At 48.6% G+C, this 115,343-nt stretch carries 84 protein-coding genes and 1 tRNA gene (2 of these 85 cut by a window edge); 35 read left to right on the top strand and 50 right to left on the bottom strand.

Going from position 1 to position 115,343, the window contains the following annotated elements; translation table 11 throughout:
- The 4 genes in view from queA to gltX are tightly spaced (at most 18 nt apart) and all read right to left on the bottom strand, a layout consistent with a single transcriptional unit that may run on beyond the window.
- Positions 1–67 carry the 5' end (the start) of a tRNA preQ1(34) S-adenosylmethionine ribosyltransferase-isomerase QueA gene (gene queA, locus B7982_RS13980; protein ID WP_088661282.1) on the bottom strand. It extends 980 nt beyond the left edge of the window, so 67 of the gene's 1,047 nt are visible here — the first part of the coding sequence; it begins with the start codon at positions 65–67; its stop codon lies off the left edge, out of view.
- A gap of 2 nt (positions 68–69) precedes the next feature.
- Positions 70–1,053: a YafY family protein gene (locus tag B7982_RS13975; RefSeq protein WP_088661281.1), complete on the bottom strand. Its 984-nt coding sequence runs from the start codon at positions 1,051–1,053 to the stop codon at positions 70–72.
- Between the two features lie 18 nt (positions 1,054–1,071).
- Complete coding sequence (locus tag B7982_RS13970; RefSeq protein ID WP_088661280.1) at positions 1,072–2,319, bottom strand: BON domain-containing protein; 1,248 nt, start codon at positions 2,317–2,319, stop codon at positions 1,072–1,074.
- Positions 2,319–3,779, bottom strand: a complete 1,461-nt coding sequence (gene gltX, locus B7982_RS13965; RefSeq protein ID WP_088661279.1) for a glutamate--tRNA ligase — start codon at positions 3,777–3,779, stop codon at positions 2,319–2,321. Before gltX ends, B7982_RS13970 begins: the two co-directional genes overlap by 1 nt.
- A gap of 247 nt (positions 3,780–4,026) precedes the next feature.
- On the opposite strand from gltX, the gene fabV reads away from it, so the two are divergent.
- Positions 4,027–5,244, top strand: coding sequence for an enoyl-ACP reductase FabV (gene fabV, locus B7982_RS13960; RefSeq protein ID WP_088661278.1), 1,218 nt, complete (start codon positions 4,027–4,029; stop codon positions 5,242–5,244).
- 43 nt (positions 5,245–5,287) lie between these two features.
- Positions 5,288–6,724 (top strand): sodium:alanine symporter family protein, encoded by a 1,437-nt coding sequence (locus B7982_RS13955; protein ID WP_088661277.1) that lies wholly within the window; start codon positions 5,288–5,290, stop codon positions 6,722–6,724.
- A 248-nt stretch (positions 6,725–6,972) separates the two neighbouring features.
- On the opposite strand, the gene B7982_RS13950 is transcribed toward B7982_RS13955, so the two are convergent.
- The 12 genes from B7982_RS13950 to B7982_RS13895 all read right to left on the bottom strand — a co-directional run bounded on the left by B7982_RS13950 (position 6,973) and on the right by B7982_RS13895 (position 20,069).
- Positions 6,973–8,280 (bottom strand): hypothetical protein, encoded by a 1,308-nt coding sequence (locus B7982_RS13950; RefSeq protein WP_088661276.1) that lies wholly within the window; start codon positions 8,278–8,280, stop codon positions 6,973–6,975.
- 156 nt (positions 8,281–8,436) lie between these two features.
- Entirely contained in the window at positions 8,437–9,693 is a 1,257-nt protein-coding gene (locus B7982_RS13945; protein ID WP_088661275.1) for a hypothetical protein, read from the bottom strand.
- Between the two features lie 22 nt (positions 9,694–9,715).
- Positions 9,716–10,510, bottom strand: coding sequence for an ABC transporter ATP-binding protein (locus B7982_RS13940; protein WP_088661274.1), 795 nt, complete (start codon positions 10,508–10,510; stop codon positions 9,716–9,718).
- Positions 10,511–10,520: 10 nt separating this feature from the next.
- Positions 10,521–11,303 carry an ABC transporter permease gene (locus tag B7982_RS13935; RefSeq protein ID WP_088661273.1) on the bottom strand — a complete coding sequence of 261 codons (783 nt, stop codon included), beginning with the start codon at positions 11,301–11,303 and terminating at the stop codon, positions 10,521–10,523.
- Positions 11,304–11,312: 9 nt separating this feature from the next.
- Positions 11,313–12,737, bottom strand: coding sequence for a replicative DNA helicase (gene dnaB / locus B7982_RS13930; protein ID WP_088661272.1), 1,425 nt, complete (start codon positions 12,735–12,737; stop codon positions 11,313–11,315).
- A gap of 118 nt (positions 12,738–12,855) precedes the next feature.
- A complete protein-coding gene (locus B7982_RS13925; protein ID WP_088661271.1) occupies positions 12,856–13,803 on the bottom strand; it encodes a hypothetical protein in 948 nt (315 codons plus the stop codon).
- 9 nt (positions 13,804–13,812) lie between these two features.
- Positions 13,813–15,114, bottom strand: coding sequence for a bifunctional phosphopantothenoylcysteine decarboxylase/phosphopantothenate--cysteine ligase CoaBC (gene coaBC / locus B7982_RS13920; protein ID WP_158213018.1), 1,302 nt, complete (start codon positions 15,112–15,114; stop codon positions 13,813–13,815).
- Positions 15,115–15,184: 70 nt separating this feature from the next.
- Positions 15,185–16,228, bottom strand: coding sequence for an acyltransferase family protein (locus B7982_RS13915; RefSeq protein WP_088661269.1), 1,044 nt, complete (start codon positions 16,226–16,228; stop codon positions 15,185–15,187).
- Between the two features lie 205 nt (positions 16,229–16,433).
- Positions 16,434–18,206 carry a 30S ribosomal protein S1 gene (locus B7982_RS13910; RefSeq protein ID WP_015731809.1) on the bottom strand — a complete coding sequence of 591 codons (1,773 nt, stop codon included), beginning with the start codon at positions 18,204–18,206 and terminating at the stop codon, positions 16,434–16,436.
- 35 nt (positions 18,207–18,241) lie between these two features.
- A complete protein-coding gene (gene cmk / locus B7982_RS13905) occupies positions 18,242–18,910 on the bottom strand; it encodes a (d)CMP kinase (RefSeq protein WP_088661268.1) in 669 nt (222 codons plus the stop codon).
- Between the two features lie 36 nt (positions 18,911–18,946).
- Positions 18,947–19,396: a hypothetical protein gene (locus tag B7982_RS13900; RefSeq protein WP_088661267.1), complete on the bottom strand. Its 450-nt coding sequence runs from the start codon at positions 19,394–19,396 to the stop codon at positions 18,947–18,949.
- A gap of 76 nt (positions 19,397–19,472) precedes the next feature.
- Positions 19,473–20,069, bottom strand: coding sequence for a hypothetical protein (locus B7982_RS13895; protein ID WP_088661266.1), 597 nt, complete (start codon positions 20,067–20,069; stop codon positions 19,473–19,475).
- Positions 20,070–20,219: 150 nt separating this feature from the next.
- On the opposite strand from B7982_RS13895, the gene B7982_RS13890 reads away from it, so the two are divergent.
- Entirely contained in the window at positions 20,220–21,437 is a 1,218-nt protein-coding gene (locus B7982_RS13890) for a TraB/GumN family protein (protein ID WP_088661265.1), read from the top strand.
- 89 nt (positions 21,438–21,526) lie between these two features.
- On the opposite strand, the gene B7982_RS13885 is transcribed toward B7982_RS13890, so the two are convergent.
- Positions 21,527–22,357 (bottom strand): tyrosine-type recombinase/integrase, encoded by an 831-nt coding sequence (locus B7982_RS13885; RefSeq protein ID WP_088661264.1) that lies wholly within the window; start codon positions 22,355–22,357, stop codon positions 21,527–21,529.
- Entirely contained in the window at positions 22,354–23,403 is a 1,050-nt protein-coding gene (locus B7982_RS13880; protein ID WP_088661263.1) for an ORF6N domain-containing protein, read from the bottom strand. The genes B7982_RS13885 and B7982_RS13880 overlap by 4 nt, the downstream gene beginning before the upstream one ends.
- 171 nt (positions 23,404–23,574) lie before the next feature.
- Between B7982_RS13880 and B7982_RS13875 the strand changes: the two genes are divergently transcribed.
- Positions 23,575–24,084, top strand: a complete 510-nt coding sequence (locus B7982_RS13875) for a restriction endonuclease subunit S (RefSeq protein ID WP_233138578.1) — start codon at positions 23,575–23,577, stop codon at positions 24,082–24,084.
- On the opposite strand, the gene B7982_RS13870 is transcribed toward B7982_RS13875, so the two are convergent.
- The 6 genes from B7982_RS13870 to B7982_RS13845 all read right to left on the bottom strand — a co-directional run bounded on the left by B7982_RS13870 (position 24,055) and on the right by B7982_RS13845 (position 32,414).
- Positions 24,055–25,476, bottom strand: a complete 1,422-nt coding sequence (locus B7982_RS13870) for a restriction endonuclease subunit S (RefSeq protein ID WP_088661261.1) — start codon at positions 25,474–25,476, stop codon at positions 24,055–24,057. The genes B7982_RS13875 and B7982_RS13870 overlap by 30 nt on opposite strands.
- 25 nt (positions 25,477–25,501) lie before the next feature.
- Entirely contained in the window at positions 25,502–26,392 is an 891-nt protein-coding gene (locus tag B7982_RS13865; protein ID WP_074209004.1) for an Abi family protein, read from the bottom strand.
- A 115-nt stretch (positions 26,393–26,507) separates the two neighbouring features.
- Positions 26,508–27,944: a class I SAM-dependent DNA methyltransferase gene (locus B7982_RS13860; protein ID WP_088661260.1), complete on the bottom strand. Its 1,437-nt coding sequence runs from the start codon at positions 27,942–27,944 to the stop codon at positions 26,508–26,510.
- Positions 27,945–27,950: 6 nt separating this feature from the next.
- On the bottom strand, positions 27,951–30,773 hold the full coding sequence (locus B7982_RS13855) for a DEAD/DEAH box helicase family protein (RefSeq protein ID WP_088661259.1): 2,823 nt from the start codon (positions 30,771–30,773) through the stop codon (positions 27,951–27,953).
- Between the two features lie 147 nt (positions 30,774–30,920).
- Positions 30,921–31,508, bottom strand: coding sequence for a fibrobacter succinogenes major paralogous domain-containing protein (locus B7982_RS13850; protein WP_088661258.1), 588 nt, complete (start codon positions 31,506–31,508; stop codon positions 30,921–30,923).
- A gap of 9 nt (positions 31,509–31,517) precedes the next feature.
- Positions 31,518–32,414 carry a flavodoxin gene (locus B7982_RS13845; protein WP_088661257.1) on the bottom strand — a complete coding sequence of 299 codons (897 nt, stop codon included), beginning with the start codon at positions 32,412–32,414 and terminating at the stop codon, positions 31,518–31,520.
- A 191-nt stretch (positions 32,415–32,605) separates the two neighbouring features.
- On the opposite strand from B7982_RS13845, the gene B7982_RS13840 reads away from it, so the two are divergent.
- The 4 genes from B7982_RS13840 to B7982_RS13825 all read left to right on the top strand — a co-directional run bounded on the left by B7982_RS13840 (position 32,606) and on the right by B7982_RS13825 (position 36,761).
- Entirely contained in the window at positions 32,606–34,009 is a 1,404-nt protein-coding gene (locus tag B7982_RS13840; RefSeq protein ID WP_088661256.1) for an endo-1,4-beta-xylanase, read from the top strand.
- 117 nt (positions 34,010–34,126) lie between these two features.
- Positions 34,127–35,533: an endo-1,4-beta-xylanase gene (locus B7982_RS13835; RefSeq protein ID WP_088661255.1), complete on the top strand. Its 1,407-nt coding sequence runs from the start codon at positions 34,127–34,129 to the stop codon at positions 35,531–35,533.
- A gap of 193 nt (positions 35,534–35,726) precedes the next feature.
- Positions 35,727–36,035 (top strand): thioredoxin, encoded by a 309-nt coding sequence (gene trxA, locus B7982_RS13830; protein WP_014545522.1) that lies wholly within the window; start codon positions 35,727–35,729, stop codon positions 36,033–36,035.
- A gap of 57 nt (positions 36,036–36,092) precedes the next feature.
- Positions 36,093–36,761, top strand: coding sequence for a Crp/Fnr family transcriptional regulator (locus B7982_RS13825; protein ID WP_088661254.1), 669 nt, complete (start codon positions 36,093–36,095; stop codon positions 36,759–36,761).
- Positions 36,762–36,836: 75 nt separating this feature from the next.
- Here the strand turns inward: B7982_RS13825 and B7982_RS15155 are convergent, their stop codons facing one another.
- On the bottom strand, positions 36,837–38,837 hold the full coding sequence (locus B7982_RS15155; protein ID WP_088661253.1) for a carbohydrate-binding domain-containing protein: 2,001 nt from the start codon (positions 38,835–38,837) through the stop codon (positions 36,837–36,839).
- 244 nt (positions 38,838–39,081) lie between these two features.
- On the opposite strand from B7982_RS15155, the gene cysS reads away from it, so the two are divergent.
- The 4 genes from cysS to B7982_RS13800 are packed head-to-tail and all read left to right on the top strand — an operon-like array spanning position 39,082 to position 43,750.
- Positions 39,082–40,536, top strand: coding sequence for a cysteine--tRNA ligase (cysS, locus tag B7982_RS13815; protein WP_014545525.1), 1,455 nt, complete (start codon positions 39,082–39,084; stop codon positions 40,534–40,536).
- 3 nt (positions 40,537–40,539) lie between these two features.
- The gene (locus tag B7982_RS13810) at positions 40,540–41,901 is read left to right on the top strand and encodes a sugar MFS transporter (protein WP_088661252.1); all 1,362 of its coding nucleotides are present in this window, start codon (positions 40,540–40,542) and stop codon (positions 41,899–41,901) included.
- Positions 41,902–41,910: 9 nt separating this feature from the next.
- On the top strand, positions 41,911–42,567 hold the full coding sequence (locus B7982_RS13805; protein WP_088661251.1) for an MBL fold metallo-hydrolase: 657 nt from the start codon (positions 41,911–41,913) through the stop codon (positions 42,565–42,567).
- 28 nt (positions 42,568–42,595) lie between these two features.
- Complete coding sequence (locus tag B7982_RS13800; protein ID WP_088661250.1) at positions 42,596–43,750, top strand: acyltransferase; 1,155 nt, start codon at positions 42,596–42,598, stop codon at positions 43,748–43,750.
- Positions 43,751–43,918: 168 nt separating this feature from the next.
- Here B7982_RS13800 and B7982_RS13795 read toward each other — a convergent pair whose 3' ends face one another.
- Positions 43,919–44,185, bottom strand: coding sequence for a hypothetical protein (locus tag B7982_RS13795; protein WP_144065975.1), 267 nt, complete (start codon positions 44,183–44,185; stop codon positions 43,919–43,921).
- Positions 44,186–44,242: 57 nt separating this feature from the next.
- Here B7982_RS13795 and uvrB point away from each other — a divergent pair, with 57 nt between their 5' ends.
- From uvrB to pheS, 8 genes are all read left to right on the top strand, one after another.
- Positions 44,243–46,483, top strand: coding sequence for an excinuclease ABC subunit UvrB (gene uvrB, locus B7982_RS13790; RefSeq protein ID WP_233138576.1), 2,241 nt, complete (start codon positions 44,243–44,245; stop codon positions 46,481–46,483).
- 167 nt (positions 46,484–46,650) lie between these two features.
- Entirely contained in the window at positions 46,651–47,685 is a 1,035-nt protein-coding gene (locus B7982_RS13785) for a hypothetical protein (protein ID WP_088661248.1), read from the top strand.
- 89 nt (positions 47,686–47,774) lie between these two features.
- The gene (gene gpmI, locus B7982_RS13780; RefSeq protein ID WP_088661247.1) at positions 47,775–49,409 is read left to right on the top strand and encodes a 2,3-bisphosphoglycerate-independent phosphoglycerate mutase; all 1,635 of its coding nucleotides are present in this window, start codon (positions 47,775–47,777) and stop codon (positions 49,407–49,409) included.
- 154 nt (positions 49,410–49,563) lie between these two features.
- Positions 49,564–52,377, top strand: a complete 2,814-nt coding sequence (locus B7982_RS15170; RefSeq protein ID WP_088661246.1) for an ABC transporter permease subunit — start codon at positions 49,564–49,566, stop codon at positions 52,375–52,377.
- A gap of 130 nt (positions 52,378–52,507) precedes the next feature.
- Positions 52,508–53,839: a hypothetical protein gene (locus B7982_RS13770; protein WP_088661245.1), complete on the top strand. Its 1,332-nt coding sequence runs from the start codon at positions 52,508–52,510 to the stop codon at positions 53,837–53,839.
- 10 nt (positions 53,840–53,849) lie between these two features.
- Positions 53,850–60,641, top strand: a complete 6,792-nt coding sequence (locus B7982_RS13765) for a pilus assembly PilX N-terminal domain-containing protein (RefSeq protein WP_144065974.1) — start codon at positions 53,850–53,852, stop codon at positions 60,639–60,641.
- Between the two features lie 128 nt (positions 60,642–60,769).
- Entirely contained in the window at positions 60,770–61,057 is a 288-nt protein-coding gene (locus B7982_RS13760; RefSeq protein WP_088661243.1) for a helix-turn-helix transcriptional regulator, read from the top strand.
- Between the two features lie 136 nt (positions 61,058–61,193).
- Complete coding sequence (gene pheS / locus B7982_RS13755; protein ID WP_073443178.1) at positions 61,194–62,216, top strand: phenylalanine--tRNA ligase subunit alpha; 1,023 nt, start codon at positions 61,194–61,196, stop codon at positions 62,214–62,216.
- A gap of 104 nt (positions 62,217–62,320) precedes the next feature.
- Here the strand turns inward: pheS and B7982_RS13750 are convergent, their stop codons facing one another.
- Positions 62,321–64,483: a glycoside hydrolase family 9 protein gene (locus B7982_RS13750; protein WP_088661242.1), complete on the bottom strand. Its 2,163-nt coding sequence runs from the start codon at positions 64,481–64,483 to the stop codon at positions 62,321–62,323.
- Positions 64,484–64,963: 480 nt separating this feature from the next.
- Between B7982_RS13750 and B7982_RS13745 the strand changes: the two genes are divergently transcribed.
- Both B7982_RS13745 and B7982_RS13740 read left to right on the top strand, forming a co-directional pair.
- Positions 64,964–65,905: an aldolase catalytic domain-containing protein gene (locus B7982_RS13745; RefSeq protein ID WP_014546686.1), complete on the top strand. Its 942-nt coding sequence runs from the start codon at positions 64,964–64,966 to the stop codon at positions 65,903–65,905.
- A gap of 219 nt (positions 65,906–66,124) precedes the next feature.
- A complete protein-coding gene (locus B7982_RS13740) occupies positions 66,125–68,329 on the top strand; it encodes a fibro-slime domain-containing protein (protein WP_088661241.1) in 2,205 nt (734 codons plus the stop codon).
- 125 nt (positions 68,330–68,454) lie between these two features.
- On the opposite strand, the gene B7982_RS13735 is transcribed toward B7982_RS13740, so the two are convergent.
- The gene (locus B7982_RS13735; protein ID WP_088661240.1) at positions 68,455–69,288 is read right to left on the bottom strand and encodes an aldo/keto reductase; all 834 of its coding nucleotides are present in this window, start codon (positions 69,286–69,288) and stop codon (positions 68,455–68,457) included.
- 372 nt (positions 69,289–69,660) lie between these two features.
- The gene (locus B7982_RS13730; protein WP_088661239.1) at positions 69,661–70,590 is read right to left on the bottom strand and encodes a cation diffusion facilitator family transporter; all 930 of its coding nucleotides are present in this window, start codon (positions 70,588–70,590) and stop codon (positions 69,661–69,663) included.
- An 87-nt stretch (positions 70,591–70,677) separates the two neighbouring features.
- Here B7982_RS13730 and B7982_RS13725 point away from each other — a divergent pair, with 87 nt between their 5' ends.
- A complete protein-coding gene (locus B7982_RS13725) occupies positions 70,678–71,982 on the top strand; it encodes an efflux RND transporter periplasmic adaptor subunit (protein WP_088661238.1) in 1,305 nt (434 codons plus the stop codon).
- Positions 71,983–71,985: 3 nt separating this feature from the next.
- On the opposite strand, the gene B7982_RS13720 is transcribed toward B7982_RS13725, so the two are convergent.
- Entirely contained in the window at positions 71,986–72,837 is an 852-nt protein-coding gene (locus tag B7982_RS13720; RefSeq protein ID WP_088661237.1) for an A24 family peptidase, read from the bottom strand.
- 71 nt (positions 72,838–72,908) lie between these two features.
- Here B7982_RS13720 and B7982_RS13715 point away from each other — a divergent pair, with 71 nt between their 5' ends.
- The 3 genes from B7982_RS13715 (at position 72,909) to B7982_RS13705 (ending at position 74,125) form a co-directional block, all read left to right on the top strand.
- A complete protein-coding gene (locus B7982_RS13715) occupies positions 72,909–73,370 on the top strand; it encodes a hypothetical protein (RefSeq protein ID WP_088661236.1) in 462 nt (153 codons plus the stop codon).
- A 63-nt stretch (positions 73,371–73,433) separates the two neighbouring features.
- Positions 73,434–73,952 carry a hypothetical protein gene (locus tag B7982_RS13710; RefSeq protein ID WP_088661235.1) on the top strand — a complete coding sequence of 173 codons (519 nt, stop codon included), beginning with the start codon at positions 73,434–73,436 and terminating at the stop codon, positions 73,950–73,952.
- Between the two features lie 99 nt (positions 73,953–74,051).
- Positions 74,052–74,125 (top strand) — tRNA-Val (locus tag B7982_RS13705).
- A gap of 89 nt (positions 74,126–74,214) precedes the next feature.
- On the opposite strand, the gene B7982_RS13700 is transcribed toward B7982_RS13705, so the two are convergent.
- The 3 genes from B7982_RS13700 to B7982_RS13690 all read right to left on the bottom strand — a co-directional run bounded on the left by B7982_RS13700 (position 74,215) and on the right by B7982_RS13690 (position 82,108).
- Complete coding sequence (locus B7982_RS13700; RefSeq protein ID WP_088661234.1) at positions 74,215–75,252, bottom strand: hypothetical protein; 1,038 nt, start codon at positions 75,250–75,252, stop codon at positions 74,215–74,217.
- A 231-nt stretch (positions 75,253–75,483) separates the two neighbouring features.
- The gene (locus tag B7982_RS13695; protein WP_088661233.1) at positions 75,484–77,106 is read right to left on the bottom strand and encodes a DASS family sodium-coupled anion symporter; all 1,623 of its coding nucleotides are present in this window, start codon (positions 77,104–77,106) and stop codon (positions 75,484–75,486) included.
- 46 nt (positions 77,107–77,152) lie between these two features.
- Complete coding sequence (locus B7982_RS13690) at positions 77,153–82,108, bottom strand: T9SS type A sorting domain-containing protein (RefSeq protein ID WP_088661232.1); 4,956 nt, start codon at positions 82,106–82,108, stop codon at positions 77,153–77,155.
- 215 nt (positions 82,109–82,323) lie between these two features.
- Between B7982_RS13690 and B7982_RS13685 the strand changes: the two genes are divergently transcribed.
- A complete protein-coding gene (locus B7982_RS13685; RefSeq protein ID WP_088661231.1) occupies positions 82,324–83,157 on the top strand; it encodes a hypothetical protein in 834 nt (277 codons plus the stop codon).
- Positions 83,158–83,313: 156 nt separating this feature from the next.
- A complete protein-coding gene (locus B7982_RS13680) occupies positions 83,314–84,081 on the top strand; it encodes a transporter (RefSeq protein ID WP_088661230.1) in 768 nt (255 codons plus the stop codon).
- A 133-nt stretch (positions 84,082–84,214) separates the two neighbouring features.
- On the opposite strand, the gene B7982_RS13675 is transcribed toward B7982_RS13680, so the two are convergent.
- The 9 genes from B7982_RS13675 to B7982_RS13635 all read right to left on the bottom strand — a co-directional run bounded on the left by B7982_RS13675 (position 84,215) and on the right by B7982_RS13635 (position 90,920).
- Positions 84,215–86,041 (bottom strand): extracellular solute-binding protein, encoded by a 1,827-nt coding sequence (locus B7982_RS13675; protein WP_088661229.1) that lies wholly within the window; start codon positions 86,039–86,041, stop codon positions 84,215–84,217.
- A 79-nt stretch (positions 86,042–86,120) separates the two neighbouring features.
- Positions 86,121–86,933: a ribonuclease III gene (gene rnc / locus B7982_RS13670; RefSeq protein WP_014546673.1), complete on the bottom strand. Its 813-nt coding sequence runs from the start codon at positions 86,931–86,933 to the stop codon at positions 86,121–86,123.
- A 354-nt stretch (positions 86,934–87,287) separates the two neighbouring features.
- A complete protein-coding gene (gene acpP, locus B7982_RS13665; RefSeq protein ID WP_014546672.1) occupies positions 87,288–87,527 on the bottom strand; it encodes an acyl carrier protein in 240 nt (79 codons plus the stop codon).
- Between the two features lie 47 nt (positions 87,528–87,574).
- On the bottom strand, positions 87,575–88,303 hold the full coding sequence (fabG, locus tag B7982_RS13660; protein ID WP_014546671.1) for a 3-oxoacyl-[acyl-carrier-protein] reductase: 729 nt from the start codon (positions 88,301–88,303) through the stop codon (positions 87,575–87,577).
- 194 nt (positions 88,304–88,497) lie between these two features.
- Positions 88,498–89,481, bottom strand: a complete 984-nt coding sequence (gene plsX / locus B7982_RS13655; RefSeq protein WP_088661228.1) for a phosphate acyltransferase PlsX — start codon at positions 89,479–89,481, stop codon at positions 88,498–88,500.
- A gap of 14 nt (positions 89,482–89,495) precedes the next feature.
- Positions 89,496–89,684, bottom strand: a complete 189-nt coding sequence (gene rpmF / locus B7982_RS13650; RefSeq protein ID WP_014546669.1) for a 50S ribosomal protein L32 — start codon at positions 89,682–89,684, stop codon at positions 89,496–89,498.
- A 2-nt stretch (positions 89,685–89,686) separates the two neighbouring features.
- Positions 89,687–90,214 (bottom strand): DUF177 domain-containing protein, encoded by a 528-nt coding sequence (locus B7982_RS13645; protein WP_014546668.1) that lies wholly within the window; start codon positions 90,212–90,214, stop codon positions 89,687–89,689.
- 39 nt (positions 90,215–90,253) lie between these two features.
- Positions 90,254–90,475 (bottom strand): hypothetical protein, encoded by a 222-nt coding sequence (locus B7982_RS13640; protein ID WP_088661227.1) that lies wholly within the window; start codon positions 90,473–90,475, stop codon positions 90,254–90,256.
- Entirely contained in the window at positions 90,465–90,920 is a 456-nt protein-coding gene (locus B7982_RS13635; protein ID WP_088661226.1) for a PIN domain-containing protein, read from the bottom strand. The genes B7982_RS13640 and B7982_RS13635 overlap by 11 nt, the downstream gene beginning before the upstream one ends.
- Before the next feature lie 230 nt (positions 90,921–91,150).
- On the opposite strand from B7982_RS13635, the gene B7982_RS13630 reads away from it, so the two are divergent.
- Positions 91,151–92,866 (top strand): hypothetical protein, encoded by a 1,716-nt coding sequence (locus B7982_RS13630; RefSeq protein WP_088661225.1) that lies wholly within the window; start codon positions 91,151–91,153, stop codon positions 92,864–92,866.
- A gap of 177 nt (positions 92,867–93,043) precedes the next feature.
- On the opposite strand, the gene B7982_RS13625 is transcribed toward B7982_RS13630, so the two are convergent.
- From B7982_RS13625 to B7982_RS13605, 5 genes are all read right to left on the bottom strand, one after another.
- Positions 93,044–94,939: a glycoside hydrolase family 5 protein gene (locus B7982_RS13625; RefSeq protein ID WP_088661224.1), complete on the bottom strand. Its 1,896-nt coding sequence runs from the start codon at positions 94,937–94,939 to the stop codon at positions 93,044–93,046.
- A gap of 27 nt (positions 94,940–94,966) precedes the next feature.
- Positions 94,967–96,193, bottom strand: a complete 1,227-nt coding sequence (locus B7982_RS13620; RefSeq protein ID WP_088661223.1) for a carboxypeptidase-like regulatory domain-containing protein — start codon at positions 96,191–96,193, stop codon at positions 94,967–94,969.
- Entirely contained in the window at positions 96,193–97,002 is an 810-nt protein-coding gene (locus B7982_RS13615) for a TIGR02147 family protein (protein ID WP_255396756.1), read from the bottom strand. The genes B7982_RS13620 and B7982_RS13615 overlap by 1 nt, the downstream gene beginning before the upstream one ends.
- 117 nt (positions 97,003–97,119) lie before the next feature.
- Positions 97,120–98,511: a LamG domain-containing protein gene (locus tag B7982_RS13610; protein ID WP_088661221.1), complete on the bottom strand. Its 1,392-nt coding sequence runs from the start codon at positions 98,509–98,511 to the stop codon at positions 97,120–97,122.
- Positions 98,501–99,352 (bottom strand): TIGR02147 family protein, encoded by an 852-nt coding sequence (locus B7982_RS13605; protein ID WP_088661220.1) that lies wholly within the window; start codon positions 99,350–99,352, stop codon positions 98,501–98,503. Before B7982_RS13605 ends, B7982_RS13610 begins: the two co-directional genes overlap by 11 nt.
- A gap of 193 nt (positions 99,353–99,545) precedes the next feature.
- Here B7982_RS13605 and B7982_RS13600 point away from each other — a divergent pair, with 193 nt between their 5' ends.
- Positions 99,546–101,936, top strand: a complete 2,391-nt coding sequence (locus tag B7982_RS13600) for a DUF4859 domain-containing protein (RefSeq protein WP_088661219.1) — start codon at positions 99,546–99,548, stop codon at positions 101,934–101,936.
- A gap of 174 nt (positions 101,937–102,110) precedes the next feature.
- A complete protein-coding gene (locus tag B7982_RS13595; protein WP_088661218.1) occupies positions 102,111–104,345 on the top strand; it encodes a rhamnogalacturonan lyase in 2,235 nt (744 codons plus the stop codon).
- Between the two features lie 66 nt (positions 104,346–104,411).
- Here the strand turns inward: B7982_RS13595 and B7982_RS13590 are convergent, their stop codons facing one another.
- Positions 104,412–105,824, bottom strand: a complete 1,413-nt coding sequence (locus B7982_RS13590; protein WP_088661217.1) for a CotH kinase family protein — start codon at positions 105,822–105,824, stop codon at positions 104,412–104,414.
- A gap of 112 nt (positions 105,825–105,936) precedes the next feature.
- Positions 105,937–106,167: a hypothetical protein gene (locus B7982_RS13585; RefSeq protein WP_088661216.1), complete on the bottom strand. Its 231-nt coding sequence runs from the start codon at positions 106,165–106,167 to the stop codon at positions 105,937–105,939.
- Between the two features lie 57 nt (positions 106,168–106,224).
- Here B7982_RS13585 and B7982_RS13580 point away from each other — a divergent pair, with 57 nt between their 5' ends.
- Positions 106,225–108,864: a hypothetical protein gene (locus B7982_RS13580; protein WP_088661215.1), complete on the top strand. Its 2,640-nt coding sequence runs from the start codon at positions 106,225–106,227 to the stop codon at positions 108,862–108,864.
- A 76-nt stretch (positions 108,865–108,940) separates the two neighbouring features.
- Here the strand turns inward: B7982_RS13580 and B7982_RS13575 are convergent, their stop codons facing one another.
- The gene (locus B7982_RS13575) at positions 108,941–109,789 is read right to left on the bottom strand and encodes a TIGR02147 family protein (RefSeq protein WP_074209778.1); all 849 of its coding nucleotides are present in this window, start codon (positions 109,787–109,789) and stop codon (positions 108,941–108,943) included.
- Between the two features lie 290 nt (positions 109,790–110,079).
- On the opposite strand from B7982_RS13575, the gene B7982_RS13570 reads away from it, so the two are divergent.
- From B7982_RS13570 to B7982_RS13560, 3 genes are all read left to right on the top strand, one after another.
- The gene (locus B7982_RS13570; protein ID WP_233138573.1) at positions 110,080–112,449 is read left to right on the top strand and encodes an Ig-like domain-containing protein; all 2,370 of its coding nucleotides are present in this window, start codon (positions 110,080–110,082) and stop codon (positions 112,447–112,449) included.
- A 61-nt stretch (positions 112,450–112,510) separates the two neighbouring features.
- A complete protein-coding gene (locus B7982_RS13565; protein WP_088661213.1) occupies positions 112,511–114,181 on the top strand; it encodes a LamG-like jellyroll fold domain-containing protein in 1,671 nt (556 codons plus the stop codon).
- A 128-nt stretch (positions 114,182–114,309) separates the two neighbouring features.
- Positions 114,310–115,343: the 5' portion of a glycosyltransferase gene (locus tag B7982_RS13560; RefSeq protein ID WP_088661212.1), read on the top strand. It continues 97 nt past the right edge of the window; the window shows 1,034 of its 1,131 coding nt (coding positions 1–1,034); the start codon lies at positions 114,310–114,312; its stop codon lies beyond the right edge, outside the window.

Genomic DNA, 115,343 nt, shown 5'->3' with positions numbered 1-115,343 from the left:
CCGCCGTACGGGAGGCAATCAATTCTTTCGGGAATTCAAAGTTGTAATCAGAAAGACGGTAATCCATTACTACGCCTTCATGTCCTTCAATGTATTTTTCAATTTTTCAATCATTTCTGTGCGCAAAGATTCCGGCTTCAGAATCTTCACATCCGGCAACACGCCAAACAGCCATGTCTTAAAGTCCGGAGTCAAGCGGAGCTTCAGCGTCACAATCATATTGCCGTCTTTATCTTCGGTGATTTCGGCAGCCGGAGAGAAGCGGGACTTATTAAACTGAGTCTTAAGCCAGCCCGTCTTGATAAGGAGTGTCACCGTTTGCGGGTCTTCTGCAGAGACGTACTTGCCAAATGCATACTTGTAATGTTCATACACGCAGAACGGTTCACGAAGCGTCATGGCGCAGTTATTCGTCTGGACCACACTCATGATATTTTCGACAAGATAATTTTTGAAGACTTGTGTTTCTGCATACGTTTCATCAGCAGCAATCAGATAAAGCGTATCAATGCGCATCACGAGCTTGATTGGGCAAACTTCAATCGTCTTCTTTTCCGTTTCTTCGTTCGTGCTCCTGTACACAATGCGAATCTTAAAGCCTTCACGAATTGCTGACAAAAGCTTCGAGACCATCGTGTCTTGAGCCTTGTGGTCACAGAACGGGCCGTAATCCATGATGTAATTCGGGTCAAGCGTAATCGCTTCAGCCTTGAATCCATCCGGGTCCGTTGTCTGCATGGACGAAATAACGCTATCGATGAGCTTACGGTTTTTCAAGTCCAAGGGCGTTGTATCGTTCATCGTCTTTTTCAACTTTTCAAGTTGCTTGACGATTTTCTGGTTAAAGTCCACCTTCTGTTCGGTTTGAATAACGTAAAAAGTTTCGCCATCCTTTTTGAACTTATGGAGGCCGCAATTTTCCTGTTCTAGTGCATTTAAATGGCGGAAAATAGTTCTCGGTCCGCAATCCATCGCCTGTGCAAGCATCGACACCGTCATCGGCACACGAAGTTTGCATTTAATCTTATTTATCTTTTCATATCCTGTAGCCATTTTTCACTCCTCTTTTTCCTAAGTTTTTAAAATTCTTAGACGGTTACCCACCGCTACCGACCGAGCAAAACCAGCAACAGCCAATAGCGCAAACTCTCTCTGAACAATATTTGCCACACGCCCCTCGACCAAGAAACGCTTGCCCACATACGTGACATGAACAAACGAATTTTTCAAGAAACTGTATGACGCAAGCTTATCCATAATTTTCTGGCAAAGGTCTTTTTTGCCGAGATTCTTTTTTAGAATCGCAGTCCCATGCATATTCAACGAAACTATGCCGGGAATACATTCAATACGCGACTTCAGTTCATCAGGATAAACTTCATCTTCGTAATAGAACGTCACCTTTGCAGCGCCAGATTTCACCTTGACACTGTACTTGAAAATCGGATGAGCAATATCATCCAAAACATCCCAAATTTGTCGTTCCAAGTCCTCGTCGGAAACCTTGGAATTTTTGCGAACGCGAACCATGTTCACGCAGCCGCGCAGTCCTGCAATTTCGCCAATTTTGGTCTGTATTTTTCGCTTTGTTGCAAGACTATTCACAAAGCCACGCAAATAGACAATGCCTTGCCCTGCTTCGACGGAGACATCTTCGCTTAAACCATCAGACAAAAGTTCCAGATGCTTACGCACAACAGCGACAACTTCGTCATTTGGCGGATTTTCCGCATAGCGAGGATAGCTCATAAAGACGATTAATCCGTCATCCATCTTCACCACAAGCTTGTCCTTGGTTTCGTCTTTGACGACTCCAATGGCAATACCAAACTGCTTGCGGATGACATGGTAGACATGGTCTCCCAACAAGGTATTCACGCACTGCGCAGGCAATAACCGATAGCCTTCGGGCGACACCTCATGGTCTATCGTAATTTTCGGACCTTCGAACTTTGCATCCGCAGGTCCATTTTTATAGACGACAACTTCCCTATCGTTCGCCTGGAAAAAACTCTTGACGACACACGGACGGGTTGCCCCGTCAAAGTAAAGCCAGTCACCCGGAAAAATTCGGTTGTGCCCATAGACCTTTGCATACTCGGATTGCGGATCATCCTTATGGCAAAACGCAAATTCCTGCGAGAAAGCCACATGATACGTTCCGCAATGAGTACAGACACAAAGTAGCGGAATACCGCGTTCCATACCCCCATACGTCGTGTACTCTTCCATGGCGCAGACGTCATGGCGAACTGCCTGCTGGCATTGCCGGCAGTACAGCAGCTGCGAGTACAAACGATAGGGGAAATATTGGCGCATTACTTCATCAGCGGGAGCGCCACGTCGATGCGGCGGAGCACTTCTTCCTTACCGATAATTTCGAACATTTCCCAGAGGCCAGGACCAGCAGTCACGCCGGACACGGCAAGGCGCGGAGCGCCCACCAGTTCACCGACCTTGTGACCGCAACGTTCAGCAAGTTCGTAAAAGCCCTTCTCGATCACCGGAGTCTTGAAGTCTTCGATGGAAGCGAGCATATCGCGCACGAGCGTTGCGACTTCCTTGGAGCCTTCACCGAAATGTTTCTTGGCGCCCTTTTCGTCGTATTCCGTCGGAGCGACAAAGAAGTACTTTGCCATCGTTGCGAGATCCTGTACGAAGTGTGCACGCGGCTTGAGCTGCTTCACGATTTCGAGCAAGCGTTCATTCGGTTCGGCGCTCGTATCAACGCCCATAGCCTTGAGGCCATCGACCATGATGTCCTTGAGGAATGCATCATCGCACATGTGGATGTGCTGGCCGTTCATCCACTGGAGCTTCTTTTCGTCGAAGCTTGCGGACTTCGGGTTGATGCGTTCGAGCGTGAAGCAGTCAATCATTTCCTTGACGCTCATCACTTCGCGGTCGTCGCCCGGGTTCCAGCCGAGGAGTGCGAGGTAGTTCACAAGCGTTTCCGGCAAGTAGCCGAGGTCGCGGAAGTCACCGACAGAAGCAGCACCCTTGCGCTTGGAAAGCTTACCGCCGTTCTTGTCGAGAATCACCGGCAGGTGGCACCACACAGGCGGTTGCCAGCCAAAGGCCTTGTACAAGAGTTCGTGCTTCGGCGTGGAGCTGATCCATTCGTCACCGCGGAGCACATGCGTCGTACCCATGTAGTGGTCATCGACAACGCTTGCGAAGTGATAAGTCGGATAGCCGTCGCGCTTGATGAGCACGAGGTCATCCAAAAGTTCGTTCTGGTAACTGATATGGCCACGGATCATGTCATCGAATTCCGTAACGCCCGTTTCCGGGACCTTGAAGCGGATGACAGCCTTTTCGCCAGCGGCAATGCGGGCTTCGGCTTCTTCGCGGCTGATGTTGCGGCAGTGGCGGTCGTAACCAGTGACCGGCACGTGAGACTTTTCTTGTTCAGCGCGGACTTCCTGCAGACGTTCTTCGGTGCAGAAGCAATAGTAAGCGCAACCGGCATCCAAGAGCTTCTTGATTTCGCGATGGTAGATGTCCAGGCGTTCGCTCTGGAAGTACGGACCGCAGTCGCCTTCGCAACCCGGACCTTCATCCCACTGGAGGCCAAGCCACTTGAGGTCGCGCATCAAGTCGTGGAGAGCGGTTTCGTTATAGCGCTTACGGTCAGTATCTTCGATGCGCAGGTAGAACGTGCCACCCATGTGTTTTGCAAAGAAGTAGTTGTAGATTGCCGTACGTGCGCCACCGACATGCAAATAACCCGTGGGGCTCGGAGCAAAGCGTACACGGACAGGACTTTTTTCAGTCATAGATTCCTCTTTAAATCCATATTTTATTTTATGACAAAAATTAGCAAATTCCATTGTACAAAACTTAATAGGGAACCGACTTCAAGGTACATATTGGAACACCTTCTACAAGCAATTCCGTACAAAACTTTCAAATACATTTCAGAAATACTACAGAAATACGTTTTGGAGATACGATTCCTATATACAGGCCAAAGCTAGAGCCTTTTAATTGCTAAGTTGCGGGCGTCAAAAAATAGGAGTCATTATGATTATCAAACCGCTCATCCGTAGCAACATGTGCATTAACGCCCACCCAAAGGGTTGCGCTCAAGATGTCAAGCACCAGATTGAATTTATCGAAAAGAAGTTCACCACACGCAGCATTCCAGCCGATGCACCAAAGACGGTTCTCGTCCTCGGTTGCTCGACCGGATACGGGCTTGCAAGCCGCATCACAGCCGCATTTGGCTACAAGGCGGCAACGATTGGAGTTTCTTTTGAAAAGGAAGGCTCTGACGGCGGAATCGGCGAATCCCGCGAAAAGACGGGTACGCCGGGCTGGTACAACAACATGGCTTTCGACAAATTCGCAAAAGAAGCGGGCCTAGATGCCGTGACGTTCAATGGAGACGCCTTCTCGCACGAAATGCGCCAAAACGTTATCGACACCCTCAAGAAGATGGGCCGTAAAGTAGACCTTCTCGTATACAGTGTCGCAAGCTCCGTGCGCGTCGATCCAGACAACGGAACCATCTACCGCAGCGTATTGAAGCCTATTGATAAAGTATTTACAGGCGCCACGATTGACTGCCTCAGCGGTAAAATCAGCACCATCAGCGCAGAACCTGCCACTGCAGAAGAAGCAGCCAACACAGTTAAAGTCATGGGCGGTGAAGACTGGGCTCTTTGGGTGCGCAAGCTCAAGGAGGCAGGCGTTCTCGCCGAAGGCGTGAAGACCGTCGCTTATTCATATATCGGCCCGAAACTTTCGCATGCCATCTACCGCGACGGTACAATCGGTGGCGCCAAGAAGCACCTCGAAGCAACCGCACTAGAACTCCACAAGGAATTGCAAAACGACCTCCACGGCGAAGCCTATGTCTCTGTGAACAAAGGACTTGTCACGCGCTCTAGCGCCGTCATTCCCATCATCCCGATGTACATTTCCGTGCTCTTCAAGGTCATGAAGGAAATGGGAAATCACGAAGGTTGCATCGAGCAGATGGAACGCTTGATGACCGAAAGACTTTATACGGGTTCCAAAGTCCCGACGGACGAAAATCACCTCATCCGCATCGACGACTATGAATTGGATCCGAAAGTCCAAGCCGAAGTGGACAAACGCATGGCAACCGTCACGCAAGAGAACCTCGCCGAAATCGGCGACCTCGAAGGATACCGCCACGATTTCCTCGCCACAAACGGTTTCGATATTGATGGCGTGGACTATGAAGCCGATGTCCAAACGCTAACGAGCATATAGTTTCTATTTTTGGGGCAAAACCCCTTAACATCAAGGACAACTTATGGAAACACTCAATTCCATTCTCGATGCTATCGATGGGTACGTCTGGGGCGTTCCCCTCATTGTCATCATCCTCTTTGTAGGTATCCTCCTCACCATCCGTCTCGGCTGTCTGCAGGTCATGAACTTGCACAACGCGCTCCGCTTCATGGCGCATAGCGAAAAGGACGGCGCAGGCGAAGTCTCCAGCTTCGGAGCGCTCTGCACGGCTCTCGCCGCCACAATCGGTACGGGTAACATCGTCGGTGTGGCAACCGCTATCGGCACCGGCGGCCCAGGCGCCCTCTTCTGGATGGAAGTCGCCGCATTCCTCGGCATGGCTACAAAGTACGCCGAAGGTTTGCTCGCCGTCAAATACCGCACAGTCGATAAGGACGGCAAGGTTCTCGGAGGTCCGTTCTATTATATTGAAACAGGCATCAAGGAACGCTTTGGCTGGAACATGAAATGGCTCGCCGTGATTTTTGCCATCTTTGGCATGGCTGCAGGCCTCCTCGGCATTGGCACCATCACGCAGGTCAACGGCATCACGAGCGCTATGGCTCGCCTCACCCCGAACGCTGCTGAATTTGTCAACATCGGCGGAAACTCCGTGAGCATCACGACCGCTATCGCAGGCCTCATCGTCACAATCTTTGCAGCAACCGTCATCATCGGCGGTCTCAAGCGCATTGCAAAAGTCTCGATGTACATTGTTCCCATCATGGCAATCATCTACATCATTGCCTGCATTCTCCTTTTGCTCCTCAACTTCTCGCACATTTCTTCTGCCATCGAAACGATTGTGAAGGCAGCGTTTAATCCGTCTGCAGTCACTGGTGGCGTTGTCGGTTCCATCTTTATCGCCATGCAGAAAGGTATCGCACGCGGCATTTTCAGTAACGAAGCAGGTCTCGGTTCTGCACCGATTGCAGCTGCCGCCGCAAAGACAAAGGAACCTGTACGTCAGGGCCTCGTCTGCATGACAGGCACGTTCTTCGATACGATTATCATTTGTACGATGACCGGCCTTGCCATTGTGGTCTCGGGTGCTTGGGATCCAAAGCTCGGACTCGAAGGCGTGAACATCACGATGGAAGCATTCTCCCGCGGCCTTTCCATTATCCCGGGCGGCGCAGTAATTGCTCCGTACTTCCTTGCCACGGCTCTCGTGTTCTTCGCTTTCACGACGATTCTCGGATGGGCCTACTACTCTGAAAAGTGCTTGCAGTACTTAATTGGCCGCAGGGACAAGAAGGCAATACTCACCTACCGTTGGCTCTACATCTTCGCGATTTTCGTTGGACCGTACCTCACGGTAAGCGCAGTCTGGACTAGCGCAGACATCTTCAACGGCCTGATGGCGTTCCCGAACCTCATTGCACTAATCCTTCTCTCTGGAATCGTGGCAAACGAAACAAAGACGTTCCTCGCCAAGTTCAAGAACGAGAAAGAATAGAACTTAGAACTTAGAACTTAGAACTTAGAACTTAGATCTTAGTAATTAGTAGTTAGTTTTAAGTTATTGATTATTCGTTATTAGAGCCCGCGAAAGCGGGCTTTCTTTTTATAAACAAGACGAGAATTATGGTTCCCGTCGCTACGCTCCAGGATGACAACTTCGAGGATGACGTAGAAGCATACAAAAAGACCTCCCAGATGGGAGGTCTTTTTAAGTTCTTGTACTAGATGATTCTAAGGTCTAGACTAGTTACCGAAGAAGCACTTGGCCTTGCCACCTTCTTTACCCGTTGCTGTCACGCAAACGTTACCCATCGTATTCTGGCCAGCCTTCACAGCACCCAAAGCAATACCGCTATTGCTGATGTTGTAATCGCCCGGATAAGACTTAGAAGTTTCACCATAAGTGATATCCAACGTCAACCCAGGCTGGTTCTGAGCTGCGGTAACATCGCAAAGCAAGGAGATGTTATTCGGAGTCCAGCCACCTTCCCACTTGAAGGAAACCTGAATGCATGCTTCCTTGTTCAGCGGAATATCAATAGAGACATCCGTAGCAGACGGAATGCTGGAGCCTTCAAACGTCAAGGGGTAATCTGGATCGTTTGCATCCACAGAAACAACCGTGTCGCACGGGACCTGTATAACGGTGTTGTCGTCATTGGAAACGCTAACGATCGGAGCCGCAGCCTGGTTCTTTGCGGTAAATGCCTGAGAAGCCTTCGCAGGATTCGTCGGATCGGCAAGAGCGCCAGCCCATTCATAACCGACAATATTAGCACCCGTAGAAGAGCAGCCCTCAATAGTCCAAGCACCACCAACGCTAATATCCGGATTCTTATCCACTGCAGCGCACTTACAGCCTGTAATCGGAGCGCCGTTCACCTGAACCGGTGTGCAAGTCACATTATGGACAGCACCAGTAGCCGTGGTAATCTGGACAGAAGCATTGTGCTTACCAGAGGTGGCGTACGTCACCGTATGGGTACGGCCTTTAACACCTTCCAAAACAGCTGAAGCAGCCGGAGTACCATCGGCGGTCGTCCATACGGACTTGGACTTCAAGTAATCCTGGCCCGTAATAGCACTGCCACGTTCAAACTTCCAAATTACGGATTCGCCACTTTCATAGGTATCCTTTTCCGGAGCGCAGGTACCGACATCACCACCCGGCTGTACAACCGGAGCGCTGCTAGACGAAGAATAAAGGAAAACCGGACCGGACTGAGACGACGAGGATGCAATGCCCGGTTCTGCAGAAGACGACGTATTGATAACGATCTTGCTCGAAGACGAAAGGCCCGGGAGAGTCTGACGAGAGCTAGAGGACTTCTGCGTTTTAGGAGCTGTAGAGGACGAGCTTGCCTGAGCAACACATTCCGGACAATAAGCCTTAAATGCACCAGCGTCAATACCCATAGTCGGGTCTTTCTCATCGGTATACCCCATCGTAGCATCAAATTCATTCGGCTTTATAATTTCGCCACTTCCGCAAGCCCAAAAACTTGCGGCAATACCAACAGCAAGTGTTCCGATATAAAACTTTTTATTCATAAAAAACCTCTTAGGCGAAAAATAAATTAAATCGCGCCAATAAGCAAACTCTGTAAGCGTTTTTTATTGAGGAAATTCACAAAAAAGCGCCCCGAACACGAGGCTCGGAGCGTTTGTAAAATTAATTATACAAGAATCTGTATTTTATAGAACTTTTTAGAAGTCATACGACGTGCACGCAGGGTCATCAGGCTCTAACACGCAGTCAACAGGCTTCTTATAACTAGAAGAGCTAGAATCCGTTTCACCCGATGAAGAGGAACTTTCCTCAGGCGGTTCTTCGGACGAAGAGCTTTCCGGCAAGGCCTCTACATGGAGGAGCGGGTCAAAATCGTCTTCGTTTAATTCATCACGTTCGCAAGTAACGGTCTTGCCATCCCAAGTGACTTGCGGGGCCTTATCACCAGGTTGCAGATACTGAACAACAACCCTAGTCGAACCAGTTCCCTTTTCTTCGCCCGAGACATATTGAGCCGTTCCATCACCGTATCCAATCCATTGATGTCTTCCTTCAAGTTCTTGGCGTTCGGCATCCACGATGAACCATTCCACGGTTTCACCAACGGTAATCACACGCTTGCTGACAGCGCAATAGCCCTTCACCGCAGCCTTGGAAGAAGACGAGGATTCCGGTTCAGAAGAAGACGAGGATTCTTCTTCTGAAGAAGAGCTTTCTTCGACTACAACCTGATAGACGCGGAAATCGTCATCACAATCAATTTTCTTCTCAGCAAAGTGGAGAATCGGTCCAAACTTTTGTCCAACGGTAGAATACTTCACCTTGATGCTAGGCGTACCATTGCCAGAAAGTTTCCCTTCGACAAGGCCCTCTTCGACTTCGTCGGATACTTCCCACACGAAATTGCCCTTTTCCAAGGAACCTTCATCCGGGAGGTAACTCCAAGTCACCACATCACCGATATAGACCTTTTCGGGCCTATCCAAAATGCACTTGCCAGAAACCGGCAACGGCTTGCTGGAGCTAGACGACACACTGCTGGACGATGCAGACGTTGCTGAAGAGCTGCTAGACGAACCCTTAACGGAGCTAGAAGATGTTGTCCCGCCCTTGGAGCTGCTAGAATTTGCAGAAGTCGAACTAGAAGAATTCGAGGTTTTGCTACTTGAAGAGCTCTTGTTTTCTTCTTTTTTGGAGCTACTGCTTTTCTTAATCTTCTCGAGTTCGCAGCCCGCCTTGTGGCCTTCTTTACTATTGCAGTAATCCACAAAAGTCTGGAGGAAGGAATTTACGTTTTCATCGTAATCCTTTTTCGATGTATCTAGTTTATCCTTAAGATCCTTCAGTACAATTTCGTCCTGGTCTTCCACGTAGTTGATACTCCCTTCGCCACAGGCCCAAAGGATTATCGCTGCAGAAGTAAACAATAACGGTAATATCTTTTTCCTATCCATAATTTTCCCCACTCTTTAAAATCTATTCCTGATTTTCCCCATCCACCGAAATTTTGCGCTGGCCCGTTATGAACTGGTGCACATACGGGTTGCTCGTATTCTTGATTTCATCGACGGTCCCCACCTCGATGATGCGCCCATTGTAAAGCATGGCGATTCGGTCCGCCACCTTGAAGGCACTGACCATGTCGTGCGTCACCACGACAGAGGTCACTCCGAGCTTACTCTGCATATCGAGAATAAGGTCGTTAATCACGTCACTCGTAATCGGGTCAAGGCCCGTCGTCGGTTCATCGTACAAGAGGATTTCCGGGTTCAGGGCAATCGCTCTTGCAAGCGCCACACGCTTGCGCATACCGCCCGAAAGTTCGGAAGGCATCTTTGTACGGAAAGACGGCACGAGGTTGATCATCTGGAGCTTTTCGGTCACCACGTTCTGGATCTCGGCTTCAGAGAGTTCGGGATGGTGTTCACGGAGGGCAAAGGCAATATTTTCGCCCGTGTCCATGGAATCGAACAAGGCGCCCATTTGGAACAACATACCCATCTTGCGACGGATGGTACGCGTATCGAAGAACTTGGGCGTACTGATAGTCACGCCATCGACAGTCACTTCGCCGCCATCCGGCTGCAAAAGTCCAATCATGTGCTTTAGAATCACGGACTTGCCACCGCCGGACTTACCGATGATGACCATCGTCTCGCCACGGCGGATGTCGAGGTTCACGTCTTCAAGAACGGTCTGAGGGCCAAAGGACTTCTTAAGTCCCTTGAGTCGAATCGCAATATCATTCGGATCGATTTTTACATTCGGCATAGCTAAACCTCTAGAAGAACATGAACGCGTCAAGAATAAAGTCAGAAACCAAAATCATAAGACAGCTAGAAACAACGACGCTCATCGTTGCAAGGCCCACGCCATGCGCACCCGGCTTGGAATGCGTCCCATGGTAGTAAGCAAGCACAAAGATGATTGTCCCAAACACAATCGACTTGATAATCCCCGCCCACAAATCCAAACTATCAAACAGGTACTGCATACCGGTCGAATAGGTGTAGGTCGTGATATCCAAAGCAAGCACACAGACGATCCAGCCACCAATCAGCGCAAGCGCGTTTGAAATGGCTGTCAGGCACGGGATCATCGTCAAGAACGCAAACAGTCTCGGCATCGCGAGGTAGCGGTACGGGTCGAGCCCAAGCACCACGTACGCGGAGAGTTCCTCTTTCTCTTTCATGGAACCGATTTCGGCAGCGACAGCACTACCCACACGCCCCGAAAGCACGATGGCCGTAAGGAGCGGTCCAAGCTCGATGAGCACCATCTTGCAAGCGGCGGTCCCCACAAACTTGTCGGACACGAGATTGTGGAATTCGAACTCGGCCATGATGGTCGCGACCATGCCCGTGAAGATGGACGTCACGAACAAGAGCGGGAGCGAGGAGACGCCTACGGAGATCATCTCCTTGACAATCAGCGCCGGATTCTTGTGCACATAGCGGAACTGCTTGAGCGTGATAAACAGGATGCAAATGCACTCACCCACAGAGGCGACTGCATCGACAATCTTTTGTCCAATCCAATTTATCGGTCTCAAAATCAGCGTCATTACACTTCCTTAAAAACTTCCAAAGTCGGCAACCTGCGGTCCACCGCCTTCGTCATCAGAACCATACTGGTAATCTTCGTCACCTTCCACGCCTTGCTGGTCGGTCGCATCGTAGAACGTCGTGTATTCCGGCACGAAGCTCATGTCGATATCTTTGACGGAACCGTTACGGTGCTTAGCCACAATGAGCGTTGCCTTGTAGCGGTCTTCATCCTTGTGCGTCTGCACGAACGGGCGTTCCACAAACCACACCATGTCAGCGTCCTGTTCGATAGAACCGGATTCACGCAAGTCCGAAAGCTGCGGACGTTCACGGCCTTTTTCTTCGACTTTACGGCTGAGCTGAGCGAGCGCAATGACCGGGATGCTCAATTCCTTTGCCAAGATCTTGAGGCCACGGGAAATTGCACCGATAGCGACGGCGCGGTTTTCTTCCTTGCCGGTCTTCATCAACTGCAAGTAGTCGATGATGAGGAGGTCAAGGTGGCCCTTGTGCTTGAGCTGGCGCGCCTTGCTCATGAGTTCCATGATGCCGAGGTCGGCGTTGTCATCGACAAACAGCGGAGCCTGGTTAATCGGAGTCACGGCGGCGATAATCTTCTTGATTTCGTCAGAGTTGAGCTTACCGTTGCGGAGCCTACTCTGGTCGACCTGCGCCTGCGAGCAGAGCAGACGTTGGGCAAGCTGAATGCCGTCCATTTCCAAGCTGAAGAAGGCGACGTTCTTGCCGTAACGAATAGCGGCGTTTGCGGCAACCGTCATAGCGAAAGACGTCTTACCGACACCCGGACGGGCTGCGAGAATAATCAAGTCGGAATTCTGGAGACCGTTTGTGAGTTCGTCCAGTTCCGTAATGCCCGTAGGCACGCCCGTAATGCCGCCTTCCCTGCGGTTGTTGATGCGTTCCAGAAGAGGAGCCACAAAGTTGTCGATAGACTTTAAGGTGTTGCGCACCTGGTTATCGGCAATCGCAAAGATATCGCGTTCGGCATCTTGCAGCACATTGTCCGGAGTAGATGCCGGGTCCATCGCCTGGCGGATAATATCGGATGACGTGCGGATGAGCTTGCGAAGCACCGCCTTGCTGCGGAGGTGTTCCAACTGCCACGGAACATTCGCCGACGACGCAACAGATTCCATCAATTCAAAGATGTATTCACGGCCACCGACAATGTCGAGCTTGCCCATCTTCGTAAGTTCCGCCGAAAGCGTCACGGGATCGATGGGGGTCACCGCCTTGTTCAAACTGCAAAGTGCGTTCCAAATCAACTGATGACGTTCCATGTAGAAAAAGTCATCGTCACTGATGGCCATAACTGCGGTACCCATCACTTCGGGATCACGCAAAATACCGCCCAACAGGCAGCGCTCCGCCTCAACATCGGCGGGCATTTGACGACCTTCAAACGACTTGGAATTATTTTCTTCAGACATAACTATACCGATTTAAATATACAATAATAGTTTACAATGGTTTTTGGAGAGACGCCAAGAATAAGGCGAAAAGGGCATAAAATGGAGATGCCCGCGCGGCGGCGGGCATGACAATGTTTTACTTAGCGGCGGTGAAAAGGCCGCTACGCGGAATATGTACCTTCCACGTAAGCCATTTAAGTTGCTTGTCCGTCGTCATCGCGTAAGCATCGACTAGCGAAACCGTCTTTGTGCCGTTGAAATCAAGCGCCGTACCGGCGAGTTCGTTGAAGTTCTTACCCTTGCTGAACACGTCATAGAAAAGCGGCTCGCTAAAGGTAATCATGATTTCAGGTGCAATAAAGGAAAGTTCCTTTGTTAGCATTCGACGGAGCGAGGCGAGCAGGATCGGAGATAGTGCTCGCGGAGCATCCTTGTAGAAATACGTAACGCCAAGTGAATCCGGGGCGTAACCGAGGCTTCCGAACAAACGCACAAGCATCTCGCCAGTCGGAGACTGGAAAAAGGCGCCGGCCGGTTCACCGGGCTTCGGGGCGGCAAGGAGAATCAGAAGGCGCGGGTGTTCCGGGCCTTCGTAGCGAACAACGTTCGCGGCACGCGCGTAAAGCGCGTCGGTCTTGAGAGCATCGTAGAAGGCGCCGATGGAATCGGCGAGTTCGTACGCGGCAGTCGTTTTCTTGACGGCGCGCGGGGCAATGGTGAGGCCTGCATCGAGCTTTGGCGCCGGGGCCGGACGCGGAGCCGGCGCGGATGGCGCGGGAGCGCCAAATGCAGACTGCTGAAAAGCGGGCTGCGCCTGATTTGCAAACGGTGCGGGGTTTGAAGGGAACGGCGACTGCTGCGGAATCGGAGCAGGATTCGCGGGAGCCGAATGCTGCGGGAATGGCGCCGGATTCGCCGGGCGCATTTGCGGCATCGGATTTGCCGGGCGCGGAGCCCCTGCAGGAACGGCGGACTTTTTGCGAGTCAACGTCCACGGTTCATCGAGGAGCAAGTCCTCCTCGCCCATGTCCATTTGGCCTTGCAGATATTTGCGAAGTTCGCTAAAATCAAATTCTTCGGGCATACCGTTCCTCTAAGCGTTCTTTAACTGATCAAGGCTAAAATCTACAATTTCTTGTGCGAGATCGATTTTAGAACCCATCTTCATCTCGGGAATTTCAACCTCAGCCGCATTTTGTGCATTGCGAGAGTTCGCGCGGATTAACGTGTAACGGACTTCGTCAAAACCAAAACCGCTGTTCGCAGCCACAGGGGCATTGAGGAGTAGCGCATCGGCGCCGCTCTTCTTGAGCTTCTCGGCCGCATGTTCCTTGAAGTGGTCCGTTTCAAGCGCAAAACCGACAATGACCTGGTCCGCACGCTTTTGCGCGACGCTGTCACGCAAGATGTTCGGATTCGGTTCAAGTTCCAAAACGAGCTGACTACGGCTATCCTTGATTTTTTCTGTAGCGGCCACCTTCGGGCGATAATCGGCCACGGCGGCGCAATGCACGAGCACATCGGCATTCTTCATCTGTTCAAGAACAGCCTTATGCATGTCGCAAGCGCTCTTGATTTTTGTCACGTGGACGGCACCCGGAAATTCAGCTTCCATCGGGCCAGCGACAACGCTCACATCAAAGCCGTTCGCCAGGAACGTCGCGGCAATGGCAACAGCAGTCTTTCCGCTGCTGCGGTTGCTAATGTAACGCACCGGGTCAATCGCTTCTTCGGTGCGACCAGCCGTGATGAGGACCTTCTTGCCGTAACCGGGAAGCGTCGGATCCACTTCATTTTCAGCAGGAAGAGCTTGAAGATCCTTCGACTTCGCGCGCGGCACTTCGCTCAGGATGACACTACTAGCTTCCAAATATTCCACGATTTCCGCAGGGTCGAGGAGGCGACCTTTGCCAACTTCGCCACAGGCGAGTTCGCCCGCCGGGCTGTCCATCACGAACGTATTTTCAAAACTGCGGAGCGTTTCGAGGTTGCGCTTGACCGCCGGGGAATTGAACATCGCGACATTCATTGCGGGGGCAATAAAACGCGGACCCGTGCAGCTCATAAAGCAAAGGCTCACTGGGTCATCAGCAATGCCATAGACAAATTTTCCGATGACATTCGCGGTCGCCGGAACGACGAGATAAAGGTCGGCCCAACGCGGGAAATCGATATGCTGGAACGGGCGCGCTTCAACGGCGCCATTTTTCAGGTAAACCGGGCACTTGGAGAGGCTTGCAAACGTAAGCGGGGCCACGAACTGTGTAGCGGCTTCGGTCATGCAGACGCGCACTTCGGCGCCTTTCTTTTGCAACAGGCGCAAGAGTTCACAAGACTTGTAGGCGGCAATTCCGCCCGAGACTCCAAGAAGGATTTTCTTTCCAGCGAGATTCATAGCCATTAAAATAGCAATTTAAAATTTAGTTACTAGTTAATAGTTATTAGTTTCTAGTATCGCAACGATGTCATTTGAGAGCACTAAGCCTTTTCCCGGCGAGCCAGGGGGTAAATCTATTAATCAGCAGAATGACGGGAACGAGAGCCGCAATCGTCACGAGAGTCAACACAACGCTCACGATTAGCGAGGTTTCAATCCATTCAGGCGCCACATGGAAAACCTTGAATAGCACGCCACGCAAGATGCTCTGTACCATGATATGCAACGCCAAAATCGTAATCGTATTCTGCCCGATAAAATTCAGGACAGCTCTTTCGCGAATGGATTTGCAAATCGCAACAAAAGCGAGCAAGCTAGAAAAAGTCATCATTGCCTGCATCGACACAAAAAGCAAAGGAGACGTTGTTTTTTCACGGACGGCAAATACTAGCGCAAATACAATTACCGAAACTAAAACCACAAATAAATTACGTTTTAAAGAACAAAGTAATTTTTCAACTAAATTCCTCTTCGATGCGACAAAACCAATGGCTAGACACGAAAGAAAGAAACTCGCCTGATCAAAATTCCAGAAAACATGCGGCAACTGCAACATATCCATATAAGTCCAGTAAATAAGTCCCGGAATAAAAAGCAAAGCAATTATGGTCACCCTCAGGAACTTTTTCCGAATGCGGAGCAAGCACCAAAAGAGGATTTCTACCACAAAAAGGCAAGTCAAAAACCAAAGAGGAGTCACAAAGAACGTGCTGTTCGTCCCGCACAGGATCTGCATCAAGACGTCAGTGACAGTCGCATGGGTCTCGTACGACAGGCCAAAATTGCGGCGCACCAAGAACCAGAACGCAAAAAGAATCGCAGAAAATCCAAAATACGGAATGACTAGGCTGTGGAACTTTTTTCGGAGGAGTTCTAGGAATGGAGCGTTCGCCGAGCGTTCAAAAGTGTAGCCGGAGAGGAAAAAGAACGCGGGCATGGCAAAAGCGAAAATAGTTTCATTGACAAGGTAAATAGATTGCATGTGGCCGAGTGCGACTAAGCTAATGGCGAGAGCCTTGCAAATGTCAATCCAGGCGATGCGTTTTGTGATGCGGGATTCGCGAAGTTCCATATTGCAATAATATAAAATTTATCGGGAATTCCATGGAGACAAGTAAAGCGAGCATCCGTGAGCCATAAGCGACTCGTAAAAAACGAGTCGTGATGGCGAGAGCGAGGCGAAGACGGATGTTCTATACTGCTATAGAGCCGAGCGGTCATAAAAGAAATCCCACAGTTGCCTGCGGGATTCCTTTAAGCTTTAGTTTGAAACCAAATTAAGCTTCAGCTTCTTCGGACTTTTCAGCCTTCTTCTTGGAAGCCTTCTTCTTCGGAGCAACAGCTTCGCCAATCGTGGTGCCGTTTTCGCCCGGCTTGTGGGAGTCCATCCAAGCCTTGAGTTCAGCGGATTCACGGTTCTTGAAGTAGTCAACAACGGAGAGATAGATCTTGCGGTTGTTCTGATCGATTTCGGTCACGACAGCCGGAACTTCGTCGCCAACCTTGAATGCATCGGCCGGAACCTTGATGTATTCAGCGGTGAGCTTGGAGACCGGGATGAAGCCTTCGATACCGTCAGCGAGTTCAACCACGACGCCGCGGTCGAGCATGCGAACGATCTTGCCCTTGACTTCGGAGTCAACCGGGTAGGTGGAATCGATAGAATCCCACGGGTCTTCGGTGAGGTGCTTCATGGAGAGAGAAATGCGGCGTTTTTCCTTATCGACGGCGAGAACGACGCATTCAACCTTGTCACCCTTCTTGACCATTTCGTTCGGGTGGGTGATCTTCTTGGTCCAGGACATGTCAGAGACGTGGATGAGGCCATCAACACCTTCCTTGATTTCGACGAATGCGCCGAAGGAAGCGATGTTGCGGATTTCACCGACGACGCGTGCGCCCGGCGGAAGTTCAGTTTCGATAGAATCCCACGGATCAGATTCGAGCTGCTTCATGCCGAGAGAGATACGTTCTGCATCTTCTTCAACCTTGAGAACAACAGCTTCGACTTCCTGACCAACGGTGAGGATTTTGGACGGGTGCTTGACGTGCTGGGTCCAGGACATTTCAGAAACGTGGATGAGACCTTCAACACCGCTGTCGAGTTCGACGAATGCACCGTAATCAGTGATGGAAACAACCTTACCCTTGACGATAGCGCCTTCCGGATAACGTTCAGCGATATCCTTCCACGGATGCGGCTTAAGCTGCTTCATGCCGAGAGAGATGCGTTCCTTCTTGTCGTTGAAGTCGAGAACCATGACTTCGACTTCCTGACCGAGCTGGAGCATTTCGGACGGGTGGTTGATGCGCTTGTAGCTCATGTCGGTGATGTGGAGGAGGCCATCTACGCCGCCAAGGTCGATGAATGCACCAAAGTCGGTGATGTTCTTGACGATACCCTTGCGGACCTGGTTCTTCTCGAGAGTTTCGAGAACGTCGCCACGCTGCTTGTTGCGTTCTTCTTCGAGAACAACACGGCGAGAAACGACGATGTTGCGACGAGCCTTGTTGACCTTGATAACCTTGAGGTCGAATTCCTGGCCGATAAGAGCGTTGATGTCCGGAATCTGACGGAGGTCGATCTGAGAGCCCGGGAGGAAGGCATCGATACCAAAGAGGTCGACGACAACGCCGCCCTTGATGCGCTTCGTGAGAGTGCCGCGTACGACTTCGTTGTTTTCGAATGCAGCGTGGATGCGATCCCACACGCGAACGAAGTCAGCCTTCTGCTTGGAGAGGATGAGGCGACCGTCTTCGTCTTCGAGCTTTTCGACGAACACTTCGATTTCGGAACCGAGTTCGAGAGAATCAGTATCCTTGAATTCGGCGCGATCAATAACGCCTTCGGACTTGTAGTTCACGTCGACGAGAACTTCCTGGTCGTTCACCTGGCTGATCTTACCCGTGACGAGCTTGCCCTGTTCGAGGCAGCCCATGCCGGCATAGACGTCAGCGTTGGCCTTGCGGAAGTCCGGGGAGCATTCACCCTGGGCGGCGAGAATTTCTTCGAGATCTTCTTGAGTTCCGAATTTGAGATTTTGAGACATATTAGTTAATTGGGTTGTGGTTTAAAGGATTCAGGCTACGCCACTACACCTACGTAGTCAAGAATCTTTTGAACCTGTTGTTCGATTGAGATGTGTGTAGTGTCAATTTCAATAGCATCGTCCGCCTTCTTCAACGGGGCGGTCGCACGAGAGGAGTCCAGACGGTCGCGTTCGACCAGATTGTTGAGGACTTCTTCGAGGGTAACTTTTTCGCCTTTTTCAAGGAGTTCCTTGTAGCGGCGTTCGGCGCGGACCTTCACGTCCGTCACCATGAAAAACTTGTACTTCGCATCGGGGAATACGACGGTTCCGATGTCGCGGCCATCCAGAATGCAACTCTGCTTCTTGCCGATTTCACGCTGCTGCTTGGTCATTGCGGCGCGGACCGACGGGAGGGCGCAGTAGATGCTCACGTTGCTCGATACGCGCATGCCACGGATTTCAGATTCGCGGCAGACACCGTTAATGAGGATGTGGTTTTCGGAATCGAACCCGAGCGTGAGGTTAGAGAGCAATTCGTCCATAGCCGGACCTTCTTCAGCAGCAAGACCCGCATCGAGGGCGGCAAGCGTCACGGCGCGGTACATCGCACCTGTGTCGAGGTAGGTAATGCCCAATTTCTTTGCAATAATCTTTGCAGTGGTACTCTTGCCTGTGCCAGAGCCCCCATCAAGGGCGATAACAAAATTTTCCGAATTACTCATGAGTGGGGCTAAAGATAGAAAATCTCCCCAGTGAAATCAATAGTAATCGTCGTAATAGTCCGGGTTATCGTAGTAATAATAGTATGCATCGCCTTTGTAGGTGTCGATGTAAACGAGTTCGGAGCCGTCGGCATAGATAACCATGCGGGTATCATACCCCTCAAAATCATAATAGCGCGTCCCATGATTATAACCGACATCGTAGTCGCGCGGGTCATAGTAAGAGCAATTATCATCGACGCAAAGGGTGGCATAGCCATCGCGGGTCACCCGCAAGTCAACGACCATGGAAGGCGACATAGAATAGGTGTCCGAGCAGTCATAGGGCTGGCCAAAGGCATCGTAACGGCAGTCCACCTCATAATAATAGTGGAAGCGCCTGTTGAAAGAGGCCCCACCGTCATCAGGACCTACACTCCAGTCCGAACCGCAAGCCACAAGGGCTAGGGTCATGAGCAAGGCCAATAGAGCAAAAAATCCTTTCATGGGACACTCCTAAAAAAAATCCCCCGACTAACCGTCGAGGGAAAATCTACAAAAAGATTGAGCTAAAAACGACTGATTATCTGTATTCGCCGTTGTAGGATTCTTCAGCAGTGCCATCTTCGCGAGTGGATTCCGGAGCGAGGAGTTCACCGGTGCTGCCATACTTGCGCTTTTCGTCGTCGGTAAGGCGGTTGGTGAGAACTTCGACCTGCTGTTCCTGATGGGCAGTAGCTTCTTCTTCCTGGAGAATCTTCTGACCTTCTTCGAGGCGGCGCTTGATGCGGTCGTCTTCCATCTGCTTCAAGTTCGTGCCGACCTTAGCCTGGTCTTCGGAAACCTTGTAGCGTTCGTTGGTTTCGTCCATGACAGCCTTGATACCCACGAGACGGCCATCGCCATCGAGCGAGAGGTTAGCCTTGCGGAGCGTAGAAAGCGGGAGACGGCTTGCGGCAGTCTGGTATTCCGGCAAAAATTCATAGCCATCAGACGTACCAATCTGGCGAGCTTCGTCCGGAGTCACATAGCTCAAGGCTTCTTGCCAACGGGAGCTCTGGATGCTAGAGGTGAAAGACACGAGTGCGTTATCCAAGCCCTCGCCATCGTCCTTCGGCGTGCCTGCGCAACCCATAAGGACCAAACCAATTGTAGACAAAATAAGCAATAATTTTTTCATGGGGTACTCCTCCGAAAAAAATCCTACCAAAATATACACTTATTTATTAAATATGTCATTCTAACTTTTTTCCGTTTTTGCCACAAAAAGTGCCCAAATCAACCACTTTTCGAAAAAAAGCCCCATCTTTTTCTACATTACGTCTACCATATGAACGAAACCAATTCTCAGTCTGTAGAAACCAAGGAACCTGTAACGGGCGAAAAGTCCGACATTTACCGTATCCACACCAAGGATAACAGGGAGATCGTCCTTGTCGGTACAGCACACATTTCACAGATTTCCAAAGATTTAGTCCACGAAACGATTGAAACGGAAAACCCGGATACAGTTTGCGTGGAACTCGACGAAGGCAGGCTCAAGTCCATCCAGGACCCGAACCGCTGGAAGAATACAGACCTGAGAGACGTGATTCGTAAAAAACAGCTCGCCACCCTCATTGCAAACCTCGTGCTCGGTTCATACCAGAAACGCATGGGCGCACAAACAGGAGTCAAGCCGGGCTCCGAACTGAAGGAGGCGGTTGACGTTGCAAACGAGAAGAACATCCCCATTGTGCTCGCGGACCGCGACATCAAGATTACGCTCAAGCGCACCTGGGCCTGCACTCCGTGGTACCGCAAGTTCAGCTTGCTCGGCGGGCTTTTCGCAAGCATTTTCGACAAAACCGAGATTAGCGAAGAAGAGCTCCAGAAAATCAAGGAGAAGGACGCCCTCAACTCCATGATGCAGGAGTTCGGAAAGACATTCCCCGAAGTGAAACAGGTGCTCATCGATGAACGCGACCAGTTCCTCGCGAGCAAGATCAAGAACGCTCCGGGCGACAAGGTCGTCGCAGTCGTGGGCGCAGGTCACATGCGCGGCATCGCAGGCATCATCGAAGAAAACAAGGAACTCCCAAGCGAAGAATCGATTTCCGTCATCCCGAAGGGAACGGCCATCTGGAAGATTATCGGTTGGACCATCACTCTTGCGATTATTGCAAGCATCGTGCTTGTCGGCTATTTTGCTGGAATCGAGAAGGCCGGACAGCTGAGCCTGCAGTGGGCCATGCTGACTGGCGGTGGCGCCATGCTCGGTGCAATCATCGCAGGCGGCCATCCGTTGACCGTACTTGTGGCGCTGGTCATGGCTCCGTTTACGGGGCTTACACCGCTTATCGGGGTTGGATTCTTTACAGCCCTGACGCAGGTTTACGTACGACCACCGCGCGTATCTGAAATGGAAACGCTTACAGACGACATCTGGCAGGTCAGGCGCTGGTGGAAGAACCGAGTGACGAGAGTCATCCTCTGCTTCTTGTGTCCGGGAATTCCAGCCATTATCGGTAAAATTCTCGCGATTTTCAAGATTTATCAGGCATTTTAGTTTATAGGTATTAAGGGTTTAGTTTTAGGGGTTAGGAAATTTGTACAAAAAGTCCGCTAGGAAACGCGGACTTTTTAGTTTGTATAAATTTACCACGTCACCACCTTATTCACAACTTCACGTTGTTCACTTGCAGTCTGGCGCAAATATATACGTGTAGTTTCGATATGTTCGTGCCCCATGAGATCAGCAAGCAGAGCGATGTCATTCCGTTTCTCCAAGAAATTCTTGGCAAACCGGTGACGGAACGAATGGGGATAAACAACGGCTTCGTCTAGGCCATATTTCTTTGCGAACGTTTTCAGTTGCGAGGCAATTCCCCGCGGGGTAATTTGCTTGCCAAAACGATTCAAGAAAAGGTATCCACTCGACCGTCCATCCTTCGCAAGCCATTTCAAAGCTTCTTTTTGCAAAGTCTCAGGAATGTAGAGCCGACGCAACTTTCCACCTTTTCCGTAGATGTCAAAAAATCCGCACTCGACATGTTCCACTTTGAGTTTCACAAGCTCCCCTACGCGGGCGCCCGTCGCCGAAAGAAACCACACTACAAAATACCACTTGATTTGACCATCTTGCAATAGACTAGTTTTCAAAAATTTGTAATCGGCATCGCTAATGACATTTTCCAGAAAACTTTTTTGCTGAACCTTGACATTCTTGATCCGTAACTTCGATTTGCCTGCAAAATCCAAATACTTGTTGATGCCCTGAATTCGCAAATTAACAGTTTTGGGTTTGTAATTTTCTAAAAGAAAACTCTTATAATCAGCCAGCGACTTACGACCGAACCGTCCGAAATGCGACTTGAAGAAGTCCGCTGTCCAGCAATACGAATCCATCGTATTGACAGCAAGGTTCTGCCCTTCCAGATACTGGTAAAACGAAGGTCTTTCTGCAAGGTAGAAAACGAAGCAGTTCATAACAAGTTCTCAAACACGGCATGGTAAATCGAAACATCATCCAACTGGACAATAGACGTAATCTTGTTCCCGGCATCTTTGGAAGATGCTCCGCAGTGGAATATTTTCTCGTTCTTTGAACCAAAATCAAGCAGTATATAGCGGTCATGAAATATATTTCCGGCTGTTTTCGGATCTTCAAGCACAACATCTTGGCGCGCGACCCTAAAATCAGCCAACATGTTCTCGGTCAACCGGGTTCTTCCATATTGATCACTGAAAATCGTAATGACAATACCCTTGGCGACATTCCGCAGTAAATCTAAAGTCTTGACATCCACATAATTGTCGATAATGACCACCGACTTCTTTGCCATACCATAAATTTGCGCATACGCAACATCGGCTTCAAGTTTCTGTCCGTTCAAAATCAAGAAGTGCTTAAACATCGAAGGATCAATGAAGTTTTCCATTACCTTCTGCAAATCAGACTTCATTGCAAAAACATCCGTGCGGGTTTCGGCAAGTTCTCCACGAATTTTTGCAATTTCCCTTGTATTTTGAACCATATAAGAGGAAATTTGCAGACTATTGCCCACGTTGAGCAACTGCATGTTCTCGGAAACAATGTAGTCCTTCATCTGCTTGAAAAGGCGAATCAGAGCCTTGCTTTGAGCTATAGCCTGTTCCCCTTTGAGGACCGTCATGAGCATATAAATACCCTGTTCGGTAAAGGCAAATGGCATTTTTCGCAAGCCGCCCCAACTTGAAGTCAAAAATTTTGACTTCAAGTCTGATGTCGGATGCAGGGATATAAGATTTGCAAGTTCATTGCGATCAAGCTGAAACCGAAAATCATCGTCAAACTTTTCAATATTATTTTTGACCTGCTGGTTAAAAACCTTTTTGTCATACCCATAAATTTCCGCCAAGTCGGAATCCAACATCACCTTGAGACCACGAATCGTGTAGATTCTGGATTTCAGGAAATTTTCGTCTATCAGGGAGAAATCGTTTTTGCCGGCTGATTTTGATGCGGTAAAAGTCGACACATTCTGCTTGCTCATATACTACCTCACTCCGTTTACATGCTATAAAAAAAACGGACTACTGCACAAATATACACTATTTGAAAAATTTGTCAAGATGTTTGTTGATTTCATTGAAAATAATTTTGAAGGCATAACCCCCATTATGAGAAGATAGAGGACGAACCTTTTGAAATACCCCAAAATTGGGTGTGGTGCAAGCTAGGAAATTTGTTTTTTCACACAACTGGCAAAGCGCTAAAAAAGGCAAATTCAACAGGAATACAGAGAAATTATATCACCACTTCAAATTTATATTGGTGCGAATTTGACTTGTCTGAAGTACGGTCCATGTATTTTACAGAGGATGAGTTGGATAAGTGTACCGCCAAAAAAGGTGATCTACTTCTTTGCAACGGAGGAGATGTAGGGCGTGCCGCTATTTGGAATTTTGATTACGACATTTGTTTTCAAAATCATATTTCAAGACTTCGCCCGAAATCTGTTTCTTTGAGCAATGTTTTTTATCTATACGTCATTAGGTATAATAAAGAAAAGGGAAACTTAAATGGACGTGGTGTGGGGATAACATCCTTGTCGGCCAATGATTTGTTATCTCTCGTGGTTCCACTCCCTCCGCTTGCTGAGCAATCTCGAATTGTTGCAAAGATAGAGGAACTGTTTTCTACATTAGGCCAAATGGAGAGAAATCTCGTCTAACGACTTAAAGATTTCTTCAATCCTATCCACGATTCTTTTCTGCTCTGCCAATGGCGGAAATGGGATTAACGCATTCTTCAACATATTTTGTGTTAGTTGACATATTTGAGTAGAATTTGCCTCAAACATGTAATCTCTAAAGTATTCTGAATTTAAATAGTGATATATAAAAGGATTATATTCACTACGAAAAACAGCCATAAAAGCACCGAAAGAAAAATGCTTTGCCGAGTTATCAACTATTGCGCATTTTCCGACTAGGGATTGGCTTCCGTTTCGTGCACAAATTAATATATCGCCTGTATTTAGCAATTGATTGTCAAGAATCTTTGAATTAACACATACCAGATTGCTTAAATCTAATTTTCCTGCTACTATATTATTTGAACGCAAAACAGGAATTCCGTTGTCAACAATTTCGTTGGGATGATACGTAAGTCCTATATTGGTATTACCTAAATACCCTAACTTTACCCATTCCCAAGAATCAGGGATTTCAAAGGGAACATCGGTCAACTTCTCATAATGGGGGTTATCACGTGTTATTCGTTCTAACAAAACGCTGGCGGGTTCGTCGGATTTGTTTTGGGGGACGAGTTTGCCGTGGATGGCGAGGTCAAGGATTTTTTGGCGGGTTTGCTTGATATGGGTTTTGAGGAGTTCCTTGTTCTTTTCGATGGCATCGATTTCAGCGAAGGCTTCTTCAATTTTTGCGACAATACGCTGCTGTTCTGCTAACGGAGGGAGGGGGATAGCAAAAGCAATCAATTTTTGAGCATTAATATTTGATTGATGGACGCCATCGGTTTTCACCTCTTTTGACCAATTACGTTCATAATCACTACACATTAAATAATTCAGATAATCAGAATTAAAATGAGGTCTTATTCTAATTATATATCCTGCATAAATTGCAGGAATTTCACCCTTGTAAATGGCGGTTTTTCCAACCCATTCAGGACTATTTGTTCGATTGAACAAAACATCATTTTTATTTAAAAGATATTTAGCAATTTCAGCATCATTAGATGTATAAACTAAATCACCATAATCAATTTGTCCTTGCCTATTTATATTCCCCATTCTAAGAACAGCAACCTTTCCTTCGACTTGGGACTTTTCTGCAGAGCCATATTGAAAATCACTAGCCACATCCCCCAGTCTCACCCATTCCCAATTTGCAGGAACTTCGAAAGGGGCTTCGCTTTTGTCGAGGGGGATAATTTGCTTGAGATCCTTCGACTTCGCGCCCTTGGCGCTCCGCTCAGGATGACATGCAGAGGAAATTTCTTTCAACAGGTCGGCGGTATTGCCGTCGCTTTTGAGTTGTTGCGTGAGCTTTCCGCGAATGGCGAGGTCAAGGATTTTTTGCTTCAGGAGTTTCGTGTTCATTCTTATTCTTGATAATAACAATAAATCAACATTTCCATAAATTGTGAGTTTTCCAATCGGCAAGAAAACCTATGCATTCAAACGGCAAATCCGAATATTCAGCCATCAGCGTTTCTATGCGTGTTCGCCATTCTGTTTTCGGAGCGCACTTCTTTAGCATCTGGCTCAATATCATCAAAACAACAAATGGCTTGTCGTTTGAAATTTTCGCCCATTCCGGATGCTTTTTCACTGTTGGAATTTGCGGGCGAATGCCAAGACGACGATTCCATAATCTAGCATGGTGCGCACAGATATTACGAACGTGATTCAAGGTCAACAACCAAGATTCCATAATAACAACGGGCACTCCAAATTCAGATGCAATTTCCTGTTGTATTGGGCGATGCATTTTACGATATATCGTCAAGATGTTCCCAAATGTCAGCAACTCAGCGACCATCCAAAAAGGCAAATTTGGTTCGTCGTACTTATCCAAATAATGGGTAACAAACTGCTCTTTACTTTTGATATGCCGATTTACCTCCGCATCAATTGTCGCCATCAATTTCTGAAAATCAGCATCACAAAAGTTATTGTAATTGGCCTTATCCAAATAACCGAAGGGACCGTACTTTTGCGTAAAGACGGTTACCACTTTTGCCTTGAGCGCCGTTTCAACACGTTCCAGTGCGTCCATAATCAGACATCTCAAACGACGGTCAAAACGATAACGGCGATAAATCTGGTCCAACGACGTTCCTGGCTTTAGACAATCAGAATTATCTTGCTTGAACGGGAACAAGTAAGCACTAAAATGATAATAACTGATATTGGATAAAATATCAACTAAAGACGCCTTCTCTGCAACAAGCCCCCTTTCTATTAATCTATCGGCTTGCTGTTCATAAGATAATGACGGCTTTAAGTACTTCATTTCACCTCTGGATACAAAAACACCCCGGACATTTGAGCATTGTTAAGAGGCTTCCGGGGTTCGCTGTTAAAAATATACTCATTTTCTCAAGAAATGTCAAGAAACATCAAAAGAATCATCCGTCGATTCCCTTGAGCATCTTGGCGAGTTTTTCAGAGTGGGCCGCAATTTCCTTCGCTTCGTCCTTGATGTTTGCCAAAAGGTCGGCAAGCGTTACGTCTTCGATATCGTCCTTGTCCTTAATCCAAGTTATGTCGAGGCTCGTCTTGTCGCGGGCCAGGAGTTCCTTGACATCATACTTGCGCCAACGCCCAGTCGGGTTTTCTTCGCTCCAAGTTTCTTTGCGTTTAGCGATGTTCTTTGCATTGTAGCAATTCACAAAATCATCAAGATCGCTGCGTTTCAGAGGTCTTGTCGCAAGCGTGTGTTTGATGCCTGTACGGTAATCATAGAACCAAGTTTCCTTGGTGGGGCTTCCCTTGACAAAGAAAAGCACATTTGCCTTCACGCCGTTCGCATAGAAAATTCCCGTGGGGAGCCTGAGAATTGTGTGGAGGTTGAACTCGGTCAAAAGTTTTTTGCGAAGCGTTTCACCCGCACCATCCGCAAAGAGAACGTTATCCGGCAACACCACGCCCGCACGGCCGCCATCCTTGAGCATTAGCATCATGTGTTGCAAAAAGTTCAGCTGGTTGTTGGTCGTCGTGACAATCAAATCGGTGCGCATGGTGGTAATATCCACGCTACCTGCCGGACGCGTTCCGAAAGGCGGATTCGCCAAAATGACATCCACCAAATGTTCAGGTTCGTGTTCCAAGGAATCGACGCACTTGACAGGAGTCGTATCCGGGCTGACATCGTGCAAGTAAAGGTTCATGCTCGCCAAGGTCACCACCAAAGGCGTGATGTCATTACCGCTAAGAGCCTTTGTCTGCAAGAACTTCAACTTTTCGATATCATTGCTCTGGCGCTTCATGTAATCGTATGCGGCAAGCAAAAAGCCACCCGTTCCACAAGCGGGATCTGCAACGGTTTCCGTAATTTTCGGAGCCACAACATCGACCATGGCGTTAATAAGCGGACGCGGAGTAAAATACTGCCCTGCACCGCTCTTTTTATCTTGTCCGTTCTTTTCAAGAATGCTTTCGTAAATAGCACCCTTGATGTCGCCTTCCATGCTGAACCAGTTTTCTTCATCAATCATGTTGATGAGCTTTTTAAGCATGGCGGGCTTTTGAATCTTGTTCTGCGCTTCGGTAAAGATTGCGCCAATCAGACCGTCTTTGGATTTGAGCGTTTCAAGAATTTTTTCGTATTTCGCCTGCAAATCCGGACCGTCAAGAGAAAGCAAATCTTTCCAGCGGTTGCCCTTGGGAATAGCACTACCCAATCCGTAGGATTCCTTTTCTGCATCCATCTTCAGGAACAGCAAATAAGTCAGCTGGATAATGTAGTCGGTGAAGCCTACGCCGGCAGCAGCCAGCACATCGGCCATATTCCAGACCTTTTTTGTCAATGTCGTTTCGGATTTTACTTCAATCTGTTTTTTCATCTTTCTTTACTGGAACATGAACTTTGTCAGGTTCTGGATTTCGGTATTAACATTTTGCGGGCCGAAGAGTTTTGCCGCCTGCAAGAATAGAGGTTTCTCATACTGCATCAGGATTGGCGCCGAGACACAACCGTTCTGCACAACATATTGAGCTATTTTCCTGAGCACTTGCTTTTGATTATCGTTCAGCACACGTTGATTTTGGCCGCAATAGAGTTCAAAAAGGCTTGCAGAAGTACTTTGCAGAGAATAGAGTTGTTCTTTTTTGCCCAAGGCATAACGCACAAGCTGGATCAAGTTCGTCAAAAGTCCCACTTCGTCCTTTTCCAGGTCCTTTACTTTTCCGGCCTTCCCCACTTTATTCACGGACAATGTCTTGTAGCAAGTCCAAAGATTCTTTTCGTTCAGCATCGGATTGAACTTTTCGAGTTTGCGCTTCAAATCCGAGAGCATTTCGTAGGTAATGGCAACATCTTCGCTGTTGTAGATAATGCGCAGAGCTTCCACTTCATCACGATTCTGCTCGATAAATTCCTTAAAAATCTCCGCATACTTTTTGGACTCATCGATGCTGAAACCGGAGTAAACTAGACTATCAGTACCTTCTTGCTGGATTTTGATAAAGCCACGATTGATTTCAAGGAGAACCTTGCGAACCTTGACATTGTTGATGACAGCAGAAATCAACTCCCTGCGTTCAATGTTAGCGTCGTTGATGTCCTTGTATTCCGGTAAAGGATGCGTCGAGAATTCATTCTTACCTGTGAGGGCATCATAAATTCGGCTTACAAAGAAATACAGGGATGTTGGAGCCAGCAACTTGTTAACTTCGCTCAAATCTTCCTGCTCCGCCTTGTTGTTTATTTTCGAGAGATAACCCGCAAACAAATTCAAGTACTCATCAGGAACTTCGCCATGGGCCAGGCGTTCCATCAACCTTTCGAGTCCCAAGGTTTTGTGAAATTTCGCATCGCTAGCCGCCCCCGGAAGTTTCATTTCGTGTTCGGTAACACCAACCGCATCGACTAAGTAGAAACAGTCCTTACTCGTTCCGTTCGGAGTTGCAAGCTGGAACTTGTCATCGTCCATCGTTCGGCAACCGCGACCCTTCATCTGCGTGTAAAGTACGGCAGAATTGATATCGCGCATGAACACTAGGACTTCCAAAGGTTTCACATCCGTACCGGTCGCCACAAGCGTCACCGTCACCGCAATGCGGAATTCCTTCTCGTTCCTGAAATCGGAAATCAGCTGATTGGAATTCCCTGCCTTGCATGTAATCTTCTGCACGAACTTTTCGGGGAGTTTGAGCCCCACCTTTTCAAATTCAACGGCAAAGGACTGCTTGATGGCATCAACGATGTTGTCGGCGTGGCTGTCAGTCTTTGCAAAGAAAAGTGTCTTGGGGATATATTTCCAGTTGCGGGCAGGATCATCGCTCAAACGTTCTGGGTAAAGCGACGAATAAATGGCTTGCTTAAAGGAGTCAACTACGAGCCTAATCTGTGCCGGGTTCACGACACTGCGGTCTAATTCGGTACTTTCGTACTTTTGGTCTTCTTTCTGAATTTTCTTTTGCTTGGAGCCGTTCAAAAGCGTAATGCGCTCTACGTGTTCGCCCTGACCGATTGTCCCGCCCTGCGAACTGACTAGGGTCTTGATTCGGAATACGCGCGGGGGTACGTTCACGCCATCGCGGATAGAATCTTCGAGGGTGTATTCTACCACTGTATTCTTGTTGAAGAACGCGTAAGCTTCTTCGGTCGGAGTAGCAGTCAATCCAACAACACGAGCCGTATTGAAATAATCGAGCACCTGTTTCCATTTGCCATAAATGGAGCGATGACATTCATCCACAATAATCAAATCGAAGGTATCTCTTGCAACCTTCAAATCTTGCGGAAGTTCAATGCTTACGGAGGACTGATCGTTTGTGGAGTCGCCATCAAGTTCCGATTCGTCATCGTCGGTATCAACAAAGGTTTGCCCGGTCAAAACAGCATAAAGACGCTGAATGGTAGATATCACCACATGGGACTTTTCGATATCCTTCACGTTGTGGAGACGCTGAACGACATACTCATCACTAAACGGAATTCCTGTTTCCGTAAGCTTGTATGTCCCGAACTCGCCTTCGGCTTGTTTGCCAAGGTTGTTGCGGTCCACCAGGAACAAGACTTTTTTAGCCGGGGTATAATTGAGCAGACGATACGCCGCTGTGCATGCGGTAAATGTTTTACCAGCACCCGTTGCAAGGACAATCAAAGCCTTTTTCTTGCCATGCTTAAAGCTCAGTTCCAAGTTGCAAATTGCATCGTACTGGCATTGGCGCAAACCTGCTTTAGTTTTTGTCTGCACAGCAGGAACCGCAGGCATTTTCGCAAATTCAGATTTGAGTTCCGCACGAATTGCGACTTCTTTCGGCGTGAACATCTTTTTAAGTTCAAAGAACTCCAGAGGCTCTCCAGCAGCGAAATCCCTTCGGTCGCAGAACAGCAACTTGTCGCCATTACACATGAAAAGGAACGGTAACGGTTTTGTCCATGTTTGGTACCAAGGAAGCGCCCCTGCAGAATATTTCGCCGTCTGTTCAGCCACCACGCCGCCAAGAAGATTTTCCTTTCGCTTTGCTTCGAGAACGCCTATAGCCTTTCCATCCAAGAATAACAAATAGTCCGCTTCGCAATTGCCTTTGGTCAAAGCCTCGGCAACCGCCTGTGCATGCGGAACGTCCATATACTCAGAACGCGGAACAACTGCCCAGCCGGCTGCGGCGAGCATTTCATCTATCAAAACACGAGCTTGTTCTTCGGGCTTTAATTCATCCATGAATTTCTAAACCCTAAAATAACTTATTTTCTAAAAATAGGAGAAGCCCGCCTGCGCGGGCATGACAAAAAAAGCAGGGATGACATTAAAAAACAGATCCTCGCCTAACGACGAGGATTATGCAAGATAGAATCTGAAGCTATCCGCTTACTGCACGCACCTTACCGAGAACCCGAACGCTTTCGGTTTCATCATGTAGCTAAAACCCATGGACTTTGACGAAAGATACCACACCGATGCATCGTTCCCTTCTACGTTTGCACTCCAGAAGAACGCGAACTTGCTTTCGTTGCCGTAAGTGCCGTCATCGAACATGTTTCCGGATGGCATTGCACTGAACTTGAGCGTATCGTTTCCGTTCGTTTCACCGGACCATCCATAATTTGCCTTAATCAAATAGCCAGCATTGAAATCGCCACCGGCAGCTTTCCACAAGCTTTCGAAGTCTTCATTTGTTGGCAAACGGAACCCTGCAGGGCATGCAGACTTTGCCGCATTCCATGTGTAAAGGCGTCCGTAGACCATGCAGTTATCATCATCTTCCCTATAGCAAGTACTACCCGGCACATTGTAATTTAAGTTGTCCGCCATCCAGGTGCGGCCATCAATAACGACAGTGCGGTATTTCTGCTTGTCGCGAGCGTCCTTGATTTCATTTTTCTTCGCTTTGGGCGCGGCAAAAGATGCGATGGACGCAACGAAAGCTATTACAAGAGCAGATGATAGATAGTTCATATTCCAAATTTACTTTTCGACGACAATCATTTCCGGTTCACCACGGCCCGGAAGCGGTTTGAAAATTTTGACATTCGTCTGCGTTGCCGGTCCACCGAAAGCCTTCATTTCGCAAACGAAGAGGTAGTTCATTCCAGCGACAACCTGCGTCGAAACGCTGAGCGGCTTTAAGCCCAAATAGGCGTAATCCTTGGTAGCTGCAGCAAACACGGCAGAATCTTCTGCCGTAAGCGGGCGCTGTTCCGAGAAACCGCCCATAAGCATTTCTTCTGTCTTGCCCGTTTCGAGATTTGCAAAGAATGTCGCGACTTCTTCCTTAGCCTTTTCAACACCGCCTTCGGCATTGATTCGCTTGTTAGAAATTCCATAAGCGATAGTCACATTGGCATTCGGTTCAAGAGTCTTAAGTTCGCTAGCGCTCGCCTTGCGACCGCCGCTACCGTAAGTGCAGAAGGGCACCACGACCTTTCCGCTCAAATCGTTCGCTTCGAGGAACGTGTAAATCGGAGTCGTAAATGTCCCGAACATAATCGGATAACCGAGGAACACGGTATCGTACTTGTCAACGTCGAGTTTCGCATTTACGAGAGCGGGCCACTGTTTGCTTTCGCGTTCGGCACGCACTTCGGCAATTGTACTGTCGTATGTCGAAGGGAACGGCTTTACAAGCTGGAGTTCGACTTCATCTGCATTGCGGGCTTCCTTGAAAACCTGAGCCAACTTTTTGGTCGCTCCCGTCTGCGAGAAATAAACCACCACAGACTTGGACTGCTGCGGAGCCACTTCGGCAACCGGTGCAGGCTGAGTTTTAGACTGCTGGGCATCCTGTTTTTCACAGGCAGAAAGCAATGCGGATGCGGCAACCGCAGCCGACAAAGCAAGCGAAAACTTCAAGGAACGAGACATGAGAACCTCCAACTTAAATTTTACAGATAAAAAGATATTCAATTTTAAAAGGAAGGTGTTCAATAGCGTTACCATTATCTTGGTTATCGTGGAAATTTGCATATTTTTCTTTACATCTTTTAGTTTACTTTTTGTTTATCTTAAATAACATTGGGTACTCATTAGGATTAGGGTTAAAAGGAGTACAAAAGATGAAAAAGACTCACGCACTCGCGGGTCTTGTGCTTAGCACGGCCCTATTCGGTGCAGGATTAACAAATGCCTTCGCCGCAGATGAAACCCTTAGATCCCTTGCCGATAAAAACGGAATCTACATCGGCGCGATTTTGAACTCGCAATGGTTCGGCGGAGGCCTTCCTGGCAATTACGAACAGATCCACAAATCCCAATTCAACATCGTCGTTGCCGAAAACGAGATGAAGTTCGACGCCACCGAACCGCAAGAAGGGAGATTCAATTACAACAATGGCGACAAGATGGTCCGTTACGCACAGCAAAACGGCATGCGCGTCCGTGGCCACGCCCTCGCCTGGCACAGCCAAGTTCCGGGCTGGGTGAACAACTACAAGAACGACAAGCAGAAACTGCTCAAGGTGCTCAAGAATCACATCCAGAACGTGGTCGGGCACTGGAAAGGCAAAGTCGCCGAATGGGACGTGGTGAACGAAGCTATCAGCAACAACGAGCCCCAGTGGCGCACCGGTTCCGTTTGGTACCAGGGCATCGGTCCGGAATTCATCGACTCCGCATTCGTATGGGCTCACGCTGTAGACCCGGATGCAGAACTCTGCTATAACGACTACAACCTCGAACAGGGCGTCAATCCGAAAGCCAAGGCGGGATTTTTGCTAGAACAGGTGAAGCGTTGGGTCAAAAACGGCATTCCTATCCATTGCGTGGGTTCCCAGACACACGTGGAAGACACCACCACCGACAAGCACTTTATCGGTTCGCCGGATAGCCTCCGCTCCCTCGCCAAGGAACTTGCAAAACTCAACGTCAAGTTGAAAATCACCGAACTCGATATCGGATTCAAGAGCGGCATCAATGTCAGCAAGAGCGACCTTGAACGTCAGGGACAAACATTCCGTCAATACCTCGACATTATCCTCGAAGAACCGAATGCGGACACGTATCTGATTTGGGGTGTTTCTGATAAATGGAGCTGGCTTGGCGGCCTGAACAGACAGAAAGGCCTTATCTACGATGACAATCTGAAGCCGAAGCCTGCATTCGATAGCATCTTGGTGAGACTCCAAACTTACGAACCGCCGAAGGATTCAGCAAAAGCAGATTCTACAGTCAAGGACTCCACGACAAAAGATTCAACCGCACTGGATCCGGGACAATCCATCAAGCAGTTCAATGCCCCCAATAGTCTTTCTTTGCATGTCGCCGGACGCACGCTGTTCGTGACCGGATTGGCTTCGAAAACCACCGCGAAGGTCGACTTGCTCGATTTGCAAGGTCGTCCCGTGTACAGTACAAATTGCATTAACGGAACAGTCGATCTAAGTAACATTGCCGAAGGCCTTTACGTGGTACGAGTGCAAAACGGATCCACGAATTTAACCAAACGGATTTCCATAAAATAGATTTCACCTCTTAATTACTTGGGACTAGGATTTTCCTGGTCCCTTTTTTATTTGACTTTCTCGAACGTTTTATGTATCTTTCGGGTTGGTGCAAATGGGTTGATAGAGGGATATAAAATGAAAAAGATTCATTCTTTATCGCGCATTGCACTCGGTGCCGCAATTATAGGCGCAGGTTTCATGAACGCCCAAGCCGCTGACGAAACTATTCGACAACTCGCCAAGGAACGCGGTCGCTTTATCGGCACCATATTGAACAGCGAATGGTTCAACGACGATATCGAACCGGAATTCGAAGAAATCCACAAGACACAATTCAACGTGGTCGTTGCCGAAAACGAAATGAAGTTCGACGCCACCGAGCCCAAAGAAGACGAATTCAACTTCGAAAAGGGTGACAAGATGGTCAAATACGCACAGGCAAACGGACTCCGCGTTCGCGGACACGCTCTCGCTTGGCACAGCCAAGTTGCAAACTGGGTAAACGACTATAAGGGCCAAAAAGAAAAGTTGCTCGCCATCCTCAAGAACCACATCACCAAAGTTGTCAGCCACTGGAAAGGCCAAATCGCCGAATGGGACGTGGTGAACGAAGCCGTCAATGACGATTACAATGCCGACTGGCGTTCCACAAACTCCGTGTGGTACGAAGGCATCGGTGCCGAATTTTTGGATTCTGCATTTGTCTGGGCGCACGAAGCTGATCCAGATGCAGAACTTTGCTACAACGACTATTCCCTTGAATGGGGCCTCCGCGAAGGTTCCAAGGCAAGCTTTGTCGTAGAACAGGTCAAGCGTTGGAAAAAGAACAACATTCCAATAACTTGTGTGGGTACGCAAACCCACATCGAAATCGCCCACGAAACGACTCCGCAAAACGTGCGCGCCCTTGCTAAGGCTCTTGCAGAACTCGGCGTGACATTGAACATTACCGAGCTCGACATCGGATTCCCGAAAGGTTCCGCAGGCAAGCTCACCGAAGCGGACTACGCCAAGCAGGGGCATTTGTACCGCCAATTCATGGACGTGTTCCTCGAAGAACCGAACATGGGCGAATTCGTAATTTGGGGATTGACCGATGCTCACAGCTGGCTCGACGAACAGCAAGGCAAGACCGAAGGACTTCTTTACGACAAGCAATACAAACCGAAGCCCGCATACGATAGCGTTATGGCAAGCCTCAAGGCACACCCCGCTTCTGAAGTCAAAACGCCCTACCCGAAGTCCGTTCTCAATCCGCCCAAAGATTGCGGAACCGTCAACTGCAACGATCCCATCGCCATCAAGACGCTCGCCAAGTTGAACAACATATCTATACACCTCGCCGGACGCACATTATTCGTAACAGGATTGGCTTCGAAGACTGCCGCGAAGGTCGATATATTCGACATGCAAGGGCGCCCCGTGTTCAGTGCAAAGGATGTCAAAGGCGACATTGAACTTTCTTCAATTTCTAAAGGATTATACGTTGTTCAAATTCGCCAAGGCGTAACAAGACTTACCAAACGAATCGCCATTAAGTAAACGACGGGAATGACAGCCCAGATAAAGGTCGCGAATTAACATCGCGGCTTTTTTTCGTACACAAAAAAGATTTTTCGTTAATGTGACCTAGTCACAGTCTAAAGCCTTGTGATTATCTAAAATATAGGTGTAAAGAGGGGAAAACTCCCCAGAAAAGAGTTTAAAATAAAACAAAAAAAGGAAAGGTAAAACAATGGCTGAATTAAACATCACTAGAGAAAACTTTGAACAAGAAGTCCTCAAATCCGACAAGCCCGTTCTGATTGATTTCTGGGCTCAATGGTGCGGCCCATGCCGCATGCTCTCGCCCACCATCTCGGAAATTGCCGAGGAATACAAGGACAAAGTCAAGGTCTGCAAGGTCAACGTCGATGAAGAAGGTGATCTCGCCGCCATGTTCCGCGTGTCTAGCATCCCGCTGCTCGTGGTCATGAAAGACGGCAAAGTCACAAACTCCGCAGTTGGCGTCCGCCCGAAAGACCAAATCGTCAAAATGATATAATTTCTACGCTCCCCGAAAGGGGAGATTTTTATATATTCCCTCTAGAGGGAGCGCTTTATGGTCGAACCGATTAGTCAAATTGTCAAGAAAATTCCGTTTTGGGGAAATCTTTCGCTTGAAGAAAAAGCGTTAGTTTCGCAACGCGCGATGATCAAGCACTTTAATAAAGACCAAATTGTTAGCAGCAACAGTTCCGCCTGTCTCGGGATCATCCTCATTTTGAGCGGAGGCATCCGCGTGAGCCTTATCTCGGATGAAGGTCGCGAAGTCACACTGTACCGTGCGCACGCGAACGAATTTTGCGTTTCGACCGCCTCCTGCGTGATCCATCAGTTAACATTTGAAACAATCGTCACCGCAGAAGAAGACACAAGTGTACTCGTCATCCCCTCCTCCGTTTGCGCTAAGCTCATGGACTCGAACATTCACGTGCGTTCATTCGTTTTTGAACGTGAAACGGAACGCTATTCACAGACGATTTGGGCCATTCAGCAAATGCTATTCAAGCGTTTCGACCAACGCCTTGCCAATTACTTGATTAATTCATACGAAAGTAGCGACAAGCCCGAAGTCAAAAAGACACAAGAAGAAATCGCGCGAGACGTGAATTCCGCCCGAGAAGTGGTAGCCCGCATGCTCAAGGAATTCGCCGCTAAGGGGCTTGTCGAAATAAAACGCGGAGCAATCGTGCTCCGCAATATCGAAGGCTTGAAAAAGCTACTATAGAATCGCAAAATTTCATAGCAAAAAGGCTGCGATTTCTCGCAGCCATTTTTGTACCTATTTATTCAAAAACTTGACTTACTTGTACATGTAAATCTTGCCGTTCGGGAACTTGAATTCCTTCATCCCGGCGGTATTTACCTGACTTACAGACTTCACATCACCACCGTAGAAAATCGTGCTGCCATGGTATTCCGGCTTGAACGCAGCATTTTCCGTGCCATAGTAGTTATCACTCGTGAAACTGACAGACGCGCAATTCGGCGTGTCGGTCGAGTAATCACCGAATGCGAGGAGTACGCCGCCCGTAATTTCAAAGCCTGTATCCGTATCGATGAGACCGCCCGCCATATTGGAGGGGCATCCATTGCCACCGCCCTGTTGACCGCCCATACCCGGGAAGCCACCACCCATGTTCCAGCCGCCACCACCAGGGAAGCCACCGCCCATACCGCCATTTTCATAGCTTTGGCCGGTAATTTCGAGAATCAGCACACCACCCGTCATCTTTGCAGAACCATTGGCATCAAGCACATCAATCATGTTGCCCTTCGATGCGATGTAGTGGTGACCGCCGCTAATCACAGCATGACCACTAGATTCGCTGAACATGGAATAGCCACCGGCATTTTCCTTGGCGCCACCCGCAGCGTTCCAGCCATCATTTGTGGCAAACGTAGCCGTGACGCCACCTTCTGCTAAAATCTTGTACGCTTCCAAGCCTTCGTAAGCAGTGACCACATTAATCGTAGAACCGCTCAAATGCAAAGCGGAGTCCGCATGGATACCATCGTCCTTCGTGGAAATGGTCACATCACCTGCGTTCATGAAGACTTTGTATTTTGTATGCAGAGCATCATCATCGGCAGTCACATTGATATTACCACCGTTCACATAGATGAACTTTTCAGCCACGAGGCCCTTGCCTGTAGAAGTCACCTTAACCGTCGACGGTTCCGTAGAATCGCTTACCATGACATAATGTGCAGCCTGGATGCCGTCATCACCCGCTTTAATGGTGATGTTACCGCCACGGATATCGACAATACCCTTGCCATCAATAAAAGACTTGCACTTGCCATCAGTACCTTCTTCGCATTCATCACTTTCAAGGGCATCGCCCTTCTTGGCCGTGAGATTCAGCGTACCGCCAGAAATCTGGAGGCTACCCTTGCCCTTGATGGCGTTTTCTTCAGCTTCAACAGTAATGTTGCCGTTCTTGATTTTAAGATCGTTACTGCACTGGATGCCGTTTTTGAACTTGCCCTTGACGGTCAAAGTACCGGCACCCTTGATATTCAAATCGTCTCTCGAATAAATAGCAGCCTTTGCCGTATCCTGAGCACCATTGACCTTTACGAACAAGTGATTTCCGTTACCATCTTCAACCACGTTGGTCGTACCCTTGACCAAATGGAGAACCGTTTTGTCGGCATTTTTCACAAGAATCGGAGCATGGGAGCTCTTGATAGTTGCATTGTGAAGATAAATGCCCGTATTGCCTTCGTTTTCGGCACCCGGAGTATTCACCACCACTTGGAAATCGGACGATTCGCCGGTGACGTAGTAAGCACCCGGGCAAGTAATCGTTGCGTTTTTATCTGCAATTTCAACGCAACCGTTGTTATTTTCAACAGTTGCCGAAGTTCCAGCAAGTTTCAGGAGAATCTGCGTACCATCCAAAGTTCTAGCATCTTCGTTATCGTTCTCATTGTCGCCAGATTCCGAGCTACCGGAAACCACATTGTTAGAACTCGACGACACGACAGGAATAACATTGCTAGAGCTAGAGGCGCCGACGTTCGGCACAACGCTAGAACTCGAAACAACATTGCCCGGCAATGCATTGCTTGAACTAGAAGTCCCGATAACTGGGGCCGTATTGCTAGAGCTCCAAATTTCAACATCAATATCTAAAGCGCCGGAACTAGATTCAATTTCAAAAGCATCACTGCTAGAAGAGGTTCCTGCGGGAGCATACGCCCCGCCATTAGGATTCATAATAGAACCGTCTTCACCACATGCCCAAAAGCTCAAAGCTGCAGATGCAGCAATCACAGGCAACTTTTTTAACATCATTGAACACTCCATTTTTTCTTAATATAAATTCCATGCTCCAAAATGGACCATTCCGTCGCCCAATTTCCGTTGAAGTCAAAACAACAGGGTTTAACGATTATGATAGCCGCGACATTGACGGAATTAGCCAAATCTTATAGCTGGTTATTGACTTTGCACAATTGCCGTCCCTTGTAAAAATTTCTAAATTGCCTCGCGCATTAGCATGTTTGGCGCATGTTGCGCCGCATTAACCGGAGGCTTTATGGCACTTCAATTCTACAACACCGCATCACGCAAGAAAGAACTGTTCACTCTTCCCGAAGGCGTTCCCGCCGTGCGTATGTACTGTTGTGGTCCGACGGTGTACCACTTTGCCCACATCGGCAACCTCCGCACTTACATTTTTGAAGACTTTTTGGTCCGCACGCTCAACTACTACGGCTACAAGGTCAACCACATCGTGAACATCACCGACGTGGGCCACCTCACAAGCGATGGCGACACCGGCGACGATAAAATGGAAAAGGGCGCAGCCCGCGAAGGCAAGTCCGTCTGGGACATCGCAAAGTTCTACACCGACGCATTCATGGCCGACTGGCACCGCCTCAACATCCAGGAACCGACCCGCTGGACCCGCGCCACGGACCACATCCAGGAACAGATTGACTTGGTGAAGACGCTCGAAGAAAAGGGCTTCACCTACCGCACCTCTGACGGCATCTACTTCGACAGCCTCAAGTTCCCGCGCTATGCCGACTTTGCACGCCTCGACGTGGAAAACCTCCGCAAGGGTAGCCGCATCGACATGGGCGAAAAGCACAACGCCACGGACTTTGCCCTTTGGAAGTTCAGCCCGACCGACAAGAAGCGTGCTATGGAATGGGACAGCCCGTGGGGCGTTGGTTTCCCGGGTTGGCACATCGAATGCTCTGCCATGGCCATGAAGTACAACGGCCCGACGCTCGACATCCACTGCGGTGGTACGGACCACATCCGCGTGCACCACACGAACGAAATTGCCCAGAGCGAATGCGCCAACGGCGTTCAGTTCAGCCGTTTCTGGATGCATGGCGAATTTCTCCGCACTGCAAGCGAAGAAAAGCTTGAAGACGGCACGACCGAACAGAAGTTCGGCAAGATGAGCAAGTCCTCGGGCGAATTCTTGACCGTCACGCTCCTCATGGAACGCGGCTTCAACCCGCTCGACTACCGCTACTTTGCACTCGGCAGCCACTACCGCAACTACCTGAACTTCACTTGGGAAGCCCTCACCGGTGCCAAGGAAGCCTTCAAGAGCTTGCACAAGAAGACGGACCCGCTGATTGGCAAGGCAACCGCTATCACAAGCGAAGCAGCCAAGGCTTTCCAGCAGGAATTCAAGGACGCCATCGGCGACGACCTCAACATGCCGCGCGCACTCGGCATCATGAACACGATGCTCAAGAGTGACATCGATGACGGCGAAAAGGCTGCACTCGTGGCTGACTTCGACAAGATCTTTGGTCTCAAGCTCGACCAGCCGCGCGAAGAATACGTGAAGAAGGGCGCGAACGACAACATCGATACCGCTAAGATCGAAGCTCTCATCGCAGCCCGCAAGGAAGCTCGCGCCAACAAGAACTGGGCCGAAAGCGACCGCATCCGTGATGAACTTGCCGCGATGAACATCGTGATCAAGGACTCTAAGGAAGGCACGACCTGGAGCGTGAAGGAATAAGCCATTTTCCTCCTCGTTGTCATATACGTTGCATTTATTGGGCTAGGTCTCCCCGACACCATTCTTGGGGCGGCTTGGCCCTTAATGCATTTAGACCTTAAAACGCCGATTTCTGCGGCGGGCATCCTTTCCATTATCGCCTCGCTCGGGACAATCGTCTCTAGCCTCTGCACACCAAAATTTCTTCGCATTTTAGGCACAGGAAAGCTTGTCGCCTACAGCATTGCGCTGACCGCAATAGCCTCTGTCGGTTACGGAAATGCGGACTCGTTCAACGTCCTTTGCCTTTGGGCGATTCCGATGGGCATTGGCGCAGGCGCCGTCGACGTGGCGATGAACAACTTCGCCGCCATTTATCTTGAATCCAAGCACACGAACTGGCTGCACGCAAGCTGGGGCATCGGAGCAACTCTCGGACCTTCATTGCTTTCGTTCTCGATTATGATCGGCAGCGGTTGGCGTGGAGCATACGAATATGTCGCCGCAAGCCTCACCGCAATTTTCATATTGATTCTTATTTCACTCCCGCTGTGGAAAAAAACGGAAGCGCGTGGAGGGCTCTCGGAAAACGTCACCATCCCGGCGAGTTCTGAAAATGTGAAAGTCGCGAGCCCAGGAAACGCGCCGAGAACTGCCGCGCCTCCTGACAACAACGCAAATAATGCGCCGCACATCAGCATTCGCGAGGCGCTCCGCGTCCCGGGAATGAAGCTTTCGTTCCTCACGTTCTTCTTTTATTCGGCACTCGAAATTTCGACTAGTCTTTGGTGCGGCACCTACCTCATCGCTTGCGGATTCAAACCCGAAATCGGAGCATTCATTGTTTCGCTCATGTTTGCGTCCGTAATGATTGGCCGCATTGCAAGCGGATTTTTTGCAATCAAGTTTACCGACCATCGCCTGATTTATGCCGGGATTTTCATCGTCGCCGCAGGCTGCCTTGTGCTCTCATTACCGCTTCCGCTATGGATGCAGCCCGCCTGCATTTGCCTGCTCGGACTCGGTTGCGCACCCGTGTATCCGTCACTAATCCATGCAACCCCCGCACGTTTTGGAGAATCGCTTTCGAGTCAAGCGATTAGCATCCAGCTCGCCGGTTCCTACATCGGTTCAATCTTGATGCCGCCCGCATTTGGTCTCGTTGCAGCTAAATTCACCGTCCATCTTTGGCCGATTTCACTCTCGATTTTTGTCGGATTGTTACTTTTATGCGTGTGCCTGCTGGACTACGTGACGCACAAAAAACTGAACAAGTCTTACGCCCGCGAACGCGTGATTGACATTCTCCACACGGTCACGATGGAGACCATCAAACGGGAACGTCGCATACAACGTCGTTTACGTAATCGCCAAAAGAAACGTTAAGGGTTTATTATGGAAATAAAGCAATTTGTATTCAATCCGTTCGGAGTGAACTGCTACATCCTGAGTAACAGCAAGGGCGAAGCTATTTTAATTGACCCAAGCGTGAGCAATGCCCGCGAACAGGCAGCACTTACAGACTACCTCAAGAGCGAAAACCTGAAAGTTGTGCGCGTTTTGAACACGCATTTGCACTTGGATCACGTTCTTGGAAACGCCTTTGCAGAGCGCACTTTTGGCATCAAGGCCGAAGCGCACAAAGACGACACTTTCCTTCTCGATGCGCAAAAAGAACAGAGCCAAATGTTCGGCCTCCCCTGCAACGATTTAGCCCCCGCTTTGGGCAATTACCTGAATGACGGCGACATCGTCGAAATTGCAGAAATCCGTCTGCAAGTGATTCACGTTGCAGGGCATTCCCCGGGCGGTCTCGCCTTCTTCTGCGAGAATCCAGGCAAAGTGAACGGACAAGATAACGTCCCACCACTCCTTTTCCCGGGCGACATCATTTTCGCAGGGAGCCGCGGTCGCAGCGACCTCTACGGCGGTGACGAAACCGCCCTCGTGAGCGGCATCAAGTCAAAGCTCCTCACACTCCCGGCAGAAACCGTTGTATTCCCCGGGCACGGACCAAGCACTACAATCGGCAACGAGAAAATGTGGTATTAACCCTTCGACAGGCTCAGGGACCTTTGTTATGAGCAATAGCGGGCAAGCGAGAATCGGTTGGATTGACGAATTCAAGGGATTCGTTCTTTCGCTCGTTTGCCTGTTCCACATTGAGCAGAATTTTCCGAACGCGCACCTCGGAATGTGGCAATTGAGCGCACTTCGCATGTCCGCATTTTTCTTTATTTCGGGATTTCTTTTCAGCACGAAACGGTTCTCAAATTTTAAAAGTTACTTTACCCACAAAACGCGCGTTCTGTTAGTTCCCTATCTTTATCTTTCATTCCTATTTTTTGCCATTGACCCGGTCGTTTACAACTTCGCACTCTACCCGAAATCCCCCACAATGATGGTCGTGAATACCATTCCCGACATCAACAACACATGGCAATACATCTATTGGAACATCGCTAAAATTTTCATTGCCGGGAAGTCCTCGGTCGGAGCGGGCCCGCTGTGGTTTGTGTTTACGCTTTATTCCGTCAGCTTGCTTTTTTACCTGCTTCACGAAATGTCGAAAAAGCAAGTCAACCCCAAGCTATTTTTCGCCGTCATGTCCATAGAAGGTCTCCTTTGCGGTTGGCTTTTAAACGAGAACCATATTCACTTGCCGCTTGGTGTTGAACGCGACCTCACGATTCTATTCTTCTTTGGTTGCGGTTTTCTCTGCAAGGAACCCATCAAAAAAATCCACAGCGCCATTTCTACGGGCGCCGCTCACGCCACGAAAAACACGGCTATCGTCGCCGCCATCGGAATCGCAAGCTTTATCGCATACGCTTTTTTGGAATCGCCAAGTCCGAATTTCAGCATCATGAATAACGATTTGGGCAAGAGCCTCCCCCAATTTGTCGCAAGTTCCATTACGGGCATTATCGGACTCATCGCCACGTTCCTGCTTGCGAGCAAGATTCCAAACATTGCCCCCATCCGCATTTTCAAGGGAATCCTCCGCAATATTTCCCGCAACGCACTTGTGATTCTCGCAGTCCATTGGTGGATTGTCCTGATGCTGCGACTCTTTTTCAGACCACAAATCAACCAGCCGGGAATCGCCTATATCGCCATCCCAATTGTCGCGCTCGGCACCATCGCGGCCATCCCGCTTTTCCGCTGCAAACTCCATCGCCTACTCGGCAAAGAAAAAATCAACGTTCGAGAAAGTTTAAACATAAAAAGCTAATATTTTTCAATCAATTAAGCATGTCATGCCTGCCTCCGAGCGGGCATCACCCTTTTAAAACGCAAAAAGAAGATTGAACAAAATTTAGCTCGATGGAGATTCCCGCATTCGCGGGAATGACAAGATAATAATCGATGCGCATCTCGGAAACGACTGCGCGACAAGCAATTACAAATAGCTCTTAAACTTTGGCGTTTGTTCTTCGGCGGGCCTTTTCTTGGGCACGTAAATCTTTATCGCGTACACGTTAAAATCCGTCTCGGCAACGATATCGCCTTCTTGCAAGTCTTCGTAAACATCGATTTCAATTTCGACACCATCGCGTGCGATGCAGCGGATTGAACGCGCCGTCAGTTCCTCGCGCAAAAGAGGAACGTCAACGACCTTCTTGTAAGTGCCGTGATGAGTCGTACCAAGAATTCGATTGCAAATCATGGAACGAAATATAGAAATTTCGAAGCAAGACTTCACTGGATCCTTCGACTTCGGGCTATGCCCTTCGCTCAGGATGACAACCTCAATTTTACTTACTATTTTTCGTCTGATAACATGGCTCGCGCACGTAAGACTATTACTCCTGATCCGTATGCAAAACCGATAGCGAAACCGCTACCGCCTTCCAAGAGCTTGCCCGGAAAACTCAAGCAGTTCCAGGCGCCCACTCGTGCGGATTTTGACCTCGTAAGTCCTTACGGTGCTGCTGGCGACCAGCCCAAAGCCATTGAAGAATTGACCGAAGGGTTCAAGAACGGCGAACAGTTCCAGACGCTTCTCGGCGTGACCGGTTCCGGCAAGACATTCACGATGGCAAACGTCATCAAGAATGTCGGCAAGCCGACGCTCATCCTCACGCACAACAAGACGCTCGCCGCCCAGCTTTACCAGGAATTCAAGTCGTTCTTCCCGAACAACGCGGTGGAATACTTCGTGAGCTATTACGACTACTTCCAGCCCGAAGCTTACATCCCGCACACGGACACGTTCATCGAAAAAGACGCGAGCATCAACGACGAAATCGACAAGCTCCGTCTGCGCGCCACAGCCAACCTCCTCACCCGCCGCGATGTCATCATCGTTGCCTCTGTGAGCTGCATTTACGGTTTGGGTAGCCCGAGCGAATACTTCGACTTGATGGTCCGTATCAAGAAGGGCGACATTTATGACCGCGACAAGATTCTGCGAGACCTTGTCCACATCCAGTATTCACGCAACGATTTCAGTCTCGACCGAGGTTCGTTCCGCGTTCGCGGTGACGTCATCGAAGTGCACCCGAGCTACGACGAAGATGGGCTACGCATTGAACTTTTCGGCGACGAAGTCGACCGCCTTTACCGATTCAACATCGTCACGGGCGAAGTCATCAAGGAAGTTGAAGAACTCACCATCGCCCCCGCAAAGCACTTTGTCACCAAAGAAGAAAACCGCGCGGGCATGTTGCAACGCATCCAGATGGAACTCACCGACCGCCTCGCCGAACTCGATAAAGAAGGCAAACTTCTCGAATCGGCACGCCTTTCGAGCCGCACCCGCTACGACATGGAAATGCTCCGCGAAACGGGCATGTGCAACGGCATCGAAAACTACTCGCGCATCATCGAAGACCGCGCTCCGGGCACACGCCCCTTCACGCTCATCGACTACTTTGGCGATGACTGGCTTTTGATGATTGACGAATCGCACGTGAGCATCCCGCAAGTGGGCGGCATGGCCGAAGGCGACAAGAGCCGCAAGACCACGCTCGTGCAATACGGTTTCCGCCTCCCCTGCGCTCTCGACAACCGCCCGATGAACTTCGCCGAATTCGAGTACATGTACCCGAAGCAAGTGCTTTTTGTGAGCGCCACCCCTGGCGATTACGAGCTGAAAAAGACGAACGGCGTTGTCACGGAACAAATCAACCGCCCGACCGGACTTTTGGACCCCAAAATCGAGCTGTTCCCGATTCAGGGCCAAATGGACGTGCTCTTGTACCGCATCGAAGAAGTCGTCAAAAACGGCGACCGTGTGCTTGTCACGACGCTTACCAAGAAGATGGCGCAAGACCTCACGGAATTTTTCATCGAAGCAGGCGTCCGTGCCAAGTACCTCCATAGCGACATCAAGACGCTCGAACGCCACGAGCTCATCCGCGGACTGCGTAGCGGCGAATACGACGTGCTCGTGGGCATCAACCTCTTACGCGAAGGCCTCGACCTCCCCGAAGTGAGCATGGTCGCGATTCTCGACGCCGACAAGGAAGGGTTCCTCCGCAACTACAGGAGCCTCATCCAGACGATGGGCCGCGCCAGCCGCAACGTGAACGGCACAGTGCTTTTGTTCGCGGACAATATGACTGAAAGTCTGCAAAAGGCTATCGACGAGACAAACCGCCGCCGCGGTCTCCAGGAAGAATTCAACAAGGAACACGGAATCACACCGAAGTCCGTCACCCGCAAGATCGAAGAAGACCTGCGAATCATCGACCCCTTGGGCGATATCGGCGACGACACCACCGACAACGAAGAGGAATGGGAAGACAAACCGGGTATCCGCCCGATGGAACCTTTACAGCCTTCGCGCTTTAGAAAGAGCTCCTCAAAGAAAGCGGCCCCCGGCGCACACTCTGGAGCACCGTCCAAAGCATCCGAGTCCAAGCTCGCCGACCTGGAACGCCAAATGAAGGAAGCGGCAGCCCGCCTCGACTTCGAAGAAGCCGCTCGAATCCGCGATATTATACGCTCGCTCGACGCGTAGTGTATAATTTTATTTACAAATTCATTATATTTTTCATCACACCAACTAACTCGTAACTTACTCTTTGTAATTTTATTTTTGTATTATTATAAAAAGATAAATACTTGGTACGTTTCGACCAAATTTTGTTTATTTTCACTTTAAGATTATAAAAAAGGGTATTTACAATGAGTTCTAAATTTACAGCGCCTCTTATTTTCAGTTCCGCTCTCGCTTTGGGAGCAATGGGTTTTGTCGCTTGTGGCGATGATTCCAACCCGAGCCTTCCGCCCTCGCCCACCTCTTCTTCGAGTGGCCCGATTTCTATGGCAACTCCGTCTGTAGAAACGGCAATTGTATTCACTGGCCTTGGTGCCACCGTCGGTAACACGTCGGTCAAGTTCAGCGGTACGATTTCCATCGACTTCGGCGACTCCAACACTGTTGCTGATGTAAGCGCAGCCCGCTTCACCTCCGTCACGTTCAACGTCGTCAAGGCAGGAACTCTGAATCCGCAGGGCACTGCAGCATTTGCAACACCGATTGACTTTGCAAACACCTTTATCCAGACAGTTCCGCTCCAGGAATGGGGCCTTATGTCCAACCTCGAAACTGGCTATACCGAATGTGGTAGTTTCGAACTCATCGTTACAGCAGTTGTCGAAGACGGCGTTACTGAACCGTCCGTCTCTATCGAAAAGATTCCGTTCGAACGCCCGAGCAAGTGGTGCTTGGCACCGGAAAGCTCCTCTTCTGAAGCTCCGGAAGTCACAGGCGTCCCGCTCGATAGCTTCACGGTTGAAATCAACACCAAGATCAATAAGTGCATCGACATTGCTACAAGATCCCCTGCTGATGCAGGTGACATCTGCTTCAACGTAGGTGCGTCCACAATCGGCTTGTCCAGCACAACCGGCGTCAAGTTCGCCCTCTATGCCAACAAGCAGGACAACGATATCTTAAACGACTACAATAAGAAATATCAGCCCACCAACGCAACAACAACGGACTTCCTCTACAATAAGAATTCCTTGCAGGAAACCTACCCCGACTTTACCAGCATCAACGACCAGTTCTTCGTAGGCATCAAGGATACATACGATCCGTACACCAACCCGAACTCCGGTTTCTACGCATTCATTGCAATGGATAAGGGCGAAGATAAGAAGGACGCAAACAACAACAGACCGATGAAGATTCTCATCTACACGACTGCTCAGTAGTCCAAAAACGAAAACCCTTTAAAAGGCCCCTCCTCTGTGAGGGTCCTTTTTTTTATATTTGAGCTCGTAAATTCAAACACGGAGTAAATATGCTCAAGAAACTTTCCAACTTCCCTGGCATCAAGGGCCCGGTCGTCACCATCGTGATGGACGGTTTTGGTATCACCGATAAGGTCGAAGGCAACGCCATCAAGGCAGCCCGCACCCCGACTCTCGACAACCTCTTCAAGATGTACCCGAACGTTCTCTTGAAGGCCCACGGTCGCGCCGTCGGTATGCCGACCAACGAAGACATGGGTAACTCCGAAGTCGGCCACAACGCTATCGGTGCTGGCCAGGTTTACAACCAGGGTGCAGCCCTCGTTGCAGACGCCATCAACAGCGGCGACATTTTCGATCGCGATGCTTGGAAGGAAATCTCCGGCAACGTTCGTGAAAAGAACACGGTTCTCCACTTCATCGGCCTCTTCAGCGATGGTAACGTTCACTCCAACATCGCTCACCTCAAGGCTATGGTTGCCCAGGCTAAGAAGGAAGGCGTCAAGAAGGTTCGCGTCCACATTCTCCTCGACGGTCGTGACGTTCCGGAAACCTCCGCTCTCGATTACGTCGGCCCGTTCGAAAAGTTCCTCGACGAACTCCGCAGCCCGGAATTCGACGTTTGCATCGCTTCTGGCGGTGGCCGTATGCAGATCACCATGGACCGTTACAACGCTAACTGGAAGATGGTGGAACTCGGCTGGAAGACCCACGTGCTCGGCGAAGGCCGCTACTTCGACAACGCTACGCAGGCTATCGAAACCCTCCGCGGCGAAACCAAGGCTATTGACCAGGACCTCCCGCCGTTCGTGATTGCTAAGGACGGCGCTCCGGTTGGCACCATCAACGATGGCGACTCCGTGGTGTTCTTCAACTTCCGTGGCGACCGCGCTATCGAAATCACGCGCGCCTTCGAAGAAGAATCCTTCAATGAATTTGACCGCAAGCGCTTCCCGCACGTCTGCTACGCAGGCATGCTCCAGTACGACGGTGACCTCAAGCTCCCGAACCGTTTCCTCGTTCCGCCTCCGGCCATCAAGGAAACCAGCGGTGAATGGCTTGCCGAAACTGGCGTGAAGCAGTTCGCCTGCTCCGAAACGCAAAAGTACGGCCACGTGACCTACTTCTGGAATGGTAACCGTTCCAGCAAGTTCGACGGCGAAACCTACCTCGAAATTGAATCTGACGTTGTTCCGTTCGAACAGCGCCCGTGGATGAAGGCTGCCGAAATCACCGACGCCATGATCGAAGCTTTGAAGAGCGGCAAGTATCAGACTCTCCGCTGCAACTTCCCGAACGGCGACATGGTGGGCCATACCGGTTCCTTCCGCGCTGCTACGATGGCTATCGAAGCTGTGGACATCGGCCTCGCCCGCTTGCTCCCGGTGATCGACGCCCTCGGTGGTGTTGCTATCATCACGGCTGACCACGGTAACGCCGACGAAATGTACGAAATCGACAAGAAGACCGGCATGCCGAAGGTCAACAAGGACGGTTCCTTCAAGGCCAAGACGAGCCACACCCTCAACAAGGTACCGTGCATCCTTTACGATAACGTAACGGGCGGCAAGCTCGGCCTCAAGGAAGGCGACTGGGGTCTTTCCAACATCGCAGCAACGACGGCCAACCTCCTCGGCCTCGAAAAGCACGAAGCTTGGGACGATTCCATGCTCATCATCAAGTAATGACGTCATTGCAAGCCCGTAAGGGCAAAGCAATCCTCAAGCATTCAAAAAAAGGAACCCTTCGGGGTTCCTTTTTTGTTCCATTTTCTTTTTTTCTAATGTACATTTAATTGTTGTAACAGAAAAAATATTGGAAAGGGGAAAAGGAGCGCTTATGAAAGACTACGCCTCATTCTTTTTTGTATTCGCTGCTGTTTTATGCTTATTGGCACAAGGGGCTTTTGCCCAAAATGTGAGCGATAGTTTGCCTTTGGCGGCAGATTCCGGTCTTTGGAATTCTATTGTCGCTAGCTTCCAAAAAAACTTTATCGTAGAGGATCGTTACAAGATGATTCTTGAGGGTTTACAGATAACGTTGACTATCACCATTTTTGCAACCATTATAGGAACGATATTAGGGGGCTTTGTATGTTGGATGCGCCTAAGCAAATTTAAGCTCCTTCAGCGTTTTGCTGCTATCTATGTAGATGTGATAGAAGGGGTCCCTGTGCTGGTGCTACTCCTGCTGATGTTTTACGTGTTTCTTTCTCCGTTCAACGCTTCGGGTGTCCTTGTGGCCATCATCACTTTCGGTATCAATACATCGGCCTATTTTAGTGAAATTTTTCGCTCCGCCATCGAAAATATCAATTATGGGCAGACAGAAGCTGGTCTTGCCTTGGGGCACACCCCTAGACAAACTTTCTTTAGAATCATTTTGGGTCAAGTCATCAAGAGAGGTTTACCGGTCTATCAAGGCGAAGTGGTTGCCCTGCTTAAAGAAACGAGTATCGTGGGCTATATTGCCGTCATTGACCTGACTCGTACATGCGATATCGTCCGTTCACGTACTTACGAAGCGTTCGTTCCACTCATCGTTTCGGCTGTCATTTACTTTATCGTGGCCTGGGCAATCGGCTTTATGATAAAAAATCTAGCTATCAAGCGTTATTGGTGCACCGGCATTACAGCTGTTTTGCTCGCATTTTTCTGTTTGTTTAATTTCGGCGAATCTAGCAACACTACTCAAAACTCTTCGACTGTAGCAAAAACGATTCGCACTCTTGAAGATATGCAAAATGCGACGATGGTCGTGCAATTGGGGACCGAAGCGGACTATGCTGCAGATGATATTTTCCGCAACACTAAAATGCTACGAGTGATGACAACACCAGACGCGTTTACAGCGGTGGTTAACGGCCGTGCTGATTTTGGGGTAGAAGACAAAGCGGTCATCCTGAATGCCATGCAGAGTGGAATCCCTGTGGATACATTGTCTTTTACAGACGAAACATATGGACTTTGTGCTTTGTTTGAAAAAACGAATACGGCCTTGCAGAAAGAATTCAACGACTTTCTTAAACAAATTAAGAATACTGGAGAGCTGGATTCGTTAATCAACAAGTGGCTTCGCGGTGCGGATCCCTCCAAACATCCGATTCCTACACAAAAAGCGACCCATTTAAGCGGGGCTCCGATACGCGTCGCCACCGAAGGTGCATACCCTCCCTATAACCTCATTGTGAACGGAAAGCCCTCGGGTTTTGAGGTAGAACTCGGAATGATGTTTGGTGACGTTATTGGGCGGTCCATTGTTATAGATGTGATAGAATATGATGCGCTTATTCCATACCTGTCGGCAAAGAAAGGTGATGTTGTTATTGCAGGAATCGGACAAACTGAAGAACGCGCTCAAGAGGTCCTGTTTTCGGAACCCTATTATGATCAGGTCGAAATGGCGTTTGTCAGAAAAGATTCTAACGAGCTACCGATTAATGCGGAATCTAAAAAAACAGGAAATCCATGGACAATCGCACTTGTCCTAAGCGCACTCTTTGTCGGCCTGGGCATTTTCGTTGTCGTTCGACTCCGCCTTTCACGTAAGGAGCCTCCCCGTTTTGAAAAAGATTCCTCTAAAGCTCTAATTTCTGTTTCGCATCTGCAAAAGAAATATGGAGATTTGCTTGTACAAAAAGACCTGAATCTCGAAGTGCACAAGGGGGATGTCATTTCTATTATCGGCCCTTCGGGCACTGGAAAGAGTACCTTCTTAAGATGCTTAAACCTGTTAGAAAAGCCTACAAGCGGAGACATTTTCATTCAGGGCGTAAACATTTTGTCGCCCAAGGCCAATGTTCCCATAATTCGTCAAAAAATGGGAATGGTCTTCCAGTCGTTCAACCTTTTTGAAGGTATGACTATTTTAGATAACATTACCATTTCGCCGATGAAGTTGTTGGGGATGTCCCGAAACGAAGCTGAGGCTGAGGCAAGGAAACTTTTGAATATGGTGGGCTTGGGCGAAAAGGCAAACTCCATGCCCGAAGACCTTTCTGGTGGTCAAAAGCAGCGTGTCGCCATTGCAAGAGCGTTGGCAATGCATCCTGAAATTCTATTGTTCGACGAACCCACTTCGGCACTTGACCCGACAATGGTAAGCGAAGTGCTCGCGGTGATGACCCGCCTTGCCCGCGAAGGAATCACGATGCTTATTGTTACTCATGAAATGCGTTTTGCACGTTTAGTGAGTACTCGCGTCTGTTACTTTGACGAAGGTGTTGTTTACGAAGAGGGAACACCGGAGCAGATTTTTGAACACCCGCAACGCGAAAAGACCCGCAAGTTCATTCACCAAATTCATGAATCGACTTTCCAGATTAACAGTGAACAATTTGACTGGTATGCCATGATGGCGCAGATGAAGTCGTTCTGCGAAATGTTTAATTGTTCTAGAATGCATATTGAAGCCGTAGAACACTCCATTGAAGAGGCTCTCTCCATTGTGAAACCTGTTCCTGGTTTGAAAGTTTCACTGGAATACTCCGAAAAAGACGGATTTTCAAGGATATCGATTGTCAGTGCAGAAAAAATTGATCCGACAATCCTTGAATCCGATAAAAACCTGCTGTCAGTCAGTATGTTGAAAAAGTACTGTCAGAATATTCAAATTACAGAGGATTCTTCGACACTTACCATGACTGTCGACTAAGCATTCAAAAAAGGAACCCTTCGGGGTTCCTTTTTTGGTGATACTAGCCACGCTGAAAAAATATTTTTTCATTTTATTTCCAAAAAACTTATTTTTAATGGTAAAAACGATGTGGTGTAGAGGAATTAAAATGAATTTTAAATTTAAAACTGGTTTTACCCTCATGGAGCTGATGGTCTACATAGCCCTTCTTGGAGGTATTGTCCTCATTGCAGGGCAGGCATTCAGCGATAGCACCAAAATGCGAATTAGGACGCAGAGCATGCTGCAGGCAAACCAAATTGTTGGGAATGTATCCTCGATATTAAAAGACGATATAGCACAACTCGGCGCAAAAAGTTCCACAGAAACTGATGATCCGACTATTACCTCAATGAATGTTTTCAGCACAGCTCATATGCATGACGTATATATGGATCCCGACAATATCACAGACTCCGATAAAGACTCATCTTCATTTATAATCACGCAAAACGATGGCGGTACGGGATTAGACAAAATTACAATGCGTCGTTTGCGCTACACAAGCTCAGGTGCGTATGACGCCGTAGAACAAGTAACCTGGTTTGTGGAAGACAATGTTTTAAAAAGAGCCTGTCGAACATTAGTTTCAAACACCGAAGATGAAAATTGCCCATCAACAGATTCCGCAATAGTAATAATCGCCGAGGGTATTGACAAATTTAAAATTACACCCGCCAAACCAAGTACAACAGTCACAATGACTAGTGTTCTTCCGTCAAGTTCTGAATCCGTAAAAGCATTCAAACTCATTTCGCGTTTTGGAGATGGCAATTTTGAGCCCATCAATATCGACCCTCCAAATGGAGGAGAAACTATCAGACTATCAGGTTTTTCCATGAACTACGATTTTGATGCAAACATCCCCATTACAAATAAAGACCAAATTAAAGCAAACCAAGTTTTCTTGGCTAATCAAAGTGACGATATTACCTCCTGGAATTTTCAGTGTACTCAAATAACTCTAGAGCCTTATATTGAGTACGAAATTTCGTTTTCAATGCCTCTTACAGAAAATGACCCTAGTCGAATGTTTTGCCCAGGACGAGATCACATGGCCGTCGGTTTTAGATATGCAGAAAACGGAAACAAGCCTAGTAGCCTTAGCGACTTTCAATTTTACCCACCAACAGTTGGCGACAGCAAAGATACAGGACTTCGTAAAATGCGCTTCACAACCAACGAAACCATCGAAGGCGTATGCTTGGCATTTACATTTGCGAGTTTTTCACCTGTTGCATCTGCAGGAAATATAAACTTAGCCAATATAAAGCTCAGAAAAATAGCAAGTTCAAATTACACATTTACAGATGAGATTCTTGCCATCGCAGACAAAAAAAATGTAAAAGCCCTAAAAATAGAAATCGCCATAAACAAAAATGGCGAAACAGGTACAGAGACAGCTATTGTGTCTATACCCAGCAATGGACCCAGAGATTAGGAGTGTAGCAATGTTTAACAAAAAAGGTGTTTCTCTTATAACAGTTCTTCTATTCATGCTTGTTGCGACAATTGCCGCAACAGCTACATTCAAATGGCTGACATCCGAAAACAAGTCGTCCTCCTCTAGAATGGAAATACAAGAAGCAAGGCTGAGCGCCAATGCAGGCATTCAGAGTATCAGAGCTTGGATGACCAATAACGCAAATGATGTCGGCGCCTTAATAAAGCAATACCTTTTGAATGGGAAACAGCCGATATTGCTAAACAGTCGCGTCGCAGCCCACATAAACAGAAAGCAAAATTTTAACGTATGGCTTACAGGCGTAACAGAAATCAACGGACACCACAAATTAAAGATACTATCCGAAGGTATTTCTCGTGACAATTCCAAATACACAGAAGCAGCCATAATTAACGTTTCAGGACTTTACCAAGTCACTCCTCCAGAAGAAGAAGTCGAAATTAAAAATATCGCTTATGATTACTCCTACTTCGGAGCTTCTATTTCCAACCACGGATCGGCAAAACTATCATCAATGCTCATTAACGGAAACTGGTACGGAAATCCTCTTGGAATTGACAAGAACATCATTATCACAGGTAACGCAAAACTATCCGGTAACAACGTCTACATTTACGGAACAGGCTGTTTCGGAGGTGATTTATTTGCAGATAACGGCATTGACGCCGCAAACATCTATGTAGCAGGGACTTCAAAACAATTTGGCACAAAGAACGCCATAGGTGTTTCAAACCACGCCTATTTTGATGGAGTTCTGGAACAGGACCAAAATAGAGAAATCAGAATTGGCGGAAACATGACATCCAATAATAAAGTCAAAACTAGCATGGGTACAGGAAGTGCGGCTTTTACAATTGAAGGAAATCTGTGCCTTGGCCCAAATGCACAAGTTCAAATTGGCGGAATGCAAGGCACGACTACACAATACAACTGCGACTTTCGTGTTGATGGAGATGTCTGGATTACACACCCATATTCTTTCTATGCAAGAGATCCAAATCATGGGGATTTTCACGAGCACTATAATAAAATCATCTTAGGCAACAAGAATTCATCTAAAGTATATATTATAGATGCTTACCCTCATCGCGATTACGTAAAACTGAGAGAAAATAAAACATTTATAGAAAACTCAAGTTACAGACAACACTGCAGTAATCCTATATCAATTGGTTATGGACAATACGGCTGTTACAATAAAAACTCAAATAGTTCTGAAAGAGAATACCACCAATGGGACTATTGGCATGATGATTCAAGAACTCCATACGGCTATATCGCACCGAATTCAGATATGTACTACTTTTATTACGTTGAGCCAGGAGTAACAGATGTCGAATTTAAAGAATACAACAATACATATTGGAAAAATAGAACCGCAGGTGCATGGGAATCGCCTTCGGCTATGGGGGCCTATTTTATAGGTGGCAAAGTCTATCACAAAACAAATGAACCAAATACATGGGCAGAATACAATTATGGAGACGGATTTCCACAAAAAAGGTCCCCCTATTGTATTCACAACAATGACAAATTTCGCCCAGAATGCCATGTATCGCCATGGTTTAAGTCAAATGGTACTGTCACACACAATTTACCATCATCAAGACCAATAGCCTGTGCCGACTCTGTAAGAAAAGTTTGCTACGACATATGGAAAGAAAAACCAGGATGCGATGGAGCTAAATTTAAAGTTGATGATATTTTAAAAACTGCATACGATGCATTCGAAGATTATGCAAATAAAGGATGTGCTAAAGACATCACAGAAATGGACGAAAACTTTGTTACAAACGCAAATAGCTGTTATGATACAAATATCAAAGATGAAGAAAAAAAGAAAACTGATCTCTATAATGGGTATTTAGTTGTAAAGGTTACATCCACACAAAAAAAGGATTATTCAGAAGGACTTAAAGGAAAATTCATAATCATCGTAACAAACAAGCCCTCGCAAATGGCGCCCCCACCCACAGCAGGCATCAATGATTATGTATTTCTGTACTTACAAGAAGGCGCAGGAGAAATAGTCGGACAAGGAACCGACACTTACAACTACTTCATTTACACAAAGGGAAATGTAGGCTCATCATCATACAATGCGGCAGACAATTCTATATCTCCGAGTGGAGGCATTCTCTTCAACAACGCAACCCTTAGCGGTTCCGTCTACGCTGAAGCCGCAAGTTGTTCAAAAGTTGCGGCACTCACATCAAATAAGGAAATGAAATTCAACCATGATTTGCTCAACAGCCTCAACCAAAGCAGAATTATTTGCGACGCTTCTGTCACTAATTGTGGAGGTGTAGCCACAAGTTCATCTTCTGTCGCCGAACCGACAAGTTCAGCATCAGCAGAAGGAGCCATTAACGGGAAAGACCCTTACTTTATATCCATTGCACCACAGCTAGGAATAACTCTTGAAACACAATACAAGTCATCAGAAGATACACCTGCAGATGCTGCAGAACTAGATCCTTCAATATTAATCCTTCCTCGCATCATTTATCTCCCAAAAGATGCACCAGGAACATTAGCAGACTACTATTCTGTCATCAACTTAAATGGAGCAAACGAAGTCAAGAACGCTTCAAACGTGTCATGCAATCCTTCTATTCCACCAACAGGGAAAATGTACACATCTTCCTATTTGGACGTCGGTACGCACAGATGCGAATATAAATCACAAAACTATGGCGATATCCCATTCTACGTTGTAGTTTCAGACGCAAGTGGTGATCTCCCAGAAGTCAATTTCACAGAACGTGATCAATCACTAGAATTAGGAGAAGAAGTCACCGTATCCGTAAAAATCGACAAATCCAAAGCCGTCAACGGAAAAATAAAATTTGATTTTTCTTTTGGAGACATTCCTTCTGGATGGACTGTTACGCCACCTAGTGGAGCAACCTACATCAAGGAACGCTCAGGAGGATTTTCCGGTAGACATTATTACACCGTAGAAGTTACACCTAATGCGTCCGAAGATCAAATAATCGATGTCTTAAAGGTATCAACAGAAGCAGATGCTCAAGACGGAGACATTCACATATCTTTAACTACGCCAACTGAGCAATGCATCATCGGAGGCTCTAAAAACACTCATCATGTTTACGTAAGAGGCCATTTATATATAACCAGAGCCTCCATATCCGACTACTGTGATAACTTCACTTGTGATGCAGCGACTCTAGAAAAAAGCCATTATCCAGACTGCATCTATGAGGGTGAATGGATTACGGTCAGTGGTACAGGCTGTAGTGAAATTGTCAAAAATGACCGGTGGTCATGCCTAACGAATACGGCAATTTCTCTTGTATCCGTAAACGAATCCGATATTCCATCCAACTGCGAAATCGTCATACCAACAGACAACAATAGCATCGATGAACCACACAGTGGTGAATCTCAAAATCTTTACGCATCACTAAAACACAAAAAAGTGGAACTGACAGTCAAGCTCAATGACAACAAAGATGACGACACGTATGTTCGCGTTTACGACCAAATGACATCTACTGAGCACCGTTGCACAAAAAACAGCACCCCCTATCCTTGCCAATATAACATCATCGCAGGCGCTCCAATTATCATTTCTCATGAGGATTACGGTGAAGACAAAGAAAGTTTTGCTTTTTGGAGATGTTCTGGAGATAATTGCTCAAAATCTACCTATTACAATGATGAAGAAGAATTCAGATTCTACAGCAGTCATACAATTACTGCTGATTACGGTGTTGAATCCCATTGCTATTACGATGATTTTTCACAAACAACGGCATTTTGCGACACTGACGCGGAAAACTGCATAGATACATGCGCAACAATTATTGAAGGAGGGCAAGTATGCGATCCTAGAAACAGCAAACAACCAAAATCACACTGGCTAATGACATACCACAACAATGGCAAAGGAAACAATTCCAATTACATTCGACCTAATTTTGGCTCAGGCTCTATTTTCGCCCCCAATAACCAGAATGGAAACAATCAGAGCGGAAAAGTATCGGTAATTCTCAGAAACAAGAATGCAGGACAATATGGTACAATGAACGCCCTTATACAAACAGCCATTCTTGCAAGTTCAAATCCAAATGAATTCTTAAATACGGGATTTATTTTTAGGAGTAACGGGAAAGAACACTTAATACTAAACGTTTATGGAACTAGTACTGCAGGAAAAAGCTCAGGAGACTTAACATTCCGAGTTTGCAAAGTGGTTGGCCAAGCAATAAACAATAAAAATCAAGGTGATTGCAAACTTATTCCAAAAGGAAAAGACGTATTGAATGTACCCATATCCAGCACGGATTTCATCAAAGTGGCTTTCACAATCGACAATAAAGATTTATTAACGGTTAATGCTAGCGTAAATAACAAAGCATGGTCCGGCGAACTCAGTATCAAGGACTTTGGGTTCAACGACATTACACATACCTACGTTGGTTTCAGTTTAGCAGATCCTGAATTTAAAATATTTGATAATGGCTGGACATCAGCCTCGTTCAATGACCAATGCTGGGAACTTCCCTCGATATCATGTTCCTTCGCTGACAAATATGTAGGCGAAACGGTTCCCCTTAATGAAGAGGTCACCCCCAAAGTCATTATATCCAGTTGGTTTACTGATAAAAATTGTGTAATAGAATACCACTACAACGGATGTGACAATGCAACATCTCTCTGCGTAAACGGCACAGGCGAACCTGGAGAAATCGGAGCGACATTGTCGGGAAGCAATTACAAATTTACAGCGGAAGGAGCTCATGGATACCTTGTAGATGATGATAAAAGGGCCCAAGATGCATCCGTAAAAGTCGTTTGTCCAGGAGAAGTTACAAGTCTGGACCTTGCTAAAGAATACTATAGCTGTGGCACATTCTGGGTTGGAAAGGTTACTAATTGCTCAAGTGAACTTTCTATACCTGATAAGCCCATATATTTAACAAGCAACGTTCCTGAAGAAATTTCAACAGAAGAAAATGGCGATGGATACATAAACATGCGTGGCTCCATTTTGCATATTGATATTGAAACAGACGACTCAAATGACGAAAACAATAACCTTAACGCTAATTTGGAAATTCAATTACAGTCAACAAACGGAATAAAAAGTTCGTCAAGATTAATCAGTACTGCCGGACATCACGAAATTGGAATTGACATTTTATCAAACGTTTTTGGATTTGATCCACAGCATGTTTCAAAAATCATTATTACAAGCGACAACAACATCTATATTAAAAACATCCATATAGCAAACAAATGCTCAAACAAGCTTTCTATTGAATGTGAAAAAGCGCATTTTGATCCTAATAAAGGGTGGAAAGTCGATGTAAAAGTCCACCCGATGAGTCCAAGCATAAAATGCTCTTACACATCATCAGACAACAATATAGAACCCCTTGAAAACATCATCGGATGCACAAATTCAGAGACGTTCTTAACATATAAGGAAAACGGTTACTATTGGTTGGGCAGCGCCCCCTCCTTTACAGTAACAGCTTTGGACAACAATGGTTCCACAGTTTCTTGCACAGTCACAGGAGAAAATTTAGGAACATTTACACCCACCTGTAGCGTAATCCCAACAAACATTACCACAGGCAGTGATGCACCTACATTCTCATTTAAAATCGGTGAACCAAGGCTCGGACCTGGCTGGGATAGAGTAACAGCCAATTATAGAGTATCCTTAGACGACGATGTTATAAAAGAAGGCAGTGCAAAATTAGGATCCAACCAAAACATATCATCAGACACAAAGCCTTCCAGTGGCGAACATCAATACAAGGTTGAAACTTGGTTCGGAAATGGACCATACGCATCAATGTGGGCACAGTCCTGCACTGCCGATTTCAACGTTGAAGACGGTGTCCAGAAAACCCCACCAACAATCAACTGCGAATCAAGCGAAGTAGACAATAATGGATCATTCACAGTTAGCATCAGCAACCCCGATGAAATCCAATACACCTATACCTTCGGAGTTACCGACCCATTAGGTAATGTTTTTGCCGGTCAAAGCGGTTCAAGTAATGAAACAAGCCTTGCATATTCTTATACTCCAGGAATGGCGGGATCCGGAACCTATAGGTACTCCATCACAATCAATGGTGGGGAAACACAAACGTGTACAAAAACTCTATCAGTAACTTCGACTCTTTCAGCAACTTGCCCTACAACAATCACCAATCAAAATCCAGAAAACATTATCAATGTGAGTGCAAGCGCTCAGATTACCATAAATGGCCATACTTCGGATTGTACAGATTGCGAATACAAAATACTCTACAACAATGTACAGAAAAACGAAAACAATGAACTATTTTTCTACGACAATAACGCTACAGGAACTAGAACTTATCGTTTTGAGGTTTCGGACAACGAAGGACACAACTATTCTTGTAACTTCAATGTGTCTTTCCAAAGCCAACAAAGTGGAGATATCGAACTCACTTACGGAGGTAATTGGACTTTCATTAGTGAGGGAACGCACAAAATTGCATGCACAGGAAATAAAAATTCAGGACAATTAATATGTAAATGTCCCAATGCCGAATGGAATTATTACGATTGTCAAATGAGATACAACGGTATGCTTGTAGAAGTTCAATCCAACCAAACTCAAGGAAAGACCGTTGACGGGCAAAATACCAAATGCTACAATGGATACATCGCAAATGTAGAGATACTCGCTCCAAAAACATCCCCAGCACCAAACTCTAATCAATCAACACCACAAGGCAAAGGCATGTACTGTAGACACGATTGGTAAACCATTTCATCCCCTCCCCCAAAAGCTCCCCGTCGGGGAGCTTTTTTTTTACACCCACACTCCCCCCCCCCAAAAAAAAAACATCAAAACCTATCGACTTATATAGAAAAATTTCTATATTTAAATACATGAATAAAAACAACTATACAAAAATTGCAAAACAGCTTAAGGTTTTGGCTGATTCCAAGCGCCTCAAAATCATCAACTTGCTATCGAACAGCGAAATGTGCGCCAGCGAAATTCTAAAGGCTTTCCGCGTATCGCAACCGACGCTTTCGCACGACATGAAGGCTCTTGTCGATGGGAAATTCGTGATTGCCCGCCGCGAGGGGCAAAAAACGTTCTACATGCTCAATCCAGATACGATTTTCGACATTCAAACAGCGCTCGGCGACATTTGCAACGAAGACTTGTAGTTACGAAGCATATCTGTAATTCGAGATGCATAAGGAGATGCCTGCACTGAGGCAGGCATGACAATTGCGATAAAAGTTGATTTTTTAGGCGAAACTCGTGCAATAAAGCCGCTATTTTTCTAAATTTCGCCGTACTATGAGTGAAGCTATTAACAATGTCAAGCAGGCCTTTGATGCAGAACTTGCACAAACGGACCTCACCAATCAAGAAGCGGTCAACAATCTCCGCGTAAAGTACCTCGGCAAGAAGGGCGCCGTCACGGACCTCATGAAGCAGATGGGTTCGCTCAGCGCCGAAGAACGCCCCGCTTACGGCAAGCTCGTGAACGAACTGAAGGTTGCCGTTTCCGAAGCAATCGACAAGGCTATCGAAACCGCAAACGAAGCCGCACTCCAGAAGAAGCTCGCTAGCGGCGCTGTCGATATCACGCTCCCGGGCGCTGGCATCGCGGCCGGTTCTACGCATCCGCTGTACGACGTCCGCGAAGAAATCATCGACTTCTTTGCACAGATGGGTTTTGATGTGGACTTCGGTCGTGACATCGAAACGGATTGGTACAACTTTGAAGCTCTCAACACTCCGCCTGACCATCCGAGCCGCGACATGCAGGACACGTTCTACGTGGACAACAAGGTCATGCTCCGCACGCACACGTCGGGCACCCAGATTCACTACATGGAAACGCACAAGCCGCCTTTCCGCATGATCGCTCCGGGCCACGTGTTCCGCGTCGATAACGATGCTACCCACGCTCCGATGTTCCAGCAGTGCGAAGGTCTTGTCGTTGACGAAAACATTAGCTTCGCCGACCTCAAGGGCGTGCTCCAGGTGTTCATGAACAAACTCTTTGGCGCAGGCGTCAAGACTCGCTTCCGTCCGAGCTTCTTCCCGTTCACGGAACCGTCCGCAGAAATGGACGTAAGCTGCGTATTCTGCGGTGGCAAAGGCTGCCGTCGTTGCAAGGGCACGGGCTGGATGGAAATCGGTGGTTGCGGCTCTGTGGATCCGAACGTGTTCAAGAACTGCGGCATCGATGCTGAAAAGTTCACCGGCTTTGCATTCGGTTTCGGTCTTGACCGTATCGCCATGCTCCGCCACGAAATCCCGGAAATCGGCCTCCTCACGGCAAACGACCAACGCTTCCTCAGCCAGTTCTAAGGATTGCGCAGGCGACGATTTTCGCCGGCAATATTTAAGCAAAAAAGCGAACCGCAAGGTTCGCTTTTTTATTTTCACTCTAAAGTATTCACTCTCGGAGAGTCTTACTTTACAACAAACTTCTTGGCGGAGAAACCCTGAATTTGCACAAGATAAAGTCCGCTCTTGAGTGCGTTCACGTTCATCGTTTCGTTCTTGCTTTGGGCGATCTTTTGCATTTGTACTTTGCCCTGCACATTCAAAATCTTGACGGAACGCCCCACCGCGGATTTCGGCAAATCAAGCGAGAGCGTCTTGCCAACTAGCGAGATGCCGAACTTTGCCGCAGCCACAGACTTCGGAAGTCCAACAGAGAATTCCACAGGCTTTGTCACTTCATCATAGCGTTCCACGAGCGCCATCAAGTACCATGTGCTGTGCGGCAGCCACTGTTCATCCCAGCGCCACACCTGCCAAGATTCCTTTTCAGAATCAAAGCCCACTGCACCAACGCCGTCGTCAGTCCAGGCAATGCCCGAGCCATCCTGATTCTTGCCGGTAATGCCGTTTGCAATGCCGCCTTCAAGCGTCGCGTCGTATTCGGACTGGCCATCATACTTTTTCGGATTCTTAAGTCCCTTGCCGTACATCATGCACGTTGCATACGGGTTCTTGCCCAAAATCCAGTCGAGCTGATCCGTAGCATATTTTAGCACATCACTCGTGGTAACATTCCTATATTCGCCGTCAATAATGCGATTTGCGTACATTATCGCCGCAGAAAGACTTGCAAGGCGAGCATCTTCACCCTGCCACCAATAATTACTTTCATTATCGTGCGGGATAAAGAATCCATCCTTTATTTTGTCCTGAGTCTTGTAAGTCTGGCGGGCATAACCAAACGGGTTATCAACCTTATTCGTAATTTTAACAAGCCAGTCAAAATGAGACCTAATGGCATTACGAACATTATCGATAGATTCGTTCACGCAACCACCACCAATCATAGTAAGGCAAACCCAATAAGGGAATGGCCGACCATGAACTTCTATGCCGGCATCTTCGTCAATAGCGCCAACAACCTCACTATAACGAGCAAGGGCAACCAACGGAAGCCCCGCATCGCTTGCATGCCAGAACGGACGAGTCTTCGCATCATCGCTCCAGAAATAGCCATCTTTACTGACACGAGATGCCAAGTGTTCGGCACGGTCATAAGCATCATCCAAATAGCTCTGCGTCTTGGTCGCCGCATAAAGTTCCGTCGCCGCCAAAAGCGCTGTGTAATCGTCAATGATGTTTTCTTTACCATCGTCGCAGTAGGCACATGATTTGCCGATTCCCTGTTTTTCGGACAAATGCTTATATGCCTTTTCAGCCGCTGCCAAGTATTGTTCGCTTGTAAAGTCACCTTTCAGGTTAAGTCTCGCCGCACTTGCAAGCGCAGCAATTGCCATGCCACCGCCTTCGCGGAACGCAGTCTGGTAATCGGCACTCTTATCGCCATCCTTACCGCTGAACGCACAAATTTCACGTTTGCCAAAAGGTGAGCCCCAGTTGTCAAACACGGTCATGTAAAAGTAACCTTCTTCGGCAAGCATACGCACCAAAAAATCCGCGCCATAAGCGGCTTCATCAGCCGTTTTTGCCTTAGTCGCAGTCGAGCCTAGCAAATTCGGGATGCGTTCCGAGGCAAAGGCAAGCGACCAAACCGTCAAAGGAATCTGCTGCGGATTCAAGTAGTTCGCATAAGAGAGATGACTAAAATACTTGCTCACATCGCCGCTTGCATCGTACCAGCCGCCATGCACATCAAGCTTTTTGTCGGACTTGTAAACGGACATGTTCTTGTCCCAACCTTCAACAGTCGGGTCATCCGCACGGTCTTCATAGAAGTAATTAAGTACCGTTGCAAGCGTATTTTTCGCAAGCGCGTTTTCTTCAACCGTAAATTCGCCCGAATTCTGCGTTTGACCATTCTCGGAAACCTGGAGCGTGTACTTGCCCGCCTTAAGGCCAGTCAAATCCGCCACATAAAACTTGCCACTATTCAGCCAGTTGTCCGGATTCGAACCCGTCGAGAGCTTACCCGTCTTGACAGCCGTCCCACCCGACATCACGCTAAATTCAGCACCATCCGCAAGATTCTCGCTTTGGACAATCACGGAAATCGGCTGGTCGACATCGTAACCAACCTGATTGTAGAAAAACTTGGTTTCGGCAGAGGCAACGCCCGCGCTCAAAAGAACTGCGGCCGAAAAAATCGGGGAAAGCTTATAGATACGCATGCGCTAAATATAAATTCACAAGGCTTTAAGAAAAAGTAAAGATTGAGTATACCGTTTTGGTCATTCTGAAGCAGTCATCCTCGACCGTCAGGGAGGGGAACCATTATTTTTCGTGAATACTATTAAACGCAATTTTTGCGTAGATTATAAAACAAATCACCTTAAGCCCTACCGAGAGATCTTTCACAGCCACCTAAAACCGCAATTTATTATAGGGGTTTTATAGCAATTGATTCCCAAATGGAATGTTTTTGTTACGGACACACCCATAAAAATCAACGTAAAAAGCCTCAACTTATCATTTTAACGCAGATTTTACGTTAAATAACAATTATTTTTCAGCAACCATAAAATTTTTATTGACCGGTGAAATTTCAGAACCTATCTTTGCGATGTAAAGAAAAATGACTGGATTCTTCGCGATTTCATCGCTCAGAATGACGTCTCAGACTTCAACAATCAAAAACAGAAGACACAACCATGTACTACGAAACAATTAAAGTTCTCGACTGCACGATCCGCGATGGCGGTCTCGTCAACAAGCACGATTTTTCTCTTGAATTCGTGCGTAGATTGTACACCCTTCTCACCGCAGCCGGCGTAGACTACATGGAAATGGGTTACAAGAACTCCCCGGAACTCTTCGACCCGAAGGAATACGGTCCGTGGAAGTTCTGCGATGACGATCTCCTCTGGAAAGTCAAGGATGGCATCGATTCCAAGATGAAGATGGCCGTGATGGCTGACGTGGGCCGCGTCAACATGGATGCCGTGAAGCCCGCTTCCGAAAGTCCGTACCAGATGTTCCGCGTGGCAAGCTACGTCAAGAACATCGACAAGGGCATCAGCATGGTGAACGCCTTCCACGACATGGGCTATGAAACGACGCTCAACATCATGGCCGTGAGCCGCGACCGCGGTCCGGAACTTGACGAAGCCCTCCACCAGGTCAACGAAGAATGCAAGGCCGACGTGCTTTACCTCGTCGACAGCTTCGGCGCTTTCTACCAGGAGGACATCGATAAGGAACTCGCCCGCTACAAGGGCATCGTGAAGAACAAGAAGTTCGGCTTCCATGGCCACAACAACCAGCAGCTCGCCTTCTCCAACACGATCCAGGCTATTATCAACCACGTCGACTACCTCGACGGCTCCGTGTCCGGCATGGGCCGCGGCGCAGGCAACTGCACCACGGAACTCCTCCTCGGTTTCCTCAAGAATCCGAAGTACGATCTACGCCCGGTTCTTGACGCCATCCAGGAACTCTTCTTGCCGTTGCAGAGCAAGTACGAATGGGGTTACATCATCCCGCAGATGATCACGGGTATGCTCAACCGCCATCCGCAAGACGCTATTGCCGTCCGCAAGACCGAAGAAAAGGACATGTATCGTAAATTCTACGAACACATGATTAACGACTAAATTTCATTCAAAATAACCATTCAAAAATCCGCCCCTTCCCAAAGGAGCGGATTTTTTGTCTTAATGCAACATTGTGTTGCATATACTTTATATGATACACCAATGATACGTCAAAATTTCCTACAACTTAAAAAAGAAAGAATTTTGTCATAAATTTCATCTTTTGAAAACTTTATTTTATATTTTAAAATATACCAAGTTGTAATAAGGAGGAAACAAATGAAACTGGCTAAAGCCATAACCGCATCTTTTATAGCGTTGGGAGTGTCAAGCACATGGGCTGAAACAGTCCGCGAGTTGCACGTATTCTTGCCCGACAACGCCACGTGGAACACATCCACCCCATTAATCTACGAAGACGGCAAAGCGCACGAACTCACTCCAGATTCGGATCATTGCGGATGGTTCACTAGACGTTACGTTGATGAAGACCTTCCCAAAAAAGCATTCTTTTATACGGAAGGTGATGACCAATTTAAGCACGCCATTGGTCTCAGAGGCGAAGCCGGATACTTAAACGGTGAAGCAGCCGACCCCATAAATCTTGACGCTCTTTTTCTGGTTTACGCAGGAGAGCCCAACTTTTCAAACGCGCTCTACTTTGTCGCTGACGAAAGACAAGCCGCCTCACTTCCAGCAGAATTATATGGTTGGAGTACAGTAAGGCCAGCAATCGAAGGCACCTGCGAATTCGTCCTTTCCACAATGATTTACGATACAGACGCCAGTTTACACCCCGCATTCTCCTGCTACGCCGCAGGCGGTGAAGGCTGTCAAGCCGTGTCAGGAACAGCAGCACAAGGTGTAGAAGTAGAAACTGCAATCAAAGCCATCTACGACTGCATAGGCGTCACGACAGGCCTTGTAGAAGACACTTTGGACAAAGCAACAAAGAAGCCAAAACTCTCTGCAGCAGGCAAAAAATGCTTTATCGACGAAAAGTATTTCAACCAGTTGTTCAATTACACCGAAGGCGTGAACGAAACAACCTGTTTCGATATTCCATTCATCCGTACAAACAAAGGCTGGGATTTTAACTCGGATGAATTCGTTGTTCCTGGACTCAAAACTGCTGTAATGGGAGGTTTCTTCCCTGTAGAAGCAACAACCGACAGCAAGCTCGAATACGCGAATGCAAGTCAAAAGCCGCTCCCGGCAGCACGCACCAAGCGCAACGCCGAAGGTCCTATATTCTACGGCACCAAGCTTCGCGCATTGGATCCGACCGAACAAATTCCATTAATCAATACAATCTGTAACGGCCCAGGCTGGGATAAGGGCCACGACTGCAACGGAATGTTCGCCGATGCCGCCGAAACCGAGACTTTCATCAAGAGCATCAATTCCACGATCGATTGCGTATTCGGCTGGAGCTGCCCAGAGCAGGTCCCCACCAATTGGCCAATTTACACAGAAGGTACAGAAACCCCAGGCGGTATAGGCATTAATGGCGTTTCGCGTTGGACATCTAATGTCGGGGGCAACGGAAACGGCGGACGTAACCACCACTTCTGTTCCGAAACACACGCCCAGTTCAAATACAAGAAGGGTGCAAGGTTCAGCATCAGCGGTAACGACGATATCTGGGTATTCATTGATAACAAGTTAGCAGTCGATATTGGTGGCAACCACCTTTCTGCACCGGGCTATGTTGATGTAGACAAGTTCTTGCCAAACGCAAAGCAAGACAGCATCTACGACATTGACATTTTCACTTGCAATCGTCGCGCACCGTCTAGTGACCTCCGAATCAGTACAAATATGCTGTACATGGATCAAAATGCTGGAATTTCTTTGGAAAGCAAACAAAATATGGAAGAATGGCGCAGGACCGGAAACAACGAATACAAAGTTTGCTACACAGAAAACCATAACGGTTCTTGCGTACCCCAAGTTACGGTATGCGATACCGCAGACTTCCCCACAAAGCCTAAAATTTCATTCTTGTTCACCACGGATGCAACCGGCAATGATCCCACTAAGACTCTCATTAGCGAAGAAGAATTTGCCGCAAATCCAATCCAACTCGACAGTATATTCAACGTCAGCAACCCAACGCGTCCCATTGTCAACGAAAAGCGATTGACAGAAAGCCTCGCACCAGGTATGTATTACCTCATTATCAAGATTGGCGATGAGCAGGCTGCAATTTCATTCGCTGCCAAATCCGAAGCATCCATCGCCGAACGCAGAGTTGCACTAAGCAGCACAAGCGCATTCAGCGTGATGAAATCTGGCGCACAGGAAATCACGATTACCACAGAAAAGCCGAGTCTCGCAAAGCGCTTTGCAGTCATGGACATGAACGGCCAAGTGCTTTCTGCAGGCAAGCTGAACAGCATTGACACCCGCGTGAAAGTTCCGACCGCAGGTTCGTACATTGTGAAAGTGGGGAACAACACTAAACGCGTGAACGTAAGGTAGAGAGAAAGGAGGCGCCCCGCCAGGGGCGACGTTCATGCAAAAACAAAAGGTCCCGCTCCTATGGAGCGGGACTTTTGCGTTTCAAAATTCAACTGGATCGGCAAGCCTCAGAACGACGCGTTGCATTACAGTCCGTCGAGTTCTAGCAATGCAGCCATGTCGTTCGAATTGATTTCGAAATCAAGCTTAGCGTTCTGACGGATGCGCTCTTCGTGTACAGATTTCGGGAGCGGCAAAAGCCCAAGTTGCAACACAAAGCGGCTTGCAAGTTGCGGCACCGAAACGTGGTACTTTTCCGCCATCGCACAGACTTCGGGCACTTTCAATAGGCGCCCCGTCGCATTGGGCGAATACGCTTCCACCAGGATTCCGACCTGTTCACAAAAGTCAATCAGTTCCGTCGGCACATGACCGATGTGAACGCGAATCTGATTCACCGCCGGCACCACGCGGGTTCCCGCCAGCAAATTGTTCAAGTCATCAATTTCAAAATTCGAAACGCCAATTGCACGGATTTTACCCGCTTCGTAAGCTTCTTCTAGCGCATTCCAGACATCCACATTTTCACGGTAATAATGGTTTCCGTTAGGGACGCCCATTTCGGCCCATGGACGCGGAGCATGGATGAGCATCATGTCGATATGGCATGCATCCAAGCGATCCATTGATTCCTGGATACAGCGTACCGTATCAGCATAATTCTTGACTTCGGCAGGAATTTTCGTCGTGATAAAAATGCTTTCACGGTGAATTCCAGTCGATTTTAGCGCCGCCTTGAGCCCAGCACCGACTCCCGCCTCATTTTCGTAGGCGATTGCGGTATCAATATGGCGATAGCCCGCATCAATAGCGGTCGCAACAGCGGTTGCCGCCACGTCATTTGGGGTTTGCCATGTACCCAAAGCAATTTTCGGGATTCGCTGCCCATTATTCAACTTGTAAAATTCGTCGAGTACCATAATCAAACCTCGCTACTTGCACCAAATTAATATAAATAGAAACACGATTCCAGCGAGGCAGAATCGCCAAAGTCCTAATACCACATTGGAATATTTACTGGTGTGAAAAGTGATATGGGCTTACGCCCAAAGCCTTTTTAATTTAAAATGAACTTCATGCGGGCGGGGCCCCAGCTCAGAGTTGCGAAGGCCGCACGGGCCCCTCCCTGCACCCTCCCCATCCTTGGCCGACGCTTTATTCTCTCGACGAACATTTATACATTCATTTAAAAACAATACGACGCAATAACCATAGTTACTTGAAATGTTTACGTAGAAACTTCTAGTAACTACTAACTATTAACTAGTAACTGTGCCGAAGGCACTAAGTAATTACTTTTCAATTGTTTTGATTTCGCCCTGGGCGGCGCGATTGGCGTTGTAGGGATCAATGTGCACGAGGGCATCGACGACATTTTCGTTCGAATCGATGAGCAACTGTTCGACCTCTTCGGCAACGTCATGGGCATCTTTCAGTGTCATTTGGTCATCGACCACAATATGCACGTCCACATGCAAATCACTCCCGACGTAGCGGGAACGGAGCCCATGCAAACTGATGACCTTCGGGTGCGAAAGCGCCACACTCCGCAACTTGCCCAAGACATCGGGATTTGCGCCACGGTCCACAAGCTGCCTAAGCCCCGGAGCCGCAATTTCAATCGCAGAATGAATCACGAAAAAAGCAACGACAAGTGCACCGACGGAATCCGCGAACCAAAGCTGCGGGAGCAAAATGGCAAAAACGACCGCCACAAGCACGGGAATCGAGCTAAAAGAGTCACTACGGTGGTGCCAAGCATTTGCCTCAAGCACCTGGCTGCGGATTTTTCGCCCGGCATTTCGCGTATAGCGGAAGAGAATTTCTTTTACGACAATGGAAGCAAAAGCCATCACCGCAACGGACGTTTCCGGGTGCGATGCCTCACCCGCCAACAACGCAAGGACGGCCTTATATCCAATGCCAATACCCACGGCGGCAACGGCAAGCCCAATACCAATCGTAATGAGCGTTTCAAATCGGCGGTGTCCGTAAGGGTGCTCGGCATCCGGTGGCGAGTTCCAAAAGTGACTGCCAACAATCACGGCGACATCGGTCACAAAATCAGATGCACTATGGATAGCATCTGCAACGAGCGCCTGGGAGTTTCCCACCACGCCCACAACAAACTTGGCCACGGAGAGCGCGGCGTTCCAGCCAAGCCCCACCCAAGTCACTTTGCGGACTTCTGAACTATCGTCTTTTTTGCGTACACGAGTCATGACCTTTAAGCTAGAAAATTTGCAACCTTACGTGCTCCCAAATCATCAAAATAGATGTAATAAAAAAACAATGTTACTATTTTTCTAATGCTTATGAAAAAACTCTTGAAAATCATCATCGTCATCGCCGTTTTGGCAGGAGTTGCCCTCGGCGTCAAGTCAATTTTCTTTGACGGGAACACCACAAGCCAGGTTGGCGCCCTCATCAGCTCCAAGGTGGTCACGGATACCATTAAGACGACCATTTCTGCAACGGGTTCGTTAGAGCCGGTGGACCAGGTGGAAGTCGGTACGCAGGTTTCTGGCGACATTGCCAAAATCAACGTTGATTTCAATTCCAAGGTCAAGAAAGGCCAAGTCATTGCCGAACTTGACAAGTCTAAGTTACAGTCGACCTTGAAGCAGGCGACAATCTCTTACAAGAGCGCCGAAAACGAATTGAATTACAAACAAAGCACGTACGACCGCATCAAGAGGCTCGCCGCAAGCAAGAGCGCAAGCGCAGTCGAATTGGAACAAGCTGAATACAACTTAAACGCCGCAAAGCTCTCCTTGGAACAGCGTAAGAACGAAGTCGCCCAGGCTCGTTTGAACTTGAGCTACGCGACCATCAAGAGCCCGATTGACGGCGTTGTGCTGAAACGCGCCGTAGATGTCGGACAGACCGTTGCCGCTTCCATGAGCACGCCGACGTTGTTCGTGATTGCAAAAGACTTGAGCCAGATGAAAGTCATGGCAGACGTGGACGAAGCGGACATCGGACAAGTTAAACAAGGTCAGCGTGTGACGTTTACTGTTGACGCATTCCAGAACGACACGTTCCACGGCACCGTGCAAGAAGTCCGTCTGAACCCGACGACAACAAGCAATGTGGTGACTTACACCGTCGTGATTACCGCCGAGAACCCGGAACAAAAGCTCTTACCGGGCATGACCGCCACCTGCACAATCGTCACTCAAGAAATCACAGATGCCGTTACAATTCCGGTCAAGGCTCTCAAGTTTACGCCCGCCGAAGGAACCCCGATGGTTGATCCGAAGGATATGCCTCGCCCACCGCGCAAGGCCGCCGATTCTACAGTCGCAGGTGACAACTTCCCGCCCCCGCCTCCTGGCATGGGACCGGGCGGAGCTCCGGGTACAGGTGCCAAGAAAAAGCACAAGAAGCCCAAGCTTGAAGGCGACCACGTGTGGATTAACATCAACGGCAAGGCCGCTCCACGCCGCGTGAAGATTGGTCTTAGCGATGGCGTGAATGTCCAGATTCTCAAGGGACTGAGCGTCGGCGATTCCGTGGTCACAAGTCAAGAAACGGTTTCGGCAAAGGGATCAAGCGAACCAAACGCCAAAAGCCCCTTCATGCCGCAGAGACCCGGAAAGAAGAAGAAATAACGATTAATTTAAAACGTACTTTAAATAAGCATCCACAAGCGCTGAGCCCCAGAGATAAATAATCGGGGCTGCAATGGCGAGGAACGGTCCGAAAGGAATTTGCCCGGCTTCCTCGCTATTCTTGTTTTTGGCCGCTTTTTTTGCGGCAAGCATCCCGTACGGAACCATCACCACAATGCCAAGCAGGGCTGCAACCAAGAGAGTTTCTACAGCGCCAGTCACGCCCATAAGCGCACCATAGCCCGCCAAGAGCTTGACATCGCCAAAACCCATTGCGTCTTTCTTGAGCACCTTAGTCGCAATCCAGCCGAGCAGATAAAGTCCGCCACCCGCAACAACAGCACCAATCAAGCTTTGGAGAGGCGTCACGCCACCCGGCACAAGCGAAATCAAAAGGCCCGCAACAATTCCGCCGACCGAGATGGAATCGGGAATCAGTTTGTACTTGCAATCGACCGCACAAACGGGGTATGCGCCAAGCAAAAGCCAGAACATCGCAGCCGCATCCGCCCAAACCTCAGGCGACAAGACCGGTCGCGAAAAGTCCGTCCCGAAGCCTGCCGCCGCATAAAGAGCAAGTGCACCAAGCAAACCGCAAAGGCTCTCGCCAATCGGGTAAATCACGCTAATCGGCCGTTTGCAGCAAGCACTCTTACCACGCAGCCAAAGCCACCCCACAATCGGCAAATTGTAGCGAATCGGGATTCTCTTTTTGCAAAGCGGGCAGTGCGAAGGAGGGTTAATCAGGGAAATTCCGCGCGGCATACGGTAAACAATGACGTTATAGAAGCTCCCGACGCAAGCGCCAAGGCCAAAAAACACAATTAACCAGTACCAAAGTGGAATTTCTTGCATAAAATCCTCGTCTTTTTCGGAATATAATTATAATTTAGTTAAACATTTATCTAATACTTGGAGACCCCATAATGAATATTGAAATTGCCGCCATCTGTGATGCCGCCACTGCCAACGACGTCGGTGGACGTTTGAACATCCTTGGAGCATTCGACCGAATTTTCGCTAAGTTCCCGCTTGTGATCCCGCAGTGCTCTGCCGCCTTCCGCTTGCGCTACCAGCGTTCCGAAGCAGGCACGCACCAGTTGAGCCTCTCGATTGAAGACGTTGTTGGACACCCGATTGTACCGCCGATGCAGTCCGAAATCGAACTTTTGCCGGTCGTTCAGGGCTTTGATACAGCTGCCGTGAACATGGTTTTAAACATGCAGCGCCTGCAGTTCAAGCGCCCGGACAAGTACATCGTTAGACTCGTCGTGGACAACGAAGAACTTGCAACGCTCCCGCTTTACATCCTCGAAGACCCGCGCCTCGCCCAACAGAATCAGCAGCCGCCGCAGGCCGACGAAAACGGTGTTGACGGAAGAGCATAAGACAAAACAAAAGACTAGAGAGCGCCGAGCATCAACGCCCGGCGTTTTTTCTATTTTAAAACCATGAAGTTCGCCTCTTTAAAGCATTATTTGGAATTCGCGGGGATTGCAGGAATCGCCGCAAGCCTAACCGCATGCAGCGGCATCAACGACAGCTGGGAAGTCAAAGGCGGCGGATTCATCAAGTACAGCATCGACAACGGCGAAGAAATCACGCAAGAACTCGAAAGAGACGATGTGGAAATCCCATTCATACGCAATCGCCACCATTACCTGCTGGTAACGTTCCCGTCCGAGCGCAGCGAAAACAATCATCAGTTGAGCATCATGGTGAACGAGCCCAAGCTCGCCCAGAATTCGGCCGTTCAAAGCTACACCTGGATCCAAATCGACGGTACTCCCAAGGCGTTTCTCACCAGCGACAACAATTACGTGACGATAGACCAGAAAGACGACACGAAATGGACTGCAAACATCAACCTGCATTTTACGGACTGCAGGCATGGAATGTGCGACGAGAGCCTACCCCCGATTCTATTTAAAGGCCGACTGCACTACTGGATTGCAGAGGATGACCGCTAAAAGCGAAATTTTCTAACGGCGACTTAAACTTTTTTGATTTTTATCGCCAACCACCCTTGACAAGAGCTCAATCTTTTTCTAATATTGGGCTACCTTAATGGTCGATTAGCTCAGTTGGTTAGAGCGCTACCTTGACATGGTAGAGGTCACAGATTCGAGTTCTGTATCGACCACTGAAAAAAGCCTCGCTGAAAAGCGAGGTTTTTTTTTCACAGATCTGATTGCAAAGAGAAAGCCCGGCAAGCGGGCTTAATCTTAACTCTTACTTTTTCCAGTTATCGTCGTATTCGCCACCATAACGGCCAAGCTTGACCATGCCAACGTTTTTAGCGTTTGTCACGTGCTGGACCAAATCATTCGGCGTTATGAACATGGACTGCTGTTCTCTTGCAACCTTCATCATTTCCGAGAACGATACGCGGTCGCCCTTCACGAACGTCACCAAGGCCTGGATGACATCCTTAACGGCATTAATGATATCTACAACAACAGAAAGTGTTTCAGGAGTCAATTCCGGAAGCTTATCGGCACCCTTACTTAAGACAAGCTTTTCCAAATCGGCCAAAATTTCTTTCTTGGAGCGGAGCTTCTTTGCAGGCTCAAGCTTTTTAGCCTTGAAATCCTTCTTGCATTCGTCTTCATGCGATGCGACGTAGTCGGCATACATATCGAAGAGCGAGAACGATTTCGACTTGCGACCAATAAGGGGATGATCCTTAAAGCCAACATCACCGTCCTTGATTTTCAGCTTGAGAGCCGGATTCTTCTTGGATGCATCCAGATAGCACTGGTAAACATAGGAAGAGCACACCATCGTATGCTTACCCGGGGTGTTCTTGTCTTCGATGATTTTCTTGAGTTCTGCAGCAACCAAGCACAAGAATTCAACAACAACTCGAGATACAAGCGGTTTTGTAACCTTCTGCTTGAAAATAAGAATCAAGCCCAAAAGAATCAAGTCAGAATACGGATACGGAAGATCCTGGAGCACGTAATCCTTGGCAAACGGCACAACAGCATCAACACCCTTTTTACTTGCCTTGTTATGGCGCATCACATAAGCTTCACGAGCAGTAGAATCGTCTCTCGTTCGAGTTGCATGAATTCCACCAAGGCCCGCTTCAGCAAGGACACATTCTTCTTTTTGAACAAAGATTGCTCCATGCGACACATCGGAACCTGTAAATTTCATGATAAGTTTACTAATAGTATCTTCAGGGTCTCCCTTAAACGCTAAGATATCACCCGGGAGCAAGTCATTTACAGAGAATTTTCCAGCTTTTTTCACTTTTTTAGCCATTTTCGTTTTCCTTTTTGTTTAGGTTGTTTAGAATTTACTTACAACAACCTTACATTGCAATAACCCATTTGGGCTATTTTGATATAAAGGAAGATAATATCTTATCCAAAGCAGCTACTTTTGTGAACAAGTTTTTACATACAGACGTTATATACAAAAAAAGCCCGGGGGTTACCCGAGCGATTTTCGTAGATGGCGCCCCCGGCACGGTGGCCGGGGTGACATTTTCAATTACTTAGCTGTAGAATCCGTGACCACAACCTTAGCGGCAGAGTCAGCCGGAATAGCGACAGCGGCGCTATCAGCAGCCGGTTCAGCAATCGTTTCCGCCGGAGCAGCAACTTCGGCAGGCTTTGCATAAACAGGTGCGGCAGGTGCCGGAGCAGTTACAGCAGCCGGAGCGGCAGCAGCTTCAGCCGGATCTTCGAAGAAGTTCACCTTAGAAAGGCCGAACATCATAATCCAGGAGAGAACGAGACCGCCGATACCCATCACGATACCCGTGATAGCCATGCCACGCGTATCCGTGTAACCCGTTGCGTGGGCAAGTGCGTTAGGCGGTGTAGAAATCGGGAGGCACATACCGAGGGAGCTAGCGAATGCGACAGCGACCATCAAGGAGGTCACGCCACCGAGCGGAGCGAGGTTGTCCTTGCAGCTCACGGCCACGACGATGAAGATCGGGACGAGCAAGCTAGCCGTAGAGGTGTGGCTCATGAAGTTTGCCATGAAGAGGCAGATGAAGCCGCAACCGACCATGAGGACGACCGGAGACCAGGTATTGAACGGAATAGCGTTGATGAGGTCCTTTGCAAGACCAGTCTGCTGCAAACCGAGACCAAGAGCAAAACCACCAGCCACGAGCCAAAGAACGTCCCAGCTCATTTCGTTGAGGTCTTTCTTAGTAATCACACCCGTCAAAGCAAACACAGCCATCGGAATCATAGCAATCACGTTGTCGTTAAGACCGTGAACCTTGCTACCCGTCACCCACAAAATCACGCACACAGCAAAGGTAATGTAAACGATGATAGCGCGCGGGCTCTTGTCAAAGCCTTCAGCACCTTCGATATCGAGGTTCATTTCCTTCATCTTGATCGGGTAGAGCTTGAGGAGCAAGAGCCAAGCGAGAACCATCATAATAATCACATACGGAACACCGAATTCCATCCACTGGCCAAACGAGATATTGAAACCGCTGGACTGGAGAGCGCCAAGAGCGATGGCGTTAGGAGGCGTACCGATCGGAGTACCCATACCACCGATGTTTGCACCGAGCGGGATGGCAAGAGCAAAAGCAGCTTTACCGCGGTCATTTTCATCAAAGAGCTTGAGCACCGGGCCGAGGATGGCGAGCATCATAGCGGCAGTAGCGGTGTTGCTCATGAACATGGAGAACACAGCCGTAATAATCATGAGGCCAAGGAGCACCCACTTCGGGTCCTTGCCGAACGGCTTCAAGAGCACGCGGGCAAGGTTCTTGTCCATGTTGTACTTGCAAGCGGCAGAAGCAAGGAAGAAGCCGCCCAAGAAGAGCATGATAATCGGGTTGGCAAATGTTGCCATGATGTCCTTGAACTTGAGCGGATCAACGCCTTCCACGCGGAACGGGATAAGAGCCGAGTTCGAAAGCGTAAGAATCATCAACACGATCACGAACATGGAAGTAGACCAGATCGGGAACGGTTGGAGAATCCAGAAAAGGGCAGCCATCACAAAGATTGCGATGACGCGAATTTCGAGAGGGTTCAAGGCCGTGTCACCCACGAAGCCGAGGGCTTCGTACGGGACGAAGAGGGCAGCGATGGCGAGCACCGATGCAATAATGAGTTTGATGAGTTTTGCTTTTGTCATAACGAGCGCAAATTTAGTAATTAAACTTGCGTTCGGCTAGACTGATTTATCGGACCATAATGCGGGTGACGGCACTCTGGCTACCGACCTTGACCTTCACGAAGTAGACCCCTTGCTTGGGCTTTTTCATGGCAATGGCGTTCGTGCCCGCATTGGCAACAGCATTGCCAGTCGCCACAATTCGGCCATCGATACCCACGACACTGATTTTCACCTTAGCACCGGCGAGCTTGGCGGCGGCATCGAAGCCGACGTTCAAGACATTCGGAGTCTGATTCACGCGGAGACCCTTGAGAAGGCTCTTCGTTGCGGCAGCAACTACTGCACTCTTGGTCACTCGAACAGAGACATTCTTAGTCTTCGACGAGAGTTTTACATCCAGCGGACGGTCCTTCACGACTTCTACAGTTTCGTTATCGACGGTCGCATAGACATGTAAGCCCTTCGCCCAGACTCCTTCGAGGCCTTCGAAGCTCAAATGGCCCTCACGAGTGGTCGTTGCACTCACTTCGAGATCCCATTCGAGGTCATCGGCATTCGGCTTCACGCTCTTGACAAGGCGCTTTTTGCCATCCATAATGGAGAGGTTCACGCGATCACCCATACCTGCAGGCGGTTCGCCCAAAGACGAGGCTGTTCCGACAGCAAGTTCGTTCCAAGAGTCGCGTTTGCCATTATTGTCAGCCAAGACGACACGGAGATTCCACTCTTCAGCAGCCACGCTCTTGTTCAAGGACTTCTTTTCTTCTTCGAGAACAATTGCGGCCTTCAGCGGAATGCGATACGTCATAGATTTATCCGTGTGAACCCAGATGGCTTCATATGGTCCAAGCGTATCCGGTTCTTTGTAAGAGCAAACTTCAGGATCCCATTTGTAGAACTGAAGGCCCTTTTCTTTCGGCAAGGTCACATACCAGCCAAACGGATTTGCCACGAGATTCCAACCAGAATACTTATTTTCCAGTTTCCAGACAATTTCGTCCTTCATGTCTGGCGTTTCAAGGCTCATCACCAGCGGCTCGTTATCAATCGGGCCATACCAGTAACCGCGAGTGGAATCGAACTTGTCGTTCACGCTGAACTTGCGGTATTGCCAGTAATCGCCAACCGGATTCGATTCATCCCACCAGTAGACAGCCGTCGTAGCGTTCAAGCCATTTGCCTGTGCACAGGCATCATCCATTTCACGATAGAAGTAATCATCGTCAGGAGCGGTGCCGTTCTTGACTTGCGCCTTCATCTCTTCACATTGTTCAGCAGCCCAGTTCTGCTGCTGGCGAGCAAAACGTGCTTCCAGTTCAGACAGGCATTCGTCGCCCTTGTCGCGGCAGAAGGCGTACAGAGAAAGCGTCTGCCAAGAATGAGTAGCGACTTCTTGACTTTCCATAGACGTGAAGGTTTTTGAGTAAGGGATGGAATCAACGCCATCCGTAATCATGAAGGTCACAGTATATCTGCCAGCAGGAGCCGGGTCGAGGCGCCAAGTTCCGTTCTTGACATCACCCACCGTTTTTCCATCGACAATGGTATCGAGGTAAATTCCCTTCTGCGAAACCACCTGAATGTGGTAATCGACATTTTCAGACATATTTGCAAGCAGGCTATCGAATTGCATACGGAGGCCCTTACCGTCCTGCGTTGCCGTCGGCTCGGCAATATCGAGCAGATACTTTTTATGTTCTGCACTGCTAGAGCTCGATTCGTCATTAACAGAACTACTGGAGCTTGACGTTGCAGAAGAACTGCTAGACTTATCTTCGCTCGAGCTGCTGGAGTCATTCCCGGCGCTGCTACTAGATGCGTTGCCGTTACCAGCGCTAGAAGAATTGCCACCATTGCCCGCACTCGAAGAACTCGAGGATTCCGAAGTATTTCCGCTGCTAGAACTGCTGGAATTTCCGCAAGCTTTAGTCTTCACCTTGACGGTCAGATCAGACTTTACATTTGTATAAGTTCCGTTCCAGCTGTCGAAGCACTTGCCTTCGGGCAATTCTAGATCTGTAGGAGCGGTTGCATCTTTGTTGTATTCAACAGTCTGCGTCTTAAAGACCTTTGTTCCGGCTTCATCTGTAAATTTAACCGTATAGGTGCAAGGAGCCGTTTTGGCCTTAATGGTCAAATCAGACTTTACACTTGTATAAGTTCCGTCCCAGCTATCGAAGCACTGGCCTTCGGGCAATTCTAGATCCGTAGGAGCCGTTGCATTTTTGTTGTATTCAATCGTCTGCGTATCAAATGTTTTCGTCCCATCTTCATTTGTAAACACAACTGTATACGTGCAAACCTTATATTGGGCAAGAATATCTACCGCAGCCATGATGTGAGTATAGTCTTCGCTCCACTTGTCAAAGCACTTGCCATCCTTCGACGCAGGAGTTGCAGGAGCCACGGCGGCATCACCCACTTTCACATTCTGGACATCAACAAGTTTATCACCAATTTTGACTAATAGAACAGCATCACCATCCTTGAACACTACAGGAACCGTCGAGACAATCTGCTCCGTCGATGGAGTTCCAAAGAACGGCAATCCCCCCGCATCATTAGAATAGGCCCACACCATATCTTCGGATTCAGTCCAGAGGCTGTTCAGGAACGCCGCAAAATTTGACGATTCCATATAGTCTTTAGAGACATAGCCGTTATTTTTAGCCGTCAATTCCGTTTTTGCACCATTGCGCACATTATTTGTAGCGGTGAATTCGCCAAAATTGCCCTCTGTAAAGTTTTTAACACTGGAACCATCCGCATCACCAATAGCAGCAACGTTATCTACACCATAATGGAAATTCGAAATAAGTATGGATTCCTTTTGTCCTTGAATTCCCGGGATTTCGCCAAACAGGTAACCCACTTTATTTTTGGGAGCTTCTTCATCAGCTTTTTCAACGGCAAACCCATCAGAAATGTTACCATTCGAATAGGTATTCTTTACAGTTATTGCTTCTGCAGCCCTTGATTTTCCAACAAGACCACCCAGGCTAAAGGCCTTTTTCTCAAAAGATCCGTTTTCGCCATCTAATTTGTTAAAATGTCCCTTGACCGAACTTTGTACAATTTCGCCAATCAGGGAACAATCTCCGCAGAGACCACCCACAGAGGCATAACTGTCATATCCAGGAGTACCAAAAGCCTCATAGTCCAAAAGAATCGATTTCTTTGAACTTCTCGGCCCAACCTGAACATCCTTAAACGAAATCTTTGAATTACCACTGCTAACCAAAGGGAATTTACCGATAACTCCACCCACATAGGAGTCAACACCATCATCGACAACCTTGATGTAGTTTGTAGTACGCAAGCCTTTTACAACCGCCGACGAATTATACGTATTCACAGTACCAAACGCACCGCCAATATAAACCTTCTCCGAAGCTTCGGCTATTTTGGTATTCGTTTTCTTTACATCGTAAGTAATGCCAACGCTTATTTCGTTCTCAGCCACAGCATCTTCGTTTCCGGCAATAACAGCAGCACCCACAAGGCCACCAATCGAAGCCGATACATGAACTTCAGCGGTCGACGCAATGTCGGGTTCCTTAGCACTCAGATTAATTGAACCTGTAGCCTTCGATTTTGTAAGAGTCAAATACAAATCAGTCGATGACGAATTATTCACATGGTCACACCCTGCATAACCGGCAATACCACCCATATAATACTGATAAATTCCATTTTTCTTTACGGCTTCTGTTATCTCGAAATCCGTTACAGAAGCGTTCGATATTTCCAGCTTTCCACTATTGCATATATCACCGTTCCCTATAAGGCCGCCAAGATAAGTCGCTTTAGGCAAAGTCATTTTGAATATGCTTTGCGAAGCTTTCAGATTTTCGACATTTGCCTCCTGGATAATCAAACTTGATTTAGGGTAGTTATTCGAATCAATTCGCTTAACTTCGCCAAGCAAGCCACCCATTGATATACCACCAGCAACAACAGGCCCCGTCGCGGTGTTGGGTCCCTTGATAGAAATCTTATTGATTTTAAATTCTTTGTAGTCTTCATAGTTCTGGTTACCCTTGGTGACATACAAGCCCACAAGGCCACCCACGCTCGACAAGTCAACAGCAGCCTTGTTTCGGACATCGACCTGCAAATTGATGTTGTCAAAAGAGGTTTGGTAAGTAACACCGGCAAGACCGCCAACAAGGGCCTTATACCCATTAGTATATGAAATACCACAACCTTCACATTCACCAACATAGCCATCGATCACTTGGATTTCATTTGAAACTTTTACTACGTTATTAGTTCCATACGCATAAAAGTTCGAGATCAACGATTCCTCAATGACACCGGCAAGACCACCGGCGAGCGGCCCCTGGATGACCACATTATTCAAATCAACGCCATTCACTTCGCTCTTATAAATTTTTCCGGCAAGCGCCCCAACAGGGAAATACTTAGCACCCAAGTCAGAAGAGTTCAACGTCGAAGTCACAAATTGCACATCTGAGAAAGCCACGTTCTTAACGATAGCATTAGAAATCTCCTTAAACAAGCCTACCGAGGAACCCGTCTGGTCATCGATGGTCTTGCAGAGATTTGAAATAATATAGCCGCTACCATCAAATACCTTTCCTGTAAAATCAGGCGCGAAATGATCTTCTACACAGACCCCGGCTTGAAGCTCATGGAAATCAAGATCGGACGCCAAGACCAAGGTGGATGACTGTTTCATATCGGGATCGGGATTCGTTCTCCATCGAAATCCAAACTTGTTCCCACCAAGATCCATACGAAGTACTTTAACGAAAGCATCCGACACGGGGAAATCAGCCTTCACCTGCGCAAAATTGACGCATTCAACACCATCCTCATTTACCGATCCGATGGTACATTTTTCATTTTTCTGTTTCAGGTAAAGAGCGTTATCTTCGGCGCTATAGCCAAGATTCAAATACACGGACTTGGCCCAATTCAGCGGGGGTTCCGCAGCAAGTGCAGACATCGGGACGGCCAAACCTAAACCAAGCAGCAGACGTGTTAAATAATTCATTCAAGCCCTCTTTTTTGCGCGCCACAAATAACAGCACACCTCTTACTTGTAAAAATAATTTTTAAGACGACTTTGGCAACCGTCATTGTAAGCAAAAAACATCAATTGTGACAATTAGCACGGAGATGAAAATTTGCTTACAAATATTTAATTGCTTTGGGGACTTCGGTTTACTAAATTAGGGGCAACCAACAAGGTGTTTCATAGGAGTTAAAATGATCAAAAAGATTATTCTCTTGGCGGCTGTGATTGTTTCGTCCAGCTTTGCAACATGGGATTATTTCGGCCTTCTTCAGAACAATCAGGGTTCTTTCAAGGCAGGCCTTTACTACGATACAGACGATGACTGGTCCCAGATGGGCCTTAGAGTCGGCGCCCGTATGAACGTGACTCCGCAATTTGAACTTTCTCTGCAAGGTTTTGGCTACCAGTTCTGGGGCGAAACGGATTGCGACGCTTGCTCCGATGGCGGTAGCGGTCTTCGCGACCTGGTGATTGGCGCACGTTTTGCCTTGGACCCGGAACTTTACCTTTTCCTCGACTTTAACCTCCCGATTGGTAAGGACAAGGTCAAGGGTGTAGGCACAACCGCTCCGAGCAACGGTGAAATGTACCTCTACTTTGGAGCCCAGCACCACAACAACATCAACTCTATCAAGGGTGCCGCTTACGGAACCGAAGCCGGTATTTTCTGGGGCTTTGAACACCACAACCTCGAAAGAGGCCTCGAACTCCGCCTGGGCGGTGAATTCGACTACACGCTCCCCTCCGCCCCGCTTACGCTTATGGTCGGCGGCCAGTTCTGGCTCCGTCTTTTCAAGTCCGAATACTACAACGGCAACAAGGACGTGGACCTGCACGATGACTGGTCCAACCAGTTCAAGTTCTGGATTGGCGCCACCTTCAACATCAACGACAATATGAGCCTCAACGGCCAAATTATCGCCCGCAGCCAGGATTTGAAGAAAAAGGCTAAGGACAACGGCGTCCAAATCGGTATGGAAGGCGACGCTCTTGGCTTTACCCTGGATATGGAATTCAAGTTCTAGTCCTCTCGTTTAGGCTAACGACATAAAAAAATAAAAGTCTAAAATTCTTTAAAACCAGTCGATTACTCCGGCTGGTTTATTTTTATTTACAGATTTTCACAATTTTTATAGTTTTTATCTATATTTAAACGAAATAAACCATCCTATGGAGTTAATATGTTAAAAAAAATCATCCTCGGTGCAGCTCTTCTTGCATCCACCAGTTTTGCTACCTATAGCTACTTCCCGGTTCCCGAAGCCATGCATGGCGATGCCAAGCTCGTCGCTGACTTCGATATGCAGGACAAGTACAAGGACCTCCAGCTCACCCTCAAGGGCCGCTTCGTCCCGGTGCAGAACTTGGAACTCACCCTCAGCCTCCCCTACATGGTGTTCACCAAGTGGGACGGTGAAGACACCAATGGCGATGGTATGAAGAACCTGTCGTTCGGTGCCCGCTACCAGATCATCCCGACTGTAGCCGCATTCCTCGACATGACCTTCCCGACTGGCAAGGACGAAATCAATGACGACGGTTTTGGTTTCTATTTCGGTGGCCAGTACTCCCAGAAGTTCGGCAACCTCGACTTCGGTTCTGAACTCGGCCTCGGCTTCAACACGGAAGGCGACGACAAGGTCAAGGGCCCGATGCAGTTGACTATCGCTGCTGAATTGGATCCGATTGTTTCCCCGATCATCAGCCCGTACGTTGGCGCAAGCTTCAAGATTGCTCTTGGCGACCCGAAGTATGATGGTCACAAGAATGGCGACACCAGTGGTGACGTGGGCTTCTTCCCGTACGTTGGTGCAAACTTCAAGATTACAGACATGTTCTCTGCCGACTTGTGCGCACTCTTCGGCTTCGGTAAGGACTACTTGCTGCACTTCTATGGCAACAAGAAGACCCCGATTACGTTGGAAGCATCCTTCAACGCAAGCTTCTAATTCAAGAATCTTTATCCATCTATTGCAAAAGTCCCGGCGATGCCGGGACTTTTTGCGTTAAATGACAAGATGGAGATGCCCGACTGTCATCCCGGACTTGTTCCGGGACGGGCATGACAAGTTTGAGTGCAAGTTAGCGGATATCGAACGGCGGGATGGGGAGGCTTTCTCCGGATTTCATCGCCTTATCGAGTGCGGCGGACTTGACCGGATCCACCCACCAGTAAACAGGTATTGCGTCTTCGCGATTGAACTGGTCGAGAATCTTTTCGGGCGTGCCGTAGCGGTTCCAGTAGAGGATGCGATGATGGTCGCATTGCCACATCAGCACGTACGGGACGATTTCGGCAAGGCGGTTATCGAGCGCCTTCAAGATTTCATTGCGCTTCGCGAGGTCGAATTCCGTCTTCTGCAAGTTGATGAGACTATCGACAACCTTGTCCTGAACGCCGGCGAGGTTGTTCGTGCCCTTCTGCATGGCAGTCGTAGAAATCCAGCTAGCTTCCGGGTCGCGGAGGCGGCCAGCCCCCCAGTTCACCCAGTAAAGGTCAAAGTCAGCATCGTCCAAGCGCTTGCGGAGCGTGCTCTGGCTCATCTGTTCGATGGTCGCCACAACGCCCACCTTCTTCAAGTCTTCCTGGAAAAGCGTGAGGTGGCGCAAGTCTTCCTGACTCGTGATGAAGTTAATCGCAAACGGCTTGCCGTCCTTTTCGAGAACGCCTTCCCCATTCACCTTGTAGCCCGCTTCGGCAAAGAGCGCGCGAGCCTTTTCGGGATTGTAGCTGTAGACAGGCGCCGTCGGGTTCTGGTTATTCGCCCACAGGTCCGGATAGTAACTGTTGAGGAGGAAGTACTGGCCGTACATGTACTTTTCGTTCATCGCTTCACGATTCAAGAGATACGAGAGAGCACGGCGGACGCGGACATCCTGGAACTGCGGTTTGCGAAGGTTGATGGCCATGCCCTGGAAGCCAATCGGTTCCTTGTTGTAGATGCGCTGCTTGACAGCCCAGCCCTTCTTGACAGCATCAAAGTCGGTCTGTTTCATCCAGATGCTGCTCGTGTAAATGGCGTAGGCGTTGAAGTCCTGCTTCTTGAAAGCTTCAAGCGCCTTGGTCTGGTCGTTCATGAAGCGGTAGCGGATTTTCTGGAAGTTGTACTTGCCATGGTTCCAGTTTTTCTTGAAGCCCCACCAGTCGCTGCGGCGCTGGAGTTCGACAAAGCGGTCTTCACGGAACGTCTTGATAATGTACGGACCAGAAACGACCGGGAACTCATAACGGATCTTGTTGAAGTCCTTGCCACCCCACACGTGCTTCGGGAATGCAAGCATGCCGGCGGCTTCCCAGAAGTTGCCCCAATGCGATTCCTTCGCGGTCATGCGGACCGTCAAGCTATCGACAACTTCCGGGCGTTCAAAGCGGCTGAGACCCACCTTGAAAATCGGCGTGAGATTCTTTTCGTCCATGATGACGTCATAGTAGAACTGCACATCTTCAGCGGTGATGGACTTGCCATCGCTCCACTTCGCGCGCGGGTCCACATGGAACGTGAACGTTCTGCCGTCTTCGGAGACTTCCCACTTGTCAGCGAGAATGCCGACTTCGCGGTCTTCGGTGGTATGCAGGCTCACGAGCGGTTCGAACATCATGTTCATGAGCTCAGCAGAGAAGCTATTGTAGTCTTCCCACATGTTGAAAGACTTCGGCATAGCGGAGCCCCAAAGCGTGATAGAACCGCAAGCGCGGGCTTCCTTGGAGGCAATCGGGTCGAACTCGCCGGTTGCCGTAGAATCGAGCGGGAGAATCGGGCAATCGGCTTCGGAAACGGCGGTGCCTTTTTTAGACTTCGCGGCTTGCCCAGATTTGGAATCACCGGATTCATTGCAGGCGGCAAGAGCAAAAGCGAGAGCTGCCGCCATCGGGACGGCAAGTAAAGAGCGGAGGGAGAATGTATTCATGAGAGACAAGATAATAAAAAGGAGATGCCCGCTTACTTCGACTGCGCTCAGCACAGGCTCCGGCGGGCATGACAATCAACTACGGCAATCCGATATGGTGCGCGGGTTGTTTGACTTTGGGTGCGGCGGCTTTTTTAGCATCGGCTTCGGCGGCTTCTGCCTTGAGCGTTTCAAGCGACAGGCGGGAGGCTTCCTGTTCCGCCTTCTTCTTGTTCGGGCCTTGACCGCGGGCATACGATTTGCCGTTCACGACCACTTCGACCGTAAACACTTTCTGGTGTTCCGGACCTTCTTCACCGACAATCACGTACTCCGGAGAGCAGCGCAATTTGCCCTGGCAAAATTCCAGAAGTTCGCTTTTGTAGTTCACAAAGTCGGTTGCACTGATGATTTCTTGCACGCGCGGGAAATGGAACTTGTTCAAAATGGCACGGACTTCTTCGAGACCGCCATCGAGATAGACGGCGCCAAGCACAGCTTCATAGGCATCAGCGAGGATGCTTTCCTTGCCGCGACCACCCATCTTGGCTTCGGACTTTCCAATTTTCACGTATTCGCTCAGGTCCCATTCCTTGGACGATTGGGCGCAGGCGTGTCCCGAGACTATCGCGCTCTTGCGCTTGGAGAGTTCGCCCTCCGGATCGCTCGGATAAGTCCTGTACAGGAATTCCGTCGTAAGCATGTTGAGGACGGAATCGCCGAGGAACTCCAGGCGCTCGTTGTTGCTTGCGTACGGGACATCTTTCCCGACGAGGAACGAGCGGTGGACGAGTGCATGAGCCAGCAGTTCTGGATCGCGGAATCTGTACCCAAGCTTAGCCTCAAGCCCGTCACCGGACTTCTGGCGAAACCAGAGTTTAAGAATCTTGTGGAGCAGGTTTTGTTCTTCCAACAGAATCTCCTTATGAGTTTTAGACTGATGTACAATTTACATATTTGTCATGCCCGTCATAGAACGGGCACCTCCCTTTCATAAACGAGAAGGCGATGCCGTCCCCATTCGCGGATCATGACCACATAAGAACTAGTTGCATTCAAGGCGAGTGTCGCGACAGGCTGCTTGCAGACTGTCATGATTGAGCCGAAGATGCTGACGCAAAGCGTCAAAGTTCTAAGTGGTCAAAGAGAACGGAGTCCGGCATGACAAAGTGTCAGGCATGACAAGAATAAAAAAAGAATCCCCGGCGGAACCGGGGACCCAAAGCTCTTTCTTTGCCCAACGGATGCGGGCTAAAGTAAAACTAGATTACTTCTTGTGTGCTTCGAGGAAAGCAACAACGTCAGAAACCTTCTGGAACTTTTCAGCGTCGGAATCGAGGATTTCGACATCGAATTCGTCTTCGAGGGCCATCACGAGTTCAACACGGTCCAGGGAGTCAGCACCGAGGTCATTACCGAATTCAGATTCGGGCTTGACATCTTCAGCCTTGACTTCCAACTTAGCAACGATCACGTCCGTGACCTTCTTGAAAATTTCTTCGTTCATTTTTTTCTCCATGGGAAAAAGTTTTGTCCAAATTTAATAAAATGTTGTTAAGCGTTCAAGCCCCCATCGACACCAATTACCTGTCCGGTAATGTATTTGGCATCGTCGGAGGCCAAAAATGCGACAGCCTTGGCAACATCTTCCGGCTGACCGAGGCGGCCAAGCGGAATCTGGGCGGCATATTTTGCACGAGTTTCTTCACTCATGGCGGCGGTCATGTCCGTATCGATGAATCCCGGAGCGACAGCGTTCACGGTAATACCGCGAGAGCCGAATTCCATGGAGTTGGACTTGGTCATGCCGATCACACCAGCCTTAGCAGCAGCGTAGTTGGCCTGGCCAGCCTGAGTTCTGATACCGTTCAAGCTTGCAATGTTCACGATGCTGCCTTTGCGGGCGCCCATCATCGTCCTGAGGACGGCTCTGGTGCAAAGGAACGTCGAGCGGAGGTCCGTTGCGATAACGTTATCGAAATCTTCGTCCTTCATGCGAAGTACGAGGCCGTCACGGGTGATGCCAGCGTTGTTCACGAGGCAGTCCACGCCACCCAGTGCGTCGATAGCTTGTTTGAAAGCGTCCTTCACAGAGTCGGAGTTGCTCACGTCGCATGCGAACGTGAACGTCTTGACGCCGAATTCCTTGGCGATAGCTTCGGCCTGTTCCGGGCAGCCACCACGGGAAATAAGAACAACGTCAGAGCCGCGAGCAGCAAGTTCTCTTGCAATGGCAAGACCGATACCGCGAGATGCGCCAGTCACAATAGACTTCGTAGGCATTATAAATTGACCTCCTGTATGACATTAAGTGTCATGGGTGAATACAAATGATTTAAGCTTAGAATAGCCGTCACGCCACCGGTGCCAGACGGTTCGTCCAAAGCATATTTATTTGTTACCCAAGATAACAAAAAACGGACCTAGCGTTCACTAGATCCGTCTAATTGCAACTAAAGTCTTAATGCAGACAAAAGCTATGCTTTAGGAGCTTCCTCGGACTTGATTGCAGCGAGGCGAGCGTTGACCTTGTTGGCAACGTCGGCTTCGGCATACTTGGCAGCCACTTCAACAGCCTTTTCGATAGCGAGAGCATCGGAACGGCCGTGAGCGATGATGCCAATGCCATTGAGGCCAAGCAACAAGGCGCCACCCGTAGCGCGGTAGTCCCACATTTCGGAGAAACGCTTGCCAGCCGGAGTGTCGATCGTGCCGAACATTTCCTGGTGCATTTCGAAGAAACCTTCCAGGAGCTTGAGCACAACGTTACCCGTATAGCCAGAAGTCGCAACAACGTCGGCCTTACCTGCGATGAGGTCGCGACCTTCGATGTTACCCATAAAGTTAACCGGGGCGGACTTGAGGAGCTGGTATGTTTCCTGGAGAACCGCCGGGCCCTTGTGTTCTTCTTCGCCCATGTTCAAGAGGCCAACCTTCGGATTTTCGATTCCGAGGTAAGCTTCGGCGAATGCAGAACCTGCAATGGCAAAGTCAACGAGAGTGGAAGCACGTTCATCAACGTTTGCACCGCCATCGACCAACACAATGCGGCGATCCTTTGTCGGAAGTGCAACCCCGATAGGCGGACGGGAGAACTCGTCGCAAGTCTTACCGAGGATCATGAGGCAGCTAGCCATCATAGCGCCAGAGTTACCGGCACTGACGGAAGCGTCCACAAGACCTTTTTTCTGCAAGGCAACGCAAGTCACCAAGCCAGAATGCTGCTTCTTCTTGACCACCATGACAGGATGTTCATCCATAGCCACGAGGTCCGGAGCATCAACTACGGAAATCTGATTGCCGGTGTAACCAAGCTTCTCGAGAGAAGCCTTGACCTCGGCCTCCGGTCCGCAGAGAACCACATGAATATTGGGGTTTTTCTTGACTGCGCTAACGGCGCCTTCAATACAAACACTCGGGGCGTAATCGCCACCCATGGCATCCAGTGCAACTTTGATCACGGATTCCTCCTAGATTAAGCTTCGGCACCCTTCATGTCAACAACTTCCACACCGTTGTAGAAGCCGCAAACCGGGCACACGCGATGCGGACGCTTCACGGAACCGCAATGATCGCAGGTAGCCATAGCCGGCACTTCCATCTTCCAGTGGGTGCGGCGCTTGTCACGACGAGCGGTCGAAGTTTTTCTCTTAGGTACTGCCATTTTTAACTCCTGTTTTCCATTTTGCTCTTAAGAGCTTTGAGTTTTTCCCAGCGGGGGTCGAGCGGCTTTTCAGCATCGGCACCATCGCCAGCTTGATTGTTTGTTACAAAGATAAAATCTTCGTCAGGATTTTTCACGGGCGCAATGGGTTCCTGTAGGGTCACCAGCTGTCGGACGCACTCGGAAACATCTACGAAGTCCTGTGTCTGCGGAATCGTGTAGGCGAAAACATCATCGTCGTCGTCATGAAGTTCCTGTGCAGCGCATGCTCCGCGTTCCACCTCGACAACAATCTCGGTTTCGAACGGACGGTCAAAAAGATCCAGGCTGCGGACACAAGTGAGTGTTTGCACTCCAGAGATAGTACCGGTCACAAGGCACTTGCCGTTGCCTTCGGGGCTAACCAGCACCTCGGCTACCAGATCGCCCTTGAGGTGCAGTTCGTCGAAGATTTCAGGAGCGTCGGCATGGGACCAGACCACTCGTTGGTCTTCGGAATCAGTAAGTTTTTGTGCGATATTTATTCTCAAAGTGGCACAAATGTAGTAAAATGGGAAAAAGGGGTCAAGTTATTTCCCGTTTTCCTCGGCAAAAGAAGCGGCTTTATCCACGAAAGAACGCAAATCGGCTTTGTCAAAATGCTCGCGTTGCCACTTGGTGTAGTCGAAACGCTCTCTTTGCACTGCAGCTATGAAATATTCCGCATCGACAATTCCCATTTCGCGAATCAAGCATTCCATTCCCCTATTTAACAATTCAATAGTAGCAGGTGGTGTAATTTCAGTTATCATTTTCTAGACCTCCACTCACTAAATCTATGAACTCTATAGGGTTTAACAATTCCATGGATTCACTTTTGTATTTCAGCATCCGCTTATCCGTACTTAAAAGATAATCACAATTCATCATTTCTGCACATGCTATATGGCAAGCGTCTTTCATTTTTACACCCGTCGCCATAATTTTTTTTGCATTTAAAACGACCTGGTCCGACAGATTTCGCCCCACATAGTCCACCACATTTTCATCTAAAAATTGTTGAATAGCAGCCTTTCTATCGGGATATGGATTGCAGAAATTTTCATATTCAAGGATAAAAGACGATGCTAACATCAACTTTTCCGCTTTTATAAGCGCCTGAATTTGCAATTTAGCCAGAGTCTCTATGGATATAGTCAAATAACTTTGATTGTCGTAAGGACGATTAAAGCAGCAATTATCTAGATATACTTTCATACTGCTATAATTGCAAATTCTATGCCAATGCAAAAATTGGCGATTTAAGGCCAAAAAACGGCAATTTAAACTTAGTGCAAAAAGTGATTAATCGATTTAATCACTGATTAATCAGCTATTTTGAAGGGCGCAAGTAGCCGTTGTCTATAGACAACTATTTATTATAATGGTAGATTGTTTTCTTCAAAACAATGGTATTTTTTCAGTATATTGCAATATAAGGGTTGTTTATGGGATATTCTTTTGGTTTTAAGCGAAATTTCGCGGTTTCGGCGCTCTGTTTATCGTTTTGGTGTATAGAAGCAAGCGCCGAGCCGCTCGCGTTTCCTGAAGCGCTGGGATTTGGCGCAAACGTTACGGGCGGGCGCGCAGGCACCGTTTACCATGTAACAAACTTGAACGATGACGGCGCAGGCTCATTCCGCGATGCGGTTAGCCAAGGGAACCGCATTGTCGTTTTTGACGTTGGCGGCATCATCAATATCAAAACTGCCGTTTCGATCAAGTCGAACATCACCATTGCCGGGCAGACAGCCCCAGGCGAGGGGATCGCCATTCACGGCGGAAAACTTTCGACAGGCAAGCAGAGCAATATCATCATCCGTTACTTGCGCATCCGACCTGGAGAAAATACGGCAAGCACCAAAGACGACGCGCTCAACCTCTACGATGCCAAAAACGTCATTGTGGACCATTGCTCGGTAGAACTTGCTCCGTGGAATAACTTCGGAGGCTCTTCGGACAACGCCGACTACCGTGTCACTGGCATCACTGTGCAGAATTCGCTCATTGCAAACCCGATTGGCCAACAGTTCGGCGCACACATCGAATCCATTGACGGTACTTGGGCGTGGTACTACAACGCCTTCGTGAATACGCACAACAGAAACCCGCTCGACAAGATTAACGACATTTTCGTCAACAACATCCTTTACAACTTCGAAGCGGGCTACACGACACACACTAGTGCAAAATTCAAGCACGACATCGTGAACAACTACTTTGTCTATGGTCCAGAAGGCAAAAACGAGTGGTTTCAGGTCGATAAAAACCAGAGCATTTACGCAAGCGGAAACCTAATCGACAAAAACCGCGACGGAGTGCTCAATGGCGGGCCAACAAGCATTTATTACTACCAGGGACCTGGCGAAGAACTGAAAAATCCGTGGAACGAGCTTACGACAAAAGGCCCGATGATGAGTGCGGCAAGCGCCTGGCGCTACGTAACCTCGCAAAGTGGCGTCCTCCCCTACGACGACATTGATTCGCTTATCTGGCACCAAGTCGGCACGCTTGGCAAGGAAGGCGCGCTCGTAAAATCCGTAGGCGCCATGGGTCTCAAGACCAACAACGGCTGGGGCGAAGTCATCGCCGGGAAAGCAGCAACAGATAGCGACAAGGACGGAATGCCCGACTACTTCGAAAATGCGATGGGCTACGACACCGCCAAAGACGACGCCATGGTCAAGGAAGACGACGGCTACGTCCGCATTGAAAAATACATCAACTGGCTCGGCGCGATGCACGCACAAGTCGCTGGCAACGGGACGCTCGATTTTGACTTGCGTACAATCACTCGCGGATTCCAAAGCGTCAAGCCCACCTACAGTGTATCTGCCGCAGAAAACGCCTCCGTCGAATTGCAGAAAGACGGCTATACCGCCCGATTCACACCCGACAAAGACTTCAAAGGACTCGCCTCATTCAAGTACACCGTCAAAGGAAACGACAACACCGAATACACAGGCCGCGTAGAAATACTCGTCGAAAAGTCCGCGAGCGCTATCGATCCGCCGCAAGATTCCAGCGAAACTGCGCAAGATTCAATAACCGCAATCAAAAATGCCCACACATTCCGCAACGTGCCTCAAATGCGCAAGAACACGTTCCACGACCTCAAAGGCCGCCGCTTCGAAAAGCAAATTCCGTACAGGGTTTTATTTTAACTGTTCTCATCGATCCAAATAATCAAGCACCTCGGCAAACGTCGAGGTGCTTTTTATTGACAAAGTCAATTCTAAGCACTGCGCCTCGGTCATGGGCAAGCAAGCTTGCCCGCGACTCTCGGCTTGGGTGCTTTTTATTGGCAAAGCCAATTCTAAGATTTGATAGAAAGATGAATATTACTTTACCGTTACCGGATAGACAGAATTTCCAATGCGGAGAATGTAGCGACCAGCACGCGGCGCAGTCATCGAGAAATTGCCCGCTTTCGCCACGCCCACACGCAAAGTTTGTCCAAGAACATTGGAGAGCGAATAATGGCTTCCATTCTTAACGCCCGTCGCAACGATATTCAAGCCGTCAGTATTCACGCGAACAAAATTGCGAGCAGCCATTCTCGCCGTCGGGATACTTAAAACGTCCGGGATTTCCATAACCGTGTAATTGGACACATCTTCGACGCACTTGAGACTATCAATCCAGAGATAATCGCCAAACGCAACGTTGGTAACGCTAAAGCGGAGCGCCGTCGTCAACTTTGTAGAGAAAATTGTCGGTACATCAGCCTGCCAGCCATTATTGACCATCCAGCCAAAATCCACATAAGCGGTTGTCCATTCCGGAGAATAAGGCATGCCGACAAACGGATAATCCCAAAGTCCCTGACCGAGAATTTCGGTAGACGTATTCCAATCGCTATAGGCTACAAATTGATGGTTCGTACCTTTATAGCGGTAGCTGAACATTTTGCACTTGGAAATATCAAAATTGAAAGTAAAATCGGCATTCACATAAGGTGCATAGTCAAAAGCCGTGCCGACCGTATCAAGCTTGATTTTATCCATCTTGACCATTCCATTTTCGGAGTTATCTTCAAAACTAGAATTACCGTGGTCACCCTGTTCATCGCTACCGCTCACATCCGTAATAAAGCTCCATTCTCCGGTAGCATCTGTCGATGTCGTCTTGAGAGCAAACGGGAGATCATCGTTAATTTGCGAAGCCCAATCAAGGTTCTTTGTGTAAGTCATCTTTTGCGGAAGAACGTTCGCCTTGATATAGTTGTCGTCATCATTATCTTCAAGATACGGTTTTTCGACATCCCATTTGGCGGTAGAAAGTTTCTTTTCGTCAACCCATTTTAGGAACGCATCGGCATTCGCCTTGGTCTTGGCATCGTTGATATCTTTTTCGACCCAACCCCATTCGGTCACGAAAACACTGAGACCCGCAGCAATAGCCTTGTTCGGGCTTGCATTCTGGCTAGTCGAAGTTTCATTGATGTTATGCATATTGGCATAAAAATGATGCGTGTAAGCAACATTCTTGTCAACGACCGGATTTGCAACAGCATCGCCAGCCGCAGAAGACCACATCGGTGTCCCTACAACAATTAAGTTATCCGAATATTTACGAATTTCCTGAACGACTGTATCAGCATAAGCCTTGAGGTCATTCCAACTTTCACTTACCGGTTCATTGTAAATTTCAAAAATCACATGCGGGTATTTGCCATAACGTTGAGCCATGGTCCCAAAGAATTTCGCGGCATCACTTGCCGTAAAGCAAGCCTTATTATCATTAAATTCGTACTTCGGTTTTACACCCTTGTGAATGCAATTATAATAGCCTCCTTCACTGTGCCAGTCCACCAAAACATAAACATCGTTTCTGATAGCCGCTTGTACGACCGTGTCCATTTGTGCGGAATAATATTCAGGACGAGTCTTGTAATTCCCTTGTCCCCAATTTCCAACGGAACCCATTGCAGAGCGAACAAGTTCAACATTCCACTCGCCTACAAGCGAATCAATAAAGGAATTGCCGTAGAACGACATTCCGTTTGGCCAAAAGATACTCCAGGTAAGGCTCATTCCGCGTACCTGAACTTCGGCTCCATCTTTGACGCCTTGCACGCTTCCATAAATGCGGCCTTCGCCAGCGGAATTCTTGCCGGCTTGCAAAGCACCGTATTGACTTACGGGACCTACGCGCGTGGGCTGAATTGTTGCAAATGCGCTACCCACAAAGGCAAACGCACACAAGGCGACAATCGCCATTTTTGACTTTTTCATACTCTCTCCTATACGTGAAAAAGAATTTTAAAAACGCATCCCGAGACTCGGCCACATACTGGGCGAAATACCGTCAAAGCGGATATTGTCAAGGTAAATTTCGGTATCGTCAATAACGAGAATGTTGATTGCATTGACAGCAATAAGTTCTGTATCGAAATCATCTGCCGTAAACGTGAAATGTTCCCATTTTTCCGTAAGCGTCACAAAGTACGATTCGTGATATTCACGTTCGCCTTTATCGCTGCGTTTGACTATCTGCAACGAGATTTTTCCAGAACCTCTGGCATCAAACGAAATTGCAGTCGCCTTACGCAAATCATAGAACGCAAACATTTCAGCCTTATCAAAATCATCACCAATCGTAAAACCGATAACTCCATAATGCCCCGAAGTTTCCTCATCTATATCAAATGAGACGTGCAAGCTTTTTCCACTTTTGGCGCTATCGCCAGAAACAAAAAGATTTTCACTATCGACACCCGCGCTTGCACGGCTTCCGCCACCCTGCAACGAGTCTGTGCAAATAAACCACCAGCCCTGTCCAAAACTTTTTCCGATAAATGTCTGCTTTTTCCAGTTTTCAAAATCTTCGACAACCGTAAAAATGCTATCTGCGAGATTAATGTTGTTCGTTGTCGCACCTTCTTTCAATCCAGTTTCCATCTGGTACGAGAACTTTCCGAAGTAGCCTTCGACAAAAGCGTAATGCACGCCCGCAGGCAAATCATTAAATTCAAAGTTTCCGTTTGCATCCGTAACAACAGACTTGTCCAAAATGGAAACAGTTGCACCTTCTACAGCAGCACCGTTATTCGTTATTGATCCCTTAAGGGATTCGCTTGCCGCAATAGAAAGGGTTTGTTCGGGACTACGTTCGAGATTGACCCAGCGCATTGTAGATAACGAGTCGCCCGAACGCGTTTCCAAAAGCTGGACAGGCGCTTTTTCACCAAGAACAGCGGACCTAATTTCAAGAACACCATTGTTATCCAAAGAATCTTCATACGCCACATGCATGGAGTCTTCGTCCAAAATCCACACACGGGCAAGCGCATTCACCAAAGGTTTCCCATGATTTGTCGCCGTGATAATCCCTGCAATTTCAGTTTCACCAGCATTACTACCCGTGCCGTTTGCGATGTCAGAATTTCCGCTACAGCCAACAAGCGAAATACAAAGGATTGCGACAAAAGCCACAACACCCAAAGGGAATACCCAAGCCAGTTTTCGTAAAACATTACGGAGGTACATTACTTTACCTCCTTGACTTTGGCGCGGTTCACCAACTGAAACCCGACATGGCAAACACGGTCTGGATTTTTCTCTTCACGAGATAACGCAAGAATTTTTTCGCGAAGTTTCGCAATTTCTTCGCGGACTTTTTCAAAGCTTTCTTTAGACAAACTGCACGTAACACTCGTAACGCTGCGGTCATCACTTGTGAACAGATCATAAACTTCACTATTCACTTCAAGATTTTTCAGATGGTATTTGCGTAAAATCGTAGAACGCACGCGAGGCGGAGTTGAAACAATAGGCTGTTCCACACGATATACACCATTTTCATCTAACGTAACGAATCCCGATTCCATCAAATAGCGAATACCACTTTCCACCTGAGGAGCGCGAAGCACTGGCGTAAACATGCGTCCAATTTTTTCTGCCGGCATATTTGGCGGAAGCAGAGGGAGCAAGTCGCGCAACACGGGATAGTACCATTTCGAGAAAAACTTGAGCGAAGAATCCTGCAGAGCAAATTCCTGATTGTTCGCACGGACCGCAAGGAGCTTTCGCAACAATTCTTCGCGTACATCTACATTCTTTTCGTTACCGAAGCGCACCAAATCGAGAAAGTAATCCGATTCATCATCAGAAAGCCCCCAAGACTTGGCGATATTTTTCGCATTCGCAATGGACAGCGGGCGCGAGCCATCTAGGATTCGGCTGAAAAACGCAGAACCGGAAACACCCGCATTTTCTTGAATCGCACGGAGCGAAAGCCCCTTTGACTGCATAGTTTCCAAAACAGCGCGAATAAAATCGCGGTAATCAAAATACATAAATACACTAATTTTGGAAACATCTATCACATTCCAAAATATAAACAATTATTATCAATTTTTCAATGTAAATTTTTATATATAATTTACAAAATACATAATTTTTGGAAACACATTTTAAGGCTTCAGCCGCTCATACATGGCATTGATCCATTCAGGGCTACGGGCGATTGATTCAACGCGAGCTTCGTCAATCACACCATTCCAAGTTTCAGTCTCGATTTCATCGCCACCGATGCGGAAGGGGACGTTACGATTCAGCTCGTTCGGCACAAATCCCCCTGCAAATTCAGTTCCATCGGAACCCGCAATTGCTATAGGTTCGCCATTCACATACATGCTCACCTTGTGATTCTTGGAAACGAGCACAAGGAAAGCCCACTCCCCGACAGGCACGGATGTCGAATCCCCGAAATACACTGCCCCAGGGTAGTCCGGCATACCCTTCATCACGGCAAACGTTCCGCTCTTCACCTCATAATGCCACTGGAATCGCGATGTAGAATCACTCCAATAAGCTCGCTGGCAAAACAACACCTGGTGTTCGCCGTTAGGGCCATTCCACTTGGTCCAAAGCGAAAGTGTAAAGTCGCCGCCCGTTGGATTAAGCGTATCCAAGTCGATAAATTGTCCCGGTTCCAAAAGCACCGCCTTGCCGTTCACACCATCTACATAGTTTACGTTACCTGCAACGGAAGAATCGTGGTTGAGTACGTTGACATCTCTTCCCATGCCGAGAAAAACTTTTATTTCGGGGTCGCCATCTCCATTCGGGAGATAATAATCATACGGAAGGTAATAATGGAAGCCGTAGTAATCCGCAATAACAGGCATATCGTTGCTCGTAAGCCACTCCCCATTGACCGAAAGTTCAGGCAATCGTAGCGTATCCCTGGATTCAAGCGCCGTGAATTCAAAATGCGCGATTGCCGAATCATCCTGCACGTACACAAGGTCCATTCTATAGCCCGACGGGATGGAATCGAACGCAAAGGAGCCGTCCTCGGCAATCGGCGAGCGCAAATGCGTTCCCGGAATGCGCATATAACCAGAAGTCGCCCCGGCAATTTTTCCGCTTACAGTCTTATGCGGACCAATACAAATCGTATCCAACCTTACGTCAGAGAGTCCATCGCCACGCAAACCGGACAGCCCTTTGGATTCCGCATAGAAACGCGGCGAACCTTTCGCCGAAATCCTCGAAATCGGACCTAACTTAAAGAATCCTGTAGAATCAGCGACCGTTTCAAGCGAATCCACAATTTCTTTCGAATTATCCAAGTAGGCAACGACACGCGCAGCAGGAACAGCACGTCCCTGCAAGTCCTGCACTACACCGGAATACCTCAGCGTATCAGACTCCCTTGCAATAGAATTCCCGATATCGGTCACGCCACCGGCGACATTTTCGCTATCCGAGCAAGCCAGGAACGACAACGAAAACGCAAGCGACATCACGCACGCAACGCAATTACGCGACAACTTTAGATAAACTCGCCTATTTTTCATTTTCCGCCTCCTTCCCTATTTTCTTGCTCATCGGGAACGCCACAAGCATCATTTCGTAAACGCGTTCCACCTCCGAATCATTTGCCGCACGGGCAATAATTTTCTTGCGGGCTTCTTCCAGCACCTCTACCGCATAATTGTAGGATTTTTCACTCATCGCAAGAGTCGTGAACGCAGCAAAGCGCTCGTCTTTGGGCATGGATTCTACGGCACCCACCGCATGCTGCATATACTCATGACGGATTCGTCGCAAAACCATTGGCGGAATTTCCGAAGCATCGAGCATTTGCGATGTTTCAACATAGCGTTCACCCTCTTTTTTCAAGAGTCCCCATTCCAGCAGCTTTTTCACCGCATCGCGAGCCTCATCCGTCGTTATCTGCGGCACAACAGAACGCGCAAGCACACGGAAGTCACCTTTCCAATCCGATGACACCGCCAACTCGCGCACAATCGGATAATACCACTTTTCGAAGTATCCCTGTTCACGAGTCGTGACATGTGTAAATTCTATTTGCTTGCGAATCTGGACAATCTGGTTCCAAGCGTGTTCGCGTTCGGCAACTTGTTGAGCCTGGTTGTACTGCACCAACGCCTCAAAATACGTCTTTTGCAACGGTTCAAATTCCATCGCCTTTGAAATTTTCTCGATGGATTTCGGTGTCAAATTGAAGCGCCCACGGATAACATTCAGGCAATAAGAAGAGCTACTGAATCCCGCTTTTGCTGCAAAAAATCGATGCGAAAACACCGACCGCATTTTCTTCTGTTCCTCAAAATAGTCTTGCAGGAACTTGCGGAAGTCGTCATAGTCAAACAAGTGTTCAAGCGCAATGCACATGGTTTTAAACTAGAAAATTTTTACACAAAAATCAATAAAATACACAAAATTACAATTAAATCAATATATTTCATTAATTATTCTTACACATTTACACACTTCTAACACAGAAAATCATTCCATTTTTCTTAAAAACTTGCACTAGGGCACACCAAAAATTATTTCTCTAAATAGCATAAAAATGGAGTGTGTTATGCAAAAAAGTTGTTTGGGATGGATTCCGGGCGCCGTTTTGTCGGCTGCCCTAGGTGTTCACGTATATGCGGCGTCGGGTGATGCTTACACATGGCCAGGCTATCGCAGCGACCTGGATTACGATACGAAATCGAATCTGGGCGATATCCAACCGCCGACCAAGTTCAACAACAATTGTTCGGGCGTTACCGGAAAGAAGGCCGGTAAGTGGTGGGCGTTTTACTGGGGCAAGGATCGCGACAGTCGCATTACCGATGTGACGATTGATTCGATTCTTAAGAAGTACGATACCGATTTTGAGTATTTGTACAATGAGATGGGATGGGCGCCGGATGCCCAAGCGCAAGAAGGCCAGTACAGCGCAGTTTATTACTACGGCTCGGGTACGTGTGCCGGTGGCGCAAAGACGGATACTACGGGCGGTTGGCAAACATGGGTAGCAGGCTACACGGCCGTGGCCGCTTCGTTCTATCCGCTATATAGCTTCAATACGAGTTGCCCTTACCGTGATCGCGTAGCGCAGATGGATGCGATGATTCATGAGGGAATCCACTCGATGACGAACGGTTACCCCGGCGCAAAGGATGCGCATTGGTTCCAAGAAGCGGGCAACACCTGGATTCAGCAGGATATGTTCAGCCACCGCGACGGTGTTTACAGCGGTATGGGATTCTTGAATGCGGCGACGGTCATTGCGCCGTTTATGCCTATTGAAACCTATTCGGGCTGGCTGATTGACGGTACTTTCGGTGGCCCTGGTGGCGGCGCCGATGGCGGTGGAGTGACCGGTAAGAATCAGCGTTACCTGCTGGGCGGCTCGCAGTACAGCAACATTTTCCCGACGTTTATCGGCACGTGGATCGGCACGGGTGCGGTGCGCTGGATTTACGGAAACGCTTACGGCAAGACCAAATACCTGCTCGAAACCTACGGCCTCGACAAGGGTCTTGGCGATGCGGGCGTGCGCAGGCTCATTACCGAATTCCGCGCAAGGCTTGCGATGCTTGACATGAAAAAATGGTCCGGCGAAATCAAGAATTTGCTGAACCAGCATTTTGGAAGCGACACCTACTGGGAACAGGACATGTGGGACAATAACAGGAAAAGCTACACCTGGACCATGACGCCCTACCAGACGGTAACGGAAAGCAACGGTTACCTTGTACCGAATCAAGAAACGACTCCGGGATGGTCGGGCTCGAACGTGGTTCCGCTGAAAGTGCAAAACGGCGCTAAAGAAGTGACGGTGAGTTTCTACCCGAACGGCGCTAATTCCAACAACAAGAATATGAACTTCTTGCTGTGCTACCGCGCGACCGACGGTACACCTGTGTATAGCGAACCCATTACGGGCGAGGGCTCTGCAACGCTTCGCCTGGACAAAACGCCTTCTTCGACGAACGGCACGCCGATGGTTTTTGCGGTAATCGTGAATACCGATTACCAGTACACTGGCAACACGGGAATTCGCAAGTTGCATTACGATTATAAGTTGAAATTGGAAACGGGCGTAAGTGGCGCTGGGGCTGCAAACGTCAAGTACTACAACGACTTCAAGCTTGATTACAAGTGGCCCGAACTCGGAGACGCACCGACAAGTTCGAGCAGTTCCGTATCGCCGAAATCTTCGAGCAGCAGCGAGATGCCCGCGAGCTCTAGCAGTTCTGCAAAAATCGTCACGGACGGCGCAACCACATACAACATCACAGCGACACTCCCGATTGACGACAACTACGCCACCATTTCTGCAAAATTTGATATCAGCGAGGTTGCGAAGAAACTCGGACTCACCACAGCAACGCTCACACAGGCACAATTCTTCGCACTAGAAAGCGATAGAAACATCGTCACCAACAGCACGGCAAACACACCGGGCCATTGGTTCAGCAAAGATGGCAAAGTCGTAGAATGGGGCGAAACCGCCTATGTATTCAGCGAAGCTGATTTGGCAAACGGGACTCTCGCGATAGGCCACTACCCCAACCGCGTCAGCAACGGCGAAAAGTTCAACTTTACGCAAGGGCTCTCGTACAACGGGAAAACAGTTCTTTTCAAAGTCGCGATCAGCATCACCAACGAAACTGGAAGCGACGAAAGCGGAAAGACCACGGCACTGATGTACGGACTCAACAAAGTCTCGACACACATGAACCTTGCGCTCCATCACGGGAATCTCGAAATCAGCTATACGCTTCCGCATCGCGACAATGTGAAGATAAGCCTATTCAATGGATTCGGAGCATTGCTCGCACAAGAAATCACGGGAATGCAAAACGCAGGCACGCACACGCGCTCGCTCAACATGAGTCAAATGCCGCGCGGCACCTACATCGTAAAAATCACGACGGGCAGCTACCGCGAAGCAAGACCGATTAACATAACAAGATAAACGAGCAAAAGCACAGCACCTCGGCGAAAGCGCCGGGGTGCTTTTTTGAAGACCAATAGTTGTCCGCAGACAACGAGAAATCGAGCTCATTAGGCACACCACCAATATCCAGGTTTATATTAATCTTGCCGGATTATTGTTGTTTGGTTTTTCGGCTAATAAAAGGGATAGGATATGAACAAAATTTGGTGTTTGGGATTGTCCCTAGCGCTTGGGCTAGGGAGTACGCAGGCGGCTCGCCAGATGGAATGGCTGAATCGCGGCTTGGTCGCCGTAAAGACGACTAACGGGGTTTTCCTCAGTTGGCGAGTTCTCGGAACAGACGGCAATACGACCGGTTTTAACCTGTACCGCGATGGCGAGAAGATCGCCAGTTTTACGGGTTCACAGGCAAGCAACTACACAGATACAAAAGGAACAGCATCGAGCAAATACTCGGTGAAGGCTGTTGTCGGCGGCAAGGAAATGGCGGCGGATGCTGCAGTTTCTGTTTGGAGTAATCAGTATCTAACCGTAAATCTTGACCGTCCGAATGGTGGGAGCGATTACACCTACAGCCCGAACGATATCGCGGTAGGCGATGTAGACGGCGATGGAGAATTTGAGCTGATTCTCAAGTGGGATCCGAGCAATTCTAAAGACAATTCGCAGAAGGGCAAAACCGGCAATGTCATTATTGATTGTTACAAAATAAACGGCAAAAAACTTTGGCGCATCGATCTCGGCGTAAACATTCGCGCTGGGGCGCATTACACGCAGATGCTCGTGGGCGACTATGATAGCGATGGCAAAGCTGAATTTGCGGTAAAGACCGCTCCCGGAACAAAAGACGGCAGCGGCAATTATTTATCACTCGGTTCTGCAAAGGGTGCAGACCACAGCAAGGATTACAGGAATTCAAACGGCTACATTCTCACAGGACCTGAATGGCTTACCATTTTCAATGGCGAAACTGGTAAGGAAATGGCGACGGTCGATTACAATCCCGGTCGCGGCACGGTCAAGAGCTGGGGCGATAGCTACGGTAACCGCGTGGATCGATTCCTCGCGACAAACGCCTACCTCGATGGCAAGAAACCGAGCATGGTTTTCCAGCGCGGTTACTACACCCGCATGGCGATTACCGCCTATGATTGGGACGGCAAAACCCTTTCGCAACGCTGGTATTACAACGCAGCCACGAGCGGACAGGAATGTTACGGGCAAGGCAATCACAACATTTCCGCAGGCGACGTGGATGGCGACGGCTTTGATGAAATTATTGAAGGAAGTTGCGCCGTTGACCACGATGGAAAATTCATGTACCGCACAGGCAAGGGCCACGGCGATGCGATGCACTTGAGCGATCTCGACCCCGATAATCCCGGTCTTGAAGTTTGGCAAGTTCACGAAGAAAAGCCCTACGGCTACGATTTGCACGATGCCCGTACCGGCAAGCTACTTTTTAACGAAACGAGTTCGGGTGATAACGGACGCGGCGTCGCAGGCGATGTGGATTCACTGAACCGCGGACACGAACTTTGGTCTGCCGCAAACTGGAATACCTATACCGTAAAGGGGAAAATTTGGAAAGCAGACAAGCGCCCAGCTTATAATTTCCGCATTTATTGGGACGGTGACTTACTTGATGAACTGTTGGACAACACGACTATCAGCAAGTGGGACCATGCCAAGCAACAGAGCAATACGCTTTTTCAGATGCAGGGCAACAGTTGCAACACCACCAAGGCTACGCCGAACTTTAGCGGTGATATTTTAGGCGACTGGCGCGAAGAAGTCATTCTACACGACGGAGCTTCCAAGCTCTACATCTACACAACTACGATTCCGACGGAACACCGTATGTACACGCTTGCGCACGACCCGATTTACCGTCTCGGCATGAGCTGGCAAAACACAGCCTACAACCAGCCTCCACATTTGGGATTTTGGTTATACGGCAATAAGGACAAGTTCCCGACGCCTGACATTACGCTCATCGGCGATCATACACCGAAACCCGCCGCGATTATCAAGCAGGGCGCAGGTTCCAGCAGTCAAACTATCGCACTCGGTGATTCGATTGTCCCGTTCACTTTCGCAATTCAAAACGCCGATGGCGCAACTGTTGAAAATCTCCCTGCAGGCGTAACAGCCAAATGGAATGCACAGACAAATTCCCTATACTTCAGCGGAACGCCAACCGTCAGCGGAGAGTACTCCTACACGATTACGACTAAGGGTGGCGATGCGGAATTTGGCGAAGCAACCCGCAGCGGGAAATTTACCATAGACGATCCGAATGCTAAAACAACTTCGCTAAAGCCTCGTACGGAAAGAGCTTTGCTGAACGGTTCTAGACACGTTTATGATTTGCGAGGACGTCTTATGAAACAACGTAAACATCGTGGTTTTTATCTAACAAGATAACGAAAGCTAATCCAACACCCAACCCATCCTCCCCCCGGCGAATGTCGAGGGGAGAACTTTTGTTAACTAGTATTTTTGCAAAGCCGACTCGTAACGGTTCACGCGTTCAGTAAGCCAGCTTTTGAGGCTTTGAACTTCGTCAACGTAACTGCGGACAGGTGTCCATTTTATCGCATCATTTTCAAGAGCCTTTTGTGTTTGCAACATATAATCGTCTAGCTTTGAAAATACATCAGCCAGAATACTTGTTTTAAGCTGATCCCAGCGAGCCTTGTAATCAGCCAAGAAATTTTCATTTGCAAACAAGTTTATAAAGAATCCGGAAACCGCCCGATTTCTATGTAAAATCCAGTCCTGATCAACAAAGTATTTCTTGGTATCTTCATCCCAGCTATAAGCAAACCCACCATCAAAATCCCATACAGGCCCCATGTGATACAAACCCGAAGAATCCTTATACAAATACATACTGCGCGGGGCTTCTAATTCAACATTGTGCGTCAATTCCTGCAAGATTAGAAAATCCATAAAGCTGCTGATATCCATGAGTTTTTGAACGCTGCCATAGTCGGAATTAGCAATAGCCTGTTCCAAAACTGCAAGGTTCGCAGATATGGTATCGATTTGCGTTGCGGTCACATTTTTAGGGTACTTGACGGCAACAGGCAACTTGTAAATTTTGCTATAGAAAATATTCGTGGCACTCGGTGAAAGTTCCGGTCCATCATCCTTGTCAAGACTCAACAACACCCCTCCATTACCCGTATTGACTCGTGATACCCCACGTTCAATTTGCTCAGTAAGTTGATAGACGCCCATATACTCGCCATTGATTTCAACTTCGACAAATCGGTTGGCGCTCACAAAAGCGAAGCTCCCCATGTAACGCGCCATATCAAAAGCAACCGCATTCATGAATTTGCTTTGATCGCGATAATTCGCAAGCAACACCCAATCTTTATTGGCAGGGAGTCCGAGAACAGAAGTCTTTGCATCAAGTTTGACGCGGTAAGGCTTTTTAGGGTACCAGAGGCGCGTAGAATTTCCACGAGTTCGGATTTTACCACTTGCAGGGGCTAAATCCTCATAAATTCCGTTCCCAGCAATTTCAACAGAACAAAGAGCGTAGGCGCTATCGACATTTGCAGAATCATAAGTTATAATACGAATGTAAGGGACTCCGTTATTGGGAGGCGAAGGGAGAACCGAAGATGAGGATTGTACGGGAACCCGCGAAGATGACGATTGCGCGATTACCGATGAGGAGGACGACTGCGTGATTATTGACGAGGACTGTATAATCGTCAAAGAAGATGAACTTTGCAAAAGTTCACTGGACGAACTCTGGGCTTCGCCGCCAAACGAAACGAGCGATTCGTTCGGCGAAATGAAATTCACCGATTCAGAGTTTCCGCAAGCAAAAAGAAATAGCGGAAAAAAAAGGGCAACGCCCTTCGCAAAGTTACAAACATATCCCATAAACAACACCTCTAAAGGAAAATAGATTTTTTGTTGATTAAAACAAGGAATCTTGAAATTTTCCGTGTAAAAGGTGTTTAAATGGGCTTTCCAGCTTCTAATATACCTTCGCTTATTCCCTGTTGATGCGGAATGTCTTTTGCACGTTTTTACCGAGGATGCGAACTAGACGACTATCCAAGCCAACATAAAGAACCAAATCTTTCGCCGCAATAAACGACGCAACATCCTTGGTGTATTTTTTGGAATTACAAGCCGTTACAATCTGCTCTGCACCCTTAACAGAATCGGGAACCGTCGTAAAGGTAAGGTAGCGTAGTCCACGGACAACCTTAATTTTCAAGAGCTCTACCCTCGATGTTGAATCAAAGGTATTTTTTTATGCAACAGGGAGTATGTTATGGGATATTTTAAATCAATGTTGGTTTTGGGACTCGCTGCGCATGCCTTCGCGGGTTCGCCAATCGTCAAAGTTGATTTCGACATGAGCGGACGCAATTCGAGCGAGGTGACCGAGCCGAATTATGTGCCGTGGGTGGTTTCGGGCGTCACATCCAAAGATACGACACTTTCGGGCGTAAAAATCAAGGTCGCCGGTAGCGGAAATCTCAAGGCGAACTGGTACAAGGCCGGAGTACAATCACCTTCCTATGCAAAACTAGTGTGCGATGGTGTGATGGTCGAAGGCGGCGGAAACATTACTCTCACGTTCTCGAATCTTGCAGCAGGGACGCACAGCCTCCTTTTGTACCTGAACAACGTCGATGGCGTTGCGGCAAGTAACAGCATTGATGTCTATGTGAACAATTCAAAGCAAGCCTCGGTCAAACCAACAAATCGAGCGCTTTCGACAGGCGAGGCGGCGATCGCGTATGTAACTTTTTCCGTGAGCGGCGCAAGCGCATCGACTGCCATAAAGCTAAACACGAGTACGATTACCCTAAACGGTTTTGAATTGAATGTTCCCAATGTGGCGGCGCAGGCAATCGGCCCTTCTCCGACGGATTTGGATTACCACGCACCACATGAAAACGGAGCTTTGACACTTTCATGGACTGCAGCGAAATCCGCAAAAAAACATCAGGTTTATTTTGGTACGGATTCTGCAACGGTTTTAAAGGCGACAACCTCGACAGCCGACGTTTACAAAGGCGAGCAGACGGCAGCGACATACAAAGTTTCGGACACAAATCCATTGCAGACCTACTACTGGCGCGTAGATGAGGTCGATGCGAACGGAACGGTTACGGCAGGAAATGTTTGGTCTTTCAAGCCTGGGCGTTTAGCGTTTGATGGAGCCGAGGGCTATGGTCGTAACGCGGTCGGTGGCCGTGGCGGAAAAGTCGTGTACGTAACAAATCTGAACGACGATGGCGCCGGCAGTTTGCGCGAAGCGTGTACAGCAGATATCGGTCCACGAACCATCATGTTCAAAGTCGCAGGCGTAATACAACTCAAAAGTCGTTTGGTCTGCAATCAGGACTATGTGACGATTGCTGGGCAGACAGCTCCGGGTAAAGGAATTACAATCAAAAGCGCTCCCATCGGCTTTACGGGCAAAGATATGGTTATCCGCTTTATGCGCGTGCGCCTGGGTTACGGAGCCACTTACGACGGCATGGGCCTTACAGGTGGCGACCACAGCATTCTTGATCACGCAAGTATCAGCTGGACAATTGACGAAGCGTTCAGCAGTCGCGGAGGCAAAAACCTGACGCTACAACGCACTTTGATTTCGGAAGCCTTGGATGTTGCTGACCACCAAAATTATGCAGCAGGAACAGGGCATGGATACGCAGCAACAATCGGCGGCGACATCGGGAGTTTCCACCACAACTTGCTGGCGCACAACGCAGGGCGCAACTGGAGTCTTGGCGGTGGGCTAGACGGTAACGGCTATTATGCAGGTCGCCTGGACATTTTTAACAACGTGGTCTACAATTGGAAAAGTCGCGTGACCGATGGCGGAGCGCACGAAGTAAACTTCGTCGGCAATTACTACAAGGAAGGCGCAGGCACAGCTCTTCACGGCTATACGTTGCGCGCCCAATTTGAAGGAACTGGCAAAGGTTCGCAAGCTTACTATTACCACAACAACATTTTGCAAGCCGCAAACGGTTCATTCACTTGCAATGGGAACAACGACAACTGCGGACGCGAATACACACTGAGCGGCGGGCAAGTTCTCGATTGGGAACCATGGAATAGCAAACCTTTCTTCGCCTCTTACGCCACTGTACAAAGCGCATCGGCAGCATACAAGGACGTGCTGAGCGATGTAGGCCAAACAATGCCTATTCTCGATAATCATGACCAACGCATGATCAGGGAAACCAAAAACGGGACTTACAGCGTCGTGGGTTCAGTCGGCAAAACCAAGGGAATCCCTGACCGCGAAACGGACGCCGTTGACACAGCGAATATCAAGGGCTGGGAACCGTATCCGAGCACAAGCTGGGCAAACGATTACGACTCCGATCTCGATGGTCTCCCGGACTGGTGGGAAAATATGTACGGTTACAATCCGAAATCCAAGAGCGGTGACTTTAGCGAATCTAACAAAGATCGTCTTGGCGACGGTTGGACGGAACTCGAACGTTATCTTGAATGGATGGCCCGCGCGCACTATACTTTTGCAAAAGGTGAAACCCAGGTCATTGACCTTGCTCAATTTACCAAGGGCTACGATAACGGCTCCTATACCGTGAACGCCCCGACAGGCGTGACGGCGACCGTGAACGGATCCAAACTCACCATAAAACTCGCCAACAACTTCGGTGGCGTGGGCTACATCAAATTTACGCTCAAGGACAATGCAGGCGACACCTTTAGCCGCAACATCGGCGTGACGCAACAGCTTGCAATATCAACTATTGTTGCAGGAGACTCCACCGAAGTCGGCGATTCAACAACTACCGCAATTATGAATCGCCAAGCGGCAAACCGCAATGATTTACGTCTGTTCCCTCGCAAACAAGGTTTCCACGACCTGAAAGGCCGCCGCTTCGAAAAGCAAATTCCATACAGAGTAATGTTTTAAATATTCTCATCAACCTAACCAAAACACCTCGGCGAACGCCGAGGTGTTTCGTTGTAGGATTTGATAGAGAGAAAAATTACTTTCCGCCAACAGGGAACAGCGCAAATTGCAACTGAAAAACTTTATCTGAATTCTTATCTTCTTCGGCGATGAGCGCAATTTCCTTGCGGAAGGCGTTGATGCGCTCCACGATGCGTTCGTAACCTTCCTGGCTAATGCCTAGCGTAAGCCCAGAAACATGACGAGAGCCCGGCGGGTCGCGATCAATAGAATCCGCAGCAAGCTTTAGACAATGCTGGTGGAAACCGCGCAGCGCAAGTTTTGACGTGCGGTCCCCCGTGCTAATCGCGCTCTCGGTGAGCACGTATTTGCCGTCATCCCCTTTCTTGATAAGTTCACAGTCTTCGAGCAACTTGACCGATTTTTTTGCCTCGTCCGCCGTCACATGCGGGTGGACCATTTTCGCAAGCGCTTCGTAATCGCCGTCAAAACCGAACATGCCGATAAGGCTGCGGATAATCAGGTGCCGCCAATGCGAATACACCATGTACTGCGCATGCCCGAGAATATGCTGTTTCTCGGAAAAGCGCACCACCTTGAGCGCCGCCTGCATTTCTTCAAACGCAGCATTGCGCTCGTCCATCGTTTCCGCCTGATTGAACTTCACAAGCCCAATAAAAAACTCGGTCTCGTGCTTACCCAGGCGCAGCCCAGAAGCCACTTTCGGGATGCTCGCGCTCGAAAGATTCTTGTCACCGTTCATCACGCGACTGATGAAATCTTTGGCCTTGAACCCGATTTTATCCGAGAAAACGCGGAGCGAAAAGGCAGGGTTCGCCTCCTTCTTTGCGCTATAATAATCCTTCAAAAACTCCCGGTAGTCCAGGTATTCGAAGATTTTTTTCCCTAGTTTCTTTTCGCCCATGCCATAAATGTAAGAAAATTATGTTTTGCGGAGTATAAAAAAGCGACTTTAGCGTTGTCCAGAAACAACGAGAAATCAGCTTTCACGAGAAAAGCGCTTTGAAGTGCGCGCCGCAAGATTTAGATTATGGGTATGGGGGAATAATCCCCCTAATTGCAGCCCGCCTTGCGGTCTTCCATCACCCCCAATACGGGCTTCAAACGCCAGCCCGTAACGCCTGGCTTAATTGCTATAAAGGGATGGAACAAGCCAAAAGTTGGGTAATCGCAAAAAAGTGAGGAACAATGGGTATGAAAGGTTTTGGTCAAATAGCGCTTGCAAGCGTTGTCTCAATTTTCGGAATTTCCGCAGTACACGCGGCAGATGCGGCTGCAAAAATTCAAACCTCTGAAGTCGTTACGCTCCCGTCCGACGCCGCTTACGGCGGTGGCGACAAAGTCGGTTCGCAGCTGATTGCCGCCACTTACAATGCAGGGAATGGTCCCGGCATTTGGATTGTCGCCGATGGCGGTTACAGGCTCTACCACAACGGTTCACTCCTCGCCGAAGATAACCAGGCAGGCCGAGTGCGCTTTATCCCGATGACTTTCTTGCCTGGCGAAAACGCAATTTCTGTCGTGAGCGTGAACGGCAAAGGCGCCCCGGGCGTTCTCGTGCAAATTGACGACCTCGACAAATCTTACTATTCCGGCAGTGGCTGGAAGTCAAAGCCCGTTGTCAGCAACAACTCCTGGAAAAACAAGGGCCGCGACCTCTCGCAATGGGGTGGCGCCACAACGCTTTCTTACGCAAACAACAAGCTCCCGAGTGGCGGTGCGCTCGAAAATTTCGCCGCAAACACACAAGCGAAATGGATTTGGACAAGCGATGAATCCGACCCGACAGCAGTTTTACTTTTCACTTTCAACGTGAAAGCCGAGGGCTTCGGTGTCACCACAACAGGTGGCGACGCAGGCAAAGTCGTCATTGCAAGCGATTCCGCAAGCATCCGCAAGTACTTGCAGAGCAACGATGCAGTGACAATCCTTGTGCCCGAAGGCACTTACGACTTTAGGCAATTCCGCAACGCCGTTACCGAAGCCAAAAGCAAAGGCCGCACCTGGTGCAAGACGACATGTACCGAAAAGAATCGCGTGACCGGCAAGACCAACACGTTCTACCGCATCACTTTCAAGGCGAACAGCTGCAGCGACCTCACCGAAGCCGGCGTGCAGATTGTGCAAGAAAGCGAAAATCTGCAGGCGTGGAGCAACTGGATTACCACCAAGCCGAACAAGAGTCTCGTGGGCATGGGCCGTGGCGCAAATCTCCGCGGAGCATCCATCGCCGTGCGCAGTAACGAAGGTTCAGGGAACCACATCTACCGCAACCTCGCGATTTACGATGTGAACCCGCACTTGATCGAAGGCGGCGACGGCCTTGAAACCGTAGGCACCGCCAGCAAACACGTAAACAAATTCTGGGCCGACCATATCAGCTACAAATGGATTTCCGATGGCATGGATATGGAATTTGTCGACAACGCCACCATCAGTTATCTCGATTTTGACGGAGCCAACGAATACAACTGCTGGGGTACCGACCCTTACATGGCTCTCGTTGAAGACGCCCATTTAACTTACGCCAACAACTACTGGCACAACACTTACGGTCGCGTCCCGAAAGTCACCGGTGAAAACAACGGCTCGCAGGTGCATCTGTACAACCAGTATGTAGATTACAACCGCTTCTTTGTAGCGGGGGCGAATGGTCACAGCGCAAATGCGAAGGCCTACGTGCGCTACGAGAATAGCTATATCGACAACGGCCAAGGCTATTTGGCCGAATGGGGCGATAACGGCTACGTTTACTTTAGCGGAGTTACGTTCGGGAACGGCACCAAGCAACAACACCGCTACAATGGCACCGTGAAAAGCGGAGTTCCGCAAGCCGAAACATTCAACCCGAGCTACAGTTTTGAAAAGCGCAATGTCGCAGACCTCCCGAAAGAAATTCCGAACCTCTCGGGCGTCGGCGGACGCTACGGCAAAATGCCCGAATACAACCAGGGCTTCGGTCAAAGCAACAAGGCTGCAAGCGTAACGCTCACCGCACCTGCCGCTGGCGCAAAAATCACAGCAAGCGCAGACGTGACCTTAAAAGCCGACGCCAAGGATAACGACGGCTCCGTGAAAAGCGTTGCATTCTACGTCGGCAACACGCTCGTCGGAACATCAACCGCCGCGCCGTACCAGGTTACCGCCAAGAATCTCGCCGCAGGCACACATTCCGCAGTCGCCGTCGTGACGGACAATTCCGGACTCACGTGGATGTCTGAATACGTGACGTTCACCGTCGAAGGCGCGGCAGAATCTAGTTCCAGTGCGGCTCCCGCAAGCAGCTCTGCGGTCGCGGAATCTAGCTCTAGCGAAGTTTCTTCATCGAGCGTCGCGGAATCCAGCAGTTCAGCAATCACAGCAGAATCGAGCAGCGGAACCATCGGCATCGCCTCCCCCATGCAGCGCGCGACCGAAGCCGAAGCAGGCTTCTACCGCATCTTTGACATTCAAGGACGCCCGCTGTACTCCGGCAACAGCAAGCCCACCAAGATGCCCGCCGCACACGTCATCGTGATAGAATACTCCAAAACAGGCAAAACATTACGCCACTATATCCAATAACGATTACTATAGCGATTAATAGCCCTCCCGCTTTTAGCAAATCTTATATATATTGGTATCAATGAAGTTCTGCAAAAACATATTGGCTGTTTCGATTGCGTCCGCCGCAATTTTTGGAGGTTGCTCCTCCGACAGCCATATTGCAGGCAACAGCGCCGAGACGGGTTCTCCGGAACTCGCCGGTATTTTCCTTTTGGATAACGGCAATCCCGCCGCATTCGCACGCGTGCATTGCGTCCCTAGCGACTTTGACGCAGCCTCAGGCGAGCTCCCCGCCGCCTACTCCACGGAAACAGATTCCACAGGCTACTACAGCCTCGATTCCATCCCTGCAGGCACTTACGCCGTCGAAGCATTCCACGAAGAATCCGGCAAGCGGTTCCTCGTACAGAACGTAAACGTTACCGAAGACGATTCCATCGCCATTAGCGATACGCTCCGCGCTCCAGGCTCTGTCGAAATCGCGTTCAACAGCCTCATTGAAGACGGCACGTCCGCCATGGTCACAATCCCAGGAACGACCATCTTACGCAAAGTGATCGTTCACGCGCAAAAGGCCATTATCGACAGCTTGCCCACCGACACGCTCGGTCTCAGAATTTATATAGAAAACGACACGTTGGATTACGGGGATGTCTTCGTCAAATCAGACACGACCGTCCAGACGCTCGTCAACTATCCCCACATCGAATACACGTTCGTCGCCCCGCTTGCACTCCCCGAAGGCGAAGACACGCTCTCGTCTTTTGTGAGCGACATTCCGCTTGCGCTCCGCCTGACCGCAGAAAACAGCGACATCGATACACTCGCTCGCTTGCAAGGCCGCTGGGAAGTTGTACGCATTTCAAAAGATGGCAAACGCAGCAAAAAGCTCCCGATCGTAAATTCAGTCTTTGACGCAAAAGAAGCCATTTTCTGGGTAAGCGTGGATTCATTAAACGTCTCTGACTCACTCGAACTTTCATTCAACAACGCACTTGAATCAGGTTACGCTCACGACGTATTCCCGACCAACCGCAGCTATTCGCTCGTGTACCATTTTGATAGCGGAACCGATATCAAGGACGATGCCGAAAAGGGCTATTTCGACGGATCGCTAACCGCCACAGAAACGGGAACCGAAACGGTCGAAAACCGCAACGCAGACGGTGTACTCGGCACATCCATTACGCTAGACGCGACAACATCAATCACCGCGACAAACTCCGCCAAGATAGACTCATCTCGCAAGGTTAATTTGTCCTTTGACGGCAAGCAATTCTGTTTCTCGCTGTGGGTCAATCTTGAATCGCTAAAGCAACAGACCATCTTTGAAAAAGCTGATGAATACGCTCTCCGTTACAATCCCGACCAAGGCTTTGTCGTAGAATTCTACCACGTTGCCACCGAAAAAGCAGGCGAAGAAAGCGCCACGGACACCGTAAGTTATAAACAAACGTGGGCATCCGGCACTGAAGGAATTGAAGCAGGCAAATGGATTTTCATCGCATTCAGCAAGCACTCCATACCACAAACAAATTACTTTATTAATGGCACAAAAATCGAAGCCGAAGAAACCCGCAGCGATTGGGATGGCAACCGTAAACTTGCAGACTTTAAAATCGGCGGATTCAACGGGAAAATAGACGAGCTCATGCTCGGTAGCGCATTCCGCGACGATTCCTGGACTCGCCTCACCTACCTCAATCAAAAGCCCGAAGATTCCTGGCCAAAACTTTCCGCGAGAAAATAAAGCTGTCACTGCCCACGCGTTCAGCACTTCGTTACTTACTATTATATTATATACGCAAAAATGCCCCGCGATTTTAAGAGTGCGTTTTAAACTTTCAAAAAAACCTTATTACATTTTGCCGAAGAACAATGTTCCTTACGGTTTTGACATACATAGCCATCGGGCTTTTGGCAATACTCGCCATCTTCTATCTCGGGTTAGAAGTGCGGTTCTACCGTGCGCTCGGACGAGTGCGCGAAGGCTTTGCCGACCCAGAACCGCTCCCGAAGGTGAGCATCCTGATTGCGGCCCGTAACGAATCCGAAGGCATCCGCGAAACGCTCGATTCCGTCCTCTCGCAAGATTACGAGGGCGAATGGGAGGTCTGGGTAGCCGATGACCGCTCCACGGACGACACCCCGAAGATTCTCGCGGAATACGAAGCAAAGTTTGAACGCCTCCATGTGCTCACGATTGATTCCATCCCCGAAGGCGTGAGCCCTAAAAAGCAGGCTCTTTCGAAGCTCATTGACGCCTGCAACGGTGAAATTCTCTGCCTCACAGACGCCGACTGCATCGTGCAGCCGTCCTGGATCAAGTACCTCGTCAAGGAATTTGAACCGGGGATTGAACTTGTCGCCGGGCATTCGTACATTCCGACCGACAAGAGTTCGCCGTTCATCATCTGCATGCAGGCGGTCGAAACGCTGATTTACCGCATCGCAGGCACAGCAGGCCTCGCCATGCACCTCCCGCTCACAAGCACTGGCAACAACCTCGCCTACCGCAAGAGTTTCTTCCAGAGCGTGAACGGCTTTACGGGCGTCATCAAGATCCAGAGCGGAGACGACGACCTCCTGATGCAAAAACTGGCAGCCGACCGTCCATGGGCCATGCGCTACTGCATCACGCCCGCCACGTTCGTCACCACAAGCGGCAAGGAAACACTCAAGGCCCTCTGGGAACAGCGCAAACGCTGGGCATCAAAGACCATCTACTATACCCCAAAAATCGTCTTTGTGCTCTCGATGGTGTTCCTGTTTCTTACCATGCTCTGCATCACCGCAGCATTCTCGATTTTCAGTTTCAAAATTTTCGTCGCCACATTGATAGCGTTCTTGTGCAAGAGCGTAGGCGACATGGTTCTCATTATTCGCGGGCTCAAAATATTCAAGCAGGAACA

The sequence above is a fragment of the Fibrobacter sp. UWB2 genome (assembly GCF_002210425.1).
Classification (GTDB): Bacteria; Fibrobacterota; Fibrobacteria; order Fibrobacterales; family Fibrobacteraceae; genus Fibrobacter; species Fibrobacter elongatus.
This window is presented reverse-complemented; position numbering and strand designations above follow the sequence as displayed.

Excerpts from the sequence above, each read along its gene's own strand:
- B7982_RS13975 (WP_088661281.1), bottom strand. The coding sequence starts at position 1,053 with ATGGCTACAGGATATGAAAAGATAAATAAGATTAAATGCAAACTTCGT.
- B7982_RS13970 (WP_088661280.1), bottom strand. The coding sequence starts at position 2,319 with ATGCGCCAATATTTCCCCTATCGTTTGTACTCGCAGCTGCTGTACTGC.
- gltX (WP_088661279.1), bottom strand. The coding sequence starts at position 3,779 with ATGACTGAAAAAAGTCCTGTCCGTGTACGCTTTGCTCCGAGCCCCACG.
- fabV (WP_088661278.1), top strand. The coding sequence starts at position 4,027 with ATGATTATCAAACCGCTCATCCGTAGCAACATGTGCATTAACGCCCAC.
- B7982_RS13955 (WP_088661277.1), top strand. The coding sequence starts at position 5,288 with ATGGAAACACTCAATTCCATTCTCGATGCTATCGATGGGTACGTCTGG.
- B7982_RS13950 (WP_088661276.1), bottom strand. The coding sequence starts at position 8,280 with ATGAATAAAAAGTTTTATATCGGAACACTTGCTGTTGGTATTGCCGCA.
- B7982_RS13945 (WP_088661275.1), bottom strand. The coding sequence starts at position 9,693 with ATGGATAGGAAAAAGATATTACCGTTATTGTTTACTTCTGCAGCGATA.
- B7982_RS13940 (WP_088661274.1), bottom strand. The coding sequence starts at position 10,510 with ATGCCGAATGTAAAAATCGATCCGAATGATATTGCGATTCGACTCAAG.
- B7982_RS13935 (WP_088661273.1), bottom strand. The coding sequence starts at position 11,303 with ATGACGCTGATTTTGAGACCGATAAATTGGATTGGACAAAAGATTGTC.
- dnaB (WP_088661272.1), bottom strand. The coding sequence starts at position 12,737 with ATGTCTGAAGAAAATAATTCCAAGTCGTTTGAAGGTCGTCAAATGCCC.
- B7982_RS13925 (WP_088661271.1), bottom strand. The coding sequence starts at position 13,803 with ATGCCCGAAGAATTTGATTTTAGCGAACTTCGCAAATATCTGCAAGGC.
- coaBC (WP_158213018.1), bottom strand. The coding sequence starts at position 15,114 with ATGAATCTCGCTGGAAAGAAAATCCTTCTTGGAGTCTCGGGCGGAATT.
- B7982_RS13915 (WP_088661269.1), bottom strand. The coding sequence starts at position 16,228 with ATGGAACTTCGCGAATCCCGCATCACAAAACGCATCGCCTGGATTGAC.
- B7982_RS13910 (WP_015731809.1), bottom strand. The coding sequence starts at position 18,206 with ATGTCTCAAAATCTCAAATTCGGAACTCAAGAAGATCTCGAAGAAATT.
- cmk (WP_088661268.1), bottom strand. The coding sequence starts at position 18,910 with ATGAGTAATTCGGAAAATTTTGTTATCGCCCTTGATGGGGGCTCTGGC.
- B7982_RS13900 (WP_088661267.1), bottom strand. The coding sequence starts at position 19,396 with ATGAAAGGATTTTTTGCTCTATTGGCCTTGCTCATGACCCTAGCCCTT.
- B7982_RS13895 (WP_088661266.1), bottom strand. The coding sequence starts at position 20,069 with ATGAAAAAATTATTGCTTATTTTGTCTACAATTGGTTTGGTCCTTATG.
- B7982_RS13890 (WP_088661265.1), top strand. The coding sequence starts at position 20,220 with ATGAACGAAACCAATTCTCAGTCTGTAGAAACCAAGGAACCTGTAACG.
- B7982_RS13885 (WP_088661264.1), bottom strand. The coding sequence starts at position 22,357 with ATGAACTGCTTCGTTTTCTACCTTGCAGAAAGACCTTCGTTTTACCAG.
- B7982_RS13880 (WP_088661263.1), bottom strand. The coding sequence starts at position 23,403 with ATGAGCAAGCAGAATGTGTCGACTTTTACCGCATCAAAATCAGCCGGC.
- B7982_RS13870 (WP_088661261.1), bottom strand. The coding sequence starts at position 25,476 with ATGAACACGAAACTCCTGAAGCAAAAAATCCTTGACCTCGCCATTCGC.
- B7982_RS13865 (WP_074209004.1), bottom strand. The coding sequence starts at position 26,392 with ATGAAGTACTTAAAGCCGTCATTATCTTATGAACAGCAAGCCGATAGA.
- B7982_RS13860 (WP_088661260.1), bottom strand. The coding sequence starts at position 27,944 with ATGAAAAAACAGATTGAAGTAAAATCCGAAACGACATTGACAAAAAAG.
- B7982_RS13855 (WP_088661259.1), bottom strand. The coding sequence starts at position 30,773 with ATGGATGAATTAAAGCCCGAAGAACAAGCTCGTGTTTTGATAGATGAA.
- B7982_RS13850 (WP_088661258.1), bottom strand. The coding sequence starts at position 31,508 with ATGAACTATCTATCATCTGCTCTTGTAATAGCTTTCGTTGCGTCCATC.
- B7982_RS13845 (WP_088661257.1), bottom strand. The coding sequence starts at position 32,414 with ATGTCTCGTTCCTTGAAGTTTTCGCTTGCTTTGTCGGCTGCGGTTGCC.
- B7982_RS13840 (WP_088661256.1), top strand. The coding sequence starts at position 32,606 with ATGAAAAAGACTCACGCACTCGCGGGTCTTGTGCTTAGCACGGCCCTA.
- B7982_RS13835 (WP_088661255.1), top strand. The coding sequence starts at position 34,127 with ATGAAAAAGATTCATTCTTTATCGCGCATTGCACTCGGTGCCGCAATT.
- trxA (WP_014545522.1), top strand. The coding sequence starts at position 35,727 with ATGGCTGAATTAAACATCACTAGAGAAAACTTTGAACAAGAAGTCCTC.
- B7982_RS13825 (WP_088661254.1), top strand. The coding sequence starts at position 36,093 with ATGGTCGAACCGATTAGTCAAATTGTCAAGAAAATTCCGTTTTGGGGA.
- B7982_RS15155 (WP_088661253.1), bottom strand. The coding sequence starts at position 38,837 with ATGATGTTAAAAAAGTTGCCTGTGATTGCTGCATCTGCAGCTTTGAGC.
- cysS (WP_014545525.1), top strand. The coding sequence starts at position 39,082 with ATGGCACTTCAATTCTACAACACCGCATCACGCAAGAAAGAACTGTTC.
- B7982_RS13805 (WP_088661251.1), top strand. The coding sequence starts at position 41,911 with ATGGAAATAAAGCAATTTGTATTCAATCCGTTCGGAGTGAACTGCTAC.
- B7982_RS13800 (WP_088661250.1), top strand. The coding sequence starts at position 42,596 with ATGAGCAATAGCGGGCAAGCGAGAATCGGTTGGATTGACGAATTCAAG.
- B7982_RS13795 (WP_144065975.1), bottom strand. The coding sequence starts at position 44,185 with ATGATTTGCAATCGAATTCTTGGTACGACTCATCACGGCACTTACAAG.
- uvrB (WP_233138576.1), top strand. The coding sequence starts at position 44,243 with ATGCCCTTCGCTCAGGATGACAACCTCAATTTTACTTACTATTTTTCG.
- B7982_RS13785 (WP_088661248.1), top strand. The coding sequence starts at position 46,651 with ATGAGTTCTAAATTTACAGCGCCTCTTATTTTCAGTTCCGCTCTCGCT.
- gpmI (WP_088661247.1), top strand. The coding sequence starts at position 47,775 with ATGCTCAAGAAACTTTCCAACTTCCCTGGCATCAAGGGCCCGGTCGTC.
- B7982_RS15170 (WP_088661246.1), top strand. The coding sequence starts at position 49,564 with ATGAAAGACTACGCCTCATTCTTTTTTGTATTCGCTGCTGTTTTATGC.
- B7982_RS13770 (WP_088661245.1), top strand. The coding sequence starts at position 52,508 with ATGAATTTTAAATTTAAAACTGGTTTTACCCTCATGGAGCTGATGGTC.
- B7982_RS13765 (WP_144065974.1), top strand. The coding sequence starts at position 53,850 with ATGTTTAACAAAAAAGGTGTTTCTCTTATAACAGTTCTTCTATTCATG.
- B7982_RS13760 (WP_088661243.1), top strand. The coding sequence starts at position 60,770 with ATGAATAAAAACAACTATACAAAAATTGCAAAACAGCTTAAGGTTTTG.
- pheS (WP_073443178.1), top strand. The coding sequence starts at position 61,194 with ATGAGTGAAGCTATTAACAATGTCAAGCAGGCCTTTGATGCAGAACTT.
- B7982_RS13750 (WP_088661242.1), bottom strand. The coding sequence starts at position 64,483 with ATGCGTATCTATAAGCTTTCCCCGATTTTTTCGGCCGCAGTTCTTTTG.
- B7982_RS13745 (WP_014546686.1), top strand. The coding sequence starts at position 64,964 with ATGTACTACGAAACAATTAAAGTTCTCGACTGCACGATCCGCGATGGC.
- B7982_RS13740 (WP_088661241.1), top strand. The coding sequence starts at position 66,125 with ATGAAACTGGCTAAAGCCATAACCGCATCTTTTATAGCGTTGGGAGTG.
- B7982_RS13735 (WP_088661240.1), bottom strand. The coding sequence starts at position 69,288 with ATGGTACTCGACGAATTTTACAAGTTGAATAATGGGCAGCGAATCCCG.
- B7982_RS13730 (WP_088661239.1), bottom strand. The coding sequence starts at position 70,590 with ATGACTCGTGTACGCAAAAAAGACGATAGTTCAGAAGTCCGCAAAGTG.
- B7982_RS13725 (WP_088661238.1), top strand. The coding sequence starts at position 70,678 with ATGCTTATGAAAAAACTCTTGAAAATCATCATCGTCATCGCCGTTTTG.
- B7982_RS13720 (WP_088661237.1), bottom strand. The coding sequence starts at position 72,837 with ATGCAAGAAATTCCACTTTGGTACTGGTTAATTGTGTTTTTTGGCCTT.
- B7982_RS13715 (WP_088661236.1), top strand. The coding sequence starts at position 72,909 with ATGAATATTGAAATTGCCGCCATCTGTGATGCCGCCACTGCCAACGAC.
- B7982_RS13710 (WP_088661235.1), top strand. The coding sequence starts at position 73,434 with ATGAAGTTCGCCTCTTTAAAGCATTATTTGGAATTCGCGGGGATTGCA.
- B7982_RS13700 (WP_088661234.1), bottom strand. The coding sequence starts at position 75,252 with ATGGCTAAAAAAGTGAAAAAAGCTGGAAAATTCTCTGTAAATGACTTG.
- B7982_RS13695 (WP_088661233.1), bottom strand. The coding sequence starts at position 77,106 with ATGACAAAAGCAAAACTCATCAAACTCATTATTGCATCGGTGCTCGCC.
- B7982_RS13690 (WP_088661232.1), bottom strand. The coding sequence starts at position 82,108 with ATGAATTATTTAACACGTCTGCTGCTTGGTTTAGGTTTGGCCGTCCCG.
- B7982_RS13685 (WP_088661231.1), top strand. The coding sequence starts at position 82,324 with ATGATCAAAAAGATTATTCTCTTGGCGGCTGTGATTGTTTCGTCCAGC.
- B7982_RS13680 (WP_088661230.1), top strand. The coding sequence starts at position 83,314 with ATGTTAAAAAAAATCATCCTCGGTGCAGCTCTTCTTGCATCCACCAGT.
- B7982_RS13675 (WP_088661229.1), bottom strand. The coding sequence starts at position 86,041 with ATGAATACATTCTCCCTCCGCTCTTTACTTGCCGTCCCGATGGCGGCA.
- acpP (WP_014546672.1), bottom strand. The coding sequence starts at position 87,527 with ATGAACGAAGAAATTTTCAAGAAGGTCACGGACGTGATCGTTGCTAAG.
- fabG (WP_014546671.1), bottom strand. The coding sequence starts at position 88,303 with ATGCCTACGAAGTCTATTGTGACTGGCGCATCTCGCGGTATCGGTCTT.
- rpmF (WP_014546669.1), bottom strand. The coding sequence starts at position 89,684 with ATGGCAGTACCTAAGAGAAAAACTTCGACCGCTCGTCGTGACAAGCGC.
- B7982_RS13640 (WP_088661227.1), bottom strand. The coding sequence starts at position 90,475 with ATGATAACTGAAATTACACCACCTGCTACTATTGAATTGTTAAATAGG.
- B7982_RS13635 (WP_088661226.1), bottom strand. The coding sequence starts at position 90,920 with ATGAAAGTATATCTAGATAATTGCTGCTTTAATCGTCCTTACGACAAT.
- B7982_RS13630 (WP_088661225.1), top strand. The coding sequence starts at position 91,151 with ATGGGATATTCTTTTGGTTTTAAGCGAAATTTCGCGGTTTCGGCGCTC.
- B7982_RS13625 (WP_088661224.1), bottom strand. The coding sequence starts at position 94,939 with ATGAAAAAGTCAAAAATGGCGATTGTCGCCTTGTGTGCGTTTGCCTTT.
- B7982_RS13620 (WP_088661223.1), bottom strand. The coding sequence starts at position 96,193 with ATGTACCTCCGTAATGTTTTACGAAAACTGGCTTGGGTATTCCCTTTG.
- B7982_RS13615 (WP_255396756.1), bottom strand. The coding sequence starts at position 97,002 with ATGTATTTTGATTACCGCGATTTTATTCGCGCTGTTTTGGAAACTATG.
- B7982_RS13610 (WP_088661221.1), bottom strand. The coding sequence starts at position 98,511 with ATGAAAAATAGGCGAGTTTATCTAAAGTTGTCGCGTAATTGCGTTGCG.
- B7982_RS13605 (WP_088661220.1), bottom strand. The coding sequence starts at position 99,352 with ATGTGCATTGCGCTTGAACACTTGTTTGACTATGACGACTTCCGCAAG.
- B7982_RS13600 (WP_088661219.1), top strand. The coding sequence starts at position 99,546 with ATGCAAAAAAGTTGTTTGGGATGGATTCCGGGCGCCGTTTTGTCGGCT.
- B7982_RS13595 (WP_088661218.1), top strand. The coding sequence starts at position 102,111 with ATGAACAAAATTTGGTGTTTGGGATTGTCCCTAGCGCTTGGGCTAGGG.
- B7982_RS13590 (WP_088661217.1), bottom strand. The coding sequence starts at position 105,824 with ATGGGATATGTTTGTAACTTTGCGAAGGGCGTTGCCCTTTTTTTTCCG.
- B7982_RS13580 (WP_088661215.1), top strand. The coding sequence starts at position 106,225 with ATGGGATATTTTAAATCAATGTTGGTTTTGGGACTCGCTGCGCATGCC.
- B7982_RS13575 (WP_074209778.1), bottom strand. The coding sequence starts at position 109,789 with ATGGGCGAAAAGAAACTAGGGAAAAAAATCTTCGAATACCTGGACTAC.
- B7982_RS13570 (WP_233138573.1), top strand. The coding sequence starts at position 110,080 with ATGAAAGGTTTTGGTCAAATAGCGCTTGCAAGCGTTGTCTCAATTTTC.
- B7982_RS13565 (WP_088661213.1), top strand. The coding sequence starts at position 112,511 with ATGAAGTTCTGCAAAAACATATTGGCTGTTTCGATTGCGTCCGCCGCA.